The sequence below is a fragment of the Peribacillus sp. NPDC006672 genome, from assembly GCF_050274955.1.
Classification (GTDB): domain Bacteria; phylum Bacillota; class Bacilli; order Bacillales; family DSM-1321; genus Peribacillus.
Window position 1 is genome coordinate 1 of sequence record NZ_JBNNOR010000004.1, and the last position, 115,343, is coordinate 115,343.

General features: G+C 39.4%; 118 protein-coding genes, 10 pseudogenes and 3 other annotated features (1 of these 131 running past the window's edge). Of the genes and pseudogenes, 43 read left to right on the forward strand and 85 right to left on the reverse strand.

Features of this window, described 5'->3' with window-relative positions:
* Positions 1 to 493: hypothetical protein (locus ACQKKK_RS07645; protein ID WP_427615319.1), on the forward strand; the 493-nt coding region annotated here is incomplete at its 5' end.
* A 192-nt stretch (positions 494 to 685) separates the two neighbouring features.
* On the opposite strand, the gene ACQKKK_RS07650 is transcribed toward ACQKKK_RS07645, so the two are convergent.
* Positions 686 to 1,300, reverse strand: coding sequence for a TetR/AcrR family transcriptional regulator (locus tag ACQKKK_RS07650; protein ID WP_427615321.1), 615 nt, complete (start codon positions 1,298 to 1,300; stop codon positions 686 to 688).
* Positions 1,301 to 1,476: 176 nt separating this feature from the next.
* On the opposite strand from ACQKKK_RS07650, the gene kynU reads away from it, so the two are divergent.
* The 7 genes from kynU to ACQKKK_RS07685 all read left to right on the forward strand — a co-directional run bounded on the left by kynU (position 1,477) and on the right by ACQKKK_RS07685 (position 7,472).
* Positions 1,477 to 2,754 (forward strand): kynureninase, encoded by a 1,278-nt coding sequence (gene kynU, locus ACQKKK_RS07655; protein WP_427615323.1) that lies wholly within the window; start codon positions 1,477 to 1,479, stop codon positions 2,752 to 2,754.
* A gap of 122 nt (positions 2,755 to 2,876) precedes the next feature.
* A complete protein-coding gene (locus ACQKKK_RS07660) occupies positions 2,877 to 4,298 on the forward strand; it encodes an amino acid permease (RefSeq protein WP_427615325.1) in 1,422 nt (473 codons plus the stop codon).
* A 77-nt stretch (positions 4,299 to 4,375) separates the two neighbouring features.
* On the forward strand, positions 4,376 to 5,221 hold the full coding sequence (gene kynA / locus ACQKKK_RS07665) for a tryptophan 2,3-dioxygenase (protein WP_427615819.1): 846 nt from the start codon (positions 4,376 to 4,378) through the stop codon (positions 5,219 to 5,221).
* Positions 5,222 to 5,239: 18 nt separating this feature from the next.
* Positions 5,240 to 5,866, forward strand: a complete 627-nt coding sequence (gene kynB / locus ACQKKK_RS07670; RefSeq protein ID WP_427615327.1) for an arylformamidase — start codon at positions 5,240 to 5,242, stop codon at positions 5,864 to 5,866.
* 344 nt (positions 5,867 to 6,210) lie between these two features.
* On the forward strand, positions 6,211 to 6,843 hold the full coding sequence (locus tag ACQKKK_RS07675; protein WP_427615329.1) for a LysE family translocator: 633 nt from the start codon (positions 6,211 to 6,213) through the stop codon (positions 6,841 to 6,843).
* Between the two features lie 212 nt (positions 6,844 to 7,055).
* On the forward strand, positions 7,056 to 7,376 hold the full coding sequence (locus ACQKKK_RS07680) for a hypothetical protein (protein ID WP_427615331.1): 321 nt from the start codon (positions 7,056 to 7,058) through the stop codon (positions 7,374 to 7,376).
* A gap of 18 nt (positions 7,377 to 7,394) precedes the next feature.
* Positions 7,395 to 7,472, forward strand: coding sequence for an IS3 family transposase (locus ACQKKK_RS07685; protein ID WP_427615821.1), 78 nt, complete (start codon positions 7,395 to 7,397; stop codon positions 7,470 to 7,472).
* Between the two features lie 51 nt (positions 7,473 to 7,523).
* Here ACQKKK_RS07685 and ACQKKK_RS07690 read toward each other — a convergent pair whose 3' ends face one another.
* Positions 7,524 to 8,375 carry an MBL fold metallo-hydrolase gene (locus ACQKKK_RS07690; RefSeq protein WP_427615333.1) on the reverse strand — a complete coding sequence of 284 codons (852 nt, stop codon included), beginning with the start codon at positions 8,373 to 8,375 and terminating at the stop codon, positions 7,524 to 7,526.
* A gap of 155 nt (positions 8,376 to 8,530) precedes the next feature.
* Positions 8,531 to 9,961 (reverse strand): phospholipase D-like domain-containing protein, encoded by a 1,431-nt coding sequence (locus tag ACQKKK_RS07695; protein ID WP_427615334.1) that lies wholly within the window; start codon positions 9,959 to 9,961, stop codon positions 8,531 to 8,533.
* Between the two features lie 245 nt (positions 9,962 to 10,206).
* On the opposite strand from ACQKKK_RS07695, the gene ACQKKK_RS07700 reads away from it, so the two are divergent.
* Complete coding sequence (locus ACQKKK_RS07700; RefSeq protein ID WP_427615336.1) at positions 10,207 to 10,653, forward strand: hypothetical protein; 447 nt, start codon at positions 10,207 to 10,209, stop codon at positions 10,651 to 10,653.
* Between the two features lie 647 nt (positions 10,654 to 11,300).
* Here ACQKKK_RS07700 and ACQKKK_RS07705 read toward each other — a convergent pair.
* From ACQKKK_RS07705 to ACQKKK_RS07755, 11 genes are all read right to left on the reverse strand, one after another.
* On the reverse strand, positions 11,301 to 11,864 hold the full coding sequence (locus tag ACQKKK_RS07705; RefSeq protein WP_427615822.1) for a peptidoglycan-binding domain-containing protein: 564 nt from the start codon (positions 11,862 to 11,864) through the stop codon (positions 11,301 to 11,303).
* Between the two features lie 169 nt (positions 11,865 to 12,033).
* Complete coding sequence (locus ACQKKK_RS07710) at positions 12,034 to 12,555, reverse strand: hypothetical protein (RefSeq protein ID WP_427615337.1); 522 nt, start codon at positions 12,553 to 12,555, stop codon at positions 12,034 to 12,036.
* A 117-nt stretch (positions 12,556 to 12,672) separates the two neighbouring features.
* Positions 12,673 to 13,233 (reverse strand): stage II sporulation protein M, encoded by a 561-nt coding sequence (locus tag ACQKKK_RS07715; protein ID WP_427615339.1) that lies wholly within the window; start codon positions 13,231 to 13,233, stop codon positions 12,673 to 12,675.
* Positions 13,234 to 13,497: 264 nt separating this feature from the next.
* Positions 13,498 to 13,647 carry an FbpB family small basic protein gene (locus ACQKKK_RS07720; protein WP_427615340.1) on the reverse strand — a complete coding sequence of 50 codons (150 nt, stop codon included), beginning with the start codon at positions 13,645 to 13,647 and terminating at the stop codon, positions 13,498 to 13,500.
* A complete protein-coding gene (locus ACQKKK_RS07725; protein WP_427615341.1) occupies positions 13,622 to 13,807 on the reverse strand; it encodes a Fur-regulated basic protein FbpA in 186 nt (61 codons plus the stop codon). The genes ACQKKK_RS07720 and ACQKKK_RS07725 overlap by 26 nt, the downstream gene beginning before the upstream one ends.
* A 407-nt stretch (positions 13,808 to 14,214) precedes the next feature.
* Complete coding sequence (locus ACQKKK_RS07730; RefSeq protein ID WP_427615342.1) at positions 14,215 to 14,817, reverse strand: nitroreductase family protein; 603 nt, start codon at positions 14,815 to 14,817, stop codon at positions 14,215 to 14,217.
* Positions 14,818 to 14,886: 69 nt separating this feature from the next.
* Positions 14,887 to 15,537 carry a DsbA family oxidoreductase gene (locus ACQKKK_RS07735; RefSeq protein WP_427615343.1) on the reverse strand — a complete coding sequence of 217 codons (651 nt, stop codon included), beginning with the start codon at positions 15,535 to 15,537 and terminating at the stop codon, positions 14,887 to 14,889.
* 285 nt (positions 15,538 to 15,822) lie between these two features.
* Positions 15,823 to 18,858: an efflux RND transporter permease subunit gene (locus ACQKKK_RS07740; protein ID WP_427615344.1), complete on the reverse strand. Its 3,036-nt coding sequence runs from the start codon at positions 18,856 to 18,858 to the stop codon at positions 15,823 to 15,825.
* Between the two features lie 177 nt (positions 18,859 to 19,035).
* On the reverse strand, positions 19,036 to 19,221 hold the full coding sequence (locus ACQKKK_RS07745; protein ID WP_427615345.1) for a hypothetical protein: 186 nt from the start codon (positions 19,219 to 19,221) through the stop codon (positions 19,036 to 19,038).
* A gap of 185 nt (positions 19,222 to 19,406) precedes the next feature.
* Positions 19,407 to 20,105 carry a polysaccharide deacetylase family protein gene (locus tag ACQKKK_RS07750; protein ID WP_427615347.1) on the reverse strand — a complete coding sequence of 233 codons (699 nt, stop codon included), beginning with the start codon at positions 20,103 to 20,105 and terminating at the stop codon, positions 19,407 to 19,409.
* A gap of 102 nt (positions 20,106 to 20,207) precedes the next feature.
* Positions 20,208 to 20,657: an ASCH domain-containing protein gene (locus ACQKKK_RS07755; protein WP_427615348.1), complete on the reverse strand. Its 450-nt coding sequence runs from the start codon at positions 20,655 to 20,657 to the stop codon at positions 20,208 to 20,210.
* A gap of 609 nt (positions 20,658 to 21,266) precedes the next feature.
* Between ACQKKK_RS07755 and ACQKKK_RS07760 the strand changes: the two genes are divergently transcribed.
* Positions 21,267 to 23,273, forward strand: coding sequence for a serine hydrolase (locus ACQKKK_RS07760; protein WP_427615349.1), 2,007 nt, complete (start codon positions 21,267 to 21,269; stop codon positions 23,271 to 23,273).
* Positions 23,274 to 23,428: 155 nt separating this feature from the next.
* On the opposite strand, the gene ACQKKK_RS07765 is transcribed toward ACQKKK_RS07760, so the two are convergent.
* The 4 genes from ACQKKK_RS07765 to ACQKKK_RS07780 all read right to left on the reverse strand — a co-directional run bounded on the left by ACQKKK_RS07765 (position 23,429) and on the right by ACQKKK_RS07780 (position 25,886).
* Complete coding sequence (locus ACQKKK_RS07765; protein WP_427615350.1) at positions 23,429 to 23,908, reverse strand: VOC family protein; 480 nt, start codon at positions 23,906 to 23,908, stop codon at positions 23,429 to 23,431.
* Between the two features lie 63 nt (positions 23,909 to 23,971).
* Positions 23,972 to 24,283 (reverse strand): hypothetical protein, encoded by a 312-nt coding sequence (locus ACQKKK_RS07770; RefSeq protein ID WP_427615351.1) that lies wholly within the window; start codon positions 24,281 to 24,283, stop codon positions 23,972 to 23,974.
* Between the two features lie 149 nt (positions 24,284 to 24,432).
* Positions 24,433 to 24,885, reverse strand: coding sequence for an N-acetyltransferase family protein (locus ACQKKK_RS07775; protein WP_427615352.1), 453 nt, complete (start codon positions 24,883 to 24,885; stop codon positions 24,433 to 24,435).
* A gap of 242 nt (positions 24,886 to 25,127) precedes the next feature.
* Complete coding sequence (locus ACQKKK_RS07780; RefSeq protein WP_427615353.1) at positions 25,128 to 25,886, reverse strand: SDR family oxidoreductase; 759 nt, start codon at positions 25,884 to 25,886, stop codon at positions 25,128 to 25,130.
* Between the two features lie 190 nt (positions 25,887 to 26,076).
* Here ACQKKK_RS07780 and ACQKKK_RS07785 point away from each other — a divergent pair, with 190 nt between their 5' ends.
* Positions 26,077 to 26,700, forward strand: coding sequence for a TetR/AcrR family transcriptional regulator (locus ACQKKK_RS07785; protein WP_427615354.1), 624 nt, complete (start codon positions 26,077 to 26,079; stop codon positions 26,698 to 26,700).
* Between the two features lie 93 nt (positions 26,701 to 26,793).
* On the opposite strand, the gene ACQKKK_RS07790 is transcribed toward ACQKKK_RS07785, so the two are convergent.
* Positions 26,794 to 27,483, reverse strand: coding sequence for an alpha/beta fold hydrolase (locus ACQKKK_RS07790; protein ID WP_427615355.1), 690 nt, complete (start codon positions 27,481 to 27,483; stop codon positions 26,794 to 26,796).
* Between the two features lie 218 nt (positions 27,484 to 27,701).
* Positions 27,702 to 28,604, reverse strand: a complete 903-nt coding sequence (locus ACQKKK_RS07795; protein WP_427615356.1) for a LysR family transcriptional regulator — start codon at positions 28,602 to 28,604, stop codon at positions 27,702 to 27,704.
* 122 nt (positions 28,605 to 28,726) lie between these two features.
* Between ACQKKK_RS07795 and ACQKKK_RS07800 the strand changes: the two genes are divergently transcribed.
* Positions 28,727 to 30,730 carry a YhgE/Pip family protein gene (locus ACQKKK_RS07800; RefSeq protein ID WP_427615357.1) on the forward strand — a complete coding sequence of 668 codons (2,004 nt, stop codon included), beginning with the start codon at positions 28,727 to 28,729 and terminating at the stop codon, positions 30,728 to 30,730.
* Between the two features lie 342 nt (positions 30,731 to 31,072).
* Here the strand turns inward: ACQKKK_RS07800 and ACQKKK_RS07805 are convergent, their stop codons facing one another.
* Positions 31,073 to 32,521, reverse strand: a complete 1,449-nt coding sequence (locus tag ACQKKK_RS07805; protein ID WP_427615824.1) for a DHA2 family efflux MFS transporter permease subunit — start codon at positions 32,519 to 32,521, stop codon at positions 31,073 to 31,075.
* 253 nt (positions 32,522 to 32,774) lie between these two features.
* Between ACQKKK_RS07805 and ACQKKK_RS07810 the strand changes: the two genes are divergently transcribed.
* Complete coding sequence (locus ACQKKK_RS07810; protein WP_427615358.1) at positions 32,775 to 33,689, forward strand: TetR/AcrR family transcriptional regulator; 915 nt, start codon at positions 32,775 to 32,777, stop codon at positions 33,687 to 33,689.
* A gap of 234 nt (positions 33,690 to 33,923) precedes the next feature.
* Here the strand turns inward: ACQKKK_RS07810 and ACQKKK_RS07815 are convergent, their stop codons facing one another.
* Entirely contained in the window at positions 33,924 to 34,568 is a 645-nt protein-coding gene (locus ACQKKK_RS07815; RefSeq protein ID WP_427615359.1) for a response regulator, read from the reverse strand.
* The gene (locus tag ACQKKK_RS07820) at positions 34,565 to 35,605 is read right to left on the reverse strand and encodes an ATP-binding protein (RefSeq protein ID WP_427615361.1); all 1,041 of its coding nucleotides are present in this window, start codon (positions 35,603 to 35,605) and stop codon (positions 34,565 to 34,567) included. Before ACQKKK_RS07820 ends, ACQKKK_RS07815 begins: the two co-directional genes overlap by 4 nt.
* Before the next feature lie 331 nt (positions 35,606 to 35,936).
* Between ACQKKK_RS07820 and ACQKKK_RS07825 the strand changes: the two are divergent.
* A pseudogene (locus ACQKKK_RS07825) lies at positions 35,937 to 36,255 on the forward strand (transposase); the annotation flags it as partial.
* 54 nt (positions 36,256 to 36,309) lie between these two features.
* Here ACQKKK_RS07825 and ACQKKK_RS07830 read toward each other — a convergent pair.
* The 4 genes from ACQKKK_RS07830 to ACQKKK_RS07845 form a co-directional block, all read right to left on the reverse strand.
* Entirely contained in the window at positions 36,310 to 37,719 is a 1,410-nt protein-coding gene (locus tag ACQKKK_RS07830; protein ID WP_427615362.1) for an MBL fold metallo-hydrolase, read from the reverse strand.
* 3 nt (positions 37,720 to 37,722) lie between these two features.
* Complete coding sequence (locus tag ACQKKK_RS07835; RefSeq protein ID WP_427615363.1) at positions 37,723 to 38,310, reverse strand: hypothetical protein; 588 nt, start codon at positions 38,308 to 38,310, stop codon at positions 37,723 to 37,725.
* A gap of 30 nt (positions 38,311 to 38,340) precedes the next feature.
* Entirely contained in the window at positions 38,341 to 39,534 is a 1,194-nt protein-coding gene (locus ACQKKK_RS07840; protein WP_427615364.1) for an FAD-dependent oxidoreductase, read from the reverse strand.
* 148 nt (positions 39,535 to 39,682) lie between these two features.
* Positions 39,683 to 40,459 (reverse strand): sulfite exporter TauE/SafE family protein, encoded by a 777-nt coding sequence (locus ACQKKK_RS07845; protein ID WP_427615365.1) that lies wholly within the window; start codon positions 40,457 to 40,459, stop codon positions 39,683 to 39,685.
* A 261-nt stretch (positions 40,460 to 40,720) separates the two neighbouring features.
* Between ACQKKK_RS07845 and ACQKKK_RS07850 the strand changes: the two genes are divergently transcribed.
* The 5 genes from ACQKKK_RS07850 (at position 40,721) to cydS (ending at position 45,170) form a co-directional block, all read left to right on the forward strand.
* Positions 40,721 to 41,761, forward strand: coding sequence for a PAS domain-containing sensor histidine kinase (locus ACQKKK_RS07850; RefSeq protein WP_427615366.1), 1,041 nt, complete (start codon positions 40,721 to 40,723; stop codon positions 41,759 to 41,761).
* Positions 41,754 to 42,398 (forward strand): response regulator, encoded by a 645-nt coding sequence (locus ACQKKK_RS07855; RefSeq protein ID WP_427615368.1) that lies wholly within the window; start codon positions 41,754 to 41,756, stop codon positions 42,396 to 42,398. The genes ACQKKK_RS07850 and ACQKKK_RS07855 overlap by 8 nt, the downstream gene beginning before the upstream one ends.
* Positions 42,399 to 42,686: 288 nt before the next feature.
* Entirely contained in the window at positions 42,687 to 44,015 is a 1,329-nt protein-coding gene (locus ACQKKK_RS07860; RefSeq protein ID WP_427615369.1) for a cytochrome ubiquinol oxidase subunit I, read from the forward strand.
* An 18-nt stretch (positions 44,016 to 44,033) separates the two neighbouring features.
* A complete protein-coding gene (locus ACQKKK_RS07865) occupies positions 44,034 to 45,047 on the forward strand; it encodes a cytochrome d ubiquinol oxidase subunit II (protein ID WP_427615370.1) in 1,014 nt (337 codons plus the stop codon).
* A gap of 12 nt (positions 45,048 to 45,059) precedes the next feature.
* Complete coding sequence (cydS, locus tag ACQKKK_RS07870; RefSeq protein ID WP_427615371.1) at positions 45,060 to 45,170, forward strand: cytochrome bd oxidase small subunit CydS; 111 nt, start codon at positions 45,060 to 45,062, stop codon at positions 45,168 to 45,170.
* A 79-nt stretch (positions 45,171 to 45,249) separates the two neighbouring features.
* Here the strand turns inward: cydS and ACQKKK_RS07875 are convergent.
* Both ACQKKK_RS07875 and ACQKKK_RS07880 read right to left on the reverse strand, forming a co-directional pair.
* Positions 45,250 to 45,342 (reverse strand): annotated as a pseudogene (locus ACQKKK_RS07875) (hypothetical protein); the annotation flags it as partial.
* 473 nt (positions 45,343 to 45,815) lie between these two features.
* Positions 45,816 to 46,310, reverse strand: a pseudogene (locus tag ACQKKK_RS07880) (recombinase family protein); the annotation flags it as partial.
* 2 nt (positions 46,311 to 46,312) lie between these two features.
* Here ACQKKK_RS07880 and ACQKKK_RS07885 point away from each other — a divergent pair.
* Positions 46,313 to 46,809: pseudogene (locus ACQKKK_RS07885) on the forward strand (MBL fold metallo-hydrolase); the annotation flags it as partial.
* Positions 46,810 to 46,884: 75 nt separating this feature from the next.
* Entirely contained in the window at positions 46,885 to 48,558 is a 1,674-nt protein-coding gene (locus ACQKKK_RS07890; protein WP_427615372.1) for a ribonuclease J, read from the forward strand.
* 48 nt (positions 48,559 to 48,606) lie between these two features.
* Here the strand turns inward: ACQKKK_RS07890 and ACQKKK_RS07895 are convergent, their stop codons facing one another.
* Positions 48,607 to 50,022 carry an amino acid permease gene (locus tag ACQKKK_RS07895; protein ID WP_427615373.1) on the reverse strand — a complete coding sequence of 472 codons (1,416 nt, stop codon included), beginning with the start codon at positions 50,020 to 50,022 and terminating at the stop codon, positions 48,607 to 48,609.
* A gap of 145 nt (positions 50,023 to 50,167) precedes the next feature.
* On the opposite strand from ACQKKK_RS07895, the gene ACQKKK_RS07900 reads away from it, so the two are divergent.
* Positions 50,168 to 50,311 (forward strand): hypothetical protein, encoded by a 144-nt coding sequence (locus ACQKKK_RS07900; RefSeq protein WP_427615374.1) that lies wholly within the window; start codon positions 50,168 to 50,170, stop codon positions 50,309 to 50,311.
* Positions 50,312 to 50,478: 167 nt separating this feature from the next.
* Here ACQKKK_RS07900 and ACQKKK_RS07905 read toward each other — a convergent pair whose 3' ends face one another.
* Both ACQKKK_RS07905 and ACQKKK_RS07910 read right to left on the reverse strand, forming a co-directional pair.
* Positions 50,479 to 51,711 carry an MFS transporter gene (locus ACQKKK_RS07905; protein WP_427615375.1) on the reverse strand — a complete coding sequence of 411 codons (1,233 nt, stop codon included), beginning with the start codon at positions 51,709 to 51,711 and terminating at the stop codon, positions 50,479 to 50,481.
* A 207-nt stretch (positions 51,712 to 51,918) separates the two neighbouring features.
* Entirely contained in the window at positions 51,919 to 52,008 is a 90-nt protein-coding gene (locus ACQKKK_RS07910; RefSeq protein ID WP_427615376.1) for a hypothetical protein, read from the reverse strand.
* Between the two features lie 140 nt (positions 52,009 to 52,148).
* Here ACQKKK_RS07910 and ACQKKK_RS07915 point away from each other — a divergent pair, with 140 nt between their 5' ends.
* A complete protein-coding gene (locus ACQKKK_RS07915; protein ID WP_427615825.1) occupies positions 52,149 to 52,775 on the forward strand; it encodes a LysE family transporter in 627 nt (208 codons plus the stop codon).
* A gap of 231 nt (positions 52,776 to 53,006) precedes the next feature.
* Here ACQKKK_RS07915 and thrS read toward each other — a convergent pair whose 3' ends face one another.
* Positions 53,007 to 54,914, reverse strand: coding sequence for a threonine--tRNA ligase (gene thrS, locus ACQKKK_RS07920; RefSeq protein ID WP_427615826.1), 1,908 nt, complete (start codon positions 54,912 to 54,914; stop codon positions 53,007 to 53,009).
* Positions 54,915 to 54,973: 59 nt separating this feature from the next.
* Positions 54,974 to 55,195 (reverse strand) — a binding site (T-box leader).
* A gap of 29 nt (positions 55,196 to 55,224) precedes the next feature.
* Positions 55,225 to 55,448, reverse strand: a binding site (T-box leader).
* A 30-nt stretch (positions 55,449 to 55,478) separates the two neighbouring features.
* Positions 55,479 to 55,703 (reverse strand) — a binding site (T-box leader).
* A 168-nt stretch (positions 55,704 to 55,871) separates the two neighbouring features.
* On the opposite strand from thrS, the gene ACQKKK_RS07925 reads away from it, so the two are divergent.
* Entirely contained in the window at positions 55,872 to 56,147 is a 276-nt protein-coding gene (locus ACQKKK_RS07925) for a hypothetical protein (protein ID WP_427615377.1), read from the forward strand.
* A 58-nt stretch (positions 56,148 to 56,205) separates the two neighbouring features.
* On the opposite strand, the gene ACQKKK_RS07930 is transcribed toward ACQKKK_RS07925, so the two are convergent.
* The 12 genes from ACQKKK_RS07930 to ACQKKK_RS07985 form a co-directional block, all read right to left on the reverse strand.
* Positions 56,206 to 56,853 (reverse strand): DUF7010 family protein, encoded by a 648-nt coding sequence (locus ACQKKK_RS07930; RefSeq protein WP_427615378.1) that lies wholly within the window; start codon positions 56,851 to 56,853, stop codon positions 56,206 to 56,208.
* An 844-nt stretch (positions 56,854 to 57,697) separates the two neighbouring features.
* Positions 57,698 to 59,161 (reverse strand): amino acid permease, encoded by a 1,464-nt coding sequence (locus ACQKKK_RS07935; RefSeq protein WP_427615379.1) that lies wholly within the window; start codon positions 59,159 to 59,161, stop codon positions 57,698 to 57,700.
* A 130-nt stretch (positions 59,162 to 59,291) separates the two neighbouring features.
* Positions 59,292 to 60,617: a peptidase gene (locus tag ACQKKK_RS07940; protein WP_427615380.1), complete on the reverse strand. Its 1,326-nt coding sequence runs from the start codon at positions 60,615 to 60,617 to the stop codon at positions 59,292 to 59,294.
* Between the two features lie 11 nt (positions 60,618 to 60,628).
* A complete protein-coding gene (locus ACQKKK_RS07945) occupies positions 60,629 to 61,810 on the reverse strand; it encodes a thiolase family protein (RefSeq protein ID WP_427615382.1) in 1,182 nt (393 codons plus the stop codon).
* 19 nt (positions 61,811 to 61,829) lie between these two features.
* Positions 61,830 to 62,492, reverse strand: coding sequence for a 3-oxoacid CoA-transferase subunit B (locus ACQKKK_RS07950; RefSeq protein WP_427615383.1), 663 nt, complete (start codon positions 62,490 to 62,492; stop codon positions 61,830 to 61,832).
* Positions 62,477 to 63,175 (reverse strand): CoA transferase subunit A, encoded by a 699-nt coding sequence (locus tag ACQKKK_RS07955; protein WP_427615385.1) that lies wholly within the window; start codon positions 63,173 to 63,175, stop codon positions 62,477 to 62,479. The genes ACQKKK_RS07950 and ACQKKK_RS07955 overlap by 16 nt, the downstream gene beginning before the upstream one ends.
* A 10-nt stretch (positions 63,176 to 63,185) precedes the next feature.
* Positions 63,186 to 64,553: an aspartate aminotransferase family protein gene (locus ACQKKK_RS07960; RefSeq protein WP_427615386.1), complete on the reverse strand. Its 1,368-nt coding sequence runs from the start codon at positions 64,551 to 64,553 to the stop codon at positions 63,186 to 63,188.
* 91 nt (positions 64,554 to 64,644) lie between these two features.
* Complete coding sequence (locus tag ACQKKK_RS07965) at positions 64,645 to 64,875, reverse strand: ferredoxin (RefSeq protein WP_427615388.1); 231 nt, start codon at positions 64,873 to 64,875, stop codon at positions 64,645 to 64,647.
* Between the two features lie 13 nt (positions 64,876 to 64,888).
* A complete protein-coding gene (gene ablB, locus ACQKKK_RS07970) occupies positions 64,889 to 65,752 on the reverse strand; it encodes a putative beta-lysine N-acetyltransferase (RefSeq protein ID WP_427615390.1) in 864 nt (287 codons plus the stop codon).
* A 68-nt stretch (positions 65,753 to 65,820) separates the two neighbouring features.
* Positions 65,821 to 66,087 carry a YokU family protein gene (locus tag ACQKKK_RS07975; RefSeq protein WP_427615392.1) on the reverse strand — a complete coding sequence of 89 codons (267 nt, stop codon included), beginning with the start codon at positions 66,085 to 66,087 and terminating at the stop codon, positions 65,821 to 65,823.
* A gap of 2 nt (positions 66,088 to 66,089) precedes the next feature.
* The gene (gene ablA, locus ACQKKK_RS07980) at positions 66,090 to 67,526 is read right to left on the reverse strand and encodes a lysine 2,3-aminomutase (RefSeq protein WP_427615828.1); all 1,437 of its coding nucleotides are present in this window, start codon (positions 67,524 to 67,526) and stop codon (positions 66,090 to 66,092) included.
* Positions 67,527 to 67,801: 275 nt separating this feature from the next.
* Complete coding sequence (locus ACQKKK_RS07985) at positions 67,802 to 69,283, reverse strand: sigma-54 interaction domain-containing protein (protein WP_427615394.1); 1,482 nt, start codon at positions 69,281 to 69,283, stop codon at positions 67,802 to 67,804.
* A gap of 170 nt (positions 69,284 to 69,453) precedes the next feature.
* Here ACQKKK_RS07985 and ACQKKK_RS07990 point away from each other — a divergent pair, with 170 nt between their 5' ends.
* The gene (locus ACQKKK_RS07990; RefSeq protein WP_427615829.1) at positions 69,454 to 69,966 is read left to right on the forward strand and encodes a GNAT family N-acetyltransferase; all 513 of its coding nucleotides are present in this window, start codon (positions 69,454 to 69,456) and stop codon (positions 69,964 to 69,966) included.
* Between the two features lie 229 nt (positions 69,967 to 70,195).
* Here ACQKKK_RS07990 and ACQKKK_RS07995 read toward each other — a convergent pair whose 3' ends face one another.
* Entirely contained in the window at positions 70,196 to 71,185 is a 990-nt protein-coding gene (locus ACQKKK_RS07995) for a LacI family DNA-binding transcriptional regulator (protein WP_427615396.1), read from the reverse strand.
* 231 nt (positions 71,186 to 71,416) lie between these two features.
* Between ACQKKK_RS07995 and ACQKKK_RS08000 the strand changes: the two genes are divergently transcribed.
* Positions 71,417 to 72,265 carry an HAD-IIB family hydrolase gene (locus tag ACQKKK_RS08000; RefSeq protein WP_427615398.1) on the forward strand — a complete coding sequence of 283 codons (849 nt, stop codon included), beginning with the start codon at positions 71,417 to 71,419 and terminating at the stop codon, positions 72,263 to 72,265.
* A 24-nt stretch (positions 72,266 to 72,289) separates the two neighbouring features.
* On the opposite strand, the gene ACQKKK_RS08005 is transcribed toward ACQKKK_RS08000, so the two are convergent.
* The 7 genes and pseudogenes from ACQKKK_RS08005 to ACQKKK_RS08035 form a co-directional block, all read right to left on the reverse strand.
* Positions 72,290 to 73,186 carry a peptidoglycan-binding protein gene (locus tag ACQKKK_RS08005; RefSeq protein WP_427615400.1) on the reverse strand — a complete coding sequence of 299 codons (897 nt, stop codon included), beginning with the start codon at positions 73,184 to 73,186 and terminating at the stop codon, positions 72,290 to 72,292.
* 314 nt (positions 73,187 to 73,500) lie between these two features.
* On the reverse strand, positions 73,501 to 74,148 hold the full coding sequence (locus tag ACQKKK_RS08010) for a 3-oxoacid CoA-transferase subunit B (RefSeq protein ID WP_427615402.1): 648 nt from the start codon (positions 74,146 to 74,148) through the stop codon (positions 73,501 to 73,503).
* A 17-nt stretch (positions 74,149 to 74,165) separates the two neighbouring features.
* The gene (locus ACQKKK_RS08015; protein ID WP_427615404.1) at positions 74,166 to 74,861 is read right to left on the reverse strand and encodes a CoA transferase subunit A; all 696 of its coding nucleotides are present in this window, start codon (positions 74,859 to 74,861) and stop codon (positions 74,166 to 74,168) included.
* Between the two features lie 32 nt (positions 74,862 to 74,893).
* Entirely contained in the window at positions 74,894 to 76,279 is a 1,386-nt protein-coding gene (locus ACQKKK_RS08020) for a GntP family permease (protein ID WP_427615405.1), read from the reverse strand.
* Between the two features lie 591 nt (positions 76,280 to 76,870).
* Positions 76,871 to 78,541 carry a sigma-54 interaction domain-containing protein gene (locus ACQKKK_RS08025; RefSeq protein WP_427615407.1) on the reverse strand — a complete coding sequence of 557 codons (1,671 nt, stop codon included), beginning with the start codon at positions 78,539 to 78,541 and terminating at the stop codon, positions 76,871 to 76,873.
* Positions 78,542 to 78,607: 66 nt separating this feature from the next.
* Positions 78,608 to 79,781: pseudogene (locus ACQKKK_RS08030) on the reverse strand (acetyl-CoA C-acetyltransferase).
* On the reverse strand, positions 79,778 to 80,725 hold the full coding sequence (locus ACQKKK_RS08035) for a 3-hydroxyacyl-CoA dehydrogenase family protein (protein ID WP_427615409.1): 948 nt from the start codon (positions 80,723 to 80,725) through the stop codon (positions 79,778 to 79,780). Before ACQKKK_RS08035 ends, ACQKKK_RS08030 begins: the two are co-directional and overlap by 4 nt.
* A 255-nt stretch (positions 80,726 to 80,980) precedes the next feature.
* Between ACQKKK_RS08035 and ACQKKK_RS08040 the strand changes: the two genes are divergently transcribed.
* From ACQKKK_RS08040 to ACQKKK_RS08050, 3 genes are all read left to right on the forward strand, one after another.
* Entirely contained in the window at positions 80,981 to 81,757 is a 777-nt protein-coding gene (locus tag ACQKKK_RS08040; RefSeq protein WP_427615410.1) for a 3-hydroxybutyrate dehydrogenase, read from the forward strand.
* Between the two features lie 298 nt (positions 81,758 to 82,055).
* Positions 82,056 to 82,904 carry an alpha/beta fold hydrolase gene (locus ACQKKK_RS08045; RefSeq protein WP_427615412.1) on the forward strand — a complete coding sequence of 283 codons (849 nt, stop codon included), beginning with the start codon at positions 82,056 to 82,058 and terminating at the stop codon, positions 82,902 to 82,904.
* A gap of 398 nt (positions 82,905 to 83,302) precedes the next feature.
* Entirely contained in the window at positions 83,303 to 83,809 is a 507-nt protein-coding gene (locus ACQKKK_RS08050; RefSeq protein WP_427615414.1) for a hypothetical protein, read from the forward strand.
* 299 nt (positions 83,810 to 84,108) lie between these two features.
* On the opposite strand, the gene ACQKKK_RS08055 is transcribed toward ACQKKK_RS08050, so the two are convergent.
* The 4 genes from ACQKKK_RS08055 to ACQKKK_RS08070 all read right to left on the reverse strand — a co-directional run bounded on the left by ACQKKK_RS08055 (position 84,109) and on the right by ACQKKK_RS08070 (position 87,017).
* Positions 84,109 to 84,648 carry a DUF1572 family protein gene (locus ACQKKK_RS08055; protein WP_427615415.1) on the reverse strand — a complete coding sequence of 180 codons (540 nt, stop codon included), beginning with the start codon at positions 84,646 to 84,648 and terminating at the stop codon, positions 84,109 to 84,111.
* A gap of 268 nt (positions 84,649 to 84,916) precedes the next feature.
* The gene (locus tag ACQKKK_RS08060; RefSeq protein WP_427615417.1) at positions 84,917 to 85,051 is read right to left on the reverse strand and encodes a hypothetical protein; all 135 of its coding nucleotides are present in this window, start codon (positions 85,049 to 85,051) and stop codon (positions 84,917 to 84,919) included.
* A gap of 311 nt (positions 85,052 to 85,362) precedes the next feature.
* Positions 85,363 to 86,154, reverse strand: coding sequence for a Type 1 glutamine amidotransferase-like domain-containing protein (locus ACQKKK_RS08065; RefSeq protein WP_427615418.1), 792 nt, complete (start codon positions 86,152 to 86,154; stop codon positions 85,363 to 85,365).
* A 392-nt stretch (positions 86,155 to 86,546) separates the two neighbouring features.
* A complete protein-coding gene (locus ACQKKK_RS08070; protein WP_427615420.1) occupies positions 86,547 to 87,017 on the reverse strand; it encodes a DinB family protein in 471 nt (156 codons plus the stop codon).
* Positions 87,018 to 87,239: 222 nt separating this feature from the next.
* Here ACQKKK_RS08070 and ACQKKK_RS08075 point away from each other — a divergent pair.
* Positions 87,240 to 87,434: pseudogene (locus ACQKKK_RS08075) on the forward strand (nucleotidyltransferase family protein); the annotation flags it as partial.
* Between the two features lie 5 nt (positions 87,435 to 87,439).
* On the opposite strand, the gene ACQKKK_RS08080 reads toward ACQKKK_RS08075, so the two are convergent.
* The 4 genes from ACQKKK_RS08080 to ACQKKK_RS08095 all read right to left on the reverse strand — a co-directional run bounded on the left by ACQKKK_RS08080 (position 87,440) and on the right by ACQKKK_RS08095 (position 89,282).
* A complete protein-coding gene (locus ACQKKK_RS08080; RefSeq protein ID WP_427615422.1) occupies positions 87,440 to 87,889 on the reverse strand; it encodes a GNAT family N-acetyltransferase in 450 nt (149 codons plus the stop codon).
* Positions 87,890 to 88,049: 160 nt separating this feature from the next.
* Positions 88,050 to 88,424 carry a hypothetical protein gene (locus ACQKKK_RS08085; RefSeq protein WP_427615423.1) on the reverse strand — a complete coding sequence of 125 codons (375 nt, stop codon included), beginning with the start codon at positions 88,422 to 88,424 and terminating at the stop codon, positions 88,050 to 88,052.
* A gap of 38 nt (positions 88,425 to 88,462) precedes the next feature.
* The gene (locus tag ACQKKK_RS08090) at positions 88,463 to 88,735 is read right to left on the reverse strand and encodes a hypothetical protein (RefSeq protein ID WP_427615425.1); all 273 of its coding nucleotides are present in this window, start codon (positions 88,733 to 88,735) and stop codon (positions 88,463 to 88,465) included.
* Between the two features lie 184 nt (positions 88,736 to 88,919).
* A complete protein-coding gene (locus ACQKKK_RS08095; RefSeq protein ID WP_427615427.1) occupies positions 88,920 to 89,282 on the reverse strand; it encodes a group I truncated hemoglobin in 363 nt (120 codons plus the stop codon).
* 210 nt (positions 89,283 to 89,492) lie between these two features.
* On the opposite strand from ACQKKK_RS08095, the gene ACQKKK_RS08100 reads away from it, so the two are divergent.
* On the forward strand, positions 89,493 to 89,885 hold the full coding sequence (locus tag ACQKKK_RS08100; protein WP_427615429.1) for a thiol-disulfide oxidoreductase DCC family protein: 393 nt from the start codon (positions 89,493 to 89,495) through the stop codon (positions 89,883 to 89,885).
* A gap of 119 nt (positions 89,886 to 90,004) precedes the next feature.
* Here ACQKKK_RS08100 and ACQKKK_RS08105 read toward each other — a convergent pair whose 3' ends face one another.
* The 3 genes from ACQKKK_RS08105 to ACQKKK_RS08115 are packed head-to-tail and all read right to left on the reverse strand — an operon-like array spanning position 90,005 to position 91,634.
* Complete coding sequence (locus ACQKKK_RS08105; RefSeq protein WP_427615830.1) at positions 90,005 to 90,661, reverse strand: GAP family protein; 657 nt, start codon at positions 90,659 to 90,661, stop codon at positions 90,005 to 90,007.
* A gap of 13 nt (positions 90,662 to 90,674) precedes the next feature.
* Entirely contained in the window at positions 90,675 to 91,433 is a 759-nt protein-coding gene (locus tag ACQKKK_RS08110) for a MerR family transcriptional regulator (protein WP_427615430.1), read from the reverse strand.
* Positions 91,434 to 91,490: 57 nt separating this feature from the next.
* Positions 91,491 to 91,634, reverse strand: coding sequence for a hypothetical protein (locus ACQKKK_RS08115; protein WP_427615432.1), 144 nt, complete (start codon positions 91,632 to 91,634; stop codon positions 91,491 to 91,493).
* A 507-nt stretch (positions 91,635 to 92,141) separates the two neighbouring features.
* Between ACQKKK_RS08115 and ACQKKK_RS08120 the strand changes: the two genes are divergently transcribed.
* On the forward strand, positions 92,142 to 92,735 hold the full coding sequence (locus tag ACQKKK_RS08120; RefSeq protein ID WP_427615433.1) for a YdeI/OmpD-associated family protein: 594 nt from the start codon (positions 92,142 to 92,144) through the stop codon (positions 92,733 to 92,735).
* A gap of 263 nt (positions 92,736 to 92,998) precedes the next feature.
* On the opposite strand, the gene ACQKKK_RS08125 is transcribed toward ACQKKK_RS08120, so the two are convergent.
* The 11 genes and pseudogenes from ACQKKK_RS08125 to ACQKKK_RS08175 form a co-directional block, all read right to left on the reverse strand.
* The gene (locus ACQKKK_RS08125; protein ID WP_427615435.1) at positions 92,999 to 93,499 is read right to left on the reverse strand and encodes a VanZ family protein; all 501 of its coding nucleotides are present in this window, start codon (positions 93,497 to 93,499) and stop codon (positions 92,999 to 93,001) included.
* A gap of 49 nt (positions 93,500 to 93,548) precedes the next feature.
* On the reverse strand, positions 93,549 to 93,998 hold the full coding sequence (locus ACQKKK_RS08130) for a hypothetical protein (RefSeq protein WP_427615436.1): 450 nt from the start codon (positions 93,996 to 93,998) through the stop codon (positions 93,549 to 93,551).
* Positions 93,999 to 94,398: 400 nt separating this feature from the next.
* A complete protein-coding gene (locus ACQKKK_RS08135; RefSeq protein WP_427615438.1) occupies positions 94,399 to 95,196 on the reverse strand; it encodes a fumarylacetoacetate hydrolase family protein in 798 nt (265 codons plus the stop codon).
* Between the two features lie 369 nt (positions 95,197 to 95,565).
* Complete coding sequence (locus ACQKKK_RS08140) at positions 95,566 to 95,985, reverse strand: VOC family protein (protein ID WP_427615440.1); 420 nt, start codon at positions 95,983 to 95,985, stop codon at positions 95,566 to 95,568.
* A gap of 114 nt (positions 95,986 to 96,099) precedes the next feature.
* Positions 96,100 to 96,201 (reverse strand): annotated as a pseudogene (locus ACQKKK_RS08145) (helix-turn-helix domain-containing protein); the annotation flags it as partial.
* A 92-nt stretch (positions 96,202 to 96,293) separates the two neighbouring features.
* Complete coding sequence (locus ACQKKK_RS08150) at positions 96,294 to 96,452, reverse strand: hypothetical protein (protein ID WP_427615442.1); 159 nt, start codon at positions 96,450 to 96,452, stop codon at positions 96,294 to 96,296.
* Between the two features lie 122 nt (positions 96,453 to 96,574).
* Positions 96,575 to 96,979 carry a KGG domain-containing protein gene (locus ACQKKK_RS08155; RefSeq protein ID WP_427615444.1) on the reverse strand — a complete coding sequence of 135 codons (405 nt, stop codon included), beginning with the start codon at positions 96,977 to 96,979 and terminating at the stop codon, positions 96,575 to 96,577.
* A 139-nt stretch (positions 96,980 to 97,118) separates the two neighbouring features.
* Positions 97,119 to 97,364, reverse strand: a complete 246-nt coding sequence (locus ACQKKK_RS08160) for a KGG domain-containing protein (RefSeq protein WP_427615446.1) — start codon at positions 97,362 to 97,364, stop codon at positions 97,119 to 97,121.
* Between the two features lie 157 nt (positions 97,365 to 97,521).
* Positions 97,522 to 97,677 carry a YvrJ family protein gene (locus tag ACQKKK_RS08165; RefSeq protein WP_427615448.1) on the reverse strand — a complete coding sequence of 52 codons (156 nt, stop codon included), beginning with the start codon at positions 97,675 to 97,677 and terminating at the stop codon, positions 97,522 to 97,524.
* A 51-nt stretch (positions 97,678 to 97,728) separates the two neighbouring features.
* Positions 97,729 to 97,947, reverse strand: a complete 219-nt coding sequence (locus ACQKKK_RS08170) for a DUF2922 domain-containing protein (RefSeq protein WP_427615449.1) — start codon at positions 97,945 to 97,947, stop codon at positions 97,729 to 97,731.
* A 33-nt stretch (positions 97,948 to 97,980) separates the two neighbouring features.
* Entirely contained in the window at positions 97,981 to 98,199 is a 219-nt protein-coding gene (locus ACQKKK_RS08175; RefSeq protein ID WP_427615451.1) for a DUF1659 domain-containing protein, read from the reverse strand.
* Between the two features lie 464 nt (positions 98,200 to 98,663).
* Here ACQKKK_RS08175 and ACQKKK_RS08180 point away from each other — a divergent pair, with 464 nt between their 5' ends.
* Positions 98,664 to 99,152, forward strand: a complete 489-nt coding sequence (locus ACQKKK_RS08180) for a hypothetical protein (protein WP_427615453.1) — start codon at positions 98,664 to 98,666, stop codon at positions 99,150 to 99,152.
* 234 nt (positions 99,153 to 99,386) lie between these two features.
* A complete protein-coding gene (locus ACQKKK_RS08185; protein ID WP_427615455.1) occupies positions 99,387 to 100,031 on the forward strand; it encodes a hypothetical protein in 645 nt (214 codons plus the stop codon).
* Between the two features lie 46 nt (positions 100,032 to 100,077).
* On the opposite strand, the gene ACQKKK_RS08190 is transcribed toward ACQKKK_RS08185, so the two are convergent.
* The 3 genes from ACQKKK_RS08190 to ACQKKK_RS08200 form a co-directional block, all read right to left on the reverse strand.
* Positions 100,078 to 100,335, reverse strand: coding sequence for a sigma-G-dependent sporulation-specific acid-soluble spore protein CsgA (locus ACQKKK_RS08190; protein ID WP_427615457.1), 258 nt, complete (start codon positions 100,333 to 100,335; stop codon positions 100,078 to 100,080).
* 144 nt (positions 100,336 to 100,479) lie between these two features.
* Positions 100,480 to 100,686, reverse strand: a complete 207-nt coding sequence (locus ACQKKK_RS08195; RefSeq protein WP_427615459.1) for a helix-turn-helix transcriptional regulator — start codon at positions 100,684 to 100,686, stop codon at positions 100,480 to 100,482.
* Between the two features lie 10 nt (positions 100,687 to 100,696).
* On the reverse strand, positions 100,697 to 101,209 hold the full coding sequence (locus ACQKKK_RS08200) for a DUF6773 family protein (protein WP_427615461.1): 513 nt from the start codon (positions 101,207 to 101,209) through the stop codon (positions 100,697 to 100,699).
* Between the two features lie 130 nt (positions 101,210 to 101,339).
* Between ACQKKK_RS08200 and ACQKKK_RS08205 the strand changes: the two genes are divergently transcribed.
* Positions 101,340 to 101,480 (forward strand): hypothetical protein, encoded by a 141-nt coding sequence (locus ACQKKK_RS08205; RefSeq protein ID WP_427615462.1) that lies wholly within the window; start codon positions 101,340 to 101,342, stop codon positions 101,478 to 101,480.
* 311 nt (positions 101,481 to 101,791) lie between these two features.
* Here the strand turns inward: ACQKKK_RS08205 and ACQKKK_RS08210 are convergent, their stop codons facing one another.
* The gene (locus tag ACQKKK_RS08210; RefSeq protein WP_427615464.1) at positions 101,792 to 102,361 is read right to left on the reverse strand and encodes a dihydrofolate reductase family protein; all 570 of its coding nucleotides are present in this window, start codon (positions 102,359 to 102,361) and stop codon (positions 101,792 to 101,794) included.
* A 192-nt stretch (positions 102,362 to 102,553) separates the two neighbouring features.
* On the opposite strand from ACQKKK_RS08210, the gene ACQKKK_RS08215 reads away from it, so the two are divergent.
* Both ACQKKK_RS08215 and ACQKKK_RS08220 read left to right on the forward strand, forming a co-directional pair.
* Positions 102,554 to 103,480: an NAD(P)-dependent alcohol dehydrogenase gene (locus tag ACQKKK_RS08215; protein WP_427615466.1), complete on the forward strand. Its 927-nt coding sequence runs from the start codon at positions 102,554 to 102,556 to the stop codon at positions 103,478 to 103,480.
* Between the two features lie 185 nt (positions 103,481 to 103,665).
* Positions 103,666 to 104,019 (forward strand): hypothetical protein, encoded by a 354-nt coding sequence (locus ACQKKK_RS08220; protein ID WP_427615468.1) that lies wholly within the window; start codon positions 103,666 to 103,668, stop codon positions 104,017 to 104,019.
* A 149-nt stretch (positions 104,020 to 104,168) separates the two neighbouring features.
* Here ACQKKK_RS08220 and ACQKKK_RS08225 read toward each other — a convergent pair whose 3' ends face one another.
* The 4 genes and pseudogenes from ACQKKK_RS08225 to ACQKKK_RS08240 form a co-directional block, all read right to left on the reverse strand.
* The gene (locus tag ACQKKK_RS08225; RefSeq protein ID WP_427615470.1) at positions 104,169 to 104,525 is read right to left on the reverse strand and encodes a hypothetical protein; all 357 of its coding nucleotides are present in this window, start codon (positions 104,523 to 104,525) and stop codon (positions 104,169 to 104,171) included.
* 191 nt (positions 104,526 to 104,716) lie between these two features.
* Positions 104,717 to 105,433, reverse strand: a pseudogene (locus ACQKKK_RS08230) (ZIP family metal transporter).
* A gap of 169 nt (positions 105,434 to 105,602) precedes the next feature.
* The gene (locus ACQKKK_RS08235) at positions 105,603 to 105,941 is read right to left on the reverse strand and encodes a hypothetical protein (protein ID WP_427615472.1); all 339 of its coding nucleotides are present in this window, start codon (positions 105,939 to 105,941) and stop codon (positions 105,603 to 105,605) included.
* A 372-nt stretch (positions 105,942 to 106,313) separates the two neighbouring features.
* Positions 106,314 to 107,623: pseudogene (locus ACQKKK_RS08240) on the reverse strand (short-chain fatty acid transporter).
* Positions 107,624 to 107,960: 337 nt separating this feature from the next.
* Here ACQKKK_RS08240 and ACQKKK_RS08245 point away from each other — a divergent pair.
* Both ACQKKK_RS08245 and ACQKKK_RS08250 read left to right on the forward strand, forming a co-directional pair.
* Positions 107,961 to 108,455 carry a hypothetical protein gene (locus ACQKKK_RS08245; protein WP_427615474.1) on the forward strand — a complete coding sequence of 165 codons (495 nt, stop codon included), beginning with the start codon at positions 107,961 to 107,963 and terminating at the stop codon, positions 108,453 to 108,455.
* A gap of 25 nt (positions 108,456 to 108,480) precedes the next feature.
* On the forward strand, positions 108,481 to 108,993 hold the full coding sequence (locus ACQKKK_RS08250; RefSeq protein WP_427615476.1) for a hypothetical protein: 513 nt from the start codon (positions 108,481 to 108,483) through the stop codon (positions 108,991 to 108,993).
* An 83-nt stretch (positions 108,994 to 109,076) separates the two neighbouring features.
* Here ACQKKK_RS08250 and ACQKKK_RS08255 read toward each other — a convergent pair.
* Together ACQKKK_RS08255 and ACQKKK_RS08260 are read right to left on the reverse strand one after the other, a co-directional pair.
* Positions 109,077 to 109,338: pseudogene (locus ACQKKK_RS08255) on the reverse strand (IS66 family transposase); the annotation flags it as partial.
* Positions 109,339 to 109,375: 37 nt separating this feature from the next.
* Entirely contained in the window at positions 109,376 to 111,301 is a 1,926-nt protein-coding gene (locus tag ACQKKK_RS08260; protein ID WP_427615478.1) for a sigma 54-interacting transcriptional regulator, read from the reverse strand.
* Between the two features lie 267 nt (positions 111,302 to 111,568).
* On the opposite strand from ACQKKK_RS08260, the gene ACQKKK_RS08265 reads away from it, so the two are divergent.
* The 4 genes in view from ACQKKK_RS08265 to ACQKKK_RS08280 are tightly spaced (at most 31 nt apart) and all read left to right on the forward strand, a layout consistent with a single transcriptional unit that may run on beyond the window.
* The gene (locus tag ACQKKK_RS08265) at positions 111,569 to 112,768 is read left to right on the forward strand and encodes an iron-containing alcohol dehydrogenase (RefSeq protein WP_427615480.1); all 1,200 of its coding nucleotides are present in this window, start codon (positions 111,569 to 111,571) and stop codon (positions 112,766 to 112,768) included.
* Positions 112,769 to 112,799: 31 nt separating this feature from the next.
* The gene (locus tag ACQKKK_RS08270; protein ID WP_427615482.1) at positions 112,800 to 114,155 is read left to right on the forward strand and encodes a GntP family permease; all 1,356 of its coding nucleotides are present in this window, start codon (positions 112,800 to 112,802) and stop codon (positions 114,153 to 114,155) included.
* A 26-nt stretch (positions 114,156 to 114,181) separates the two neighbouring features.
* On the forward strand, positions 114,182 to 115,084 hold the full coding sequence (locus ACQKKK_RS08275; RefSeq protein ID WP_427615484.1) for an NAD(P)-dependent oxidoreductase: 903 nt from the start codon (positions 114,182 to 114,184) through the stop codon (positions 115,082 to 115,084).
* Between the two features lie 31 nt (positions 115,085 to 115,115).
* On the forward strand, positions 115,116 to 115,343 hold the 5' portion of the coding sequence (locus tag ACQKKK_RS08280; protein ID WP_427615831.1) for a CoA-acylating methylmalonate-semialdehyde dehydrogenase. 1,296 nt of this gene lie beyond the right edge of the window; 228 of the gene's 1,524 nt are visible here — the first part of the coding sequence; it begins with the start codon at positions 115,116 to 115,118; its stop codon lies off the right edge, out of view.

Below are 115,343 nucleotides of genomic sequence, written 5' to 3' on the forward strand. Positions count from 1 at the left end.
TATTATACGAGATTTGATGCTGTTACTCGTGAGTTTTGGCGGTTTACTCGTGAATTTGGACACTTTACTCGTGAGTTTGAGCGTTTTACTCGTGAATTCAGCTGTTTTACTCGTGAATGGTTGCTTAACCTCGAGTTGTTTGATTTTCACTCAAGATTTTGCGGCTATTATACGAGATTTCATGCTGTTACTCGTGAGTTTTGGCGGTTTACTCGTGAATTTGGACACTTTACTCGTGAGTTTGAGCATTTTACTCGTGAATGGATGCTTAACCTCGAGTTGTTTGATTTTCACCCAAGATTTTGCGGCTATTATACGAGATTTCATGCTGTTACTCGTGAGTTTTGGCGGTTTACTCGTGAATTTGGACACTTTACTCGTGAGTTTGAGCGTTTTACTCGTGAATTCAGCTGATTTACTCGTGAATGGATGCTTAACCTCAAGTTGTTTGATTTTCACTCAAGATTTTGCGCGGCTATTTTACGAGATTTGATGCTGTTACTCGTGAGTTCAGCTGTTTTACTCGTGATTTTAGTTGATTTACTCGTGAGTTTGGAAGGGTTATAAGTGGTGGGAAGATGAAGTTTTCCTGATAAGGTGAGAAAATCTTAAAAAAATTAAATCTTCCGATTGTAGTAAAACCGGAAGATTGTTTGAACTGCCAATTATAGCATCATTAATATAATTACAAATATAAACCTTCGACGTAAACTGACGTGATGGTTTGAGCAATCTCCTCGACAGAACTTTGATGTTCGTTTCGGACAATTTCCCAAAGATACATTTCATTTGTGAAAAACCATCCTCTTGCTACAAGCTCATGGTTTAGTTCAGCTCTTGCCAGCCCATTTTGCTGTGCATAGGCGACGTCCTTTGAAATTCGCTGAATGAACTTCATACGGATCGCCTTCCATTTATCTGAGATGACAGTTGAAATCCCAATGGCCTGTTCGAAAACTTGCATCATATTGCGTTCAGCCTCTGCCATTTTCAAAAAAGCATTAGCTTGTTTATTTATGATATGTTTTGCTTCGTCCTTCGATTTTGGAAAGAAAGAGGTCTCCGCAATTTCATAAAATTGCTCCATAACATTCTCCATTAATACAATTAAAAGATCTTCTTTCCCTTTAAAATGAACATAGGCAGTTCCGTACCCCACGTTTGCCTTTTTAATCATTTGGGAAATAACCGCAGCTTGAAAACCTTCTTCAAGAAATATCTCCTTTGCCGCTTCTAATAACTTTTGACGTGTCATGATTGAGCGCAAATGTCGTTTATCCCCTACATTACCATTATCCATCCTGATTCCTCCCCTTATCTTCTAGCATAAAGGATTTCTATCAAATAAAAAACATTTGCTGGAATATGTTTTTTCGAATGATTTAATGTTTGTAATTTTCTGAATTGCATTATTGACACCGTGTCATATTCTTTGATACGATTCTCCAAGGATCAAACTAATTTAGGAGGATGATTATGAATTCAAAATACACGTTGGATTACGCAAAACAAATGGATGAAAAAGATTCCCTTAAAGGTTTTCGAGAAGAATTTTATTTAAAGCCGAATTCCATCTATATGGATGGAAATTCATTGGGGCTTCTTTCTAAAAGAGCTGAACGCACTCTTTTGGAATCTTTGGAGGATTGGAAGGAACATGGGATTGATGGATGGACACAAGGGAAACACCCATGGTTTTTCATGGCAGAGGAATTGGGCGCCAAGATTGCCCAATTAGTGGGGGCTTCTCCTGAGGAAGTTGTCGTAACCGGATCCACAACTGTTAACCTGCATCAACTTGTAGCTACTTTTTATAAGCCGGAAGGGATACGCACAAAAATTTTAGCGGATGAACTAACCTTTCCGACTGATATTTATGCTCTTCAAAGTCAGCTGCGTACACATGGATACGATCCGCTGACACATCTCATCCGCGTGAAAAGCCGCGATGGAAGATTCCTTGAAGAGGATGACATTATCGAAGCAATGACCGATGACATCGCTTTGATCATCTTGCCAACGGTCCTGTATCGCAGCGGTCAAATATTGGATATGAAACGATTAACTGATGAAGCCCATAAAAGAGGAATAGTAATCGGATTTGACGGATGTCATTCTATCGGTGCCATCCCGCATTCATTCAGCGAATGGGATGTGGATTTTGCGTATTGGTGCAATTATAAACATTTAAATGGCGGCCCTGGCGGTGTTGGCGGTTTATATGTAAATCGAAAACATTTTGGAACGATGCCTGGATTGGCTGGTTGGTTCGGGTCCAAAAAAGATAAACAATTCGATATGGAACATACATTAACACCAGCTGAATCAGCAGGCGCGTATCAAATTGGCACGCCGCATGTATTAAGTTGTGCACCATTGATTGGGTCTTTAGAAATTTTTTTAGAAGCTGGCATTGATAATATCCGCGAAAAATCCCTTAAAATTAATCAATATTTAATAGACTTAATTGAACACGAGCTGGAGGACATGGGATTTTTCATTGGAACTCCTAGAGAAGACATACGCCGCGGAGGTCACGTTAGCCTAGAGCATAAAGAAGCTGCACGGATTTGTAAGGCATTGAAAGAAAACGGAGTCATTCCGGATTTCCGGGCACCAAACATCATTCGTCTTGCTCCAGTTGCACTATATACTTCCTACGCAGAAGTTTGGGAAGTGGTACAAATACTCAAGAAAATCATGTCGGAAAAACAATATGAAAAATTCAAGAATGAACGTGAAGTGATTGCATAACGCTAAATTCCACTTCCCTCGAATTTGTTAGTCGGTTAATATGGGCGGTCAGTCTGCGCTTAAAGATGTGTGAACTCACTGCCCGGTAAGATAAAGTCTTTTGGGATAAAAGGGGATGAACTATGGAGAATAAAAATACTCAATTGAATCTTAAAGATGAGCCTGAGAAAGGATTAAAACGTGATCTGGAAACAAACCAGCTTACCATGATCGCGATGGGCTGTGCCATCGGGACGGGGCTATTTCTTGGCAGCGGGCTTGCCATTCAAGCGGCAGGGCCAAGTGTATTGCTCAGTTATGCACTCGGGGCGTTCATTGTCTTACTGTTGATGGGCTGTTTAGCCGAAATGACGGTTGCCCATCCTACTTCCGGATCTTTTGGGGCCATTGCAGAAAAGTACATGACTCCTATGGCAGGCTATCTTGTCCGCTATTCTTATTGGATTGGCAATGTTTTGGCTGTTGGGGTTGAAGTAAGTGCAGTCAGCGTGTATATGAATTATTGGTTTCCGACCGTACCGGGAATCGTATGGATTTTGTTGTTTGCAGGTATCCTGATTTATGTAAATGCTACCAGCGTGAATACATTCGCTACATTTGAGTATTGGTTCTCCTTTATTAAAATAAGTGCCATTGTTGGTTTTATTCTCCTTGGAGCCTATGTACTATTCGGTTCATCCGAACAGCCACATATAGGACCTGAAAACTTTGTGAATGAAGGCGGTTTTTTCCCATTTGGTTTAAAGGGGATGTGGATAGCCGTATTTATTTCTTTATTCAGCTTTCTTGGAACTGAAATGATAGCGGTTACATCAGGAGAAGCAAAAGATCCAGATACAGCTGTTCCAAAAGCATTAAAAGCGACCGTGTTCCGTTTATCCACCTTCTATGTATTGACAATCGGCATCATGTTGATGATCGTTCCGTGGAAAACAGCTGGGATCGAGGAAAGTCCATTCGTAAAAGTGATGGACATCTTGAACATTCCAGGTGCGTCCGGGATTATGAACTTTATTATTTTAACAGCTGCTTTATCTGCCATGAATGCTCAGCTCTATGCTTCAACACGTATGATGTTTTCATTAGCGCGTGGGAAAAATGCACCTAGCTTTTTAGGAAAGTTAAACAAAAGGGGCGTTCCGGGAAAAGCACTTGCTGTCTCTACCACTGGGATTTTCATTGCTGCAGGCGTCCATTCGTTACTTCCTGGCTCTTCCTATGCCTTCATGATGGGGATTTGCATGTTCGGTGCTATGTTCACATGGCTTATGATCTTCATTTCTCATTTATTTTTCAGGGTGAAATGGGAGAAAACAGGCGGACGCAAGTTACCGGTAAGGATGATGGGTTTTCCCTATTTAACGATACTAGGAGCCGTTCTTCTATTTAGCTTAATGGTTACGACATGGTTTACAGATTTCAAAATCATGCTTCAATTCGGAATTCCTTGGTTACTATTTTTATCTGTCGCTTATTTTGTTTCGAAAAGAAGGAATATGAATCAGAATGTAGTGGAGGAACCCCTGGAAAAGAAGATAGAATAGAAGGAAGGAAAAAAATAGTATGGCGAGATCACAGTTTTTTGAAATATGAAAAGTGAGGGGATTGCGGAATGAAGAATATGGATACCAATCAGCCAACAATAACTGGGTTAGAGAAAGAAATTCAAACCGATTTTCAAAAATCGATGTCATACGGAGATTATCTCCACCTTGATAAGATATTAACTAGTCAACATAGATGTTCCGATCATCATGATGAAATGCTTTTTATCATCATCCATCAAGCGAGTGAGTTATGGATGAAGCTAATTTTACATGAGCTGACAGCAGCGACTCAATGTATACGCCAAAACAAGTTGGAACCCTCGTTTAAAATGCTGTCGCGCGTTTCGAGAATTCAGCAGCAATTGATCCAGTCCTGGAGTGTCCTTTCAACTTTGACACCGGCTGAATACATGGAGTTCAGGGATAAACTGGGGCAATCTTCCGGATTCCAATCTTATCAGAATCGTTTGATTGAATTTGCGCTAGGAAACAAAAATGTCCATACACTATCAGTCTATCAACATCAGACAGATCTATTCGAGCAAATGCAGCAGGCCCTTCATGAGCCAAGTATTTATGATGCGGCGATTAATGCCCTTGTGGCGCGTGGATTACCAATTGATCAAGAAGCCATCAGCAGGGATTGGTCACAAAAATACGAACCAAATACAAGTGTAGAAGAAGCGTGGCTGACAGTTTACCGCGATGTCGAGCAATATTGGGACTTATATGAGCTGGGCGAGAAGTTAGTGGACATTGGCCATCAACAGCAATTATGGCGTTTTAATCATATGACCACGGTGGAAAGAATTATTGGTAATAAACAAGGTACTGGCGGATCATCGGGTGTAACGTATTTAAAAAGAGCTCTAGACCAACACTTTTTCCCAGAACTATGGAGCCTAAGAACGAAGCTATAAGAGATGGAGGTAAGATGCATGGGAACATGGATTGATATTTCACAACGTCTGGATGAAAACGTTGCAGTCTGGCCTGGAGATACCCCTTTCTCATACAAAGTCAATTGGAGTAAAGAAGAGAGTGGATCTGTCAATGTAGGTCAAATCAATATGAGTGTGCACACTGGTACTCATATTGATGCACCTTTTCATTTTGATAACGATGGAAAAAGAGTGATTGAACTGGATCTCGATTTATATATGGGAAATGCCCGAGTCATTCATTTGCCAAACAAGATAAGCATCGGTGTCAATGAATTATCCAATCTGGATCTACAAGGCGTGACGCGACTGTTAATTCGGACTGACGCTTGGAAGGATAGACGTGTGTTTCCACAAACTATTCCTCATATCCAACCAGAATTAGCGGCATATCTTTCAGGACTAGGCGTTCGTCTAATTGGTCTTGATTTGCCATCCGTAGATCCATTGGATAGTAAAGAACTGTCTGCCCATCATGAACTTGCCGGTCATGGAATTCATATTTTGGAAGGGCTTGTATTAGACGATATAGGGCAAGGGAATTATGAATTGGCAGCCCTCCCGCTTCCATTAGTTGAAGCAGATGGAAGTCCGGTGCGTGCTGTATTGAAAAAATCACCCTAAAGAAATAGAACTTGAGATAATATTTACAGCGTTAACAATTTATAAAAATAAAAAAACAAGCCGAGTCACAAAAATGATTTGGCTTGTTTTCTTAACATTCCCCAGCAAACGGCCAACTGCATTTCCCTCTCCCCCTTCGCTAATACCAAAAAGGCCTATCTATCAATGTTCTGTTTCTTGAGAAAAAACGAATCCATAAATAGACTTTCCAGCCTATATGTGCGAGGCATCCAGATAATCACAACAAATTCTTTAAAAATATCGACATGCTTATTTATCTCCCTAAACCAAGTTCATTTATGTTATAATTTTCAGAATTCACCATTCAGAATGGAGGTCCGAATATGGAGAACTTTTATTTGTTCATGATCATGTGCATTCTTCTCATCATTTTACCTGGTCCGGATACGGCGATAACCACAAGGAATACCGTTACCGTGGGAACAGCCGGAGGTTTTAAAACGATGTTCGGTACGTGCTGTGCGCTTTTTATTCATACATCAGCTGCCGTGTTTGGACTTTCGGCAATCATTGTGAAATCCGCTTTATTATTTTCCATCTTCAAATATGTCGGTGCCGTTTACTTAGTATATCTAGGCTTCAAGACTTTATGGGGATTAAGGAATAAACAAGTGGCTGCAGCGGCAGAAACACCCGTCAAAGGTAAGTATGAAAACCAGTCTTGCTTTAAGCAAGGGTTCCTTACCAATCTGCTGAACCCTAAAGTGGCCGTTTTCTTCTTAACGTTTCTGCCTCAATTCGTGGATCCAGGCAATGATACGTTTTTACCCTTCCTGATCATGGGGATAACGTATACCGTTTTAACCGCTATATGGTTCATCTTTTATATCTATCTCTTGAACCAGATCAGTGCTTTTATGAAAAAGCCGAGAACTCAGGCGATTTTCGAGGGAATAACAGGGACGGTATTGATTGGTTTTGGGATAAAGCTAGCCCTGGAAAAAGCTCATAATTAATCTATTAAGCCCCCTAAATGAACTGCACCCCTAATTGTTAGACACCATCTAACTGTTGGAGGTGCAGTTTTTATTTTAGCAAGTAGAAAAAGGCTGGCTCTTGGATTCTGGTGCAGATGTAAGGATTTAAGTAATTGGCTAAGTATGTTACAATAAAAACCATAATTTGGGTTTTCGAGTTCAGAACATTCTCATCTGCAAGGAGATTAAATATGACGACTATTGCATGTAAGAAAACAAAAGATATCGGAGTAGGTTCACTTTCTTTCGTCCTATGTATAATCGGAATATTGTTTACCTTTCGATTTGCCAATAAATTTTGTATTGGAGATAGTATTCTAAATAATATCGGACTGAGCGCATGGTCAAATGGAGATACAGGCATTCATTTGACCATGTTCTATTCAGTTATATTTTTCATCCCTTCCTTTATTATTGGTCATATTCATCCCGATAATAGAGGAGCAAAAACTGGGGAAATCATATCAGGTTTCCTATCAGTTCTTATCATATATCTCTTTTTAGTAAAATGAGCTTATTGAGGTCTGTTTATTCCACATAGGAATAAGGTCAAATTAAAGGGTATGAGCCCAGTTGAATACCGAACTCATACCCTGCCCGCACCTTAATAAAGTGTTGAACTATTTGTGTACACTTCAAGGGGCTTTTCATTTCATTGGTCACTCAACGTACCCATTTACAAAAAATCCAATCGTTTCGAGCTCATCTTCAGTTAAATCCCGTTTTAACCCTTTTGCCAATTCCTGCTCCATTAATGCTCGATTTCCCCGATGGTCGACCACGGTTCTGGCACATTCCTTCATTAGCTTAAGCTCCGCCTCCATTTCCTGTCTCGTGCAAGGCTGATCCTGATGGGAGAGTATATATGTATCGGCATCATATGCTTCAATTTTCTTAACGAGTAGCAAGGCCTGGTCAGCCGTATAATTCCATTTTTCAGCATAAAGATTGGCATAAAAGCAGTCTCCCAGAAATAATGTTTTTTCCTCTGGAACATATATGATACAGGAGTCTTTGGCATGATCTCCCCCAACATGTTCGATTACACAGGTTACATTGCCGAGATCGATTGTCACCTTTTTTTCAAAGATAATATCGGGCAACGGCAGGGAAATCTTTCTATTTGTCCCATGTTCCAATTTGATTGCATCGGCGCAAAAGGGAATCTCCGTCCCGTCTGCGACCCGTTGATCAAGTGCCTGATCTTCCCATGAAAGCTGCTGCATATCTTTAATATTGTTGTATGTTTTTTCATGACAAATGACCGGAATCCCGATATTCTCCAGTCCGAATACATGGTCCCAGTGAGAATGGGTAAGAACAAGGAAATTCCCGTTTAGATCATTCCGTAGCAATTCGTCCTTAAAGAGCTGTGCATGCTGGACGGAGTTACCGGCATCGATGATGAGCGTTTTCTTGTTTCCGGAAACGGCTGCAAGTACCGGCCGATCCGTTTTCTGGACCGGGGGCAGGTAGACGATATGTTTCGATAGATGCTGTAAGGTTTGCATGTTTCTGTTCTCCTTCGGATAATGGAATATTTTTTGATTAGCTTTGCTCAAGTATAGCAAATTACACATTTGTTAATTAGGCAATAATCCATTTTAAACGAATTTGCTCCGTAAAAAGACAACAATCGCTGAGATTGCTGTCTTTTCGTCATCATTCAAATGAACCTCTTCCAATATACCGTTATTTTCGAAAGGGCATTTAAAAAGGTCGCTTTAAAGAAAGATTCTTCCTTTTTCTGATCTTCAGGTGGTTCTATATATCTTTTATTGTCCGCGACGAGTGTACTACCCGGGATTTTCGACTCGATGGCCCCTATCAATTGCGCTGCAAAATTTTCACTATCAATTATCACCATCGATTCTGTATTTAAAAAGGCAGATCGCGAATCCAGATTGAAGGAACCGACTGCACTTAATCGCCGATCATATACAGCCGATTTACCATGCAATGAATAAGGCTTTGAATATTCATAAAGCTTTGCCCCTGTCTCAACGATACTATCCCTAAGTGCCAAGTAACCGGAAAAAGCGATCACATTCGGGGTTGATGTCACTGAGTTGGTTAGTATGGTCCAATCAGCTTTTGAATTCATATTCTTTGGTACATATTCCTCCATGGCACCCGCAGGAACAATATAGGGACTCTGGATAAATACCGACTTATTGGCGTTCGCAGCAATATCCACTAGAGATCTCCACACAAAAGGGTGTTTATTGAACCGTTCGATTGGATTATGAATGAAGGACACTTTTTTTGTAGATGTTGTAGACTTGCTCCAATCGATGGCCGGATTAACGAAATCGGCATTATTTTGCATAGCTTTGCTGTATTGATTTAATAAGGTATCTCTGACTCGTTTTCCTTTTTCCTTTTGACTTTTCGAAAGGTCTGCAAAGACTTTGCTCGTATACGGATGAGTCCATAATTCATGTATATAGGCCTTCATTTCAACGATTACACTATCTTTCTCCTGTTCAGCATTGAAAATGAGTACATCCCGGTCATAGACATAATTCTTAGGCGCGTTTTTTGCTAAATACTTATCGGCGATATTCCTGCCTCCGATGATGCCTAACTTTCCATCTGTAGTGATCATCTTGTCATGGAGGCGGTTATGCCAGGTCCAGGGCTTAAATGGCTTAAAGGTTTCGTAGTACCTTAATTCAATGTTTTCATGTGATGCCAGTGCATAACGGACACCGCTTAATTGACCTCTGAGTCCATGAGAAATTCCATCCAGAAGGATTCTAACCTTGACACCGCGGTCAGCAGCTTCGAACAAAGCTCCAAGAATAAGTTCACATGATTTTCCTTTTCCAAAAGCGTAGTAGGCAATATCGATTGAATGCTGTGCTTCCTGGATCATTCGCATTCGGGCGAGTCCCGATTCATAACCATCTTCGAGAAGCAGGGCACGATCCACGGTGGAATCCTCCTCTCCCAAATATGCACTTATAGGTTTAATCGGCCTATCTTCTTCTTTTTCCTTGAGGAAGTAGAAAAGGACCACTGCCGTCACCAATACATACAGGAAATATAATAGAAGAACGAGCAGAAATCCTTTAATCATCGTTTGTGCAGTCATGGCACTCTCCCCCTTTACCCGATATTTTATTACTATTCGTAATAAGTACGGACTCTATTCAACATCTTCAAGCTTAAATAAATCCTCCAAAGAATAAACCCTCTGGCTTGTTAGCCAGAGGGTTTATTTCTAAGGACTGAAAGCATGATCCTGGGTGGAACTTGGAGCATTTATTTTTCTTTTAAATGTGACAAAGTGGTGAACATGTTAGCAGCTGCATACTATTATATAGAAGGAGGGATTTTATGCTTAAACAACCTAATCGAATAAGTATCTTCAATTATTGTTTTGCCTTAGGTGTGTCAGAGGTGTTCTTTTTATCCAGCTTTTATCTTTCCATTCTTGACGTTTCATTATTTGCTATTGCCTTACCATTTTCCGCTTTATTTCTAATATTCTCCTTGTACCTGTTCCTCCGAACACACAAATCCGTAAAGAATTTACCCAATCAAGAAGAACGAAGAAGGGAAATTCATGCGTTCTATCATCAGTCTTTCGGGATTTTCACGATCATTTTTTCCGTCCTATTTTTCACTGCTTTAGCCTATATTCCCTTACTGGAAAACGGAGGGCATTTCTATCTTCTTTATTGTTTACCGATGGCATTACTTTGTTTGATTCCTTCGATTGTATCTTATAAAGGAATGAAATTATTCAAACTGGAAAATGACAGGAATTTAACGAAAATCTAAACTGATTATACATGGCCTCAAAGTGGATCCCGCTTGGAATCCGTAAGCTTTAGGGGTCTTTTTATGGTTCCATCGCTAGGAAATGTAGTGTCAGCTTATTTTATATGTATAAATCATCGTGATTTTATGCCAAAAATCCTGATAGAACATCAAGGAATGAATTCTCCATACATTGAAACTTCGTTATGCTCTTTCCATGTTTTTTAGTTGAATGTATAGGTAAAATGAGGATATAATAAAGATAACTAACATATATAAAAAAAAGACACTGGATAAACCAGCGTCTTAATGAACAGCAAACTGCATAAAGAGCAGCGGCTTTCTGTGGTAAGTCAGTAGCTACTCAATCATGAAAGTAACCCTTTTCCTACATACATCTGGCCGGATGGTATGGAGGGGGTTACTTTTTTAATGTAACCGCGATTACTGCGACGATCAAAGAGGCAAATGAAATCATAAGCATCAGTCCGTCCATAATAGAAATCACCAGCGACACCCCCTTTCATTAAAGGAGTGACCGCTGCCCACTATACCAAATTGCTGTTCATTTCTTATTATATCTGTATTTACTTGTTATTTATAGCAAAATATAGATGCAAAAAAATTCTCCCACTTAAAGTGAGAGAATTTTTTGCATGTATATCCCTTTATTCTTCCACTACACGACCATCTTTATAAATGTGGAACCACCCGATCGTTCCTGTGCCGCCTTGATCCATCCAATCTTTATTAGCTGCTTTATATTTGTAATATGATTTTCCTTTGCCATCTTTCAGCAATCTGCCATCACCGCTGAATACGATCTTGTTACCTAGTTTCTTCTTTCCTAACGCAATCGCATCTTTCTCTGTAAACTGTTTTCTTTCTACTTTATTTTCATCTAAAGCAGCCCATGTCAACGGTCCGACGATACCATCTGAGGCCAAATTATGATCCACTTGAAACTCTCTTACGACATTTTGTGTTTGGGTACCAAAAATCCCATCAACGCCTACACTATATTTAACATCTTTAAGGCTTTGCTGTAGATCTCTTACATAACTAGAACGGGAGCCTTTCCGAAGGGTCGGGCGCGTTTCCGCTTTCGTTTCGACTTTCTGGGTTTGATTGTCTTTTGATGCTGCATGGGTAATTGAAGTTCCCGCTCCTAGAGGGGCGATCATCAATGCAACGGCTGGAATAATGACCAATAATTTTTTCTTCAACGTCATATAACCTCCATTCATAAATACTCCTGCAGATATCTGACTTTCTTTCCTATGGAGCCCCATTCATTATAACGTAAGAGGTCATTCAATTGGCGTTTTATTACTTTAATTATAAAAAAATGGTAAATAGTATCCACAAAACATCCTAATAGGGATTATCCTTTACTGACAACTAAGGCTTGATATCCAAAACCAATGTATCGAATAATTCGCCATCGATATAAATTAATATCGCCCATTTACCTGCTTTTGGAAGCACAACATTCGATGGAAAGCTTGCATCCGCTCCATTAATCTTACCGCCAGCAAAACCATTCCAGGTCCAAACTCCTTTACTGAAAACCGGACTGATGTCTTTTGTATCATGGTGGTAACCAACCAGTGTCACTTCACCTTTATCGATTCCCCAAAAATGCCACAACCATTTTTCAATCTTATTGGGCTTTAATTCAGGTCCCATTATGCCAACTTTTTTCTCATTACCGACCATATCACTGCCTGTATCTGTTTCAAACTCAGCAGCCACCCTATCCCAATCGACCTTATCAAAATCCTTTTCAGTTACAAAACCGGGCATATCATCAGACAGATTTTTATGGGGGAGATTTTTAGGTTCTTGAACCTTCGTTGATGTACAGCCGCTTATAACCAATAAACACATCAATAGTAGAACAAATCCTTTTTTCATATTCAAAAGAAACTCAGCACCTTTCTTTTTTTTATTCCATTATTAGAAAAACCACCATTGTACGATTGTGTTATAGGTTTTCCTTCTTGAACGCTCGGATTTGCAAAACCAATCCAATCTTACTCATAAGTATCTATCAATAAGAAAAGTTGTTATGAAGGATTCAACTAAAGCGGCAAGCAAAAATAACGGAACGACAATCAATAAATAACTTTTCATGCCTTTTTTACACATCGTGCCCAGTTTAGATGTATTGTTCTTCTTCAAGTACAGTCTTTTAATGATGTTTTTATTAATATACATACCGACTGCCATGCTATAAAGAATCGGTATTATTTCAATGATTGCGTGAGGTACGAAAGCGATCATCATCGTTTTGATTACATCATAATCCATGATATATCCGTACCCTGCAACTACTCCAACGGCTGTAAAGGAAATTAATCCATAAATGACTGGAAACCCATATATAGGAATGAATCCAACAAGAATGATAATAAGTCCTATCAAACTATTGTGATAGCCAATAGAATAGAATTTTTCAATATTCCCGGGCTCTACACCATTTTTATCAACCATTTGATCTGCAATACTGTGAAAATGCTGAATAACAAATTCCTTGAAATATAACTCCAAACAAAATGTAAGGACCGCTATAAAAATACCTAACACCATAATCGTCATGGCAGATTTCTTATAGTGATTTTGATAAAAAACAAACTCATTTCTGTACCAACTTTTAATGCTGATCGACTTCCCTCTTTAAGATACTTTAGTTTTCTATCGTTTTGCCATTCACTATATGGTAACAAATTCCTTATTAGTATATACGAATTACACACAAAACAGTTTTAATAAATTGGTTTTTTTGTATCAAGTTACCGATTGCCCTCATAAAAAAAACCGAAATCAAAAAAATGCATTTCGGTTTTCTTCATTTTTAGGCAATCATGAATGTACTTGCTTACTTCCCTTTTTTTCATCGGTAGCTTTTTGATCGATTTTTGTATAAATGCGTTCCACTTGAATTTTGTCATGCAACAGAAGTTCGCGGTTTTCTTTTAGCAGTTCATCATAAGATTTTTTTCTCCTGGACATTTTTTGATTCTCCTCTCAAGTTATTGAATTCTTTCTGCAATACAAAAATCGGAAGCTCGTATAGTTGTTTATTATATTTTTTAAAAATCCCGAATTTCAGAAGTTCTTGTATAAGTTCCTCTTTTTTTGCTTCTCCCTTTGCACTTAATTGGGTAATCATCAAGGACCCTCCTTAACAAAAATGCTGACTTTTGGTATTTGGGGTTACCTAGCATCCGATCACACATGAACAATCTCCACTTCTTCCTATTGCTTCCCCATATAAGGGCATGCTCTCTAAAAGTTTTCACATTTCCTTAATTGTTCGTATGTAGGTGCTTTTTCAATACTCGATAAATACATCAAATCCACATTGCTATTACCTAATTCACTATAAATGAAAATGATTCTCAATGTCAATTATATACCTCTTATATGCAGGATGAATATCAGGAACGGATATTTTCAAAAAAAAAAGCCCGTTTTTACTCATTAAGAGTAAACAGGCTTTTTGTATGTCTGTATCGCAAACATGTACGATCTTGAACTGCTTTTCCAGGTTCTTTATGAATATCTTAAATCTTAGTATTAATAAAATTTCACAATATCTTCAAATGGCAGGAACGTCTTTTCTCCTGGTTGTTCATTGGGCTCACCAAATGGCATTTGAGCTATCAATGACCATTCCCCTGGAATATCCCAAGTTTTCTTCACTTCTTCATCAATGATCGGATTATAGTGTTGTATTGATGCCCCAATGCCTTCCACTGATAAAGTCATCCATATTGCATACTGCAACATAGCACTGCCTTGATGGGACCAATATGGGAACTGTTCTTTATATGATGGTGCTTTTTCTTGCATTTGCTTTATCGTTTCTTGATTTTCAAAGAGTAGGATGGTGCCCACTCCATCACGGAATCCTTGTAATCGTTCGACAGTTGCCGCAAAGCTCTCTTCTGGAACGCGCGAACGAAGTGTTTCTTTTACGATATCCCAAAACTTTTCATGTTCGTCATCCATCACTACCACCACTCGTCCACTTTGCATGTTAAATGAAGTTGGTGCATGTAAAGCGGTTTTTAAAACTTCATTCATTCTTTCTTTCGTAATATTTTCGTTCTTTTTCACCTTACGGATTGAACGGCGATTGATGATTGCTTCTTTTAAATTTGTTGTAGTTGCTGACATTTTGATTCCTCCAAATTATGTTTAATTTAATATGATAGATTGATTTGTATTTAATAGCTCAGAACGTTATTAGCAATTCCCCTTACTATCGCATTGCAAGCCATCAAATTCATTCAGTTTATTTTTTGCTGCTTCCTTCTCTATGACTTGCGCTAACCTTTCTTTGCTAGCGAGTCCTTGGATCACTTCATCACCAATGATAAATGTTGGAACAGCCCTAATATCCGCTTCTTCATAGGCATGTTTTAGTGCGTCTTGATGCACTTCACGATACTTACGTGACACTAACGCTTCTCTAAAAGCATCCTCGGATAGTTCAACTTCACCTGCTAATTTTGTCAATACTTCAATATCTTCAATATTTTGTTCCTCTTGAAAAAATGCTGTAAAAACTCTGTCATGGAACTCATTCCCTTTTCCATGCTCCTTTGCAAACTGGCACCCTTCGAACGCCAAATGTGTATATGGATGCGGAGAAACACGCGGTAAACGCATATCAATCCCTAGCTTTTTCGCAACAGGAAGAATATAAGAATCCCATGAACTCAACTTATCAGGTTCTTTCCATGGATCAATTTTCGAATATGGACTAGGACGCAGTTCAAATGGCATCCACTCCACTTCTACATCTTTTTCCTTCACGATTTCATCTAAAGGACCTTTGCCCAAAAAACAAAATGGACATATAAAATCAGAATACGCTTTAATTTTCACTGTCATATGATATTCCCTCACTTTTTATCATTAGCCCCCATTTGTAACCAAATCAGTTACAATAGAGAGTAAAAAAATATGCTTTCTCTGAATATAGAATGCATTGGATTTAGCAGTACGTAATCGATTGCTGCTTGCGATTGTACTGTTATGTGTTCCACCCTGCTGTAATCATTTTAGTTACAGGTTGTATATAAGTCAAGCATTATTTTAAAAAAGCTTTAAATCGAAATGCAAAAAAAAGTTTGTAGAGGAAGAATTCTTTCTCTACAAACTTTTTTATAAGCACCCTTACATTTCAATGTGTTCGTTAACGGGTTCTCTCTTTTTCTTCCTCTGTTTTTTCGACTTTTTAAAGTATAGCAATTCGTATATACATGGAATGACGATGAGTGTGAGCAGTGTTGATACAGCTAACCCGCCAATGACAACGATGGCTAAGCTTTGTGAAACAAGACTTCCTGTTTCCGCTTTTTTATATAAAAGAGGCAGCATGGCGCAAATGGTTGCTACAGCCGTCATAATGATCGGACGGAATCTCGTAGCTGTCGCTTCAACGATCGCATCTCGGATTATCATTTTTTCTTCGTTTTGCTTGACTCGATCGAGAAGCACAATAGCGTTTGTCACTACGATTCCAATTAACATGAGCGCACCCAATAGTGCTGTAATATCCACTGGAATACGACTGATTACCAATCCTAACACTGCTCCGATCGCAGCGAACGGCAATGAAAATAAAATGGCGATCGGTGCTCTAATTGATTTAAATGTTAAAACCATGATTAGAAAGACGATGCCTATAGATATTAACATCGTAAGGAACAAATCAGAAAAATCATCTGTTTGCTGAGCACTGGCTCCTCCAACATAAATGTCTACATCTTTCGGAATATCAAGTCCCTTGGTCTCCTTGTCTCCAAATATCTCAAGATTTATTTTCCTTGCAATATCAGAAAGTTTGGCAGGATCGACCGTTGCCGTTAATTGGAGATACGTTTCTCCATCTTTATGGAACTGTGTTGTGGCACTCTCTTCGCTCTTTAAAGAAGCAACTTTTGACACCGGGACTAAACCGCCATCTGTCAAAATAGGTATATTCTTTAAATCCTTTGGTTTTTTAGGATCTAAGATTGGTTCAAGGACTACAGGTGTCTGCTTATCATCCAACGTGATATTGCCGATTGGGGTTTTATTGAGCATGATACCAAGTTGTTGACCTATTTGTTCTGTGTTGCCTTTAGCAGGATCCACCTTGAATGAATAAATGGTTTTCTTTTCGTCCTGGTTCGTTGTAACTTCTTCGATCCCTTTAATATCTTGAATATTTCCTTTGATCTTATTAGCTATCAGCTCCAAATCTTTCGCATTGTTGCCAATAACATCTATCGTGATGTTCGTCTGTGACCCCCCCATCATAAATGAAGAAGCGGTGGACGTAAGCTTCGCACCAGGATAGTTTTCTTTTTGCTTTTCGATTTCCTCCAAGATGGTATCTATGTTTGCTTTATCCTTCACTAAGATACTGAATGTAGCTTCTGTAGGTGATGTGACTGAGCCGTATTGAGCACTTTCGGCAGAGTTTCCTAATTGCATGAACACATTATCCACATCACTCAAATCCTGCATTTTTTCTTCGAGTTCTATCGCCTTTTCTTTTACTTCATCAAATGGCTGATCATTTGGATAAGTCAACGTCGCTGAGACATAGTCAGCTGAGGAATTATCAATCGCTCCTTTTGGCATGGAAAAATATGTACCAATGGAACCGACAAACAACAGCAATGCAACAATCAGGACAACCCATTTATGGTTTAATGACCAAGTAACAAGCTTCGTAAAACGCTTAGCTGGTCGATGTTTTGGCAACTTCGCCCTTTTCAGCAATCCCGCACTCATTAACGGAACGACCGTTAATGCGACAATTAATGAAGCCAGCAATGAATAAGTGACCGTTAAAGCGAAAGGAAGCAGAAACTCTTGAAGGCCTCCGTTCAATAATGCTACAGGCAAGAAAACGGCTACAGTAGTAAGGGTTGAAGCTGTAATCGCCACCCCTACCTCTTTTATTGCCTCCATCACCAATTGGGTGGAAATCTTCTCCTGCTGCATTTTCCGGAAAATATTTTCAATAACAACAATACTATCGTCCACTAAGCGCCCAATGGCTACAGCGACACCGCCTAGCGTTAAAATATTCAGCGTTACTCCCGACAATGACAACAAGAATAACGTAAAGGCGAGAGATAGCGGTATGGATACGATTGTAATAAATGTAGACCGTACATTTCGTAAAAAGACCATGATCACAATGGTGGCGAATAGCGCACCAAGCAGCACCTCTTTTACCATCGTCTGAACAGAAGTCTCCACCATATCAGCTGTAGATAAATAGATGGTCGATTTCTGGTCACTATACTTTTCATTGATTTTTTTTGCTGTTTTTTCAACCTCTTTACTGATTGTGACAGCATTTGATTGGCTGTCCTTGATAATGCTAATATCAATGCTTTCTTTTCCATTGAAACGACTGACGAGATTACCATCCTTCGCTTCATCAACTTTCGCTATCTCTCCAAGTGTGACATTTGGAGTGACCTTTAACGCTTTTAATTTTTCAATACTTGTTAAATCCCCGATAACCTTAATGTTACTAGCCTTCCCATCGATCACTTTTTCGCCTACGGCTAGGGCTGTATTCTGACCGTTAAGGACGCTCATGACATCTTGGATCGAAACTTTCTTTTTAGCCAATTGTTCATTATCCACTTTGACTGAAAGAACAGATTGGGAAATTCCAAATGTCTGTACGTCCGAAACTCCTTTAATATCTTTATACAGAGGCTCTAATTCCTTCTTCGTCAAGTCTATATTTTCAGCTGTTAACCCGTCCTTAAAAGTAACAGCTATAAATGAAATGGGAATCATTGATGTATTTAGCTGTGTAACAGTCGGTTTTGCCATGCTTTGCGGCAATGCTACATTGTCTAAAGCCTCTTTAACATCAAGTTTTGCTTTTTTCATATCCGATCCGGATTCAAAGAATAGATCTACTTTTGAAAACCCATCTCCAGTGGTGGAGTATACTGAACTCTTTCCTTTTATTCCTGTAACTGCTCTTTCAATCGGATCTGTAACTTGTGTTTCCATTGTTTTCGAATCAGTGCCCTGTCCCATCGTGATAATCGTAACTTGTGGATTATCAGCAGATGGTAAAAATTCCATAGGCAATTTAAAATAACTAACAACACCTATCAACAAAATAAATATGGTTACCAACGAAACGGCAGCCTTGTTCTTAAACGACCACTTAGTAAAAAACTCCACTTACACCTCTCCTTTGATTGTAAATTAAAGAAAATAATTCCAATTTAATATTACCATATACTACTAATCGAAGTGTATGAAAATTATAACTTTTTACCTAGAATTTACAAGGTATAGCAAGGCCTTTCGCTCCACATAAAAAGGGCTGCCGCAGCAACCTCAATTATCAAAACTTTATTACTTGTAACCTTTTAAAAAAAGCATAATGATCGCCAATATGATAAGACCGATAAATAATAAAGGTCCGATGCCTGAACTATACACGAAGTATACAGTGATATCGCGGAAAGCCATCACAACAAGGAATAGGAGTAACAGGATCCCTAAAATAATGATCAGAGCGGTATTTTTATTCCGATACAACGTAACCAGCCCCATTTTTAAAGCTTTATTTACACGAAAGCATGCACCACAACATCATTCCATTAAGAAACAATATGCCGCCAACCTTTTGTACTATTCAGTATTTCGTTAAATACCTTTTGCTAGCGAGAAAATAAAAAAGGGTTGCCGCAGCAACCCTTTTTCTCGAAACTGTAAAAATGAATCTACAACTCTTGTAGTTCATTGACCGTTAAAAACGTATACCCTTCGTTCGTTAACTCTTGTAATATCCCTTCAATCGCTTGAAGTTCTTTACCCGTATCATCATACATCGGATGCATCAGGATGATCGAACCTGGTTTTATATTTTCCTTCACATACTTCACTTTATCAGAAGCGGAAGTGTAATAGCTATCTGGTTCCAGATTCCAGGTAATGGTCTCTCTATCATTTTTATTTAAGTAATATGGCAAGCCAACGATCTTTTTCCCATTAGGTGGCCGAACGTCAATTTCACCCTTATATCCGGAGTTTTGAATTAATTTATCCGTTTTCTCGATTTCCGCTTTGATATAGGAGGGCGATTTAAAAACCATTCGCCTGTGGGAATACGTGTGATTCCCAATCTGATGTCCTGCTTCCGCTATTTTTCCAGCTTCCTCTGGGTACTTTTCGATTTCGTTACCAATCAGGAAGAATGTAGCTTTTACATCGTATTTATCCAATAACGGCAGGATCTGATTTACATTCTTCGATGGACCATCATCAAAAGTCAAAGCGACCACTTTTTCATCCGTCTCGACCTTATCGGTTAATCCTCCGAATACCTGATATGTTCTCGAATTCATCAATTTATACGTACCCAGTAAAAGGAGAAAAACAACCAGGATTCCCACTCCAATGAATCTCAGTTTCTTTTTCATGACTATGACCTATCTTTCTAAAAGTTTTTTAATCCAATGACCTATTATAGCAAATCACTGAACGAAAACTTTATTATGCTCTCCCGAACGAACCGTCTACATTCACTTTACATGTATCAATTCAAGACGCTCACACACAAGCAGCATATCTTCTTTAAAAGTGTGGCCAATTTTGGCCAATTCTTCTTTCAACCATTTTTCATGTGCATCCCACCAGTATGTATAAGTTCCATCGCCTTCCCCTTCTGCAATCGCAAACTCTTCACTCACTTCATTCATTGGCAATACTTCGACTTTCACTGTTTGGATGATGGCTAATGGCTCATCCTCACTACTTAAAATAATGCTGTAATCACCCACGGTTGGTAATGGTTCATTTTCCTCTTCATAAAAAACATAACCGGAGCAAGTAGCCGTTTTTAGCCCATCCATCACTAATTGAGCCAAATGATCGGGATCAGCCCCGAATTGCCACGCACTGACTGACTGAGGTTTTTCTTCACCTTTCCCCTGCCAAAATTCATTCCAATATAATTCCGCTTTAACATTCATTCTATGATCTCCCCATTCTGTTTTGGACTTTTCCTATTTAAAGGCTGAACCGCTGCTTTTAAGAGAAATGCAGAAATGATCATGTGCCCATAGTCGGCCCTCCATTCTTATTTCTCTCCATATGCTTCAATCGAGATATCCGTATATATCTTCGTTTGGTTACAATCATACTGGACATACCAATTAATGCAAATGAAAAACTAACCAAATCACAAAAACAAAATTAATAAAAGCCCTGTAAGAAACGAAAGAAATAAAAAGAAGCAATTTTGCAAGTCACGCATGATTCGCCTCTTCATGTTCTCAACTAAGTCCCCATTCTAAATCGCCTAATATCGGATTCACCAGATTCATAATGTCATATGACACTTCAAAACGCTTGGAGTAACTGGATCAAAACAAAAATCCCCCTAAAAAACATGTTACATTACTTAGCCGTTATTACTAATGTTGTAACAACTTTTGATAAAAGAGTGACAAAAGGTAACTTGTGTATATGACAAGCGATTTGCGATATTCGGTTAGATCCATTCATGATGCAGCCTTAAGGTCAATCAGGAATGGGAGAAGACTAAGTCAATTAAATCGATTTATAAGGGAGAAAAAAACATGAAAACGAAAACACGTAATTTAGGGCTTGCCTGTCTATTATTATCTGCCACCAGTTTTACCGCTTGCACTGCAATTAACAATGTCCCAACCGAATCAGTAGAATCTCAAAAACCAGCAAAAAAGATAAGTACGAACGGCCCCCAAGATGCTAAAGAAGTAGAATCGTTCATGAATTCGGTGCTTGTCGATAAGATGGGGAAGTACAATGTGAATGGCTCCAATTTTGTAGTGGTCAAAGATGGGAAGGTCCTGTTAAATAAAGGCTATGGTTATGCTGATAAGGATAAGAAAATACCTGTAGATAAAGATACCGTCTTTCAAATCGCTTCCGTTTCAAAGACCTTTACAGGCTTGGCAGCGATGCAGCTTGCTGATAAAGGCGCGATTGATCTGAACCATGATATTCATGAATATTTAGATGGCTTGAAAGTACCTAATAAAACAGGAACTCCACTGACCATGTTTAATTTGCTTACCTATACAAGTGGTGTAAATCTGCCTGACATTACTACGTATACCTCACCTGACTATATAAACCAGGAAATTCCGATGAAAGAGTTTCTTAAAGAGCATATGCCGACTGTAGTTCGAACACCTGGAGAATCGTATACCTATGATAATTTTGCATTTTTATTGGCTGGCTATGCGATAGAAAACGTAAGCGGCCTTAGATTCGATCAATATATGGAAAAGAATATATTCAAGCCCTTGGACATGAGCTCGACAAGTACCCGTTTCACTCCTGAACTACTGGATAGGATGGCCGTACACTATGATGATAAAGGCACGCCTCATCCAACTTCCGGTCATGCACCGACAGATGGGCCACAGGGCAGCATTCTTTCTACGGGAGAGGATATGGCTAAGTATTTAACCATGTTTCAGCAGCAAGGTAAATTCAATGGGCTGAAAATTATCAGTGAAAAATCGTTAGAGCAAATGCAATCCTATCAGGTGTTTGCAGATAAGACTCTACCCATGACAACTGTCGGAGGATTCGAAGGATACTTCAACGATTTAATGAATGGTCACCATGTCATTCTAAAAGGCGGAAGCATGCCTGGACATCAATCGTTAATTGTATTATTGCCGAAGAGCAATACCGCCTTTTACATGTCGTATAACAATGATTCCATGATGAGTATAGAAGTATTTGAAGAGTTTATGGATCACTATTTCCCAGAAAAAAAGAAGCCAAAGAAATCCACTTACACGCCTTTAAGCAGTAAAGAAGCCGCTAAATATGTTGGATTATACCAGAACACCCGCTTCCATTTCTTAAAATACAGGTTGACCTATAAGAACGGCAGCTTGTTGATGGAGGCAGGGCCCTCAGGCAAGCACACCTTGAAGATGGTTCATCCCCTGTTGTTTGAAGATGAAGCTGGAAATAAATTAGCGGTCAAGAAAGATCATCAGAATCGAATTAAATACTTCTATTACACGAGTTCAACAGGTTTGGATTTTATTGCCGATGCACAAAAAATGCCTACAAAGAAACCTTTCTCAGATGTACCGCATGACAGTTTGTATGAGACACACATTGACAATCTGTATGCATTTGACATATTCAAGACTCAACCAGACAACCGCTTCCATCCGGAAGGTATCATGACACAGGGAGAGTTTGCAGATTTACTTCTTCGTGCACATGGTTGGTTTGGTTTTCCCGATGATACTGAGAAGAATAAAGCGAAAATGGTTTCCGGAATTCCTAATTTTAACCGCAATACTGTCATTACAAGACAAACAGCAGCAGTCATGATTCAAAATCTAAAGCAAATCCAACCCGCTCCAAAGGTCAAAATAACTGGAAAAACCGATAAGTGGGCGATCGAAGCTACCCAAGCGCTTGTCTCACAAGGAATTATTGATCCCGATATTAAACCCAATGCAGACGGGTCTATAGATTTCCGGTCAAAACAGCCTTTACTTCGTCAAGAAGCTAGTGCATTGCTTGATAAGGCATTTGGTTACTATACACTGCCCCTCAAAATCAAGTAACCAAATGCCCCAACAGAAAAACTGCCAGCATTAAGTCATGTATGGACTCTCAATTAAGTAATCTGCCAAAAGCCATGAATATCAAATAGGTAAGCATGGCTTTTGATTTACCTTAACATTAACAAGAAAAACATGTAGCTTTCACAACCGTCAATTCATCTATCAATCGCTTTTTTCACTTCTGTATTCATTTGTTCCCATTCACTTAAATACATACGTTTCATGATTTTTTTAGGATTTTCCAGTTTACTAATAAACTCCAAACTGTTGCCGTCTGGATCATTAAAGTGAATTTTAGCGTGCGCATATTCCCCGTGAGGCATGACGAAAGGCTCAATTGGTTCAAATCCAAAAGCCTCTCTTGGCGAATAGCCTCTATCTTCAAGCCATACGACTGAGCTCTTTAAATCTTCCAATGATACTTCAAAAGCTATATGCCTTATGGAAGGATGATACTCAACCTCCACTTTTTCCGTTTCCCAAATCCCCAACCAACTTTTATCCTTTTCAATCCATAGAAAAGCCAGGTTGTCTTCAACCTTATGATCCAGCTGCAAACCAAGCCCTTCATAAAATTCAATGGAACGATTCAAATCACGAACCGGTAAATGTGCTTCATATAAACCTCTTATCATTCAATACACCTCTTTTTTCGTCAGATCGAAACCATCCTGATTCAATCCCTTTATCCTATTGTTCTACGGGGCAAATTCAATTTCACCCGTTAATAACAAAGTGATGATGATAACCCAAAATATAAAGAAAGACGAAGAAAAAACCAAAGAAATAATGGGAATCACTCTTTTCTCCGTTTTCTTCAAAATACCTATGATCGAAAGGACGATACCGGTAATCGTAAGGAAAAATGTTATATAATCATCAGCCAGGCTCCCGATATTTGCAACTCTAATAGGTGGAACAAAAACCATAAAAAAGCAGATAATTCCAATAATGAATGAAATAAAACTAATTACATCGTACCTCTTCTCAATAAATACTTCGTTTTCCATCAATCCACCCTTTCTTGATTGTAATTTAAATAGTTTTTTTCGATAAAAATTTTCTCACAAATAATTTTAACATATAATGCCAATCGGTAGTTATGCACAAAAAAGGTTGCCGCAGCAACCTTCCCGGTGGCAGGATTAAAAACGTTGAATTAAAGCTTCATTTTCATACCTTCATGAGTAGCTTTGAATCCTAAACGTTCATAAAAATGCAGCGTTTCTTCCCGCTTTTTATCTGTCGTTAGCTGAATGATATGGCACCCCCGCTCCTTTGCACGCTCAATCGCATATAGGATCAACTTGCTTCCTATTCCTTTCCCCCGCTCTGAAGATGCCGTCCGAACCCCTTCTATCGTAGCTCTCCAACCTCCTTGATAGGTAATATAAGGAGTGAATGTGATTTGCTGCACCCCAACGATTTCCTCACCAAGACATGCTACGATCAATTCATTATTCTCATCGGAATCAATGGACTCAAATGCTTTTCGATAGCTTTCAGGAAGGGGATTTTCATAGCGCTCCCTTTCCCTCCCCAATACATCATCCGCAAGCATCTGTACTATTTCACTTAAGTCTTTTATATTCGCATTCCTGAATGTGACCATACTATCCCTCCTGATAAATACTTTAGCATCACCTTTTTTCATCATGATGAAAAAAAGTAATTCAGTTTCATCTAATACTTCTGCTAATCATCCTACGTTCCTCTTTTCCTTCCAAAATATTTTCCAGTCCTTACTATCAACCAGTAAAATTTGGACCGCAAAAAAAGGACGAACTTCCTCTTTTATAAGGAAGTCCGTCCAGAAAATCATTATTAGGTGGATTAAATAATGCCCAATCCGGCTTAATATGCACTCCAACCAGCATCTGCGGTGATGACAGTACCATTTAAAAAGCTTGAATCGTCAGAAGCAAGGAACAATGCCACTTTAGCAATTTCTTCAGGTTTGCCATTGCGCGGATTGGTCGCCATACCCAGTTGTTGGCGAGAGGCGCCAAACTTATTGATATTCGTCATGCTGGAACCAATATTGGTTTCAACTCCACCTGGTGCTATTGCATTACAGCGAATGCCTTTTTCTGCATACATGAAGCCCGTGTTTTTCGTGAACCCAACCACCGCATGTTTAGAGGCAGTGTATGCTGCGCCAGCTCGGGCACCATATAAACCGCCAGCAGAAGCAATATTGATGATGACTCCATTTTGTTTTTCTAAAAAGATTGGTAAAACCTTTCTAGTCGAACGCATGACGCTTGTCGTGTTAATTGCAAAAATCCGATCCCATCCAGAATCCTCAATATCCCCGGCAGGTTCCATGCCATCCATGATACCCGCATTATTCACCAAAATATCCACCGTACCATACGTACTAACCGTTGTATCGATCAAATGTTGAATGTCTTCCTCCATCGATACGTTCGTTTTAATGGCAAAGGCCATTCCGCCATTCTCTTTTATTTCTTCTACCGTTGCGTTCGCACCATCAAGATTTAAATCCGATACGACGACTTTAGCCCCTTCTCTAGCATAATCTATAGCAATTTGTTTCCCCATACCTGACGCTGCGCCTGTCACTACTGCAACCTTGTCTTGTAATTTCATTTAAACTCCCCCATTCATTCTAGTGAAGTGATACTTATTGTACAGATGTTCATTTACCATCTTCCCTTATAGTATAATTAGTTTCAGTAAGCTTATACAATCAGCAAATGCTTACCTTGATGTTGAACAATGAACATAAAAGGTCATTTTCGTTCATCAAAAGTACAATAACGAACAAAGGGTGAAGAAAATGTCTAATAATAACACTGGGATTGATAGAAGGATCAGGAAATCCAAAAAGGCTTTAAAAGAGTCTCTCATAACAATAATGCAAAATAAGGATTTTAGGGACATATCGATTACTGAAATAGTAGAACTCGCCGACGTTAATCGAGGTACATTTTATAAACACTATCAGTACAAAGAGGAACTGCTTGAAGAAGTCATGGAGGATGTCATTGCCGATTTGATCATATCTTACAGGGAACCTTATAAAAATGTCGATACTTTCACCATTAATGAACTTACGGCTTCAGTAATCAAAATATTTGAACATGTAGCTAACTATGCAAACATTTATACCCTGATTCTAAAGTCGAATGCATGGCCTAAACTTCTTGATAGAATTTGTAATGAATTAAAGAAACTCCCTTTAGAGGACCTGGAAGATTATCGGCCAAACCCGAAGATCAATACAGAGCTTGCCTCCAGCTACCAAGCATATGCGATTTTAGGCATGATCATCGAATGGGTCAACACTGGATTCAAGTATAGCGCTGACTATATGGCTGAACAATTACTGGAAATCATCTGTAACAAACCAGTAAACGCCGTTTATAAAATAAACCATACATTTAAAGATGCCAGGCAGTAATAAGAGGGCTGCATCGGCAACCCTCCCTCAAAAATGCTATTTGGATGCACTTTAATCATTAGCGCCTATTTATTTAATAAGTATTTTGGCAGTTCATGAAATAAGAAAACTCTTCACGGCAGCTAAGAACGCTGGTAAATTATCTTCATGCACAAAATGCCCAGCATCCTCTATCGTCACCAATTTGCAATTAGGAATAAGCTCGGAAACTTCCAGCAATTTGTTTTGGGGAATATGACTCGACCCACCGCCTACAACAAGAGTTGGCATGATAATGTCCGTAAGACGCGCCCACCATTCGGGATTGGGTTCATTCAGTTGCCTTAGAATCGAAGGCACAACCTGCCAATCAAACGATAGAGGGCCAGAAGGCTTGGAAGGAACATCGATTGGTCTATCCGAAAAAGGAGGAGGAGTGTCTTCGACAACCAACCTTTCTATCCTCGATGGAAAAGCTTGCGAGAAAAGATAGGAAACTGTTCCCCCCATGGAATGCCCTATTAGCGAAAACCTTCTCAAATTCATAGCATTCGCAAAATGAAGCAAATCATTGCGCATCAATTCAAAACTGTATGTATTAGTTCTTGCACTCCCACCGTGGCCCCGTTGATCTAAAGCTAATACGCGATAATTTCCCCCTAATACGGCAGCCGCCTGATCCCATGAATCTGCACTTTTTCCCAGCGCATGAAGGGCAACAAGCGGTGGTGCAGAAGGTTCCCCACTTTCCCGATATTGAAAAGTGAGTCCATTCAATTCAATTTGATTAACCCGTATTTCCATCTCCATTCATCTCCTAGGATAGGATTCACAAACTCATCTATATAACCTCCTGAAATTTTATGTACGCTCACATCAAATTATACTTTTTATGGAAGCTATCATATGACTCAACTTAAAATTAACGTGACATTTTTATTATCAAAGACCATTTCTTCAATCCAATCGAATATAGAACCCATTAATTCCGGGCTTAACCCGATTATTTGGCCTTTAACCCATCACTCGTCCTTCAGCCTAGCGGAGTTGACGGCGGAGAAGTAATCCATGACAAATAAACGAAATTGCTTGGCTGCTGGGGTGAAGTAGCGTTTTTCTGACCAGCCGAGTCCAATGGTTCTTTGACAGGCAGGTTCGGTTATCCTGATTTTATGGGATAATGATCCGGTTTGGTGGAGCCATGTCAATTCGGATACGAAGGCGATGCCCAATCCTTTCCTGACAAGGTCCGAGATGACAGCAGGTTCATCACCTTCGAAGGCGATGTGCTGGACAAATCCAGCTTCGAGGCAAAATTGGTCGGTTAGGCTGCGGAATCCGAAGCCTGTGTTCATACTGATGAATGGTTCATCTTTCACTTCCTGAAGTTGAATGCTTTCCCTGCCAGCCAGCCGGTGATTGGGAGGCACGATCAGATATATTTCTTCCGTGATCAGCGGTTCCCACTTTAGGTCGGGGCCTTCTATCGGAACGGATGATATGCAATAATCGATTTCCCCTTCAATTAGAAGCTGTTTCATGGATGATATGGATTTTAGGAATTGTTGAAAACGTACATCCGGGTATTTAGATAAAAATGTACCCAATAAATCAGGCAAGACCCTAGGAATGGTAACGGCCAAGGTGATGTTCTTTTGGTCTTGATCTGTTAATTCCACTATTTCGCGCCTTCCTTCATTCAGTTCCGCAAAAGCCCGTTCGACCCTGTTCAAGAATATTCGTCCGGCTGCATTGAGCCTGATTTTCCGGTGTTCCCTATCGAATAGCGGGACTCCCAAATCCTCTTCAAGCCGGGATATGGTTTTACTGAGCGACGGCTGAGCAATCTGAAGTTGTTCCGCAGCCTTCGTCATATGTTCCAGCCGTGCTACGGTTTGAAAGTACTGCAGCTGTAATATTTCCATTTCCCCACTCTTTTCACATAGATTTAAATCTATTATTACATAATCTTTTATGTATTATACAGTATCTAAAAAAGCCATTATGATGAAATAATCTCATTTTGTTAGAAAGGGCAGGATCAATAATGAAAGGTTTACAACTCGTACTTCAAGATATAAAAGCAATGTGGAAACATAAACACGGGAGAATCGCCTTGATTTTCCTTTTGATCGTTCCATTGATTTACTCTGGTTTCTTCTTGGCAGGATATTGGAACCCATATGGACAGTTGGATCAGCTCCCTGTAGCAGTGGTCAATCTCGATAATGGTTCGGAAATGGACGATAAGCCAGTCGAGGCTGGAGATGATTTCGTTGAACAATTGAAAAAGCAGAAAGAATTGGACTTTCACTTTGTATCAGCAAAGGAGGCTAAAACGGGTCTTAAAGAAGGCTCCTATTATATGGTTGTCACGATTCCGGATGATTTTTCGGAAAATGTCACGACTTTAATGGATGATAAACCGGAAACGGCTAAACTTTTGTATACTGTCAATCCAGGTAAAAACTTCGTTGCCTCACAGATCAGCACAACTGCTGTTGAAAAGATGACTACAAAGATCAACGCAAGCATTACGAAAGTCTATTCTGAAGGCATCCTTTCGAAATTCCATGATGTTTCTAAAGGCTTGGCGGATGCCGGGGATGGAGCGGAAGAGCTTCATCAAGGAATGGCGGATGCGAAAAGCGGCACTGAGAAATTGTCCGATGGCATTCAGGACTTGAATGATGGCGCCCAGAATCTGAAAACAGGGAGCACAAAGCTCTTGGATGGACAAGAAACCTTAGCCGATGGTGCTGAAGGATTAACATCAGGTTCCCGCAATCTGTATTCAGGCATGAAGCAGCTATCGGAAGGACATCAATCTTTGGAAAATGGTATGAATGAAGTAAATCAAGGGGTTAAGAACTGGTCAGCCGGAAATGAAAAATTGATGCAAGGGCAAGAAGAGGCAGCTGATACGGCGAATTCTCTAAAGAAGCAATTGGATGCCTATACCAAAAGTCATCCTGATGCAATAAAGGATCAAGACTTCAAGCAAATCCTGGCCCTATCAGAAGGATTATCCAATGCAGCCACCACTTTAAATGCTGGACAAAAACAACTTGACGAAGGTGCTGCTAAAGTGGCGGATGGACAAGATACCATTCAAACCGGGATGAAAACCTTTGGTGATAAGATGGTACAAGCTACCTCTGGTGCTAAGCAATTAAACGAGGGATCTGAAGAAATCTCGAATGGATTCTCTAAGTGGATAAATGGTTTTTCCACTTTAAATAACGGAATCGATTCACTAGCCGGTGGCAGCAGTCGCCTAGCCAGCGGTTCGACGGAACTTCAAGACGGGCTGGCTTCACTGGAATCGGGTTCAAAAAAATTATCCTCCAAGCTTAATGAAGCCGCCGATAAAACAGCCAGTCTTCAGTACGGAGATTCGACCACTTCGATGTTCTCTGAACCCGTACAATTGGTTCAATCCAATCTATCGGAAGTTCCTAACTATGGGACCGGGATTGCCCCTTATTTTCTGTCACTGGCCTTTTATGTAGGTGGCATCATGGCTTCCAATATTTTGCCGCTTGGCCGCAGGCAGAATCTAAAGGTTACCGGAACGGTTCATTTCATGAATAAATTAGGGCTGGTATATGTAATCGGCATGATTCAGGCACTTCTTGTGGATGCAGTCGTCCTTTTTGGATTCCATTTACATGTTGCCAGTGTCCCAGTATTCATTCTGTCAAGTATCATCGTTTCATTCACCTTCATGACGTTCATCCTTATGTTGGTGACCGTATTCGGGGTTGTTGGCAAATTCGCAGCAGTGACCCTTCTCGTGTTCCAGTTGGCTACTTGCGGCGGAACATTCCCAGGCGAACTCGGAATGCCATTATTAATGAAAATCGGTTCATTTTTACCTATGGCCCACTCACTAAAAGAGCTGCAAGAGGTCATCTCATTAGGAGGCTGGGAAAACTTGTGGATGCAGATATGGATCTTACTTACCTACCTAATTACTGCAGCAATCATTGGCTGGATAGCCAGTCATCTCCAGCATGCAAAGGTAACTTCAGAAGAAGTGACTTCTTGATTTAAAGCAAAGTGCCATTCTAATGGCGCTTTGCTTCTTTGTAAGTCCAGCTGGAAGAATTGGGGGTTCTCGAACAGCAATATGAAGTGAAATCACTGAATATCGGTAAAAACGGAATAAAAAGATTTATCGTTCCTCCATTAAAGCAAAGCAGGATTAGTTGGTGATGTACAGGCTTATGAGCCTCATGGCGGTCAAAATAAAGCACTACGTTTAACCCCTGAATTAATCTGGTTTGTCGAATTATTCCGGTCTAGCCCAAAAAGCTGAAGTGAAGATAAAGTAAAAGCCCCTATGCGGCCTGATTATTCAGGTGGCATAGGGGCTTTTTGGTTGTGTCCTTTAAGCGGTTTGATTCTTTTTCACAGCTGGTTTTTCTTCTGCCGGCCATGCACGCTTGATGAATAATGCCAGAATCAGCGCCACACCGGCAATGAAGGTAGATACAAAGAAGGAGAAGTTAATTCCATCCAGCATTGCCTGCATCCCGATTTGGGCTTTCATTTGGCCCATCATCTCAGCGGAGGGCTGGCTTGTTAATTTGCTCATCGCTTTCGTCATTAAATCTTCGGCAGTAGAAGCTGCACGGTTAGACATGACCGTAACGAGCAATGCCGTACCGATCGCACCGGAAATTTGGTTCAGTGTGTTATTCATCGCTGTACCGTGCGGGTTCATGCGGGCTGGCAGCGAGTTCAAACCATTTGTCATGATCGGCATCATGGACATTGACATCCCGAAGGAACGAACGGAAAACAGGATTACAATTTCTGTATACGTAGTTTCCATTGATAATTTACTTAGCAAATACGTAGTTACCACGGTGATAAGCAAACCGATTGAAGCAAGGATGCGGGCACCGAACTTATCGAAAAGCCTGCCTGTAACCGGTGACATGAGGGCCATTAATAACGCACCTGGAAGCATCAGTAATCCAGAATCGAATGGTGAAATGCCACGTACTGTTTGTGTGTACATCGGAATTAAGATCATCCCCGAGAACATCGCCATATTCAGCACGATTGAGATCGTTGCGGATAAAGCGAACATTGGATGTTTGAAAATCTTGAATTCAAGCATTGGTGTTTCCATTTTAAGCTGGCGTGTTATGAAAAGGATCAGGGAGATGGCACCGACTATCAGTGTTCCATATACCCACGGGCTGTCCCAGCCTTTGCTGCCGGCGGAACTGAATCCGTAAAGCAGGCCGCCAAAGCCCAGGCTTGATAGGATGACCGATACTTTATCGATTTTAATATCGACTTTTTCCTTTTTGTCTTTAAGTTTAAAGAAGCCTAAAATTAGCACTAGTAAAGCAAGCGGAGTAATGAAATGGAATAGCATTCTCCAATCATAATGTTCGATGATCCAACCTGAAAGCGTCGGCCCGATTGCAGGGGCAAACATCATGACCAAACCGAATAGTCCCATTGCCGAGCCCCGTTTTTCAACAGGGAAAGCAGTTAAAAGTACGTTCATTAATAATGGCATCATGATTGCCGAACCTGCAGCCTGAACCATACGTGCGCTCAATAATAGCGGGAATACATGCGCTACACCTGCAACGATCGTCCCGATTGAGAATAGGAGCATGGCTGTCAGGAACAGATTACGAACTGAATATTTTCTTATTAAGAAGGCAGTTGTCGGAATCATGATTCCGTTCACGAGCATGTAGCCCGTTGTCAGCCATTGGACTGTGGAAGTCTCGATTCCCAGGTCTATTTGGATTGATGGCAGTGCAATATTTAAAAGGGTTGAATTCAGTATCGATATAAACGCACCGATCATCAGTATGGCCAAAATGCCATACGAACCTTTTTTTTCAGTTGTTTGTGCTGTACTCACTTTTATCTATTCCTCCATTCAAACTGTTGGTTCATTAAATTGTACGACGAGTATAGCTAAATCTCATAAAATCAATAATATACCCCCAGTTCATTTTTTGCAATAAAAATTTTCTTGTTTAAATAAGGGTTTGTGCTGTGATGGAAAATAGAGTACGATTACATTTATACAAGCAGTATAATGAAAATTAGGTGATATGATGAATAATCGAAGGCAGAATGTCATCGATACGGCCCATAAGCTGTTTATTGATAAGGGCTACCAAGCCACGTCCATTCAGGACATTTTAGACGGCAGCGGTATTTCAAAAGGTACATTTTATAATTATTTCCCTTCGAAGGGTGAATTATTTATTGCCATTTTCCGTTCCGTCTATACAAGGATTCGCCACGACAGGGAAAAACTGTTGATTGGTCAAGATTCAGCTGATATTGAAATTTTCATCCAGCAGCTCGAATTGCAGTTAATGGTGAACAAACAAAGTAAATTGCTTATCCTGATCGAAGAAGTCCGTGTTTCCAACGACGAGGAATTAAAGCAATTCATCAATCAAACTCTATTGTTGAGCATACGATGGATGCATGACCGTTTTCTCGATATATTCGGGGAAAGCAAAAAACCCTATCTATTAGATAGCGTCATTATCTTTCATTCGATGATGACCCACATGAATCATTTTAATCATAAAGCCGAAACAATCAGTTTACCGGAAATAAAAGTCATCCGATACTGCATGAACCGAATTGTCCATTTAGTCAATGAGGTAGCTGTAAGCGGAGAGCAGATTCTTGACCCAGAGCTAATCGATACATGGATTCCTAATTTCAGGAGCAATCTTCATTCTTCCCACACTGATCTACTGCAATCCACCTTGGCATTGAAAAAAGCAACAAACAAAGCTCTACCTTGCAGCGAAGATCGAACCAAAGCAGTTGAACTGATTGATTTCATCCATGAAGAGCTTACTCAATCCAGCAAACCACGCCTATTTTTGATAGAAAGTTTGCTGAACACCCTAAAAACCCAATACGCATCAAATGCCCAGCAATATGTTGAAAATTTCGAAGAAAATATCAACTCCTGCTTGAGCCAATTAGAAAAAGAAATATAAAAGTAGGCTTCTGATGAAAAGGAATGGGCTAACCTAAAAACTAAAGACAATAAACAGTATGTTATTGAACACATACTGTTTTTTCCAATTTATGAAATGATGAATGGTCGAATTATTCCTGGTCACGGTCGAAAAATCGGATGTGTTTTGCATGTGCAGAAATTGTGTATTCAGCAGCAACCCAGATTTTTTCCGCACTTCGAGGTTTATGTTCTTAAAAAGGCCACTTCTGCTTTACTTGCTAAATTCCAAATAATTATTTGCTAGTCCATATTGAATGAGTTCAGATTTCTTTTTCAAAGCAAGTTTTTGCATGATATTTGCTTTATGGTTTTCAACGGTTTTACCGCTAATACGTAACTTTTCTGCAATCTGTATATTCGTATAACCTAATATGATTAGTCGGACGATTTCCTGTTCACGAATAGTGAGGATCGAAGGTTTATCCTTTCCCTTGTTTTTGAATAACTTTTCAACCCGCTCTTTTGGTAGGCCAACCTTGTAATATTTCTTTCCATTATAGACGGTCTTAATGGCCTCGTAGAGCTCGCCTCCTTGGCTATTTTTTAATAGATAGCCTTGAGCACTGATTTCAATCGCTTTCTGAATGTAAATAATTTCGTTGTGCATCGTTAATAGAATCACTTTAACATGCTTCAATTGCTTCAATATTTCTTGAGCAGCAGTAAATCCATCCAGACCGTTCGAGATAGAAATATCCATTAAAATGACATCAGGCTGCATCCTAGCTGCATATATAATGGCTTCCTCGCCATCACCCGCTTCACCGACGATCTCAATTTCGGGATAACTTTCTAATAGAAGAACAATACCTTTTCGGATGAGAACATGATCATCGACAATTAGCACTTTGATCATTCAGTTCCTTCCTCCCACTTTGGAATTGTGATTTTGATTTTCGTTCCTTTATCGTTTGCCGTCTCAATGAAAAATTCACCACCTAATTGATCGATTCGCTCTTCAATATGCTTTAGGCCCAATCCTTCATTTTTGATTTCAGCTTTGTTGAATCCTATTCCATCATCTTCAATAATGAGAGATAAGTGATTTGTATATTTACAAAGACAAATGATGACCTTTTTAGCCTGAGCATATTTTAAGATATTGTGAAGTGCTTCTTGGATAACACGATATAGGTTTATTTCAACTGTGGAGTGGCAGCGTTCTTCGACATTTGTCTCAAATGTGATATTTAGATCAGGATGGGTTTTTTCAACAGACTCAATCAACGTTTTAATAGTAGGTACAATACCGAGCTGGTCTAAACTATGTGGACGTAATTGAGACGAATACACTTTAATGTCATGCATGACTTTTTCCAGTTCTTTCCTCACTTCTTTGATATAGGAATTTAGGCGTTTATCATCCACGATGTAAGATTCGATTGCTTGAAGTGCTACAGATACCGTGTACAAAGATTGCCCTACTCCATCATGAAGGTCTTGGGCCAACCTTTTGTGCTCTGATTCCTTTGCTTCAATTAGCTTTTTAATCATTAATTTTGATACTCTCATCTCTTCTTCTTTTAATTGAACGGTTTGATCACGTAAAACCAAAAGGTACTCCTTTTGACCGTTCCGAGTATCTGTATACATCAGAGCCGTACTCATTTCTACATCTATTTTCTTTCCATGATAAATTGGCATTTTAGATAAAAAATAAGGGACTTCATTATTTTCAATTAAATAGCATTTATGCCCATTCTTCTTCATTTTTCTTTGCTCACAAAATGTACAAAAAGGAACGCTATCATGTAACCCCCAGCCTGTTAATCTTCTAGCCGATTGATTCATCATAAGGATTTTTCGTTCTTGATTCATGATAATAATGCCATCTTGTATGTTTTGAAAGATTTGCTGTAAATACTTATTGTCAATTTGACCAATCTCTAGCATAAACTAGTACTCCTTATTTTTAAATTAGACTTATGACCATTTTGATTGTTCTACCATTTATACCTCAGCAAACGATTTGAACACTTATAAAAACGCATTCTTTCATAAATACAATGTACGAAAAGCTGATTCTAAAAAGAATCAGCTTCAGACTGTAGACAAACTCGATGAAAATCGAGTTTGTTTTATGGCATGTACAATTTGAACGTTGATTTCCGCTCAGGCACTCGCTTTCCGCTCCAATCAACTTTGTTATAAAATTTAGATAGAACCTCTTTTGCCAACAGTCGTTTTTGTTTTTAAAGAGAAGTATAAACTAGAGGTGATAAGGATGCTTTCTAAACATGATTCTATTCAGCGAGATCAACTTGAAATGATTACTTTAGATCAAAATGGTGCCAGCGAACCATTTGGTTCGAAAAATGGAGGACGCCATTGACTTCTCATTCATATATGACTTGGTAAAAGATATGTATTCAGAGGTAGGACGCCCAAGGATTGATCCAGTTATTTTAGTTAAACTGACATTCATTCAATATACCTTTAGTATTCGTTCAATGCGTAAAACGATTGAAGAAGTTGAAACAAATATGTCTTACCGTTGGTTCTTAGGCTATGGTTTCCATGATAAAGTGCCTCACTTTTCAACGGTATAAAAGCTGATTCTAAAAAGAATCAGCTTTTATACCGTTGATCATTCTGTTTTAGTTACGCACTTCTTTTGCCCATGTTGAATAACCGCCTGTCATATTGACAATATTACTAATTCCTTTTGCTTGCAGAATACTCATTGCGATAGCAGAGCGAACCCCTGATTGACAATGTACTACTATTTTCTTTTCTTTTTTCACTTCATCGATTCGTTTTAGTAAAGTTCCAATCATGATGTGCTGTGCTTGTTCCATATGTCCTTCATTCCACTCTGTTTCATTTCGGACATCCAGTACATGGACTTCATTATTATCGATTAACGGTTGTGCTTCTAGCGGTGTAATACTTTCATACATTTCTAATGAAGATGACGGGGCACCTTTAAGGATTTCTTCAACATCCCCAAATCCTGCTACATCATCAATTCCAATAGAACGAAGGGCTATTAACATTTCTTGAACAATTTCCGGATCGACAAGTAGATAAAGCGGTCTTGTATAATCGACAAGCCATCCAGCCCAGGTTGTGAAAGATTTATTAAATGGGATGTTGAGAGTTCCAGAGATATGTTCCTCTGCAAAAGCTTCAGCCGTCCGTGTATCTACTATTTGATGACCTTCAGCCATGACCTTCTGCATTTCTTCAAAAGAAGAAATCACTTTTAATTCTTGTAAATTTTTGATTAATTCAATGCCTACTTTGTTAACATGCTTCATCACAGCAAAATAGTAAGGAGGTTCTGGCTGACCTTCAAGCAATGCACGACTAAATGATTGCTCATCATTAAATTTCATAGCCCAGTTGAACTGTTTTTCATAACCTACTGTAGAAGAAGGAACAGCGCCAAGTGCCTTTCCACATGCACTTCCTGCTCCGTGAGCTGGCCATAATTGTAAATAGTCAGGTAGTTCTTGAAATCTTTCAATCGATTTATACATCGCTTTAGCACCTGATTCAGAAGTACCTTGGATTCCTGCTGCTTTTTCCAATAAATCAGGACGTCCAATATCACCAACAAAAACAAAGTCTCCTGTAAAGATACCCATTGGTTTATCAGCACCACCACCGTAGTCCGTTAGCAAAAAAGATATACTCTCAGGGGTATGTCCAGGAGTATGCATAGTTTCAAAAACTAAGTTCCCAATTGTAAACTTGTCGCCGTCTTTTAACAATTGGTGTGGTACATTTTCAAGGTTTTGATATTTCCAATCTTTATCTCCTTCATCAGAGATGTACATTTTTGTATCAAACCGATCTGCCAATTCCCTGGAACCTGATACAAAGTCAGCGTGAATATGGGTTTCTAAAGCCCCGACGATATTCAGATTCTCTTTCTCAGCCGTTTGAATATAAGGAGTGATATTGCGCATTGGGTCCACAACTACCGCTTCTCCTGTTGCCTGACAACCAACTAAATAAGATGCATGTGCCAATTTCTCATCATAAAAGTAACGTATTAACATAGATCATTTTCCCCTTTCAAATCTTTCTGGATTTTTTTCATTTATTATTTCTAATGCTGCTTGTACATAGCATAATACCCTTTTTACAGTAGGATCCTTCATCCATTTCATGACAGAGATAATTGTTACGTTCTGGGGATTACAATCGGCTCTTTCTTTGACTCTCTTAATAAGAGACAGACCATCTTTCCCTTCCTTGAGAATAGGCTCTGTATATTCCTTTAGGTTTGACAATAAATAATCCGTAGACTCTTTGTCCTTGATAATATCTGTGACAAAGTCCATTATATTTTCTACCTGCTCAATCATACTCACAAGTTTTGGAACTTTCTCTATTAAAGTAATCAACGCTACAACCGTTTCACCGTTAATGTTCAATGTAGAAAGGGTTTGTTCATATTTATTGATGGATTCCTTATCTTGGACAACTGATTTTCCAAAGTCCATAATATTTTCAGCAGATTCCAACGTTTTTTGAATATCAGGTAGCTTCCCTAGTAGTGCCGTTAATGATTCTTGAACTTCAGGTTTCTCTAGCTCATTGATCAATTGTATCATGTCTTTATTTGTATTCGTCTCAGAATACCCCATACCTGCATCCTCCCCTCTGTTCACGTATTTTTACATAGTGCCTTTTAGCATACCATTCCAATACATAATCGGGAGCAAATCCTTTTTCATGACGTACATGCTCGTACGCTCAACAGCCTGATTGAATGGCATAGATTCACAAGGTTCTTTGTTGTAATCAAATTCAGCTAAAACGAGTTTGTTATAACCAGTCACAATCGGACATGAAGAATAACCATCATAGCTAGCCTTCATAGGCAGATCACGCATCAAGGCCATTATATTCTCGGCTACTACTGGAGCCTGTTTACGGATGGCCGCTCCTGTTTTGGAAGTTGGTAAGTTAGCGTTATCACCTAAACCAAAAACATTTTTAAAGTGATTATGTTGTAAAGTGTGTTGCTGTACATCGACCCATCCGTTTTCATCTGATAACGGGCTGTTTTTAATAAAAGCGGGAGCTTGCATTAAAGGCGTTACATGAATCATATCGTAAGCAATCTCTTCTATCTCATTAGTATCCAAGTTTTCAAAAATGGCGATTTTCTCATCTGCCTTAATCTCAATCAGATTTCTGCGGAAACGAGCATCAATATTTTTTCTTTCTACTACCTTCTCAAGTGCAAGTCGATATTTTTCCACATCGAAAATAGCAGGATTTGCGGAACCAAATATGACTTTTGAGCGATTACGAATATGTGAACGATTAAAATGATCTTCTGCTAAATACATAATTTTTTGTGGGGCGCCACCACATTTAACAGGGGAAGCTGGATGTGTAAACAACGCCGTTCCACCTTTAAATGAACGGATTGTTTCCCATGTGTAATCCACATGTTCATAGGAATAGTTGCTGCAAACGCCCTTTGTCCCTAAATTTTCCTGTAGTCCTTTAATTCCTTTCCAATTGATTTCTATACCACTGGCAACAACCAGATAATCATATGAGATGGTTTGTCCTTGATTTGTTGAAAGACTATTTGTTTCAGGAGAAAACGCCATAACTGCTGCTTGAATCCATACAGCTCCCTCCGGAATAACACTTTGCATGTCTCTCTCTGAGCTCTCTTTCTTAGCTGCCCCTCCACCTACTAATGTCCATAATGGTTGATAATAATGTTTGACTGCTGGATCTAAGATGGCGATTTCACCTGAAAGTGAATGAGATTGACGTAATAATCGTGCTGCTACAGAAATACCTGCAGAACCCCCTCCAACAATGACTACTTTGTATGAACTTTTCATTTGAACATCCCCCTTTACAACTTTAATCATAGTTGAAATATTTTTCATAAAATATAGGGGATTTCCCCTAATTTTGAGTAAACCTATCAATATGAGGAAAGTCCATGTCGGAACCCGCAGCATGATAGAGAATAATCCATAATTACTTTCACAAAATATCCATCCAAATTTTAATTGCTGTCGCTAAAATAAGGATTGACAATATCCATTGTAAAACCTTTGTATTCATTTTTTGTCCCGCTTTTGCTCCAAGAGGAGAAGCGATTAAACTAGCAACAATCATGACCAATGCTGGTACTAAAAGCACCTGACCGGTAGCAACTTTTCCGATAGTCGATCCGATAGATGAAATAAACGTAATCGCAAGAGAAGTGGCAATCGTCATCCTTGTCGGAATTTTAAGAACCACAAGTAGAATCGGAACTAAAATAAAGGCACCTGCCGCACCGACAATTCCAGAAGCTCCGCCCACAATAAAAGCTAAAATGGTCGCTAACCACTTATTAAAAACCACTTCATTTGCGGGCTTATCATCATTGTTCTTCTTTGGAATGAACATCATAATGACGGCAATTGTTGCAAGGACTGCATAAACAATATTGATTGTAAACTCTTCCATATATTTAGAACCGAAACCGCCAATCAATCCACCAAGTAAAATCCCTGAACCCATGTAAATGATTAAATCTTTATTTAACAAACCACTTTTCCGGTATGCCCAAACACCGCCAATAGTGGCAAAGAACACTTGGACAGCGCTGATTCCTGAAACTTCATGAGCATTAAAAGCGACAAATCCTAATAATGGCGGTATATAAAGAAGCATTGGATACTTAATAATCGAACCGCCTATCCCTACCATTCCTGAAAGATAGGATCCGATAAATCCTATCAAGAAAATCAAAATGATAAATGAAACATCCATAATATGTTTTCCTCCCCTTTGTATCCATCTGTCTTTTTTTCATCTATAAGTATAGAACGCTTAACTTTTGGAACCTATAGGGGGTTTCCCCTATAAAACTGGATTGATTGGTTGAAATGACAAAATTCTAAACTATATAGGAAGGTAGACAACTTATGATATAGTTCTTAAATCCAAAGTTAAAAAGCTTCAAATGGTGGAACTTCATTTAATGGGTATAATAATAGTACTGATTTATAAAATTTGGAGGTGCTTGGCTTAATGAGTGAACTGCTCCATTTAGAGGTGACCTATTTAAAACGGATTTTTGAGAGCATTCAAGATGGGATCATCATCATGGACCAACAACGTCATATTATTATGATGAATCCATCCGCAGAGCATTTAACAGGTTGGAAACTTAATGGAACGGTTCCTTTATGTACCTATTGTGAAAATAGGAATATACAACCTGGAGAGAATACCTGTTATTTACTGCAGAATGATGAAGTTCCCTATTTCCTTTCCAAAATGCCTACCTATCATGGGGAGAAAATCGATGTGGAGATGAGTACGGCACTTGTCTATCATGACAGGAAAAGTAGCCGGAAAGAATATTTATTGGTGCTGCGTGATCAAAGTGCCAAGAAACGCGAAGAAGAAGCAAGGATCTCTAAGTTAATGATCAAAAAGTTAATTGATGCAAAAGAGTCGGAACATAAGAGGCTTGCCAAGGAGCTTCATGATGGAGTTGGTCAATCTTTATTTAGTATCTCGGTTGCCCTTCAAGCCATTGAATCGTATATCAATGATGCTCGGTTAAATACATACATAGGCGAAGTACGAAAAGAATTAGAAAAAGTGATGAATGATGTAAAAGACTATTCGCAACAATTAAGACCGCATAGCTTAGATCAGTTAGGGATCGTCGCCGCTATTCATACGTTGATTGCTTCTGTGGAAAGAAACAACGCTAAGCTTTCGATCTCATTTGTGACAAATGTTGAAGAGCGCTGTCAATCTCCAGTGGAAATAAATTTATACAGAGTGATTCAGGAGGCTCTTCATAATACACTCAAATACGCCCAGGCTTCCAAGATATCTATCCGACTATTCCGTACTGAAGCTGGATTGACCTTGACTATTAATGACAATGGCAAGGGCTTTAATCCAGATGAGCTCGGAAACCCAGGCCTCGGACTCAAGCATATGGATGAAAGAGTGGACCAGCTAGGGGGAACATTCGAGCTTGAGTCGATTCCTACTAAAGGCACAAACATCAAGATTTTCATTCCACAATGGATGGAGGATCAGCATGATTAATATATTGGTTGTTGATGATCATATTCTGATCCGGAAAGGCATTGTCCTATTATTGGAAAGCTATCCTGACCTGCACATTGTCGGAGAGGCTGGTGATGGAGAAAGCGCCATACTTTTAGCGAACCGGGAAAAACCGGATGTGGTTTTAATGGATATTTCAATTCCTAATGGATTGGACGGTTTTACAGCTACTCAGGAAATCTTAAAACAGGTAGAAAGGGTAAAAGTGATTCTGCTTACCATGCACAATGAAGAGGTATATATTCAAAAAGCGGTGCAGATTGGAGCCCATGGTTACTTATTAAAAAGCAGTCAGGGTGGAGAGTTATATGAAGCGATTACAGCTGTAATGAAGGGAAAAAGACATTATCATGTCGGATTGCCGCCTGAGCAATTGGAAAAAATCTTTCAAAGCACAGGAAAAGCGGAGCCTTCGATCCTAAGCGTTAGAGAAAAAGAAGTTGTGCGTTTTACGATTCTAGGATTCACAAACAAGGAAATTGCCACAAAGCTACAAATTAGCGTGAAGACCGTTGAAAACCATAAAGCGAACATTATGCAAAAATTACAGCTGAAAAATAAGTCGGAACTAATTCAATATGGCTTGAAAAATAATTATTTGGATTTACATAGCTAATCAACAAACTGTTTCTTTCGGGAAGCAGTTTTTTTATGTCTTTATGAACGTTTGTTCAAACAATGTCCATTTTTAAGTCATGGATAGGGGAAAACACCTATGTGTTCACTTCTTCCACACTCCTATACTTTAGGTAAGTTAAATAGAGAAAGAAGTTGACAGTTATGGGTAAAAAACATGAAAAAAGATTAGCTACACTCGCGATTGGCGTGTCCATTATTATGTTTCTTTCATTGCTTTCAAAATTTTTCTCGTAAATAAAATGAAAAAGGAAGCGGGGTCACAACGATGTTTGAAAACAATATGGCCATGTACAGCCGATATTTAACCGAATTAACATTAGCATTTCATATTATCTTTGCGACCATCGGGGTCGGTGTCCCGATGATGATCGCCTTGGCTCAATGGATTGGCTTGAAGAAGAAAGACCCACATCTTCTGTTATTGGCTAGACGCTGGGCACGTGGGTTTGTCATTACCGTTGCCGTTGGTGTCGTGACAGGAACAGCGATCGGCCTGCAATTAAGTTTGCTTTGGCCGAATTTCATGGAATTGGCTGGGCAAGTAATCAGTCTCCCATTATTCATGGAAACATTCGCATTCTTCATTGAAGCCATCTTCTTAGGTATTTATTTGTATACATGGGATCGATTTAAAAATCCTTATCGTCATCTACTTTTATTAATTCCAGTTGTCATTGGATCTTCCATGTCTGCTGTGTTTATAACGATTGTGAATGCATTTATGAATGCTCCGCAAGGATTTGAATTATCCAACGGAGTAATTACAGCAATTGATCCATTGAAGGCAATGTTTAACCCAGCCACACCAACGAAAGTGGCTCACGTTCTCTCATCCGCTTATATGACATCTGCCTTTATTCTGGCTTCGATTGCCGCCTTCCGTATATTGAAAGGCAGCAAGCATGCGTATCATAAGAAAGCTCTTCATTTGACACTTGGCGCAGCCTTCATCTTTTCCATCACTACTGCGCTGATTGGCGACTTCTCAGGGAAGTACTTGGCTGAGTATCAGCCGGAAAAATTGGCCGCTGCCGAATGGCATTTTGAAACAGACACGGAAGTGCCGCTCGTATTATTCGGTTATTTGAACGATGACAAAGAAGTGAAAAACGCGATTTCCATTCCTTATGGATTAAGTATTTTGTCCAATAACCTACCCAGCACGGAAGTCATCGGGCTAAATGAGTTTCCAGTGGATGAACAACCGCCGCTTTATATCCATTACCTATTTGATTTAATGGTAACAATCGGCATGGGCCTTACCTTTTTATCCACACTATATTTGGTACTTGTTAAATGGAAACAACAATGGATCTACAAAAAGTGGCTAATGATTACTACCTCTTTATCTGGTATCGCAGCCGTTCTAGCCATTGAACTAGGTTGGATTTTTGCTGAAGTAGGACGCCAGCCTTGGATTTTAAGAGGATATATGAAAACCATTGATGGAGCAACCGCTTCACCTCACGTGGATGTCTTACTTGTGGTCTTTGCGGTCTTGTATCTGGCCCTAGGCATTGGTAGCATAATCGTCTTACGTAAAATGTTCAAACAAAACACAGCAGAAACTGAACTGAAAGAGCTTGGGTTATAGGAGAAAGGAGGATTTGCAATGTCATTAGAATTGCTTGGCATCACCGTCTTATGGATCTTTTTATTTGGCTACCTCATTGTTGCTTCCATTGACTTTGGAGCTGGATTCTTCAGTGCTTACAGTGACTTCTCTGGAAGAAAGCATTTGATTCATACCATCATCCAGCGATATTTATCTCCTGTATGGGAAGTGACCAATGTGTTCCTGGTATTCTTCTTTGTCGGGATAATCGGATTCTTTCCGAAAACCGCGTATTATTTTGGATCGGCCCTGTTAATTCCCGCAAGTATCTCCATTATCTTGCTAGCAATCCGCGGTGCCTATTATGCCTTTGGGACTTATGGAATGAAAAATAACCGTATTTTAACCTTTTTATATGGAATGACAGGAATTCTAATCCCTGCATCTTTAACAACGGTGCTAACGATTTCCGAAGGAGGATTCATTTCTGTCAAAAACAATGAAGTACAGCTTTTGCTCGGAGAACTGCTGAAAAGTCCGTACTCCTGGAGCGTTGTCTTACTGTCCATCGTCAGTGTTTTGTTTATTTCAGCAAGCTTTCTGACTTGGTACGCCTACAAAGCGCAAGACTTTCAAGCACATGCCTTGCTTAGAAAATACACATTGGCTTGGAGCTTCCCTTCGATTTTGGCGGCCATCACCACATTTTACAGTCTGAAGCTTCATAATGGTGTTCATTTTGAAGCGATGATGGACCAGGCCTGGATGTTCCTTATATCAATTGTATTTTTCATAACCGCAGTCTACTTTTTTTATAAAAAGAAACGTTACGGAATGGCTTTCATAAGTGTTGTACTTCAGTATGGATTCGCCTTCTTCGCTTATGGATCCTCACACTATCCGTACCTGCTTTATCCGTATTTAACCATATATGATGGATTTACCAACCAAACGATGGCCATCGCCCTTGTCGTCGTATTTATACTGGGCTTACTGATTCTTGTGCCATCTTTGTACCTAGTGCTCAAACTATTTCTTTTCAACAAAAAATACGTTCAGGGAGAACGATAGGAGGAAAAAAACATGCATCACTTTCTTATCACCTACGCACCGCTCTTAGCAGTCGCCGCTTCTATAGCCGGAGTATTTATTTGGGGAACAAAAAGCAAATTCTTGGAGAAACAAGATTTTTGATGATCCGAAACAAGCGGAAACAATTAAAGGGTTCAAATTACACACAAAAAAGCAGGTATTCACGCTGCTTTTTTGTGTGTATTGTAGAAGGATATGTAAAATCATAGTAAAATCCGTCTTCAATGACTGGTCCTATCCCAAATTTTTCATTACCGTGAATCCTCTTCACTGCAGCCGATATTTTAGGAAAGAAGATTGTCATTATGATGGGATATAATTGCAGTTTTCGTCGATATATTCTTACTTTCGGAGATATAATTGCAGTTTTCGTCGATATATTCTTACTTTCGAAGATATATTGCGGTTTTCGTCGCAATATGTAAATTTCCATTCTATAAAAACGCTGTTTTTTGGTAAAAAACAGCGTTACTTCTCATTACTTCCCGTTTTTCATCGAATCTAATTGATTTTCAACCTGGCTTAGTCTGTTTTCAATAGAATTCCACAAACAAAAATAGCATCATGAATGATAACATTCACAATGCTCGTTACGAAACTGACTTTGAACTTGTTAGCAAATATAAAACCCATATTAACAGTTTTTCATTCTCTGTGGTGAAGCAAAAGTTTGTATATTTTTTTCTTCTTATTTGTTTTAATAAAATCTGAATAGACTATTACCTTAAATTTGTGATTTGTTTTTGTTCGATTTATAAATCTATATAAGGAAGTCCGAGAGACATCTGCTTTGTCGCATATCTCTTTTACCGTCAATTTCTTTTGCTTGTATAAGTGATAAGCATATTCAAGTTTTGCCTGATCAGCTTTTGGTCGGCCACCAAGTTTTCCTCTGGCTCTGGCTGCTTTTAATCCTGCCTGTGTTCTTTCTGATATGATATCTCTTTCAAGTTCTGCCATACTAGCCATCATTCTAAAGAAGAAACGGCCCATGGCTGTTGAAGTATCTATATTATCTTGGATGGATATAAAGTCCACTCCTATTTTTTCAAATTGCTCTGTAAGTTCAATTAGATGTTTTGTACTCCGACTAATGCGATCTAATTTATAAACCACCACCACATCACCCTGACGGAGATAGTTAATCATATCCTCTAATCGAGGACGATCTTTCCTTGTTTCAGTTATTTTCTCCTGAAAGATTTCATCCACTCCATATTTTTCGAGAGCATCAATTTGCATGTCTGAGTGTGAATGAAAATGCTTTGTCCATTCTGGCTCTAGGCGGAGTGAATGAAATCGGTAAAAAATGTATGTGGTCCAATATTCAAACGATATGGTCATTATCGACTGCGGTGCAAAGTTTCCTGATGAAAGTTTATTAGGCGTCGACTTGATCATTCCTGATATTTCCTTTCTACAGGAAAATAAGGAGAAGATCCGGGCATTAATCGTGACTCATGGGCATGAAGATCATATAGGCGGTATCCCCTATTTCTTAAAAAAATTAAATATACCCATTTATGCCACACGTTTAACACTTGGGTTGATTGAATTGAAGTTAAAAGAACATAACCTTTTGGCTGATACTGAATTAATCCAGATCGACTCGGATTCAACGTTGGAATTTGGGGAGATGAGTCTGGATTTTTTCAAAACGAATCACAGTATCCCCGATTGTCTTGGAGTCACCATGCATACACCGGAAGGCACGGTCGTCCATACAGGAGACTTTAAATTTTATTAAAAGAGTTGGTTTTATAAGAGAGGCCTAAGGAAAGACTATCCTTATTATACTAAAGGGAGGTCTAGCTATTTGAGTGTGAATGAAAATGCTTTGTCCATTCTGGCTTTAGGCGGAGTGAATGAAATCGGTAAAAACATGTATGTGGTCCAATATTCAAACGATATGGTCATTATCGACTGCGGTGCAAAGTTTCCTGATGAAAGTTTATTAGGAGTCGACTTGATCATTCCTGATATTTCCTTTCTACAGGAAAATAAGGAGAAGATCCGGGCTTTAATCGTGACTCATGGGCATGAAGATCATATAGGCGGTATCCCCTATTTCTTAAAAAAATTGAATATACCCATTTATGCCACACGTTTAACACTTGGGTTGATTGAATTGAAATTAAAAGAACATAACCTTTTGGCTGATACTGAATTAATCCAGATCGACTCGGATTCAACGTTGGAATTTGGGGAGATGAGTCTGGATTTTTTCAAAACGAATCACAGTATCCCCGATTGTCTTGGAGTCACCATGCATACACCGGAAGGCACGGTCGTACATACAGGGGACTTTAAATTTGACTTAACTCCCATGAATGATCAGTATCCCGACATTCATAAAATGGCCAAAATCGGGAGTGAAGGTGTCTTGGTTTTATTATCTGAGAGCACTAATGCTGAACGTCCCGGATCCAGTCCCTCGGAGCATCTGGTTGGCAGTCATATTGAAGAGGCGTTTATGCAGGCTAAACAGAAAGTCATTCTTTCAACTTTCGCTTCAAACGTCAATCGCGTTCAACAAGTGGTGAACGCTGCCCAGAAGACAAACCGAAAACTCGCCTTACTGGGACGAAGCATGGTGAATGTCGTATCCGTTGCCATCGAGCGCGGCTACCTTGAGGTTCCTGATGGGATGCTGATTCAAGCACATGAAGTCGATAATTATGCTCCTGAAAGAGTAGCCGTTTTATGTACGGGAAGTCAAGGAGAGCCGTTTGCTGCCCTGTCTCGCCTTTCCAGTTCGAATTATCGGGATATGAGTATATTACCTGATGATACAGTGATTCTTGCCTCCACTCCAATACCCGGAAATGAACGGGATGTTTCCCGTATCATCGACAACCTGTTTCAATTGGGGGCTAAAGTCATTTACGGTTCTGGGACTGTAACTGGCATGCATGTTTCTGGACATGCCTATCAGGAAGAGTTAAAGCTCATGCTTACCCTGATGAAACCTAAGTATTTCATACCCATTCACGGTGAGTATAGGATGTTGCACCAACATCGACTACTTGCTGAGTCTGTAGGGGTGGAAAAGGACAATACTTTCATTATCAATAATGGCGATGTCGTGGATATTGAAAACTCGGTCGCCCGTCAAACGAGAAAGGTTGCTGCCGGCAATACCTTTGTTGACGGTATGGGCGTTGGTGATGTTGGAGAAGTCGTACTCCGCGACCGTAAGCAGCTTTCCGAAGATGGGATGCTCGTAATTGTCATAACACTAAGCAAGATGGAAAGAAAAATAGTATCAGGTCCCGATACCATTTCCCGTGGATTTGTATATGTTCAAAATTCCGAAGAGCTCCTTAGACATGTAAATCGTCTTGTCACGAAAACGGTCAACGACTTACAAAGTGAAAAAATATATCGATGGAATATCATTAAACAAACCATAAAGAAGGAAATAGGGCAATATCTCTATAACCAAACCAAGAAAAAACCAATGATCCTTCCATTAATCATTGAGATTTAGCGTCAGCAAAAAAAGGAACTAGACTTCATATAGTCAAGTTCCTTTTTTTCAATCAAGTTCTGATTTACTCGCTCTTGCGGCCATAGCCTTGTTCTTATTCCAAACCTTGAATTTCATGAAAATGGCAGCAAGCCCGATGATCACGATGAATAAAAGGCTTATGAAAAACCCGGGACGGATCTCTTTTTCAAGCAGAGTGCCACTGACCGCGGCAAAAATTAGCAGAAGTCCGAAAAAGGCGGTAATCTTACTCCACATCTTATTTTCCAATATTTTGAATGAAGAAAGAATGATGAATGCCCAGTTATACAAAAGCAATATCCCAGCTGATGTTGTAATGTATTCATAAATCTTGCCTGGCAGGAGCAAGGCAGTAATGATTGATCCTAAAAGTCCCAAGGCCCCTAGACCGAGTGAGGGCAGTGGAAGGTCCTTGAATTTCTTGATCTTTTGCATGAATAATGCGGGTGCATTTCCATCATCGGAGAGGGTTACCAATAGATTGGTTACACCAAATAGTGAAGCGGTCATCGTCGAGAAACCGGCAATGATGATTGCACCATTAAAAACGTGCGGGAAAAACGCCAGGTGATAACTGTCCAATGCCGAAACGAATGGGCTTTCTTTTTCACTGAATGCTCCTAATGAAATCATGGTTACAGCTAATCCCAATGAAACCACATATATGATTGTAAGAACCATGAGCATGATCGTCCCTGCCTTTGGCGCATCCTCTTTCTTTTTCAGCCGCATTGCCATCAGTCCAATGACTTCAATGCCGCCAAATGCATAAAAAGCATAGATAAGAGATGTCCAAAACCCTTTTAGCCCTTTTGGAAATAATTCATTGTACGTATTCGGAAACGATGGCGGTTTCCCTCCATCAAGACCAAACCAGCCGAAAACGGCACATATTGCTATAATGATAAACATTACGATTGCAGCTGTCTTAATTACCGCAAGGATGTTTTCAACTCTGTCGAACCCTTTTGTTCCAAGCAATACCACAAAGATTGAAACAATGGCAAATCCAGCCGAAAATAGCCACAACGGGACTTTCGGGAACCAAAATTGAGATAACAGCGAAAGTGCAGTAAGCTGACTTCCCATGATCAATATATTGGAGGACCAATAATTCCAGCCACAGCTAAAGCCAGCCCATCGTCCAAATGCTTTATTGGCATAATAACAAAAAGAACCCTCTTGAGGATCGGCAGCCGTCATCTTAGCAAGCAAATTATAAACGATGTATGTACCTAATGCAGCCAAAACAAATGAAAATACAATAGATGGCCCTGTCGTTTTAATCCCTATGGTGGATCCAAGAAAATATCCTGTCCCGATCGTACAGCCTACACCGACTAAAGATAGCTGCCACCATTTCATATCTCCTTGTTGCTCACCTGATGATTTGGAATCTTGAATTGACTTCCCTTTCGCTGAACTGCAATTGGCTTTTGTCATAACATTACCCCCTTCCATCATTCATAGTGTTGATAATGCCGGAAAATTAGCCATTAAGCTTTTTCATTTATGAACCTGCGAAATCCATTCGTTAATGCCGCTACAAAAAAAGACCAGCAGGAAAGACCGAGGAAGAGAAGCTGGGATGTCCCATGATAAAACAGATCCATATATCCCCAACCAAAATAAAATGGATAATGGACTGGTCACTGACATGATGAATCCGGTTAAAAAAAGGAAATTAAAGAATCTCTATTCCCGTAAAACACTTTCGACCAAATCCGCCTAAAAGTCATTGGGTGATTGGGATTTCTAAAAACCGAGGATCATGAACAAAGCATTTGCGATCATCGCCCCTTTCCCCACGATCCAGTCATGCCGCGAATCCACACAAAAAAAGCCGTGGAAAACCAGACTTTTTCCGGAGAATTTCTTTGTATGTTTTTTCTAAGTCTTTTAGCTGGTAGCTTCTTTCTTGTCTGTACTAATGAATTTCAAAACAATAAATACAATGCATATACCAATGATTCCTGAAATGATGTAACTAATATTGAGATGATTTTTCATGACAAGGGACATGACCGGCGGACCTGCCGCAACTCCGATGAACCTTGATGACATGTAAAAAGAAGTTATCGTCCCCCGCTGTTCCTTTTTTATATTTTGAGTGATGATTGCGTCGAGTGTCGGCAATAACGCACCAATTGCTATCCCCACCAAGCTCGTTACGAGTAATAAAAGGAAAACCTTTTCTTTTGTAAAACCGACAAATACAAGGCTGATTGAAAGGACGGCTAAACTGATCATGATGATCTTTTTCATGATTGGTATTTCTCCCTTGATTTTTTTCCCTGCAACATAAGAAGATACACAAAGGAAAAACAGCGGGATCGCTATCACTAAACCTTTTTTGACTCCATGCAAATCATGGATTTTTTCAAGATTGTCTGACAAAAAGAAAAGAACACCGAAAAGAACCAACATGACAAATACACCAATCAGGAAAATTGTATATAACCATTTTCCTTCCTGTTTGAATATTTTTTTCGTATCATGCCAGAATTCTTTTAATTTCTTCGGTTCATCCTTCTCTTTTGGTACCTTTATAAAGAAAAAGACCAAGACAATAGATATTAAACTGAAGAATGAAATCGAGAAGAATGGTAAAAACCAGATAAATGCAGCAAAAAGGGAACCCAATATTGGACTCAGCACTTTCCCAAATGTATTCGATGTTTCGATGATACCCAAACAAGAACTGGTTTTTTCATCATCATCCTTGTAAAGGTCACCCACTAGAGGCAAAATGATGGGCGAGGCTCCAGATGCCCCAATCCCTTGCAATACTCTCCCAATGATGATCCATGTATAAGGATTATCCATTTTCCATGATGCATAACCTGCAACCAAGCCGCCAATAAGGGCAAGGACAAGGCTTGGCATAATCACCATTTTCCGTCCAAATCGATCTGATAAATAACCAGCTATAGGAATTAAAAAAATGGATGCAACGGAATAGCTTGTTATCACCATGCTCGATTGAAATGATGATATTCCCACCTTTTCCTCAAAAATGGGCAAAACCGGGATAAGCATTGAATTTCCAAGGGTCATTACCAATGGAATCGATGCCATACTGATCAGACACCACACGCTTACATTATTATTTTGCTTCTCATGACCTTCCATACTTACACTCCTCATCCATTATAAAAGCAATAAAAGGTAACCTATCTTTGACCATTATTAAGATGTCTTTAATTATTATGTTATTGGACAGAAAGATTTATTCAGTAGCGCGCAACCCAAAATTATCCCATTTGTTCCTAGTTTGCCTCGACTTTAAAATTCTTTATAACAAATAGCCCATTCTTTAAAAGAATGGGTTTTCAGCATTCACTCGGATTTTAATGTATTTAAGTTACGCTGTTCTTTTGCTATGGCCTTCTCCCAGTCCCATTGAGCAACAAATATATTCTTTTCCACTTTCCCAAAGATTGAACTACTTCTATTTGTTTATTCTTAATATCCAAAGCATCAGGACTGACTTAGATAAAAAGGTGGTACAAGTCCAATTGTTTGAATACATTCAAATAAGCAGTTGTATCAAACGATGGGGTGATGATTTGGGTGTTTTTTTCAGCTATGTATTATTAGGCTTATCACTGGCAGCTCCTATCGGTCCAATTAACGCTGCCCAATTGGACAAGGGAATCAAGAAAGGTTTTTGGCATGCCTGGATTTTCGGCTGGGGTGCCATTTTAGCGGATGTTGTCTTCATAGCCCTCGTTTTTTTCGGTGTCGTCCACTTTTTAGATAACTCCTTCATGAAAACATTTTTGTGGCTTTTTGGCTTTTTTGTCCTGACCTATACCGGAATCGAAACTCTTCTTAGTGCGGGTAAGATTGAAGTGAATGTACGGAAAGCGAAAGATTCCCTCTTTTCTTCATTCCTATCAGGATTCATCATGTCCCTTTCGAATCCTTTATCCATTTTGTTTTGGCTGGGGATTTATGGATCAATTCTCGCAAACTCCGCTTCAAAATATGATATGAATCATCTACTATTATACAGTTCAGGGATTCTTGTCGGCCTCTTAGCCTGGGATTTCACAATGGCCATCATCGCCAGCACCTTCAGACGTTTTTTATCCAAACCCATTCTAATGGGCATTTCGATCATATCAGGAATATCCCTTATAGGGATAGGCATTTACTTCGCCATCCAAGCGGCCAAGGTTTTATTTACATAAGATCTAATAATTGCAATAGAAAGAAAGACCAAACAGAGGCATGGCTAAACTTAATCCTGTATGGAAATTAGCATTTACTCGTGAATTTCAGGGATTTACTCGTGAATTCGGTGCATTTACTCGTGATTAATAGGTATTGGCTTGTTAGTCAGATAGAAAAAAGGACAGCTAAAATTGCTGTCCTATAAAAGCATTCGTGAATTCAGCAAAAATTTTCAACACTCTTCCTTGTTAGATGCTTCGGCCTTTTATTTGTTGGACCACTTTCTTGATGAACCCTTCAATTGCGACACTTTCAAATTCTTGTTCCCCGTAATTCCGGACATTCACTTCATTTTCTTTCTCTTCTTTATCTCCAAGAACGAGCATATATGGGATTTTCCCCATTTGTGCTTCCCTAACTTTATATCCCAGCTTTTCATTCCGTTCATCAATTTTCACCCTTATGCCGTGACCCTTCAGTTCTTTTTGAACCTTTAAACAATAATTCAAATGAACATGTGAGACAGGGATGATCTGTACTTGCACCGGGGCAAGCCATACTGGAAAAGCACCAGCAAAATGTTCAATCAGGATTCCAAAAAAACGGTCGATTGATCCAAAGATCGCACGATGAATGACGACCGGACGGACCTTTTCATTATTTTCATCGATGTAAGTCAAATCAAATTTATCGGGCATTTGAAAATCAAGTTGAATCGTAGCACATTGATGGCTTCGTTTTAGTGCATCTTTAATATGAAAATCAATTTTCGGTCCATAAAATGCCCCGTCCCCCTCATTTAATTGATAATGTATCCCGATGTTTTCCAGAACATTTTTCAAGGCTGATTCAGAATCCTCCCAAAGGGAATCATCGCCCAATGAATCCTCTGGACGAGTCGACAGCTCCACTGAATACTCGAATCCAAAAGTACGATACACCTCGTCAATCAGATGAAACACTTGTTTTATCTCACTTTCGATTTGATCCTGCCGAACAAAAATATGGGCATCATCCTGACAAAATGTCCGGACCCGAAGCATCCCGTTTAATGCACCGCTATACTCGTGCCGGTGGACTTGACCGAACTCCGCCATCCGGATGGGTAAATCCCTGTAAGAATAAAGATTGTTTTTGAATATGAGCATATGACCCGGACAGTTCATTGGCTTCATCGCGAATTTTATATGATCCACATCTGTGAAATACATATTTTCATGGTAATGATCCCAGTGACCCGATTGTTCCCATAACCGCTGGTTCATCATGAAAGGAGTCCGAACTTCGTCGTAGTCAGCGTCAGTCTGAAGCTCCCGTGAGAACTTCTCCAATTCATTTCTAATAATTTGTCCTTTCGGTAAATAAAACGGCATTCCAGGGGCTTCCTCCGAAAACATGAATAACTCCAATTGCTTCCCTAATTTACGATGATCGCGTTTGGCTGCTTCTTCTATGAATTTCAAATGATTCTGTAAATCCTTTTTCTTTCTGAAAGCCACGCCATACACCCGTTGAAGAACTTCATTTTGACTGTCTCCCCGCCAATAGGCACCTGATACACGAGTTAATTTGAACGATTTTACATATGACGTGGATGGAAGATGCGGCCCTCTGCACAGATCGATGAATTCCCCCTGCTGATAGAGCGCTAGTTTTTCACCCTTAGGGATGTTCTTTGCTATGTCCAGCTTGAATGACTCTCCTCTATCCTCAAATAACTTCACAGCTTCTTCATAAGACACTTCGATTCTTTTAATTTCCAGGTTTTCACTTATGATATGTTCCATCTCTTTTTCAATAGCTTGCAGATCTACTGAGCTCAAAGGATGTTCTAACTTAAAATCATAGTAAAAACCATCTTCCAAGACTGGCCCCATCCCTAATTCCACATTTCCGTATAATCTCTTGACGGCTTGTGCCAAAACATGCGCCGATGTATGACGTAAAACTTGTAATCCTTCATCCGAATCCAGAGTCAGGATCGACAATTCGGCATCTTTATCCAACTTGAAACTTAGGTCAACCAGCTTTTCATCCAGTTTTCCTACAACCGCCTTTTTCCTTAAACTTGAGCTGATGGACCCTGCCACTCTTTCCACTGTGATGCCTTGCGGATATTCCTTTTGCTGCCCATCCGGGAATTGAACTTTAATCATTTTTTCACCCATCACTTAAACACCCCTTTTTTGGTAATAAAAAAACGCACTCATCCCATGCAAGGGACGAGTGCGTTTACCCGTGGTTCCACCCAATTTCCCATAAGCAAGAAACACTCATGGCTCTGGAGCTTGTAACGCGGCTTAGACGATATCAGGTACTTTACGTTCACCGATATAGCTCAAAGGCGGTAAATCAGTTTCCTAAGCCAGGAAGTTCGCAGCTGCCCTTCCCTCTCTGTAGACCGTAAAATGATTCATGTCCTTATCATGGCAATATTTTTATATAAAAAAACGCATCCATCCCTATATAAGGGACGAGTGCGTTTACCCGTGGTTCCACCCAATTTCCCATAAGCAAGAAAACACCCATGGCTCTGGAGCTTGTAACGCAGCTTAGACGATATCAGTTACTCTACATTCACCGATATGGCTCAAAGGCGGTAAATCAGTTTCCTAAGCCAGGAAGTTTGCAGCTGCCCTCCCCTCTCTATAGACCGTAAAAATGATTCATGTCCTTATCATGGCAATAATTATAAAAATAAAAAACGCACCCATCCCTAAATAAGGGACGAGTGCGTTATACCCGTGATTCCACCCAATTTCCCATAAGCAAGAAAAAACTCATGGCTCTGGAGCTTGTAACGCAGCTTAGACGATATCAGTTACTCTATGTTCACCGATATGGCTCAAAGGCGGTAAATCAGTTTCCTAAGCCAGGAAGTTTGCAGCTGCCCTTCCCTCTCTGTTGACCGTAAAAATGATTCATGTCCTTATCATGGCTTCTACATGTTAATGGTTTTTATATTGTTATATATATTACAATATATTTCCATGAGTGACAACATCGAATGCTTGGATTTTTTTCGAAAACAGGCAGAAAAGGGTAAATGAATGATATGAAATACTATCTCCAGCAGACATTAAATTGGTATAATTAGTAAAAAAGGAGTCGCTATGAAAAGATTAAGCTATTGGTCCATCGTATTTGCAGTGATTGGTACCGTATCACTTGGCTGTTCTTTTGTTTTTCCTAAAGCCTTTGAGCTTCTTATGGTCTTAGGATTCGGTGCGTTACTTATTGGCATGTTCTTTAGTTTCGGGGCGATGTTTAAAAGTGAAAAAGGAAAGTCGAAATTTTTGGCTGTGGCTGCATTCTTTCTTTTAAGTTTTATTCTCGTTTGGAATGAACCATTTCAAATCGTAAGGCTATTAACCTGGATGAAAAATTAATGAAAACCTCAAAAACCCGTTAGCGATAACGGGTTTTTGTATGTTGTCCACATGTGCTTTAGCCTTGATGATCTTCATTGTGTGTTTGGTTTACAAACAATCCCCTACCATTCTTTACGTAAAGCCATAGCGTAATTCCAGTGGCCCACAGAATTAGCGCACAGCCAAAGCCCAGCAAGGATAATTGTGCAATGATGTGTTGCTCCCCAAACATGACAGTCCTTGGAATCACTAGCAATGTGATAAGCGCCAATAAACAGAGAAGTGATCCTGTTACATAGTATAGTTTGATTTGAAAAAGCGATGCCAAAGGTAAAAAATGGATACCCACTATAATAGCGATGACTCCCGGTATAAGATCGGTTTGATTGATTGCGTTACAAATTGCAATGGCAGCCCCAATCAGCACCCCTTCGGCAATGAAGACGATGTTAAACCAGAATCCGATACGCTTCAAATGCCTAGTTCCTTTTTCTGAAACTTGATCAGGCATTTTTTGTGATGCATGTATTAATGAAATGCCTCCAATAACCATTACGATTCCTGTGATAACGGCAGCAAGTTCCACGTATGGAGAACCCCAGCCTTGCAATCCCATTACACCGATACCCGCCCACAGCGTACCGAAGAACGCCATGAAAATGACTCCAATTCCAGAACCGCGAAACGCCTCTTTCGAAATGAGTCCAGAGGTTTGCATCATCATTTTCCTTTCGTCCTAAGTAATATCGTGCATAGACTAATGTATTGCGCATCCTCCCCAATTATTCAGCTATAAAAAATGATTTATTGCAAAAAATACCATACTGCGAATTTTAATAGATAATTGCCGTTTTCGTCGATATATTACTATTTCCGGAGATATACTTGCGGGTTTCGTCGATATTTCCTGTCTTTTGGAGATATACTGCGGATTCGTCGATATATTCTTATTTTCGGAGATATAACTGCGGGGTCCGTCGATATATTTGTTCTTTCGGAGATATAATTGCAGTTTTCGTCGATATATTCTTATTTTCGGAGATATAATTGCAGTTTTCGTCGATATATTCTTTCTTTCGGAGATATACTGCGGGTTTCGTCGATATATTCTTATTTTCGGAGATATACTGCGGATTCGTCGATATATTCTTATTTTCGGAGATATAACTGCGGGGTCCGTCGATATATTTTTTCTTTCGGAGATATACTTGCGGGTTTCGTCGATATATTTTTACTTTCGGAGATATAACTGCATTTTCGTCGATATATTTTTACTTTCGGTGATATACTTGCAGTTTTCGTCGATATATTCTTATTTTCGGAGATATACTTGCGGGTTTCGTCGATATATCTTACTTTCGGAGATATACTTGCGGGTTTCGTCGATATTTCCTGTCTTTTGGAGATATACTGCGGATTCGTCGATATATTCTTATTTTCGGAGATATAACTGCGGGGTCCGTCGATATATTCTTACTTTCAACGATATATCGGCATTTTCATCTACTATTGGATTCATAAAAAAACCTGAGTCCACCAAGGGATCTCAGGTTTTTTGTCCATTCATATCAAGCCACATCTGATTTATCAAATTGACAATCTTTCAATGAAATTATTTTGGTCTTATGATAAATTTTATATCCTAGCCAAATCGCCAGGAATAGCGGCAGTCCGATATAGGAGACAGCGACGCCATACCAGTCGATGCTGCCGCTTAGGAATGCTTCATAGTTCTGTCCTGCAATGACACCCATGCAAAGGACGAATGAAAGAATCGGACCGAATGGAAACCATTTTGCTTTATATTTCAATTCGTTTATGTTACCGCCCTGTGCGACGTAGGCGCGTCTAAAGCGATAATGGCTTATGGCTATTCCAATCCAGGCGATAAAGCCGGTTAGCCCCGATGCGTTTAATAGCCATGTAAATACATGATCCCCAAAAACGGAGGTCAAGAAGGCGAGCCCGCCAATTAATGCCGTAAGAATCAAAGCATTCATCGGGATTCCCCTGCGGTTGACTTTAGCAAGGAATTTGGGAGCTTGGTTATCTTTCGCCATCGACCATAACATCCGCGTTGAAGCATAAAGCCCCGAGTTCCCTGCGGATAGTAAGGAAGTCAACACGACAGCATTCATGACGGATGCCGCGAATGCAAATCCTGCGCGTTCAAAAACAAGCGTGAAAGGGCTTACAGAAATATTTTCCACATCCCCGTTCAGCAAACTTGGGCTTGTATAAGGAATTAACAGGCCGAGTATCAGGATGGCCCCGATGTAAAACAATAGGATGCGCCAAAATACTTGGCGGATCGCATTCGGGACATTTTTTTCGGGATTCTCACTTTCACCGGCAGCAATACCAACAAGTTCCGTGCCTTGAAAGGAAAAGCCGGCTATTAGAAAGATGCTGATGATCGATAAAAACCCTCCCTTGAATGGTGCCTCACCCATGGTGAAGTTTTCGAACCCGATCACCTTTCCGCCAAAAACCCCTAAGATGGTCAATAATCCAATAATGATAAAGAAAATGATGGCGATGACTTTTATTAAAGCAAACCAATATTCAGATTCACCATAGCTTCTAATGGATAGGGCGTTGAGGGTGAAGACGATTCCTAGAAATAATGCACTCCATATAAGGCTGGGTACATCAGGGAGCCAGAATTTCATGATGATGGCTGCTGCAGCTATTTCCACGGCAAGGGTGACTGCCCAGTTAAACCAATAATTCCAGCCAAGTGCAAAGCCGAATGCGGGATCTACAAAGCGTGTGGCGTAGGTGGAAAATGAACCCGATACAGGCATATATGTCGCCATTTCACCTAAGCTTGTCATAAGGAAATAAACCATGATCCCAATGCATGCATATGCAGCGAGGGCACCACCGGGCCCTGCGCTTTGGATGGTTGCCCCGCTTGCCAGGAATAATCCGGTTCCGATTGAACCGCCTATGGCAATCATGGTCATATGCCTTGCTTTCAGTTTCCTTTTAACTGTCGGTTCTTGATTATCAATGAGATTCATGTCCATATGGTTCCTACCTCATTTTCTATTAAAGTTAAAAGATTTATATAGTCTCCCACAATCGCTTTGCGGAAGACTATATTCGAACTAGGGATATCATGATATTTAAGGCTTTACGGCTAGGCTAGTATCCGGTTTAATTGCCATTGCCTGGTATCGTCAGCCTATTTCCAGCCGGAATAACCTCATCCTGCTCAATTTCCATTCCACACCATTGAATTAAAGTAAGGGCGATGATCTCCGCTGCCGAGAACACATTGTCGAGTAGGATGTATTCATTTGGATAGTGGGCAACCTCGGTTACTCCAGGCCCGAACACGATTGCAGGCGTTTCACCGACATGTGTCAGCAATCCCCCATCCGTTCCCCACGGAGAGGCCTCGATGACCGGGTCCTGTCCTGCAACCCGACGAAATTGATGGACAAGCGCATTCATCAGTTCATGTTCCACATCAATTGCCCCTGGAACCCAGCGTGCCCCGAACCATTCCAATACGGGCGGATTTTCCTTGAACCATTCGTCCACTTCTTTCAGCTGCAATAACCAGTCGGCCATTTCTTCCTTCGCTTGCTCCATCGTTTCCTCCGGCGCAACGCCCATCCTCCCTTCGATTTTCACAAGGTCGGGAACGGATGATGGCCAATTACCACCTTCAATGACACCTAGATTGATTGGAATCGGAATAGGCGTGTTTTGATAAAGCGGATCACTGATACGTGCATTTCGCTTTTCTTCCAAGGCACGAATATGATTGATGACGATCATGCTTTTTTCAATGGCACTAACGCCTTCATACCTTGTTCCGCCATGGGCTGACCGCCCTTTAACATGGACCCGGAACCACATCGAACCCTGCTGTTTCGGAAAAATCCTCATATTCGTCGGTTCAGGAATAAGGGCAGCATCGGCTTTATATCCCCTCAGAACCGCCGCTAATGTTCCGGCCCCGCCGCTTTCTTCTTCAATCACACTTTGAAAAATGACATCTCCTTTTAATTGGATGCCGTTTTCCTTCAATGCCTGCATGGCAAGGATCAGGGATACATTGCCCCCTTTCATATCGGTTACGCCGCGCCCAAACATTCTTCCATTCTTAATGGCTCCACTATATGGGTCGTCATCCCACTGGTTCCGATCACCGTCCGGAACCACATCGATGTGCCCGTTCAAAATGATGGATCGGCCGCCTCCAGTTCCTTTCATGATTCCTACCACATTAGGGCTGTTTGAAAACTCACTGCGTGGAGAATGAAAATAAGAATGCTTCTTCAGTTCGCCGCCGTCAGGTTCCCAACTATCAATCTGTAAACCCATTTCCTTCAGCTTTTGGGCAACGATGGCCTGCGCCCCAGCTTCATTTCCTTGTGTACTCGGGGCTTGTACCATTTTTTGCAATAGGTCTGTTCCTTCTTCCCGATGATCATTGATCCATTGGTTTATCCGTTTTTTTATATCCGGCACTTTTATCCTCCTTATTTACACATATTCTGATAGATTACCGAAAGTCCCATTCCACCTGCCATACACAACGTTACCATTCCGTACTTAACTTGTGAACGCAACATTTCATGCATCAGTGTGACTGTCAATTTTGCACCTGTTGCTCCTACAGGGTGACCAAGTGCAATGGCCCCTCCATTGACATTGACGATATCCGGATTCAAATCTAACTCCTTGATCACTGCAAGTGCTTGGGCAGCAAAGGCTTCATTAAGTTCAATCAGTCCGATATCCTCTAACGATAGACCTGCTTTTGCCAATGCCTTTCGAGTCGCTGGTACGGGTCCAATCCCCATAACTCCAGGTTCAACACCCGCACTGGCGAAAGCCTTGATTTTCAGGAGCGGTTTGAATCCCTTTTCTTCTGCTTGCTGCTTGGACATTAATAGTACAGCTGCAGCTCCATCATTCATGGGACAAGCATTTCCTGCCGTAATGGTTCCTTCATTTTTGAATACTGCTGGAAGACTGGCTAGTTGACTCAGATGAATGTCCTCGCGTACCCCTTCGTCATGGTTGAAGGTTTGAATCCCTTTTCGATCCTTGATTTTAAGCGAAATAATTTCTCTATCAAAGCGACCCTCTGCTATAGCTTTCCAAGCCTTCTTGTGGCTTTGATAAGCAAATTGATCCTGTTCTTCACGACGGATACCGTATTTTTCAGCCAGACGTTCGGCTGTTATTCCCATATGCTCATTTCCCAAGGAACATATTAATCCATCTGCCAGAAGAGCATCCTCCATCGTTACGTTTCCAAATTTACCGCCCCATCTATTTTTCACGATATAAGGCACATTGCTCATGCTCTCCACTCCGCCGGCAATGATTACGTCTTCTTGACCAGCGGCGATAGTTAAAGCAGCGTTGGTAATGGCCTTTAAACCTGATCCACATGCTTTGATTACAACGTGTCCTGGAACACTGTGCGGGAAACTTGCCATTTGCGACGAAATTCGGGCCGAGTTTAGTCCGCCTCCGTGGACATAGCCATGTCCGAAAATCACTTCATTGACCATATCTTTACCTAACCCGGAATTCTCCATTAAACCTTCCAATACTTGACGGCCCAATTCGGTAGCATTAACATTCCGGAGTGATTTTCCAAAGGATCCAACTGCAGTTCGCGCCCCAGCAACGATGACAACCTCATTCATGCTTTTTTCCTCCTCTTACCTATTCAATGCTGTTGACAGTAGCTCCGATTTTCAGCGTCGTCTCTGTATTCCTTATCACATCATCCACAGTATATGGCGCCATGACTTCCTTCAGCACCAAACCCTCTTCCGTAACTTCCATGACAGCCATATCCGTAATAATCAAATCCACACTCTGCCTTGCCGTCAATGGAAGCGTACATGCCTTCAATATCTTTGATTCACCCTGCTTATTCACGTGATTCATCAAGACGATCACCTTTTTGGCTTTCTGGGCAAGCTCCATCGCCCCGCCCATCCCCGGTACCCGCTTACCTGGGACGATCCAATTCGCCAAGTCCCCCTTTTCACTGACTTCCAAGGCACCAAGGATGGTAATGTCGATATATCCTTTCCGGATCATCCCAAATGCCGTTGCACTGTCAAAGTAAGAAGCTCCCATTACAGTTGTGATCGGAAACCCTCCTGCGTTACAGAGAGCAGGATCTTCTTTCCCCTGATCCGGACTTGGACCTGTACCGAGAACTCCATTTTCCGCATGGAACAGCACATGGATATCTTGAGGTATATGGTCGGCCACCAAGGTAGGGATGCCGATGCCTAAATTGACGATCAAGCCGTCATGGATTTCCTTGGCAGCGCGTTTCGCGATGCGATTTCGTACATCTACTGCCATGCCCATTTCCAATTCACCCCTTTTGTCGGAATCACCATATCTACATAAATGCCTGGTGTGGCAATGCACTCAGGATCCAATTCGCCTACAGGAACGATTTCTTCCACTTCCGCAATCGTGAAGGCCCCAGCCATCGCTACCAGCGGATTGAAGTTACACGCAGTCTTGTCGTACACTAAATTCCCAAGCGAATCTGCCTTTTTGGCATGGACGATGCTGACTTCAGAGGTCAAAGCGGTTTCCACCAAATATTCTTTTCCTTCTATAACAATCTTGTCCTTGCCATCTTCGGCTATCGTGCCAATCCCGACATCGACAAAAACCCCGCCTAAGCCTACACCGCCGGCACGGATCCGTTCAGCTAATGTCCCTTGCGGTGAAAATTCCACTTGCAGCTTTCCTTCAGTCATGAGCCTGCCGGCATTAGGATTGGATCCGATATGGGATGCGATGACCTTCTTGGCCCTTTCAGCAGTCACAAGCCGGCCAATGCCGATATCAGGGAATCCAGTATCATTGCCAATCAAAGTCAGTTCCTTAACTCCCTTGGCAAGGATACCCTGTACGAGCGAGGGAGGAGTCCCCACTCCGCCAAATCCACCATACATGAGTGTGCAGCCATCGGAAATATGCTCCAGTGCTTCTTCCATTGTCACTATTTTGTTATTCTTCGTAATGGCCTGCTTCATACCGTTCCTCCTAAATAGCCTGCATGTCCTCAATCAAACCCTCCGAGTGCAAATCATGCTGCAACTCTTCAAGGGAAGCTTCCAGTATCTTGACGAGGCGATCGATTTCTTCATTCGTAATAACTAATGGCGGAGATAGGATAACCGCATCACCGGCAATTCCTTCAATCGCACCTGCAGCAGGATAGATCATCAATCCCTTCGCAAAAGCCTTATTGACGAGCCTTGTAGTAAGGCCGACTTGCATGTCGAATGGCGTTTTTGAAATCCGATTGGAGACAAACTCAAGTCCAAGGAGAAGCCCTTTTCCTCGTACATCGCCAATGATATCGAATTTCTTAGCCAAACCTTGCAGCTTCTTAAACAGGTATTGACCTTTCTCCTCAGCCGCCTGAACCAGGTCATTTCCCTCAAGGTAGGAAAGCACTTCCAATGAAACGGCGGCAGATAAAGGGTTTGCACTATATGTGTGGCCGCCCATGATTGAATTCGAGCCTTTTAATATGGGCTCCATGACACGGTCACTAATCATTGTGGCGGCCATGGGAGTATAGCCGGCGCTCATTCCTTTACCCAATGCGATGATATCCGGGGTGACTCCCCAGTGTTCCATCGCGAACATTTTTCCTGTCCGGCCGATTCCCGTCATTACCTCATCGGCGATAAAGAGAATGTCATAGCTTTCGCAGATCTCCTTAATCCTTTGATAGTAGCCATCCGGCGGTGTTACAGCCCCAGCGGATGCCCCGATGATGGGTTCTGCGATGAAGGCGGCGATATTCTCGGAGCCGACCCTTTGGATGGCTGTCTCCAGTTCATCTGCACACTGAAGCTTGCAGCTGGTGGGTTCACTATTATAAGGACAGCGATAACAGTAGGGAGCGGAAATGCTAGGGAAATCCTCCAATAGCGGAACAAAACGTTTTCTCCTTGGTACATGACCTGACATCGATAAAGCGCCCATCGTAATCCCGTGATAACTCATCCATCTGGAGACAATGCGATTTTTTCGCTCATATCCTTTTTCTTGCCAATGCTGAATCGCTATCTTCATCGCCGTTTCGGTCGCTTCCGATCCACTATTCACGAAAAATGACCAATTCAAATCCCCTGGAGCCGACTCACTTAGCTTTTTGGCTAATGCCTCAGCGGCTTCACTCGTAAAATGGGATCTATATGCAAAAGAAACTTTGCGGGCCTGCTCCGTCATTGCCTCGACAACCTCTAATACACCGTGGCCAATACTCGCTGTAACCGCACCTGATGATCCGTCTATATATTGATTTCCATCTATATCATAAAGATAAATTCCATTCCCATGAGAGATAGTGGGATAGTCATGATTTAGAGTAGGCTTAATCAAATGATTGCGTGTCATGTCATCTCTCCTTTTTAACGTTGTACCCACTGTACATTTTTTCTATTAATCAATTAAGTTCCTAGATTGAAAAAATTATCAAAAACTAAGATTACCAGTTAAAAGGTTCATCCTGAATCAGGATGGATTCTGTAGGGCAGCCTTCCATAGCATCCTGCATGTCATCATGCAGGATCTCCGGAACTTCGGCAATCCCCTGATTATCGTCCAAGATCACGAAAGCGATCCCTTGTTCGTCATAGTCATAAACCTCAGGACCTGTCGAACCGCATGCCCCGCACGCGATACAGGTTTCTTTATCAACCCATGTGTATTTAGCCATAGAAACAATCCTCCTACTTGACGGATAAATCTTTACCCCAAATATTCATGTCCTCATACTTATCCCAAATATTGCAATTCTTCGTTAATCTGCCGCCATATTCATACCCGAGCTGGTGAAAGACGGCATTCATGCCCATTGACAATGATCGCGCCAATGAATATGAGCAATATATATTTTTCCTGATCAATTCTTGTTCCAATTCAGAGAGGAGCACCTTCATGAAACCATGCTTTCGATGATGGGGGATTGTTGCACAGTCTGTTAATTCAGCATTATGATACATCTCATTCACTTCCGCGGATGCAGCACTCACGATGGATCCTTCATATTCGATAACACTGAAGATCGTACCTTCCTCCATCACTTTCTTGATATATCGCTCATCATTCATCGGTGTAGGATAGGTTTCAAAAATTTCACCATATAAATTCGCCAGCTCTTGTGCATCTTCTTCTGCAGCAAACCTAAGGATATAATTCTCAGGTATTTGCTGCATTTCCACCAATCTGGAAATCCCACTTACATCTTGGATGATTTTATCTTCCTTGACCCAAAAGTCGCTTGTTCGCCTTTCATCCGTTAAATAGAAGGCCATGGAATAGGCATCATTCCCTTTGAAATACCTGCTCAATATTCCTTCCAGCATGAATCCTTGACCCAATGCCACAGATAAATCTTCATTTCTGGCTTTAAGTATCACTTTAGTAAAGCCCTGCTCCTTTGCGATGACAAGCGCCCGAGCAATCGCTTTTTTGATATCTCCCCGATAATCATCCATGCGCAAGCGCTGATTGGCATGATCATGATAGAGCTCCATCGTATAACACTCCCCAGTCTCTACCTGGGTGAAAAAAGGCAGTTTTTGAACAGGCATTATGTATCCCCCTTATTTAAAGAATTAGGGAGAAGAGATGCATATCATCCGCTTCTCCCGGCATTCTACTATTTCCAATTGAATAATTTCTTAACGGGTGCCTGAAGAAGCTGATCATACGTAAACTCATCAGGGTATTCACTCACATCATATATCGATAAGGCTTCATCCACCTTTTGATTCATCGAATCAGACACATAGATTCCACATTCCGGACAGTTCACCGCTGGAACTTGAAGGACCCTTATTGAGCGTTTCCCATCAGGCATGATCCAGTAACAATCCTTCTTTTCGCTTTCTTCTACGTTAGGGGCATTACACCACAGGCAATCCATATTCATTCCACCTTGCCTTCAGAATTCACCGAGCCGCTTCCGACCAAGGCGTTCTTTTTTTCTTGGGCTTTCCTTAATTTTTCCTTCATTTCATCCCGTTTATCACGGCGATCCTTCAATGATGCATGTTCATCAGTGCTTTCATACGCTTTTCTCTTGTCAAGACGGCGAAGGCCCTCTGGCACCAAGTTGAATTTCTCGTCCGTCATGAGAGCGGAAATCCCGACGGCTTCTTTCCTGTCCTCAGTACCATACACTTCATCAAAGTAAGCATCCGCACTGCCGGCAACATAATTCTTCGGCTCTGGATAACTTGTGATCACTCCTTCAAAGTTCCGTAAAACGACTTTATCCGGACTTTGAGAAAGCAGGTAATTCGGAGTCAAGGCAATCTTTCCGCCTCCGCCAGGAGCATCTACCACAAAGGTTGGCACTGCATATCCTGATGTATGGCCGCGCAGCGCTTCAATGATTTCCAGTCCCTTTGAAACCGGCGCCCTGAAATGGCCGATCCCTTCAGATAGATCACACTGATAAATGTAATAAGGCCTTACCCTTGCTTTAACACAGTCATGCATAAGCTTTTTCATAATATGGACACTATCGTTGATACCAGCCAGGATAACAGCCTGATTACCAAGCGGCACCCCTGCCATCGACAGCATGTCACATGCTTTTTTCGCTTCATCCGTCAGTTCAAGTGAATGATTGAAATGTGTATTTAACCAAATCGGATGGTATTTTTTCAGAATATTACATAAATTTTCTGTAATCCTCTGCGGGAAAACGACCGGTGCACGTGTGCCGATCCGAATGATTTCCACATGCGGGATGGCACGTAAGTTACTCAATACATATTCAAGGATCTTATCATTGATCAACAGGCCGTCTCCTCCAGAGATCAGCACGTCCCTCACTTCCGGGGTGTTCCGGATATATTCAATCGCCCCGTCCAGCTGCTTCTTGGGAACACCCATGCCTACCTGACCTGAAAAACGGCGTCGTGTACAATACCGGCAGTACATGGAGCATTGGTTCGTCACAAGGAATAGAACGCGATCCGGATAACGATGTGTCAATCCTGGAACAGGGGAATCCTCATCCTCATGCAGCGGATCCTCCAAATCATATCTAGTCTTGTTCATTTCTGCCGAAAGCGGTACCGACTGTAAACGAATCGGACAGCGAGGATCATCAGGATTCATCAAAGATGCATAATAAGGCGTAATGTTCAATGGAATCGTTTGAGTCGAAATCCGGACTCCTTCCTCTTCATCCGGTGTCAAGTTGACGACCTTTTTCAAATCATCCAGTGTTTTAATCGTATTGGTCAATTGCCAGATCCAATCATTCCACTGCTCTTCCGTTACGTCCTTCCACAATTCAATATCATTATAATGCCTGCGTCCACCAAGGTATTCTTTATGTTTTACATCCATTCCCATCAAATTCATTTAAAATTCCCTCCCCTTATTCTAAAAACTTATATATATACACTCGCAAGAATGATGCCAACATTCAAAACAAGGAAAACATTAGCAAAAGGGGGCAAACCTATCTTAAAATCGCAAGATATTTTTCATTACGCCCATTTTTTTGCAGCCAGATTCTTTGCACCTAGCAGAAAATCAAAAAAGAGGATCTCTTTACACAAGAGCCCCCTTCAAGGTACATCATCATTAAGGCAGTGACAGCGTTTTCAAAAAACCTGAATTTATTTCGATTCCTTCGATCCTGCCGAATAAACTTTTTCAATGCCATACTTATTTAACTTATATTGCAGTCCCTGTCTTTTAATATTAAGGGCTTCAGCCGTTTTACTGATATTCCCGTTATATTTCTCAAACATATTGATAATCATTTCCCTTTCCATTTCTTCAAGAACGACAGGTAAATCAATCTTATTTTTCAATGGGGAAGGATGGTTCTGCGCATTTGCTGCAGCGTAATTTCCAGAAGGGAAAAGATAAGCAGGAAGATGATGTTCATCAATCATATCTTCCCCTGCGTCCATGACGTTAAAGGTTAACTCGATGGCATGTCCCAGTTCACGAATGTTCCCGGGCCATGGATATTGAAAAAGCCGCTGCATCGCCTTATGACTGATCCCGCGCACTTCCGTAAAAAATGATTTGTTGAATTTTTGAATAAAGTGATTGACGATTTCCGGAATATCCGTTTTACGCTCCAGAAGTGAAGGCATTTGGATCGTCACGACATTCAGGCGAAAAAATAAATCCGAGCGAATGATTCCCCGCTCCAACGCCTCTTCTGGAGAAATGTTCATCGCAGCGATGATTTTCACATTAATTTTTTGCTCCTTCGAACCCCCAACACGGCGGACCTCACCTTCCTGAAGCACCCGCAGCAATTTTGCCTGCAGACCGAGGTCGAGGCTATTCAGCTCATCAAGGAAAAGGGTCCCGCCATTTGCCTGTTCAAAAATGCCCATCCGATCCATCGCTCCGGTAAAAGCCCCTTTCGTCGTGCCGAACAGCAGACCCTCCATCAATTCCTTTGGAACAGCTGCACAATTTTGCGCAATGAACGGTTGATTTCGCTGAGCACTTACATTATGTATACTTTGTGCAACCAGTTCCTTCCCTGTCCCGGTAGGTCCATAAATCATGACTGGGGAATGGGTACGGGCCGCTTTTTTCGCCAATGAAATCGCTTGCTGAAAAGCAGGGCTACTACCGATCAAATCACTAAAATGATAGGTCGCCGTCCCTTCAGAGAACTTACTTTTCTTATGGGTCTCGGCCAGCTGGGAACGCAAATCGACAATTTGGTCGTACATATTCATGACCTTCGTAATATCCTTTGCGATTTCCACTGCCCCTATAATTTCACCATCCTCATATAAAGGATACGTACTATTGATGGAAGTTATTTTTTTCTCTTTTAAATTGACATATGTCTGAATACACTCATTCGTTTCCATGCCTTTTTCCAATGCTACATGCAGCGTACTGGATTCATCAGTCAATGATGGATAAAGCTGAAAAATATTCTCCCCCAGCACCTGTTCACGATCAAGCCCGTCGATATGTGCCATCATTTCATTGTAGAATACGGTATCCCCATCCTTATTCACGATATGGACACCCACATTGATCACATTCAATATCCATTCAAATTGAGTGGAAAACTGATTTACTGAAGATTTCATTTCTTCATCTCCGTTCTCTGTCATTTGATAGAATCACCTGTAAATTATAGCATTTAATGGTAAATATTTATCTCTTTATTCTTATAAGATTAAAACTTCAACATAAAGGCATAGAATACTAAATTCAAATAAAGGAATCTCGCATAAAGCCAAGAAGGTTATATAAGAAAATATAAAATTTAGAGGTGAGTCGGATTTCAGAACGAAGCAAAGAAACGAAAATAGAAATTAAACCGTGGGAAGATAAAGACCTGGAATTACTATTTCAACTAAATGCCCCAGAAATGATGGAACATCTTGGCGGACCAGAACATAATGAACAAATCCTGAAACGCCATCAAAGGTACCTACAGATTGGGGATAAGGGATGCATGTTTAGCATCATCTCGTTTCCGGAGGCAGAGGCAGCCGGTTCCGTTGGCTACTGGCAAAAAGTGTGGAATGATGAATTTGTGTACGAAATCGGCTGGAGCGTCCTCCCTTCCTTTCAAGGAAAAGGAATCGCATCTCAAGCAGTGAAGGCACTGATAGAGAAAATCAAAGCCGAACGAAAATACAAATACATTCACGCATTCCCTTCGATCAATAATCCTGCATCAAACGCAATTTGCCGCAAGCTCGGCTTCAACCTCATATCCGAATGTGAATTCGAATACCCGCCAGGGAGCTTTATGCAATGCAATGATTGGTGCTTGGAACTTGAATGAATTCTTTAGATTGAATAGTGGATTTGTGCAGGAAGGATTATTCCGGGTTAAGTCGAATTATGCCGGGTTTAGGTGAATTATTTCCCGGGAAAGTCGAATTATTCCCGGGGCAAGACTGATTGCATCTATCCGCCAACGTAAATATAACTGGAACTCCCGAACTCCGCACCTTTTTTTATCTGTCTAAAAGGATAAAGAACCTAAATATGAAGTTATATCTTAATGAAGGTTAGGTTGATTCTCTAATTTTAAGTTTGGTAGGTAATTTAATAACGTCACGCTTTAATTCCAAATCATTATTTAAATACTTTATTAATTCTATTGCAGAGCGTTGTCCTAGTTCCATAATTGGTATATCGATTGTGGTTATGGTGGGGGTTGTGACTTGGCAAATTGATTGATTATCATAACCAACTATAGCTAGGTATTCTGGTATTTTATAATCCAACATAGTTGCCCTTTTAATAATTCCTGCTGCAACCTGATCATTTCCAGTAAATAAGGCAGTGGGTTTTTCTTTTAATTTAAATATTTCATCACAAATACGGAATCCATCTTCGATATTAAACCCATGTCCAAATATCCAGTCTTCATTGTGCAGTAAATTATTATCTGCTAAAGCCTTTAAAAACCCTTCTTTTCTTTGACTCTGAGCCTGACTATAAGAAGTATCGTAACAAAAACCTATCTTTTTATGGCCTTTTTTTATTAAATGATCAACAGCTTTGTATGTCGCTTCTAACTCATCGTAACCAATAATTGGTATAGGGGCAGAATAATGGTATTCATTACACAACAAAATTGGGCCGTATTTCAAATAAGGCTTTATTAAATTCCATTCATTTTCTAATGCTCCTAAAATAACCCCATCTACTTCTCTATTCTTTAATCTTTCCATAACATCTAATTCATTTTTCGAATCATAAAAGGTTTGAAAAATAAGAACTTTATAATCATTTTCCAATGCTGCTAGAGATACTCCTTTAATCAATTGGGCAAAGAATGGATGATCGAATCTTGGGACTAATATTGCAATAGTTTTGGTTTTATTTGTCCTAAAATTTCGGGCAAGTGAACTTGGTACATAATCAAGCTCGTTAATGACCTTTAAGATTTGTTCCCTTTTTTCTTTTGATACATATGGATGATTATTTAAGACTCTAGATACCGTTGTTTTAGAGACGTTACATAGCTTAGCAATCTCGCTAATTTTAGTCATTTAATCCCTTCCTTGTAATAAGTCGTTGACATGTTATCGATTTCAGAAGTTATTATTAAACCGTTCCTTATATATCACATATTAACAAAATTTTCGGAGGTGTACTTTTTAAAAAAGCACTTATTAATGTTTGTTGTTAGTAAAGCATTTAAAAGGTGAATTACAACTTAGTTATAAGCCACAAGTAGTTAATGAAATGAGCGGATATTTTTAGCTAATGGAGGGATTGTTATGTTATTGAATAAAAAGGGCGGGTTTCAGTTATTGCCAAATGTTGAAGACCCCAAATACATTGTATTCTGTGATTTTGATGAAACCTATTATCCTCACTCCATGAGTCACGAGAGACAGAAAGATTTATATGAACTTGAAAATTACTTAGAAGCAAAAAGTTATGATGAAGAACTTGTCATTGGCTGGGTTACTGGGAGTAGCATTGAATCAATATTACATAAAATGGAACACGGTGGATTCAGATTTTTTCCGCATTTTATAGCCAGTGACTTAGGTACCGAAATCACCTATTTTTCAGAAAAAACCTTTTTGGAAAAGGATCCAGATTGGCATTCACAGATTAATATCGAAAGTTTTAATAAAAGGAAAGTTGAAGAAATTTATAATGTTCTACTTAACGGCAATATACCATTAACTCCTCAGACTCAAATGGGAAGTTCACGCTATAAAAGAAATTATTATTATCAAATACAACATGAATCTGTCGACAAGAAGAACATATCCACCATCCAGAGGGTTGCCAAAGAGTACGGAATAGGGGTAAACATTAATCGTTGTAATCCCCTTGCCGGAGATCCTGAAGATAGTTATGATGTAGATTTTATTCCATTAGGTACTGGAAAAAATGAAATTGTACGTTTTATGCTAGACAAATTCTCGCTGAGTCAGGAGCATGCCTTTGCATTCGGGGATAGCGGGAATGATCTACTCATGTTAAAAAGTGTTAAACATGGTTATCTGGTAGGAAATGCAACTCAAGAAGCCAAGGAAGCTCATACTAAAATAGCGACAGGTACGTACTCTAAAGGAATATTAAGAACTTTGCAATCAATAATTAATCATTGAGGTGCTAATGGGATAAATTCTCTATCAAGCAAACAATCCATTCCATGTTTCTTGACCTGCTTGCTTATCTGCAGTAATCTTTTTTGCCTTTTGGTATTTATATAATGCCATCTCGGTATTTTCTCCGAATATTGCATCAAGGGGACCGGGGTTAAAACCTTCCATATAAAGTGCTGCTTGCAAAATCCATGTGATATTGCAAGTAGCACCTTTTTTTATAGTGACGACCGCAGCCTTGGTTTTAGGTCCCCATTTTCCATCGACAACTAGCTTTTTATTGAATTGCTTATTCAGTTCCGCTTGTAAACCTTTTATAAGTGCCATTCGAGTTTTGGGACCATAAAACCCATCACCCTCAATATTCGTTTTATATCGGCTATTTAACGTTTTTTGTATGGAAATTATATGGTCATCTCCTTTGCTGGTCTTTGAAGATGTAATATGAGGTTTTTTTCCTGCTTGTAACTGTTTATAGGATAACCCGCCTGTCATCTCCAAGTGAGGATAATCTTTGAATGAAGTCCAATCCCCGCCCCATTTAAATCCTAAATCCTTACCTATGGCAGCCACGCGCTGCCACTTTGAATCAACTGTCCATATCGCCCTCTTGCCATCATCACTCACAATGAAGAAATCAATGGCCAGTCCAAAATTATGATAAGATTGGCCTGGCTTAGCGTTCGTCACAATAGGTTTAGCTAGATTGCTATAGTTTTTTCCATTATAGCTGTAAACTCGTCCTTGACCATAAAGCGAAGCTTGTTCTTCAAAAGTACGATAACCCGCACTTATCTGTACATAAATCCCTTCATTATAAGCACGTTCCACCATTTCCAATGCCGATGCCTGCACCACAGGATTCATCCCATTGCCCATCCTTTTCACTGATTGCTCCAATAATGTTCCTAATGCTACGGTCAATGTAATCCCTCCCTTTAAGTTCCCATCAGGCTTTATATAAGCCTTTTTAATGGAAAAGTAGCAGAGTTATTTAAAAACATTCCAGTTGATATCAGAAATTCGAGGATGAGATCTTTCCTGCCCCTGATTTACCGACTAACAGAGAGTCGCATTTTTATTTTAGAGTACATCTGCTCACCCTATTTTGGTAAATAAAGGAGAATCGTTAGCAAATTTATAGAAAGGGCATTTCCCAAAAAAATTAGACTACTTCCGTTCGCCGGTTTTGCGAATGAAAGTAGTCTAATAATGAATATTTTAGTAATCTCTTTAACTTACGCTCTAATTTCAATAGAGGGGCTTATTGTAAAGTCAGCCTCTGTTTTACTTTTCACTTCATCAAGTGTTACGCCATTTTGCAATTCAATCAATTCCATGCCAGCTTCTGTAAATTGAAAAACAGCCAGTTCGGTAATCAGGCAATTGACGACTTTTTCCCCCGTCAATGGCAATGTACAGCTCTTTTTCACTTTGGATTCCCCATGCTTGTTCACATGGTCCATAATGACAACAATTCGTTTTGCGCCTTGGACGAGATCCATCGCCCCTCCCATTCCTTTTACCATCTTCCCTGGAATCATCCAGTTTGCCAAGTCCCCATTCTCGGAAACTTCCATCCCGCCTAATATGGCCAGGTCGATGTGACCGCCGCGAATCATCGCGAACGATTCAGCGCTATCAAAAAATGATGCCCCCGATTTCGCGGTTACTGTTTCTTTTCCGGCATTAATCAAATCCGGATCGACTTCATCCTTTTGAGGATAAGGCCCGATTCCCAGTAAGCCATTTTCCGATTGAAGCATGACATTAAAGTCATTTGGAATCATGTTGGCAATCAAGGTCGGCATTCCAATCCCTAAGTTCACACACATACCATCTTGGATTTCTTTAACGGCCCGTTCTAAAATTAGTTGTCTAGTCATTCGAATACTCCTCCTTTTTATGCGTTAGCAGTTGTAAGTCTTTCAATTCGTTTTTCATAGTCATTTCCTACAAGCACTTTTTGTACATAAACCCCTGAAGTATGAATTTCATCTGGATCGAGCTCTCCTGTGTCCACAAGCTCCTCCACTTCGACAAGCGTGACTTTCCCTGCAGTGGCAACGACAGGGTTAAAATTCCTTGCCGTTTTCCGATATACGAGATTACCGAAATAATCTGCTTTCCAGGCTTTTACAAAGGCAAAATCTCCGACTATTCCTTTTTCCATAATGTATGTGCGGCCATCAAACTCTTTATGTTCTTTACCTTTTGCGACTTCCGTTCCTACTCCAGTAGCTGTATAAAAGGCAGGAATTCCCGCTCCGCCCGCTCTTAAACGCTCAGCCAGCGTTCCTTGGGGAACTAGCTCGACCTCCAGCTCACCACTTAAGAATTGCTGTTCAAATAACTTATTTTCCCCTACATAAGAAGCGATCATCTTTTTGATTTGTTTATTTTCAAGCAAAAGACCTAGACCCCAATCGTCGACTCCACAATTGTTGCTGACAATCGTCAAATCCTTTACACCTTTGTTGCGCAATGCAAAAATTAGTTTTTCTGGTATTCCACTTAATCCGAACCCGCCAACGATAATGGTTGATCCATCCTCGATTTGTTGAATAGCGCTATCAAAAGATGTTAATAATTTACTCATTTTCCATCATCTCCATTCTTAATACTATTCTATTAAATAAACAGTGAAGTTGCAAAAGCTATGATGAACACGGTCACGGTTTTCAAAACCGTAATCGCAAAGATATCCTTGTAAGATTGACGATGTGTCAGTCCAGTAATGGCAAGCAAGGTAATGACGGCACCATTATGCGGCAGCGTATCCATTCCGCCAGATGCCATGGATGCAATTCGATGAAGCATTTCAGGGGTGATTCCGACACTTCGGGCCACCTGCAAATAGTGACTTCCCATTACTTCTAACGCAATCGAAAGTCCACCTGACGCGGATCCGGTAATCCCTGCCAGCACATTGACGGCGATAGCTTCGGATACGAGTGGATTGCCGCTTGCATCGAACACCCAGTTTTGAATGACCGAAAATCCAGGAAGCGTTTTCACCACATTCCCAAAACCAACTTCAGATGCAGTATTGAATATGGCAAGCAATGATCCCATTGCCGCAGCTGTTAATCCACTTGCCAATTTGACCTTGATACGTCCAACATTCAGAAGCATCGCTGCAATAATACCGATTGTCAATGCAACAATCAAAGACCAGGATGAAGTGACTGTGCTTACATCGGCAATGTTGAAAGTTTCCTTCAACATCGATGCATCATACCAGTGCTTAACCGAAATGGCACTCCGGCTGAAAGCAAAATTAAACGCTACGACAAGGATGAGCGGTACGATGGACAGCCAAAAGTTAGGCAGGTTTTGCTGTTCTGCACTTTCTGGTTCATTAATATGTCCTTCCCCGTATCCTTCACCATTTGCCAACGCTTGTTTACGGCGACGCTCTAACCAGATCATTCCTCCAGTGAATACCATGACCGCGCCAATAATCCCCATTACTGGGGCTGCATAGGTATCAGTTCCGAAATAATTCGTTGGAATGATATTTTGAATCTGAGGTGTTCCAGGAAGGGCATCCATCGTATAAGTGAAAGCGCCTAATGCTATCGTTCCTGGCAATAATCTTTTTGGAATGTCTGCTTCTTTAAAAATTGCCGCTGCAAATGGATAAACGGCGAATGCCACTACAAACAATGAAACCCCGCCATATGTCAGCGCCGAACATGCCAGCACCACGGCAAGAATGGCCTGCTTTGAGCCTAGTGATTTTACGATGGTCTTGGCAATGGATGCTGCTGCACCGCTCATCTCCATGACTTTTCCAAATACAGCCCCTAATAAGAATATAGGAAAAAACGCTTTTATATAGTTAGCCGCAAATGTCATATATGTCTCTGTATAACTCGGCAGCAAATGTCCACCGGATAAAATGACCGCCAATAAAGTAACAAGCGGCGCTATGATAATGACCGGATAGCCCCGGTAGGCTAAAAAGATTAAAAGTCCCAGCGCCACAACAATGGCTAAAATTTGAATCACCAACTCAATTCCCCCTTTTCTCCCCTTGCCCCAAAATAATTTCGGTAGCCCTTAAGCAGAACTATTAATCTTCTAAATTCCATATTTTTAATTTTACCGGCTTAGCCATCCAAGCCTGCCTTCCCCAAGTCAAGCTGAATGATCTTCCTAAGTGTTTTCCAATCATTGATAACGCTTTCAACAATCTGCTGAATTACGAAATCCCATTTCATTTTACGTGGAAACACAATATAAAATGACAGATAGGCCATTCATAAAAGTAATTACGCAATTATTGTGCCAACTTAAGTACAATGAAAAATCACATCTTTTAAAGCCTTTTCAAACATTTTTATAAATAAAATCCCTTAAAACTGTCAAGGTTTCAGTACACATAAGGATAAAACTCAAAAAAGTGTAAACCTTTTCTAACACCATTTATATTTCCTTTCATTTTATGTACGGATTTCCTTACATATCAAATATTTGCTAGTGAAAAAGATTAAAAAAAGTGCCCTTAGCTAAAGGGCACTTCAGAATAGTTGCAATACAGTTTTTGTACGATTTGTTCTCAGGCAGGAGTTTCGCACACTCGTTCCAATTTACTTTCTACATTCATAAACCGTATTTATTCATTTTTTCGTAAAGTGTTGTTCGACTCACTCCGAGTCTCTTTGCCGTTTCTGACTTATTACCAGAAGTCATTTCCAAACATGAAACGATTGCAGCCCGTTCGGTTTCATCCATCACTTCCGCTAAAGTGCGAATCGATACTGATTCTTTATGCCCCGTTATTTCTTTAGGGAGATGCTTGGAACGTATCATTTCCCCTTCTTCAACAATATTCATTGCACGTTCAATGATATTCTCCAGCTCACGAATATTACCCGGCCATTTATAAAGACGAAGCAGCCGTAATGCTTGATCACTCATCCCCATTACACGTTTTTTCATGAGGTTCTGGTACTTTTCAACAAAATGATTTACAAGTATTTCGATGTCCTCCGGTCGCTCTCTTAAGGAAGGAACCAGGATTTGCATGACCTTCAATCGGTAATACATATCAAGTCGGAATTCCCCTTTCGAGACCATTTCCTCCAGATTACGGTTCGTTGCAGCGATTACCCGTACATCAATCGGAATACTTCCCGTCGAACCGACCCTTTCAATCTCTTTTTCTTGTAAAACACGGAGCAGCTTCACCTGCATATGCAGTGGAAGCTCACCGATTTCATCCAGAAAAATCGTTCCTCCTTCAGCCGCTTCGAACTTACCTGCTTTTCCGCCTTTTTTTGCACCAGTGAAAGAACCCTCTTCATAGCCAAAAAGCTCTGACTCCAGCAGCTCTGCCGGGATGGCGGCACAGTTCACTTTGACAAACACACCCATGGCCCGTCTGCTATCACTATGAATGGAATGGGCAAACAGCTCCTTACCTGTTCCGCTTTCGCCCAAAATCAACACATTTGAGTCGCTTTTAGCTGCAATTTTGGCTTGACCTTTTACTTCCATGAAAGCAGGACTTCTTCCCATCAAATGATCAAACGTATATGAGGCCTTATTTCTCTCGCGAAAATCGCCTTTGTACTTTTTCAGCTCTACTTCAAGTGAATTTATCCGTTTGGAAAGAGCGGTAAATTGCCCGACATTCTTAAAAAGAATCTTTCCGACCGCCCCTATTAATTTACCCTGTTTCCTTATCGGGGAGCGGGTCGCAATTATATAATTATCTTTAATTTTTTGTAATTCGGCGACCTCTTGCTTGCCGGTTTTGGCGACCACATGCATACGGGTGTTTTCAATGACCTCGGTTACATGTTTCCCTATTGAGCTTTCCTGTTCGACCCCAAGAAAATCCGCATAAGCGTGGCTCAGCATTTGGACATACCCTTCCGTATCGACCATCACCAGCCCGTCATAGGCAAATTCGATAATATCCTTAAATAGAAGTTCTTCATGATTATCGACATTAAGAAAATCACTTTTATTATTTGTAAACAATAGGAGATAAATCTGATACTCCTCATCATCCATTTGAATGATGGCTTTTCTGACAATCCCATTATTATCATTCAAACGCATAGGAGTATTTACAGCTGGTTTAAGGTTTTTTTCTAAAATCAAATTTATTTGCAGATCAAATTGATTCTCAGCAAAAGCCTCGGATAATACGCGATTGCATAAAACGATTTCTTTTTCGTTTTTCGTTACTAAAACACCAAAAGGCAATTCTTCCAATATCGCTTTCACTAATTCCAATTGAATAGTTTTATTATCGCTGGGCATTCCTATTCTCCTTAACCCGTCTGAAGTTTTCTCCATTATATCATAGGAAAATGGGGCCAAAGATCATTACCGTTCCACAATCAGTGCAGTTCCCTGTCCGCCACCAATACACAGGGTAGCAAGGCCGGTTTTTGCATCTCTAAGCTTCATTTCATACAATAAAGTCACTAAAATCCGGGCACCGGAAGCGCCTACAGGATGACCCAGAGCAATCGCTCCGCCATTTACATTCACTTTCTCCGGCTTCAACTCAAGGTCCTTAAGCACGGCGAGTGACTGTGCCGCAAAGGCTTCGTTCACTTCCATCAAATCAATATCATCTATTGTCAATCCCGCTTTTGCCAAAGCTTTTCTTGTTGCAGGCACTGGACCATAACCCATGATTTTCGGATCAAGCGCGGCGTTTGCATATGACTTAATGTGCTAACGTTTCCAGTCCCAGCTCGTCCGCTTTTTCTTTAGACATTAGGACTAACATCGCACCCCCATCATTGATTCCGGATGCATTTCCTGCCGTAACCGTTCCATTTTCCTTAAAAGCAGGACGCAGCTTCGTTAGCTGATCTATCGTCAGCCCATGACGCGGGTGTTCATCTTGGTCTACCAAGATCGTCTTTCCTCTGCGTTTATATTCAACAGGTACGATTTCATCTGCAAATCGTCCTTCAAGCTGTGCCTTTTCAGCCTTCAGTTGGCTATCTAAAGCAAATTCGTCCTGTTTTTCACGGCTGATTTCCCACTGCTCGGCGATATTCTCTGCAGTCACGCCCATATGATATTGATTAAAAACATCCGTTAAGGCGTCATAAGTCATTGAATCCACTGCTTCGGCATTACCCATTTTCTGTCCAAAACGATAATTTGGAAGTAAATACGGGGCATTGCTCATGCTTTCAATCCCCCCGGCGAGAATCACATCTGCATCACCAAGGGCAATGAATTGCGCCCCCATTATTACCGTACGGAGGCCAGATCCGCAAAGTTTATTAACGGCCATGGCCGGCGTTGTTTCCGGAATGCCTGCATGAATCGCAACCTGACGTGCCACATTTTGCCCTAATCCAGCAGATAGAATATTCCCAATCAATACCTCATCGATCATGTCAGCCGAGATATTTGCCCGCTTAATCGCTTCCTTAGCTGCGACAACTCCCAAGTCAACCGCCGAAACATTGGCAAGACTGCCCCCAAACGCACCAACTGGTGTTCTTGCTGCCCCTACAATCACTACTTCTCTCATAATACTTCCTCCTTCTCCATTTTTAATTTTCCCAGTTTAATAAAATGACGGTCCCTCTCATTGATTTTCTGGGAAACGGTAGATTCTTCATACGTAAAAATCCCTTCTCCCGACTTCGTCCCAAGCTTTCCCTTAGCAACCAAATCACGAATCAAATCAGGCGCTTCCTTGCTCTGATCCAATACTGGTGAAACATTATCAAAAACACGCTGCCATGTATCCAGTCCGCCAAAATCAGCAATCTCGATCGGCCCAGTAAATGCCCATCGAAAACCTGGTCCAGCCGTTATAGCTGTATCGATATCCTCAGCATCGGCAACGCCCTCTTTTAATAGATAAAAGGCTTCCCGCATCAAGGCAGTCTGGAGACGATTGGCGATGAATCCTGCTATTTCTTTTTTCAAGAGAATTGGAGACTTGCCGATTTTACGCATTAAATCCATAGTTATCTTGACGATTTCCGGCTTTGTTTCGTCATGCTGAACAATTTCAACCAATGGAACCAAATGGCCAGGATTAAAGAAATGCGTGATGACCATTCTGTCGGCAAATGAGGCCTTCTCCATCAATTGAGAAATCGGAAAGGTCGATGTATTTGAAGCAACAATGGCATCCGGTTTGATTATTTCCTCCATTTGCTGATATAGATTCAACTTCAGCTCGATGACTTCCGGAATCGCCTCAATGATAAAGTCAGCATCCCATACTGTCTCTTTTAAATCTACGCTATACGTAATATTCGCTAAAGCGCCTTGCTTTTCCTGATCAGTCAAAACCCCTTCCTCAATGAGCAGTGATAGATTCTCCGAAATTCGATTTTGGGCACGGTACAGCAACTCTTCGTTTATATCGTTAATGGTGACAAAATACCCGCTAACTGCAAAAGACTGAGCGATCCCACTCCCCATTACACCTGAACCGATAATAGCTATTTTTTTAATCATCCAGCTTGCCCTTTCCGTTTTAATTACCTGTATTTACTCATATTTTATTCATGCAATATCTATGCCAACGATAAGGGAAAATAAAATTCTTTTGTTATGTTGAAAATCATGATAGACTCTTACTCATTAACCTAAACCATATTTTTATAACCTTCCCTTTATATTTCCAATGGAGCTTACCTTGTGAAATATTCCCTGTTTACGACATAAAATGACAGACCTGGACCATTACATTTTTTATTGGAGGAATGTAATATGGTTAAAGATAAAGTGGCGATCATTACCGGATCTGCCAGAGGAATCGGCTTTGAGATTGGAAAGATATTTGCTGAAAATGGCGCAAAGGTCGTTTTGTCTGACCTTAATCAAAACACAGTTGAAAAAGCCGCTTTAGACCTAAGGAACAAAGGCTTGGAAGTTATCGGCTTAAAGGCAGACGTAACAAGTGAAGAGGATATTATCCAACTAATCAAACAAACTAAAGACAAATACGGACGAATAGATATTTTCATCAATAACGCCGGCCTTCAGCATGTTGCACCAATTGAAGAGTTTCCAACTGAAAAATTCGAGCTGATGATCAAAATCATGCTGACCGCCCCATTCATTTCAATTAAGAACGTTTTGCCCATCATGAAAGAACAAGGCTTCGGCAGAATCATCAACATCTCTTCCATTAACGGTCTAATTGGTTTTGCCAACAAAGCAGCGTACAATAGTGCCAAACACGGTGTTATCGGATTAACGAAAGTAGCCGCCTTGGAAAGCGCCTCTTTTGGTATAACCGTCAATGCCCTTTGCCCAGGATACGTAGATACACCACTCGTCCGCGGTCAACTGGAGGATCTGGCGAAAACAAGACAAGTACCGCTAGAAAGCGTTTTGGAAGAGGTCATCTATCCACTTGTCCCACAAAACCGCTTACTTGATGTAAGTGAAATTGCCGACTACGCCATTTTCCTCGCAAGCGACAAAGCACGGGGCATCACAGGCCAGGCAGTTGTATTAGATGGCGGATATACAGCTCAATAAAAGGAAAATGCATCTGCAAAAGAAATAAAGCCCGAATAAACGACACCAAAAAGGTGCTCCTTATTCGGGCTTTTCTGCGGAAATAATGTGGAAAATTTTGGTGACACAAAGAAATCCCTCATGTTACAGTAATATAGGGATACTCCCCTTTTCATAAAAATAAAAGGAGGCCTCGTCATGATTATTAAGTGGGTTAGACTGCGATAATTAAGGGGCAGGCCAATCATGCTCCGGAAAGTATTTATTGATCTCCGCTGGTAACGGCAATTAGATAATATTTAATACGGAGGGAAAAAACATGAATGAACAGATACTTAAAATAAATAAAGTGGATATATGTACAGAAAGTTTTGGAAACCCTAAGGACCCTGCTTTGCTTTTGATCATGGGGGCGATGTCTTCATTAGACTGGTGGGATGAGGACTTCTGTCTCCGCCTCGCTGATTCGGGGAGGTTTGTCATTCGGTACGACCATCGGGATCTGGGACGATCGGTCATTTATGAACCAGGTACCTCCAACTATACAATAACAGACTTGGCTGACGATGCCGTGGGTGTCCTGGATGCTTATTCCATAGAACAGGCTCATATCGTTGGAATGTCGCTAGGCGGTTTGATCGGCCAGATTCTTGCCTTGAGATATCCGGAACGCGTAAATACGCTTACGTTAATTGCATCAAGTGTGTTCGGGACTGTAATGGAAAAACTCCCCCCAATGGACCAAAGCATATTGGATTATCATGCGAAGAGTGCTTCCATGGATTGGTCAAATCGAGAGGCGGCCATCGCTTATCTTGCGGATGGATGGAAAACTTTAGCCGGCTCCAAACCTTATGAGCAGGAAAGAATGTATAAACTGGCAAAAAAAGAGGCGGACCGCGCCAAACAGCTACCGAGCAGGTTTAATCATGCCATGCTTGCTGGCGGAGACGAATATTTTGATAGAATGGGCGAGATATCCGTACCTGTCCTCATTATTCATGGCACAGAAGATCCAGCCTTGCCATACGAGCACGGACTTGCCCTTGCAAAAGCCATCCCTCATGCAGAATTAGTGACCCTTGATGGATCAGGGCATGAGCTTCATAGTGAAGACTGGGATGAAATTATTGATTCAGTTATAAAGCTTAGTAGTCGAAAAAATTAATAAAATGGGCTGTCTTATAAGTCCTTTTTAAAGTAAAATAGCGCAAAATTGAAGAGGCAGAAATGTTGTTAAATCAATATTTCTGCCTCTCACTATTTACTCAATTTTCGGCTTAAGTACACCTTTTGAGATAGCCCCTCCCTTTACTTTAAAATCAAAGAAAAGGAGCTATATAGCGCGCACATAAGTTAATTTAACTGTTAAAAAATCTAATAAGTTTATACTCAAGAAGATATGAATTCTGGTGGAAATTAAAAACTGGGGTATTTGTTTCAAGTTGAATTCCTGCATTAATTCAACCCCGTATTCCTTTGTAAGTAGAATTGTGCCAAACTACTTGATTTCTCTGAAACAATTCACCACAAATGAACTTAGGGCAACTTTTTTGGAGGTTCAGAATGTTTAAAATCAAAAACAGAATACCAGACTTAATTATATGTTTAATCTTAGGTACAGCTCTGGGGATAATATCCAAATATTTAGATACCATCTCAGTTGATGGGAGTTGGTGGACGTATATTCTCCACTATATTGCAGATTTATTTACAAGGTTAGGTATTTGGATATTGATTGCTACAATTATAGCTGCATATAGTAAAACACTAATAAGAGCTGCTATTAATACGTTCATGTTCTTTATGGGAATGCTAATAAGTTATTATATATATTCAGCTTATTTATTTGGATTTTTTCCAGCTAGTTATTTTATCTTTTGGGGCAGTTTAGCACTAGTATCTCCTTTACTAGCAATTATTGTTTGGAAAGCTAAGAATAATGTACAACTAGCTTTTATCTTACCTGCCTTACCTATGGGCTTATTGTTAAGTCTTTCTTTAGGAATGGGTTTATTCTATATGAATCTATCTTATATCGAAGAATTACTTATGTATGTTTTTTATGTGTAGTCTTTTACAAAGAACCTAAACAAATGGCGATATCCGTTGTTTTTTCATTTATTGTTGCGTTTATTATTGAACAAATAAGTCCATTTCATTTTTGAATGTAGTACCCAAGTCTAATTTTATTCACCCATAAATTTTATGGCATTAGCAACCGCAAAACAAAAAATTGATAATGCAACTAACTAATCTTCCCCGATAGTTGCATAGAGAAAAAAACTGCCTTAAAAACAGCTCTGATCTTAGCTCTAGCACCCGCTGCTTAATAACGAGGTGTTTTTTAGCAGGGTTATACTATTCTTGGTTTATTTTCCCTGGTGTTTATCAAGCATTTGTTTTAAATATTCTTCCGATTTTCCTTTTTGAATACTGAGACTCTCCCATTTACTATCTTTTACTTGTTTACCAATGAAAACAATTTGCCCTACATGATAAGCATAATGTGCCATCTGCCTTTCAATAGCCTCTAAAACTAAATGCTTTTCTCCACGAATATATATATTTTTTAATAAATCTTGTTCGCTTAAACCAGTTAATGAATCAATTAGGGCTTTCCAGCCTTTTTCCCAAACAATAGTTAGTTCGGATTTTGAAGATATATCATCTATAAATTCTTCATCACGATTTCTATATTCCTTTTCTCCGTCTGAAGTTAAAAAGTCAGTCCACCTTGAAACCATATTTCCACTCAAATGCTTTACTATTACTGCAACACTATTTGACTCGATATTATAAGTCCAATGTATTTCCCCTTCAGATAATTGATTTATCGTTTTATCTCCAAGGCTTTTTACACTTTTAAACCTTTCGATTACAATATTTAAATATTCGTTTCCAATATTCATAATCATTACCTCCTCACATACATAATTAAATTGTAAATGAAATAAAAAAGATGGGGTGGACTTCCATACCTTTTAGACAATGATGAAGTAAAGAAAAGCCAATCCTGTTAGATATAGATACTCCCATAGGAAACTATATCTTCGTTATTACCTAAAGCTATATATAATGGTTATATGACCATTATGAAGACCTAATTACTTTTAGCCTAATAAAAAGTGATTGGGAGTAAATCGAATAGGTTAATCTAAAGAAGGTTATACTTTTCCATTATGAATTAATGGGTTCTTTAGCTAAATAAAAGTCAACTAATCTAGTGAAATATGAAACTGCTAACCCTGAAAAAAATGTAAAAATACCAGCTACTAATAACATAATTATAGATTCGAATACGCGACTACTCATGAAATAATCCCCCTATCATATAGGTGAATATTACCATTTAAAGGCTTGGAGTAGGTATTTTTTATTTTGTTGTTCAACTATCCTGCCCCTTTAGCTCCATCAGAAAAAGAGCTGCCAAAGCAACTCCTTTATTAAAGTTAAAAAGGTAATTATGCGAAATTAAAACGTCTAATTCCTTCTACTGTAATTATTTACATATACTACTACATTAATTACGTCTAATCTTTGGTTTATTCTTTTATAAAAAAGATTGATCATTTTTGGTGTTCCTTAATGAACTAACGCACCCGTTAGTTGAACAAGAATATCTTTTAAAAGTAGTCGGGAATATCAAAAGATATGGAGTCAATATCATTTTCTTTTGAATAATACATACAAATACTATCCTTATATTTTTGCTTAGAAGAGGGTATTTCAATAAAATTAAATCTTCTATAAAAGTCTGACCCAATATCACTATATAAGAAAAAATTATTACAATCTATATTTTCCTCTAATTTGTTTATCACTTCTTCAATTAATATAGAAGCATACCCTTTTTGTCTTAAATGTAAAGGAGTAGCAATTGACCCAATCCCTCTAACAAGTAAGTCTTCTGAAAGATTTAGTTCATATACTATTAGGGAACTTAATAACTCTTTTGTATCAGTTTCCTCCAGAACATACCATTTCCCCTTTTTGTACTTACTGGAACCCTGACACATCGTTACATATTCCCATTTAGCGGACATGTTGATTGCACCAGCGCTTGCCCCCATCACAACGGCTCTGCTTTTTTTAATCAAATCCGACAATTCATATTCCATCAAAAAACCATTTTGTTTAAGAGTATTTCCACCCAACAAGAAAATGACTGAAGCATTTTGAATTAAGGTTTGGGCGTCTTCCTTCTGTACGCGATAATTAATTAAATGATATTCATCAAACATAATGCCGGCCTGGTCAAGCCAAGAGCGTTCAGTAGCACCATCATCTTCATAAAAAAATGGATTCGAGCTAATCATAGCAAGCGATTTTCTATCAATTATATCCTCCTGTAACACCCTGCCAAGATTCTCTGGAAAAAAATTGTTAAACCAACCTAAATAATAGTGAGTTTTCATAAGTCCCCCCCCGTAGCAAATTGTAAATAACATTAATTTCCTGCGTTACTCATTCTGTTTTCTTGTCACCAACACAATATTCTCAATATGGCCCGATTGCTGAACAATCTAAAAAAATTCTTCCTCAACTTTATTATAGCTTACTCTAATAGAAGTTTTCGTTTGTTCCAAAACTCGTATAATTGTTTGAATAATAGAAGCGTGGGCAGTTACTTTTCTTATGGAACCATAGGGGCAGAATAGCTCAATAAATGGGTAGTTTAAGGGTGTTCAAGAAGGAATGGTTAGTGGAGTAAATGAAAATAGGGAGTGTTATGTAGTCTAATAATGATAAAAAGAAAAAACCAGTTTTATTAGACTGATTTTTTCATTTAAATATAACTTTGTTAAATTCAGTTTTTAACACTTACATGTTCAATTATACGCTTCATTGCCTGAATTTGCCCCATATGGGTCGCTTCATGCATTAACGTTAAACCTACGAGTTCTCCAAAAGTTTTACAACCTAGGATTGGTGTATCCAAATCTTGTTCTAGCTGTTCAGAAGAAATTTGTTTTAGGCGAGTTAATTGATCTTTCAACTGTACAATCAGTTGATCCATAGCAGGTATATTCCCTGTCCAATCAGCTGGTTTTGTACCATTCCCAAACAATTCTATATAATTCATGGGAAGGTGAGTTGTTACATGCGGGAAACCAAACATAGTTTGTTCAGTAATTGTCAAAACGTGACCTGTATGCCAATGAATTGTGTTATTAAAACCATCAGGCTGCACATCAGTTTGTTCCTTAGAAACGGACTCTACATTCTTGATGAAATATTCTCTTGTCATCTCAAATTGCTTAAATACAAGTTGATTCATCTTTTTCTCCCCTTTCATTAACAAAATCACCCATATTATACCAGTAAAAAACGAAAAAGAATATAGTTGAAACTTCCTAAATTTAGCTTTATATTAACCGGTTTTTGTTCCACAGTAGGGCGCGATCCTTTTAATAAGGTTCGCTTTTCCTAATGAACTCGGGTGCGTTAGCTGAAGATCGGAGCTGTCTTTATGGCAGCTTTTTTTATATGCAACTAAAATTTTGACCCTACAAATATTGATGAATTAATGGAAAAGAAATTTGAGGAAATGCTTAAAACCCTTATGAACATTCCTTGTTCTGTAAAGAATGAAGCAAGAATTCACATTATAAGTAATATGCCTCCCTATTCTTCTGCCGTTGATGCTATTTGCAAGTTCCCAGAAACAGCAACAGCTTTAGGAGTCTCCGTTAACATTGTTTATTTTGATATCCATTCATATTGAATATCAGGTAAATTTTCTTCATTTTCGTGTCCTCTACCAATGATTTTAAATCCATTCTTTTCATAAAATCGTTGTGCGTTTTCATTTACTTCAAATGTATATAATGTTAATCTCCCACTTGATTTTGCTTTTACTTTATCTAGTAATGTTTGACCTATACCAATTCCTTGATAATCTATATGAATATAAAGTTGGCTTATTTCCGTTTCATTAGAAGCAATCATTCCAACTACTCTATCGTCAATTAACGCTAAGTTTATATGAAACTGTTCAGGTAATATATTATTTAAAAAATAAACGTGATTTTCAAAGCTATGAATTTCTTTCTGACCAATTGCCTGTTCCTTACTATCTCGCCACATTTTCACTGTTTGTTCAGCGTACTTGGGACTATACTGAGTAAGTATGATTTGGTGTTGATTCACTACAATACCTCCTCAATTTTTGTTTACTGCTTTATTTGTTGTATTTAGCTTTTATAAAATTTCTTCCTAGCTTCTCTCCCTATTCAGCACCGTTTATGAAACAAGAAAGGAGCCCCTATGGCAGCTTCATTATTCAGCTATTGCACCCGTTAGCTTTTTGTTACCCAGTAAAATGTTCTTTGAAAATCTGTTTAAAATAAGGCTTAAAAACAATTTCAAGCATTTGTTGGTAATCCTCATTAACAACTGTTAATAGTACAACTGAATGGTCTTTTTTATCTGATATAATTTCGAATTTATCAACCCGTTTTAAGTCCAAAAGTGATAACATTCTATTTGAATTACGGTGAGTTACCTGTATTTTCACTTCTCCATAGGAGGGAGAAAGTGTAACAATAAAGTCTTCTTCTCCATTAGAAAAACGGTATGTTGCTTTATTATAATAAAATGGCAAGTCTTTTGAAGTGGTATCTACTAACATTGGTTCACATTCAAATAACGATAGAAAGTCATTTTCTTCTGGAAATGCAGCCATTTTCCCTCATCACCTTTTTCAAAAAAAACACTCCTTTACTAACTTGCCTTCAAACTCCATATTTTCCTATATATTAAAATGGTAATTCCACAAATCGCAGCTACCCCAGCAAAAGATAATACGTAAAAATAAGGTGTTATAACTTTACCGACAATCTCTACTTCCTTTTGAAGGGTGTCTACTTTATCCCATGCACTCACAATATCTGGTTTATAGTTCTTTGTTTTTATAATACTCACTAACATCAAACTGCCTATATATAAAACATGAAGCACAATTGAACCAATAATCGCTTGAAGAACCAACTTCATATTCTTACTCCTTTTTTCATTGAATATACCATAATAATCCATCTTAGTTCTTACCCTAAACCCTCGTTAGTTGTGTCTAATGAGAAACAAAAGACGGCTTCGACCTTAAGCTAACGCACCCGTTCGTTGCATAAGAAAAGGAGCTGCTAATCAGCTCCTAGTAATGAAGTAAAGCGACTCTTAGCTATTTATACAAAATATCATTTCTTAGTGAAGCAACTTTAGTTAAAGCTGTATCTATGTCAGCTTCATTCACTCCAAAGTGAGCAAGTGCATCGTGAAGATGTTTGACAATAGCATTAAAATGGGCTGGTTGCAGATCCATTCCCTGGTGGGCTTTTGCCATAGATTGTCCAGAATATTGTTTTGGACCACCTAATGCAAAACTAATAAATTTTGTCTGATGACTGCGTTGTTTTTCCATATCCGTTTTTTCAAAAAAGTGATTAACTGTATCATCCTTAAGAACCAACTCGGTGTAAAAATAGTCCACAACTTTTGCTATCGCTTCTTCTCCACCAACTTTTTCATAAAGTGTTTGATCCATTTATACACCCCTACTTTGTAATTTATAGAAGTATTCTTTGCAGAAAATTTGTTTTTATTCCTTAAGTAATATTAGGATTTCAATAGAAAATCCAATTGCTAGTGAAAACAAACAATTAAAACCCCAAAAATTCCATCCGTTTTCGCCTTACCAAAACGGGTAGTGTATGATAGAAGCATGAGTAAACGTCTCTCGATAGGAGGAATGTTCATGAATCCCGTCATTTTATTTGATGGTGAATGCAACTTTTGTGATTCGAGTGTCCAGTTCATTATAAAGCGGGATCCGCAGGGGCTTTTTTATTACGCTTCGCTTCAAAGTGAGGCGGGTCAAGAGTTGCTGAAGAAATACGATGTTCCCACAGATATAGATAGCATGGTTCTGATCGAAAAGGATAAGGCCTACTATAAATCGTCTGCAGCCTTGAGGATTTGCCGCCACTTACAAGGGGCATGGAAGTTGCTTTACGGTTTCATCATCGTTCCAAGCTTCATCCGGAACATCTTTTATGATTTCATTGCCAAGAACCGTTACAAATGGTTCGGAAAGAAAGAAGAGAGCTGCATACTGCCACCGCCAAGTGTTCGAAAGCGCTTTTTATAAAAAGAATCAAAGCATGTTATATACAATTCATTAATAACAAAAGGGCTTTGATTAATTTGATACAAGTTACCTTGATAAATGAATAATTCTACTTTTATCTTCTACTCTGGTCAAACAACCTATAAATAATCCAGGCTATTTAAAATTAGGATGAGTCCAACTATACACATGATCCACGAAAGAGCAGATCCTGTATTATTGGCGATTTTCATTCGCAGCTTCTCGAGAGGTTTTTGCATCCACCGACCAAACAGGAGATAGAAGAGAAACAGCATGAGGGAAGGCAACACCATGATAAAGTTGTATCCAGCTAGAATAGAAAACCATTCCACCCTTGATAGATTAGAAGTAGTCATTATGCCAATTGCTGAAAAATAAGGAAATGCAGTACCCACTTCAATTAATGAAGTAGTGAATCCCAGAGTAACCATTGAAAGAATGCTTTTTGATTTTGGTGCAGGTAGCTCTGAACTTTTCTTTGTTTGAACATAAAAACTTGATATGAACAATATCGCTCCAATAATAAAGACCGCCCAGCTTACGATTCGATTTTGAAATACATCAGAAATAATCTCAAACAAAAAACCTAATCCTAACATGAGTGAAACTCCAACAGCAAAATAAAATCCTGCAACCGTCAATAAATAAACCAATAAACGTTTGGCAGGTCTCTCTTTATCTGTTAAAAGCAGATACACCGTTACCCCTATTATGGCAGGGCTTAGCGTGTCCAATAGGGCCAATCCACCTATTAGGAGAAGTAGTTCTGTACTCATCATTCTTTCCTCCTTAATCCGGTTGAGGGTTATTCTTTTCAGCGATAAAAATGGCATATGCCTCTGCCATAAACTCAAGCACTTCTTGATCGATTGGATATAACCCCAGTTTCTCTGATTGATTTGTCGACATCCTCATTTCCCAAAGCTTATCTATAAATTCATCCTCACCTTCAAATTCCTCTAAGCGCTTTTCATTCATTCTTCTAATGATGCTCTGGACTTTGGGTGCTTTTGGACCGTCCTTCATATAACGCTTTAACTGACCTATCAGAGCAATCCATTCGAGTGAATCAGAGCTGTCACTTGTCATATTAGGAACCTTTTCCCAAAGCTTCATTTCTCTGTCTTTAAATACAGATTCACGATAATACTGCTGTATTTCTTTATCTTTACTGGATAATTGCATGATCTTCTGAATCGCGATCCAATTTTCTTCTCCTTCTATCGCAATTCCATGAATCATTTCCCGTAAGGATAACTCTATTTTCTTTAAATTTTCCTGTTCTTTTATTACAAAAGATAATTGTCTCTTTAAATTATCCGCCCAATCCCACTCACTGGAAGCAAGCATATTCTTAATCTCATGTAATGGAAACCCAATCTTTTTTAAAAATTGAACCTGCTGCAGTTTTTTTATTTCATCATTCGTATATAAACGATGACCGCCCTCTGTTTTAGATGCTGGTTTTAATAATCCAATTTCATCGTAGTAACGCAGTGTTCTTACTGTAACACCTGTCAGCTCCCCCACTTTATTAATGTGTATCAACTGATAAACCTACCTTTCTGTACGTTAAGACTCAATAATGTTTTAGTCCTTCCACATTTATTCTTCTTTACGAAAAATATTTTTGAGTAAGTATCCTGTTCCTAAGCCAATCAGTACACCAGGAAATGCATGATCCAGTGTCAATCCAATACCTGCGCCTATAATGACACATCCATAAATAATAATATCTCCCTGTTTCAACTATAAACCTCCTATTTTTCTAATCTCTTTTACTTTATATCGCTAAATAGTAGTTACTAAACAGTATATAAAATGACGTAACGTAAACTTCAAGTTTTTTTAGACTTTTTTAAATTTTTATTTTATGGATTGCGCACCCGTTTGTTCAATAAACAATCCATCTCTTTCGTTAAATATCTTTTAGTAACAACAGTAAAGATCTTTATCATAGTCTAAAAATCGCTTCTGACTTGTAAACAATATCCAGTTCCCAATTCTTGAAGTCAAATAAAAATAATATTACTTCATTCGTGTTACATTCAGTTTCCGACTATAGTAAAATTTAAGCGAAGATAATTTATATAATGGGAATCCCTTGAGGATTTTATGATTGAGATCTTATGGCTATACTGCAAGGGAACAATCAATATTTAAGTAAAGCCGAAAAATGTCAGAAAGAATATGAGAAATTGAGGTTGATCATTCTTGACTGTCAGTTGATCGAAAAATGAAGAGGGGTGTTCCTTGATGACAAAGAGCGGAATGAATCCTAAGGTTGATGAATTTTTATGTAAAGCTAAAAAGTGGCAGGAAGAATATGAAATGTTGAGGAATATCGTTCTTGACTGTGAGCTGACCGAAGAATTTAAATGGATGCATCCTTGTTACACGTTTGAGAAAAAAAACATCGTTTTAATACATGGATTTAAAGAATATTGTGCGCTTCTGTTTCACAAAGGTGCCTTGTTAAAGGATACCCATGGGATTCTAATCCAACAAACGGAGAATGTACAGGGGGCGCGCCAGATTCGGTTCACCAATGTTCAAGAAATAGTTGCAACGGAAACCATCTTGAAAGCCTACATTCATGAAGCCATTGAAGTTGAAAAAGCCGGTTTGGAAGTGAATTTTAAAAAGAATACAGAATTCATAATTCCTGAAGAACTTCAAAATAAATTCGATGAAATCCCTGCCTTGAAAACTGCTTTTGAAGCATTGACCCCAGGACGGCAAAGAGCATACATTCTTTATTTTTCACAACCCAAACAATCCAAAACGCGAGTGTCAAGGGTTGAAAAATATATGCAGCAGATTCTCGATGGAAAGGGATTAAACGATTAGTACATTTTTATTGAAATGTCCATTTAGACCATAAGCTACTTTAATCGCTTAGCATTATCGTAAGAAAGGCGGTCAGCCGAAATTTACCCTGCCCTCCATTATCCATATAATGTTTAATACTACTCATTATAAGCATTCACTGCGTTATTTAAATAGAACCAAAAATTAAAGAACCGGAATATTGAACTGGACCCCAATTGTTAGACAACATCTAACAATTGGGGTCCAGTTCAAAGCAACTCTCTTATTGAAGTAAAGGCATACTAACTAAATGAAATCTTATTACATTGGGGTTTTTTCTTAGAATTTATGATTAAATATATTAGTTTAATTGTTAAGTAACCAACTAATCCACCAAGTGTATTTAAAATTAAATCATCAATGTCAAAACTTCCAAATTCAAATAACAGTTGAAGAATTTCGTATGTAAAACTCAAACTAAATGTTGCAATAATAATAGCCTTAAAGTCTAAAAACTTTTTAGATAATAACGGAAGAATAAAACCGAAAGGCACAAAACCTATTATGTTTCCGACTAAATTCTCAATTCGGATGGTAACGTTTAAGTCTGCTAAGAATAAGTAAAAGATAATTGTTTTAAAAGGAACAACATTACTTGAACGCCAGTGATATTCATTAAAACTAAACTCAAAATGATTGATTATCTCTGATAAAGGTAGACATTTAAATAAAATAAGTTTTGTAAGAATGGCTAAGTAAAAACATAATACTATTGTCAAGACGACTTTAATCAAAATCCTCATAATTCTGAACCCCAAAGAAAAGTTAAACTCCTATTATGGATATCATAATTTAATTATCGTTATTAGAAAGGTACTCTGCTACATCTTTTGGAACTTTAAAACTAAAGTTTAGTTTCTTTGTTTTAAAGTTGATAAACGGACTGTCTTTATAGGTAATAATTGTAGCTACTTGTTTTAGTTCCTTTTCATCTGTGTTAGACTCTCCAAGTCTAACTGTATCCTCTTGGAACATCTTATAAATATTTTCTTTAGTTGCATTTGAAGGAATATCCACAATACTCCATTTATCGACTTTAAGTGTATTAACAAATTCATTTACACCATCTTTATTATCGATAACATTTAAAATCAATTCTGGATTTTCTACTGACGACACTTCTATCTTTTGGACTTTCTCAAGCCCAAAGTCTTCTTTCATATCTTTTTTTTCATTGCTGCACCCGAATAAAAGTATAGTCATACTAAAAACAAATATAAATACCATACAAACTTTTTTCATATTTATTATCCCCCTAGAGCCACTTCCTATATGAGGAAATTTTAACATTTATTGATTGTTATTCCTATACCCCCAGGGTCTAAATTAATTTAAGTCTTAAGCCTTAGATTATATATAATCAGACAAATCTTTTAAACTATTCTGCACCTTCAGTTTTCGATAAAAATAAAGGAGGGAAACCACTCTCATGGCTTCCCTCCCTTATCAAACCGTACGTGCCTTATTAAGGTGACGTCTCAGGCTACCGGTTGCACAAAGCTGCCTTAAAAGGCAGCTCCATTTTCAGCTAACGCACCGGTTAGTTCATTAAGAAATGATTCAATACTCAACTATATATATGCCATTGACTATCAGGGTGATGAATATTTTCATTCTTGGTTATTAAGAATGCTGGCAAATCTTACTGAACCTCATTAGTTAATCGACCAATGTTCTCGACTTCAACAACGACCTCATCCCCCGAATTAATTGGGCAGCTGCCAGATGGTGAACCCGTGGCCAAAATGTCACCTGGCTCCAGTGTCATCACCTGTGAAAGCCAGCTAATTAGAAACGGAATGCTTAGAGACATTTCATTGGTATTCCCGTCTTGGACAACGCGGCCGTTTAAAGTGGTCACAATCCGCAAATTTGTAGGATCTACCCCGGTAACGATGCACGGTCCCAAAGGTCCGAATGTATCAAATCCTTTGCCCCGCGTAAACTGTGGATCTTTTTTTGTAAGATCTCTTGCTGTGACGTCATTAAATATCGTGCAACCGAACACATAATCAAGCGCATCTTCTTCTTTGATGTTTTTTCCGCGCTTTCCAATCACCAAGGCTACTTCCCCTTCAAGTTCCACTTGGTTGGATAGCTCGTTTGGCGGAAGGATAATTTTCTCCTTATCCGCAATAAGCGAAGATAATGGCTTTAAGAAGAGAAATGGTTCTACAAGGTTTGCCTCTCCCCCGGTTTCCTTTGCATGACCTGCATATGTCCAGCCGAAATTAACAACTTTCGAAGGTTTTACAGGTTCCAGAATTTTTACGTCACTATATTTCAGCTCTACCCCGTCATACTTTATTTCCTTATTGACAAGTTCAGCAAAACTGCTAGACAGTTGTAATATCATCTCATCCTCAACAATACCGTAATGTATATTGCCCTGTTGATTCTGATAGCGAACTATTTTTTGTGTTTTTTGTAGCACATGCATTATGAAAAAACTCCTTTGATGTAAGGTTTATTGACCTCAGATAATATTAAATTCGGGTCTCCATATAATCGCAAACGAAGACTTCCAAATCCATTATAACCGAAAAGCTCAATAAAACTGAAATTTAGCCTCCAAATACAATTAAAGTTCCCTTTAGTTAAAGTAGAAATATTAAATAAAAACAAGAACTGTATGGATTAGACAGTCTTTTTTATCTTTTCCCTTTTATGTCGCAGTATGTATCATATGTGACATAAAAGCCCAGTTTTTCTTGATAAACCATCCTACCATACTAGTTCCATAAGAAAAGAAGCTGCTAATCAGCTCGTGAAGTAACGAGCCTGTTAGCTCATTAAGAGTATATATTTTTTATTGCGAGATTAGATATTTTTCTTTGAATAGTGGACTTAATTCACTCCAAACATCAAATTTATTACCATCTAAGTCATAAAAAACAAAGTTTCTCCCAGTGTGACCTCTGTTTTCAATCTCTCCAACTTTTATTTCTTTTTCGATAAAATCTTTATGGACAGCTTCTAAAGCGTCTAACCCATTAACTTCAAAGGTCATAGAAAAGTGTTCTTCACCGTAAATATCATAAAAATTGGAGCTTTGGTTTTCTTTAGATTTAACAAGAAAAATACTTTGGTTTGCAAAATTAAGAATTGCTTTGTCTTCATCTCTATAGCTTAACTCTGCACCCAATTTACCTACGTACCAATCCGAAGCAAGTTCTACATCAGTAACTGGTATATAAGTGGCACCTACCCTTAATAATTTTTCATTCATCAAATTAGCCTCCTTTTATTCGATAAATAACATATTCTCCACTTATGTATCTCTGTCCTTTGACTATTATTCACTTAACTACTGCACCCGTTAGTTGAAGAAATTTGTTTTTTATTATTCTTGAGTGTCTTCGTCACTTTTGTATTCTAAAATGTCTCCAGGCTGACATTCTAAAGCCTTGCAAATCGCCTGTAAAGTTGATAGACTCCGTGCCGCTGTAAATCTGCCTTTGCCCCCTAAATACCCGATAGAAACCACCCTAATCAGGCCAAAATAAGCTTAATTGCATCTTCTTTCCGTTCAATCTTTCACAGCAATGAATTCGTTTTGAAAACCGCTTGATTCTTCTTGGAAATGAGATAAACGATACCTGTTAGACTCCACCTGCTTTTAAACGGGGGAATGAATAATAAGCAATCAACTTCTTCATCACCTCTTTCTTTTCTAGGTGTTATTTCTTTACCCACTTTAATTTCCAAGCACACTTTGTAATGTGCTGAAGGGAATTTCCATGTGATGGCATAGAAAAACGAAAAAACCGAGGGAATGGTTACTCCCTCGGTTTTTTATGAGTTTCCTGGATTATATTTTAACGGCGGCTTTTTTCCCCGCCTTTGCGTCCTGCTTCTTCACGGCTCATTTTTCCATTACTGGAACCGTCAGAGCTGCCACCGCCATCTCGTTGATTGGCTCGTGCCTCTCCGCCTTTTTCGCCGATTTCCTGATAGAATTCCTTACCATGACTTTCGGATGTCGCTTCTCCGCCTTTTTCGCCAATCTCTTGATAGAATTCCTTATCATGATTTTCGGCTGTTGCTTCTCCGCCTTTTTCGCCAATCTCTTGATAGAATTCCTTATCATGATTTTCGGCTGTTGCTTCTCCGCCTTTTTCGCCAATTTCCTGATAGAATTCCTTATCATGATTTTTGGCTGTTGTTTCTCCGCCTTTACGTCCTGCTTCTTCACGATTCATTTTACCATTGTTGTTAGTCATTAAAAATTCCTCCTTATTATTTGGATTTTTCATGAACTAGCTACATGTGTCATATACCCGCTTGAACGGCTATAAAACCAGAATCTGCTAAATACTTCAGGTCGCTTCTTCTATTTAACGGCGACTCTTTTACCCGCCATTAAGTCCTGCTCATTTTTCCATCATTGGACCCGTCAGAGTTGCCGCCATCACGTTGATTGGCACGTGCCTCTCCGCCTTTTTGGCCAATTTCCTGATAGAATTCCTTATCATGATTTTCGGAAGTGGTCTCTCCGCCTTTTTGGCCAATCTCCTGGAAAAATTCCTTATCATGATTTTTGGCTGTTGCTTCCCCGCCTTTGCGCCCTGCTTCTTCCCTGCTCATTTTTTCATTGTTGTTAGTCATTAAAACTCCTCCTTATTATTTGGATTTTTTATGAACTAGCTACAGTTTTATGTATACCCGATAGTTTCGATATAAAACTAGAATCTATTAAAACTTTTCCATTCAAATGGAAAAGCATCATGAATGATATCACTCTCATGATGCTTCCCATTTATCCTTAACCTGACTTGCGAATCCCTTCTCTCAAGCGATCTGGCAGCTCCACAAGGGTATCATTCAAAGTATCCAATTTCGTTTCAATCCTATGAAGCAAATAAAGGGTAACAATGATCGGGAACCCAATATCACTGACAAGTGGCAGGATTTGATCCACTTTTTATCCACCTCTCTTCCAGGCTGTCCTAAAAAGATGCCCTTCCCTTCGTTAGATCAGTTCCACTTCCTCGACATTCCGCTCGACAAGGCGCGCTGCTTTCAAATCGACGAAATCTCCGGAAGATGCAACGAACACATTCCCCTCAATCATTTGTTCCATTGCCAGTTTAATCGTATTAACATTGACTGGCTCCTTCGGATTATCAACGGAAATCGTCGCTGTCTTCCCTTCCTCCGTAACGAAAATCATTTCAAGTACTTTAGCCATTTCAAATCACCTCCCCCCTCTTCCAAAAGTCGATTAACCAATCAATGAACTTGTATCCACTCGAGTCACTTCCCCCATTGGATAATTCTGCACGCTTGCGATTGCAACAGCTGTCGAAAACAGCTGGTCCGCCGTCGCCTCAACCTTGATGTTCGAAAATGACCTCCGCTTGAAAACAAGAGCCCCCTTTTCATTTAACCCCGTCTCAAAATCAATCCGCAACGTACTTGATACTGGAATCTGGTTTGCCATGCCACTCACCCCCTTTCACACTCTATATAAATCTTTTCGGGATGAAAGTAGCATGGTCTTGAAATTTCTTCAGCAAAACGAAGAAAAAACCGCCATCATTTGAGCAGCTTTTTATCCGTATTTAGATTTGTCTTTCAGTGAAAATTTGAAAGGCTACACCGAAGTTTGTCCGCCAAAAGCAGGGCTAAAGGAATTTTTCTAGCGGCATCTTTACCTGGCCGCCTTCTTTTTCATGTCGTTAACTGTAATGCAAATCGTAATCTGCTTTCCCTTTTGAATTGGCCAACCCGGGGGATCGGATGGATTCCCTTTCAACACGGCATTTGCCACAAGGTGACTTACATTTTAACCAGTTAAGCCTTCAACAAACTTGAATTGCAGGAAATCATTTTCTATATATTGTAATTTCTTTCACATCAAATGTAATATGAAAGTACTATCTTTTCTTAAAGGGGGATTTTTAAATGAAAGTAGTGTTACCTTTTGCATTAGCCATGATTGCACTTACTGGATGTTCTGCAATAGCGAACGATGAAGCCAGTGAATTGAAATGGTTTAAGACCATAGAAGAAACAATTGATCATGGCATTAAAGAAGAAAAGATAAAAAAAGAAGACATCATAGGAGAGGTTAGTGAAAACGGAGAAACATTTGTTATTTATAAGAAACAATTAGAGGAAGGCTTGGGAGTAGGAGTTTCAAGCATCAGCGAGCAAGGAGGAAAATTTACTTGGTATGACCCAGATCAAGATGTACTTGTTAAAAATGATAAAGTCAAAAAATATTCATCTCAGATCAGTTGGGGAACAAAAACACAATCAGGAAAGAATTTTACAATTTATACCGGATTAAGTAAAGAGCAAAACCCTATCGTTAAAACACAAACTAGTGAGGTAAGTCCTACAATCGACACCGAAACTGGAATTTATTTTTATATAGAACCTGCTAAATAAATCATAAGAAGTAATAGCTTCCTTAGCTTTTCCATACGGAATGTCATTGGAATTTGCCACCTTTAACCCTTTTTTTATATTTGAAATTCATCTCATTTTATCTTCCCTTTAAATTACTTTTTTATAACTGACAAGTTTCATTATTAGGCAAAATTAAATTGCATTTGGCTTTAAATGGCACGTCATGTTCTCCTTTTCCGGGAAATAATAATCACGAAAGGAAGTGGATGTTGGATGTCATTAGAATGGTTTGACAGAGTAAGCGGGGAATTGCAGGATCATCTTAAATCAATTTGTGAGAAATATGACCGCAATGGCAGCATGATCGTGGAACGCGGGTCTAAGCATCCACGCATCGAATTTTATACAGAGCTGGATGACAATGAGAGGGATTACTTTTCCACGCTGTTTTTCGATCCGCATAATGAGGAATTTTATATGGAATCCTTCGAGCCTGATTTAGGGCAGATTAGCAAGGTGATCCTTTCAGATATTGAAGATATCGTCGATGCTGTCCATGAAAGCTTCCATAACTATCTGGAAGAGGATGACACCGATTATGAATATGAAATGGATGATGAATATGATGAATCATATGATTCAGACGGCGGCGGAGATTCCGATATATACGAAATCGATGTAGATTGGGAAACGCCTGAAGTGACCGCCTATATCCAGGATAATGAAGTGGAGGTCACCTATCAATTCGGGATTGTGCAGGAAACGGGTGATGGAGTACTGAAACGGATCAATCGGATTCGGACAGCGGATGATGACCTGATAAAGGATGAAACAAATTTCATTTTCAGCAAGGAAGAAGCTAGCACGATCATCGCCATGATAGCCAGCCATATGGATTCACTTAGCGAAATGGATTAAAAAAACCAATAAAACCTTGTCCATGGTCACCATGGACAAGGTTTTGTTAAACAAGAATCAGTTCATATACCTCTGATAATTGAGTGACCCGTTCCGTATCACTGGCTTCCTTTGCATGCTTAATTTCCTGAGGAAGAATATGGTTAAGGAGACTGGCTTCTTTACCGCTTAATTTATTGACGAGTTCTTCTTCTGAATGAAAGTGTCCGCTTTTGATTTTATTATAAATTTCCTGCGCTTCAGGATATTGGTCTGTATAGTTAGACAATATCTCACGTAAGTAACCAATCGTACGATCCATCATACCATCCCTCTCGAATGTTAGATTTTTTGCTTACAATCTATACCTTCCCCCATTTTTTAATGATACATTCCTTGTTTTTAGGAGGCATGTCCTGGGATGCCTGAACCCAAAAAAGAGTATCCAAATCAATGGATACTCCTTTGCTTATTTTTTTACTTCTTCCTCCCAAAACAAATCATTTAACGTACGGGATAATGCTTTACAAATACCCACGCACAAACTCAATGAGGGGTTATATTTCCCGGATTCAATCAATCCTATCGTTTGCCTGGAAACGCCGACAATCTTGGCCAGTTCATCTTGTGACAAGTCCTTTTCTACTCTCGCCAGCTTCAGTTTCATATTTTTCAAAGGATGGCACCTACAATTTCTTATTATCTTCGCTATTTTTCATTCCGATTTTCTTCGCTAGCAAGTATATACCACCAAAAAACAGAAGTAAAATCGGCAAATAGATCATAACTGAAACAAACGATACCAATACAAAATACCATAGACCCTGGGAACTGCTATCCGCATAGGACACAGCACTATTCACCCCCAAAAATGTAGCGAAGATGAGGGCTAAAGCAACTGTACCAAAAATTGTTTTCCTGCTCATCGGTGTTTTACTAGTCCGGTCATGCATTTCCACTTCATCCCAGAGTACGCCTAAAAAAATGGAGCGAGCTAAGAAATACATTCCTCCTGCAACGATGATCACGAATTCCAGATATAACTCCCCGCTGCCTGCACCATATTTATATAGTTTGAAAAGTGCACTCACCAGGCAAATGGCCAAAATGACGTGATACGTTTCTTTATAAATTTTATTTCTTACATGCTCAACCCGCTCATCCCTAATCTTTTTCGTTCGTTTAAATAAATCCATCATCGATCGACCTCCATTTAATTCCATCACTCATTCTTATTATATGGTTTATTTAACTTTTTGCAACATATATATTACATTTTATATTTTATAAATTGCAAAGTGTATAAAAAAAGGTACCCACACATCAAGTATGGATACCTCATTAGCCTTATTTATGGTTTTACTCGTGAGTTTTGGAGTTTTACTCGTGAATTCCAAGCATTTACTCGTGAATTTTGGAGTTTTACTCGTGAATTTAAAGGATTTACTCGTGAATTATCATTTTATATAATACCAAACCAAGTATAGAGGGCAATGATGACAAAGACAGCCAATGATTTAATGACGGTGATTATGAATATGCCGCCGACTGACGGTTATTACTTATTAGTTGTCACTGCAGACGGTCAATGGACGGCTAACATCGAAAAGTAGAACATTAAAATCACCATTTACATTATAATGCTTTATATAAAGGAATAAAAAACGGAGCCTCCAACTAATTGAAGGCTCCATTCTTTGTTTATTTGGCATCGCTTTTTGCCAAGGTTTAGCATTTAAATAAAAGTATCATCTCTTCAGCTGATGAAGAAATTCATATTATTATTCTTCATTAAGATGATAGCAAAGTTGAACTACGCCAGAGGAAAAGCTTTTTGTATCAACCAGTTTTAGATTCAATCTCTCCTTCATGTCAATAAACAAAGGTTTCCCTTCCCCTAAAACAACAGGGTGAACAGATAACCTAAATTCATCAACAAGCCCCAATCTTATAAAAGATGTAATAAGACTTGCCCCGCCATAAAGCCAGATGTCTTTACCAGGCTTTTTCTTTAATTTATTTACTTCTTCAACAATATTATCATTTATGATTGTTACTTTATCATCAGTGCTTTTTTTTGTTTTGGAAAACATGTATTTTTCTTTGCCATGAACTAATTTCCAAATTTCTTTTTCAGTATCAGATACCACATCTTCTGGAGTATATTGTCCCCATAAATCATAGCTTTTTCTCCCATAAAAAATAGTATCAATATCATTTAAGAAATCAATGAACCCCATTTCAGAGTCCATAATGCACCAGTCAACTTCTCCTTTCGGCCCTTCAATAAATCCATCTAAAGTAACTGCTAAATCTAAAACTATTCTTCTTGGTCTTTCGTTAATGGCCATACTTTTATCTCCTTTGTCTATACTGTCCCATATGGTTTCGACCGCTCAGCGAGACACTTGCCCCTAACCCATGCCGGACAAATACATAATGCTTTTAAGCATTCATTCTTCCGTTTCGCTTACATGTAGTTTTATATTACAGCTTCTATCATAGTATTAAAAGATTGAATCAAAAAACTAAGGAGACTCGCTATGAAAGCAATGGTATGCACAAAATACGGTTCACCCGATGTACTGGAACTCAAAGAGGTAGCAAAGCCTTCTCCCAAGGACAACGAAATACTCGTAAAGGTCCATGCGGCAACAGTGGCTTCAGGGGACATAAGAGTCCGGAGTTTCAAGAGCCCTTTCTTGTTATGGCTGCCGATGCGAATCTTCTTGGGTCTTAGAAAACCGCGAAAATCAATACTGGGAGTAGAGTTGGCCGGGGAGATAGAGGAAACGGGGAGGAATGTGAAAAAATTCAAAAAAGGCGACCAGGTCTTTGCCATGACTGGAATGAATTTTGGTGCCCATGCCGAATATACATGCTTACCTGAAGACGGGGCAATCGCAATGAAGCCTGTCAATGTGACCTATGAGGAAGCCGCCGCCGTTTCTTTCGGAGGAACGACAGCCCTGCATTTTTTCAGAAAAGGCAATATCCAGGAAGGACAAAAAGTCCTCATCTACGGTGCATCCGGTTCGGTAGGGACTTCTGCGGTACAGCTTGCCAAATACTTTGGAACAGAAGTTGCCGGAGTATGCAGTGCCGCTAATTTCGAATTGGTTAAATCGTTGGGAGCCGATAAGGTGATTGATTATACGAAAGAGGATTTTACGGAAAGGAATGAGCGATATGATATCATCTTTGATGCAGTTGGGAAAAGTTCGAAAGCCACTTGCAAGAAAGCTCTGACCCCGAACGGACGATACGTGTCTGTTGAAGGACAAGGGATAGCAAAGATACGTACGGAAGATTTACTATTCCTCAAAGAGCTCATCGAAACTGGAAAGATAAAATCAGTAATTGATAAACGATACCCGCTGGAGCAAATTCCCGAGGCTCATAGATATGTAGAACTAGGACATAAAAAAGGAAATGTAGTAATAACCCTGGTCGATCACGATAAATCCTGACAAAACCCATTTCAAATGCATGAACATGAAAATCCCCCTTAGACAATTGGATCTAAAGGGGTATAACGGCATTAATCATTATGAGGGATGTCCTTCTAGCCTTCTCCCAATTGTCTCTTAGATGTTGAAACTTTTTCCAGGAACAAACGTATATGGATGGTAGCTTATAATTTCTGGAGGACTCAATGAATATAGATGCAATCGTACGATTTGTTTTAATGATAGGGATTCCGGCCTTCATGATGTGGCGGGGTTATAAAAAGATGTCGGAAGAAGAACGAAACGACGTGAAGACTGATTTTACGAGTAAGCGTTTTATCTTTACGATTGGTTTATTCGCACTCGGTTGGGTATTCTTGTTGCTCGAACCAATTTTTGAAATGACATGGTTGGAAACGATTGGCGTTGTACTTCTTTCTATCGGAATAATGGTGAGCATTGTTTTGACATGGTTAGATGCACCATCAAAGCGGAAGGCTGTTCTAAAAACGATCACTTTTTTAATCCTTTTTTCCATCTTTTTATGGGCGAATTATTAAATAGGTGCACCTCTCTGCACCTATTAGTCTTTTTTTACTTTAGGCTTCTTTTATTCGCGAAGGGCTGTGTCCAAAGTTACCGGACTGCATTTTATCGCGAAGCAAATACTCTTCCATCTCATTCAAAACTACAGATTAAATGGAACACCTTATTCCTCCTTGCAAAAGGTTAAGCTGAGGCTATTCAATGTGTAAAGTCTGGCAGTGAATATGAATAAATCATCGTAGTTTCTTTCTACGTATTCTTCAATGATGCTCATCCCTTTCCTGAATCTATCAACTAATAAAGTAGTGTAGTTTTCATCCCAGGTAAACCGATTGATTCGTTTAAGTTCATCGGCCAATACTTGAAACTTAAACTCCTCTACAAGAAGTTTCAATTGATACAACTTATCTCTATTTAAACAAAAACAATTATGTTCATTTTCATGATTTTCACGGACGAATTCAATAAACCCGTTTATATTTTTAGCTAACATATTCGCTATTTGCATCTCGAAGTTCATTTCTAACATCTCCTCAATGTCTAAAATCTATATGAAGAGTGTATGATTTGAAATGGTATTTTAACACCAACAATTCTTCTTTAAAGCTAGATTTCCTTATTTTCCGTTACCCATTTTTGATAGATTTTTTATGTTTTTCCACACCAAAAATGCCCCCTTCCTTCCAAGGGGGCAATCTCACTTTGTCGTTATCACATTGAATCCAGAACCAAAGAGATAAGCAGACCTGCCGCAGTGAATATGACCGTGATCGGTCCTCCGTCTTCATATGCTTCAGGCATCATCGTTGACGCAATCATGGCGATGATTCCGCCGCCTGCAAATGCTGCCATCGCTGCCAGGACATAGTCCGGGGCATGATCGAGGAATAGATAGCCCGACATCGAGGATAGAGCCGAAATGAGCAGGACGGAAAACCACAGCAGCATGATTTTCTTCTTGGAATAGTCACTTTTGAGCATACCTGTTGTACTTGAGAGCCCTTCCGGAATATTACTGATGAAGATGGCAATGACCAATAGCCGAGCCACCGCTTATTAAGCTGGCGCCAATCATGATCGACTCTGGTATGGCATCCATCACCGTCCCGATGAAAATGGCTAGGCCCGCTTCCCTCGAAGAGCTATTATTGGAACGTTTCCTTTTATCCGCACCTTTTTTGGAAATAAGAAAATCCAAGGCGTTAAACACTGTGCCCCTGTTATGAATCCGATCGCCGTCGCCCAGATTCCTCCATCACTCACCGAATCAGCAAGCAGCTCATATGCCGCTGCACCAATCAATACACCCGTACCAAAAGCCATAATATAGCCAATGATGTTTTTCTTTATCGGAATGAAGATGGCGGCAAGTGCGCCAAGCAGGACAGCTGAACCCGAAACCCCTCCCCAAAAGACGGCATTCCACATAGAATTCCCCCCATTTCCTTTTTATAGGATAGTGTACCCGGGTAGATGTTGGGGTAAACAATGGGGCCGTTTTTTGCAAATTCCAGCAAAAAAAAGCAGTTATATTCGCTGCCATAGTTTTTGTATATAGAATAGTAGAGTCGCTATTATTATCCTAGCCTTCGCTGCCTTATATGACTGATATTTGCGTTTTTCCTTCTTCTTTATCACTAACCTTTTCAATTTTATCAACAAACATTTGAAAAACCTTTCTCTTTTCTTCCAGCTCTTTTATGGATTCTTTCAATTCGTTCAATTTTTGTTCAAAAGGTTTATGATACTGCTCACGTATATTTCGAATAATTTCATCATTTATAGTGGATTGTACAACTTGTTTGGTGATATTGAATTTATAGGAATAAACCTGAAGATCCCGCTTAACTTCTTCATACTCTTTTTCTATCCCGCTTAGCACATCACTAATTTCCTCATTCCATTCAACTAACGCCTTTTTTACATGATCCTCCAACTTTGTTCCCCCTCAAAATCCGTCTCCATAAAAACTTATTTTATCAATTGTTCATTTCGGTTTCTTTTCGGCTAAGTTACTTAACAAATAAGTTTTATTAAAAACAGATAACAGCCTAAGTGCAGAATTTTGTTTTGGGGTTGCATAAAATTTTAACTTGATGGCGATGTGGGTGCATCCCTGTATAGAAAAAGTTCACATTATATTTAATAGAGGAATTAAAAAGTTTTATTCGTGTCTTAACGTTGTAAATCCACATTTTCCTGACAACACTACAAAAAATAAAAGAGCTATTCAAATTTAACTAGTTGAATAGATCCTTTATTTTTCATTCATTATCATCCTAAATACTGTCTAATCTAAAAATCCTTTTTAGAAAAACAAGAGTCCTAGTGAAATAACAATACCACTTACAAAAAGAGTCAATACACAGTAACCCATAATATCTTTTGCCTTTAGACCAGCAATAGCAAGAGCAGGGAGTGCCCAGAATGGTTGGATTAGATTAGTCCATGCATCTCCCAGGCAACCGCCATAGCCGTTTTTGGAATGGATACATCAAGTGCTATCGATGCATCCAGCATAACAGGAGCTTGAACCGCCCATTGACCTCCACCAGAAGGTATGAAAATATTGACCAATCCTGCACTTAAAAACGCAAATAACGGGAATGTAAATTCATTAGATATTGAAACGAAACCATTAGATATAACAGTAGCTAAACCTGATGCTGTCATCATACCCATAATCCCCGCATAAAAAGGGAATTGGATGATGATCCCACTCGCTCCTTTTACTGCATTAACAACAGCCTCTAAAAAGTGTTTTGGAGTACCATGAAAGAGAATTCCTAAAAATAAGAATAAGAAATTAACAATATCAAGATTGAGTTTAAAACCGTTAAGTACAAAATAATAGAAAAGAAAAACAATCCCTAATATCCCAATTGATAGAGAGATAATCCGGCTATTCTCAAGCCTCTCAGCAGGAGTCAAATCCTCTTTTTCAATAGTAGCTGCCTGGACATCATCCTCTAGGAGAGCAAGATCTACAGTCACTGTTTGTTCCTTTGAAGGCATCATGAATCGATTAACTAATGGAACGATTATGATTAAAGCTATAACAATAAAAAGATTAAAACTAGAAAATATCGTTTCACTTGTTGGGATAATACCAATTAAATCTTCGGAAAAGTGGCCTGGAGTAGCAATAGTCAATGGAGTTGATCCAGATATTCCACCATGCCAGATGAGAAATCCAGAATAAGCACTCGCAATTAAAAGGCGATAATCAACATTTTCTACTTTTTTCGCTAATTCTTTAGCGAACAAAGCCCCAATAACAAGTCCGAATCCCCAGTTTATCCAGCTTGCTACGAGAGAAACGACACTTACAATAATAATTGCCTGACCTGGAGATTTAGCCATAGATGCAAGAGCACCTAATCCCCTTTTAAAAATTCTGCTACTAGCTAATACATGTCCAGTTACTAAAACAAGAACCATCTGCATAGCAAAAAGAAGCAATCCCCAAAATCCATTTCCCCAATGCTGAGCCATCTGATAAGGTCCGCTATCGGTGAAAATAAGTCCCAATCCAAACACAACAAAAGTTAGAATAATAACAAATATAAATGGATCGGGTAAATATCTCTGCATAACACGATTAAAAAAGGCTACCATTACTTTCAACTTTTTATCCTCCTTTTTAAAATCAACCCCCCTTTGTAATTTCTACAATTATTAACATATTCCTCTATTAGGGATCCTGCCTGGCGAATAACCAATCCAGAACTTCTGCAAGGCTTTTTTCTTTTAGGCAGTGCCGAAAATGGGCATGGCTTGCTACTTTGTTTTGAATCGGGTCCTGTTGACTCAAAAACTTCCGACTAATTATTTTTTAAAACGTTGAAATATAATCTTATTCAAAGGAGTATATTTCTTAAAAGCAGAGCAAGATCATTAGTTTCAAGATATGGAATTTAAAATCCTAATCATATAATGCTAAGGGGGGAAGCAAATGAATGACATCTACCCCAATCACAGGGAAGTTTATCTTGAAGCCATTGATAAAGCCTTAGAAAAAGGTCTAGCTGCTAAAGAAGTCGTCTGTTCCATTACGACAGGTTTTCGGGATATTCCATCCATCCGGACTGCACCGGGGCTTAATCCTTACCACGCTTCAGTAGCTGATATTGGCTACGGATTTGATTCAGTACGTGGAACAATCATGAGGATACAACAAGGAGAATCCATTTCTCTTGCAAAGGATATGCTTGTGTTTGAACTTGATACACTACGTATTAGCGAAAAACAATTAAACCCTAATTTTGAACTAGCAGTAAAAGGTGCGAATCCGGATACTTTTTATTTGATTGAACAAAGTAGATATTTGAACCGCCAAATCGCAGAATCAATCAAAGAAGCGATACGTCTCGGCAAAGCCTTTCTTGGACCTGAATGGAAGATCATCCGTGCACGAATCCAGAATATTCAAGCAATCCCGCGTCTATAGTCTTTAGGGAGGAGAGAAGAGCATATTGCCTAATTCACACCCCATGGAAATAAGTATGGAAGATCACCAACATTTGATGGAATGGTGGAAAACAACGGAGTCAGCTAAAATAGTGGTTCAACATTTAATTTCGTTGATAAGTGAACTTCGGCTGCACCCAGAATCCAGTCACGCAGATGGAATGGTTCTTTTTTATCGGGCCGCTTCCGAGATTTCATACGGTTACGCCGGGACACGCGGATGCATCCGAAGGGCTTTTACAAGTGAATATTCTTATGCACTCAGGAAAAATATGGTGATGTGTCATAGCTTCGCACAAAAATATTCAGTTGATACGAAAGTTCTCCTTGAGCGTGTAGCAAAGCAAATCACAGGACCAAACGCCCTACAATTGATAGACCGCATAAGGGAAAAATTAATTGAGAATGACGTGATGTTAAGTAATATGGCTAAAAGAGCTCAAGCTTTCTTTGGAAAAGAACCCTTCCAGTCCATTCAAATGGAAGTGAAGCAATCCAATACCTTACCAAGAGAATAGTCTGACGATACACTACCCCAACCCAATCTAAAAGAAAACGTCAAGTAGCCCTAAATTTACTACATGAGTGGTGTATTTCGGGCCTACTTTTTGTTTGTTTCATTTTTCATTGGGCTCTGCATATAGACGGTAAATCAGATGACCACGGCAAGACTTTATCTATTTCTTCTTTATTCATTAGATCTATGTTTGGTAGAGCTTCAAACAAATAGTGGAAATAATAATAGGGACTTAAACCGCTCTCCATTGCCGTTTTGACCACACTATACATGATGCACCACCTCTAGCACCTCGCAGTATATTAGAAAACAACCAATTTTTTCTCCCGATGACAAAGGTTTTAACTTAGCTTGATGGACATATGACGCTACACCTATCAAGTTTATCTTAGGTGATGTTTCACCATTTTTTTATATAAAGTAGATCGGTGTATGCCGAGAATTTTAGCTGCCTTCGATTTGTTTCCGTCTACTTTCTGTAAGATGTTTGAAATAAGTTCACGTTCACGTTCTTCGTTCGCCACTTTTTCATTAACCAGCAAATTAGAGGTTGTTGAACTATTTCCTTGGTGAGGAGAACCTAATTGCTGATCTAATTCTAGATCAGTAGTTATAAGAGGATTAATAGTATGAGTTGAAATCTGGCCTGTTCTTTCACTAGGATATTTACTATTTTTATTTTTAGGCCTCATAAGATAGTCTGTAAGATGTGGTGGCAGATCTTCTAGTTGAATTCGTGCTTGATCTGAAATAACCACTAAGCTTTCTAAAAGGTTTGCCATTTCCCGAACATTTCCAGGCCAATCATATTGAATGAAGCTTTCCAAGACTTCTCGACTTAATTTAACGGGGGGGATTTGGTGTTTATTGTAAGAATCCTCTAATAATTTAGATACTAAAATAGGAATATCTGTTTTTCTATTTTTGAGGGGAGGGATGTGCAAACGAATGATGTTTAGACGATAGAATAAATCTTTTCGAAAGGTTCCCTTTTCAACCAACTGCTCTAATGGCTGGTTCGTTGCGGCAATAATGCGTACGTTCACATGAATTTCATTAATGCCCCCAATCCTTTCAAATTTTTGTTCCTGCAAGATACGGAGCAGTTTAGCTTGCAGGTGTAGGGACATGTCTCCAATTTCATCCAAAAAAAGCGTTCCGTTATGAGCCAATTCAAATTTTCCTGGTTTTCCTCCCTTGCTTGCTCCTGTAAAAGCCCCATGGTTGTACCCAAAAAGCTCAGATTCAAGCAACTCATCAGGAATAGCCGCACAGTTAATGGATATTAATGGACCATTTTTTACTGGACTTAAATTATGAATAGCTTTGGTAAACAACTCTTTTCCAACACCGCTTTCACCGATAATTAAAACCGTAGCCATTGTCTTTGCTGCTCGACGGGCTATTTTTTTAACTTCACCTATAGAGCTACTTTCACCGATGATTTTATCAAATGTAATCGTTTCTTCATCTTTCTTGGGATATTCAAGTGTAATCTGTTTATGACTCGATTTATCCTTAAGGGTCTGCATCCTATCAAAGACTTTAGAGAGCTCTGAAACTCCTTCGAAAACAAGCATTCCTATTGCACCAATCACTTTATCATTTCTCCATATCGGAATTACGCTAGCAATCATTTCTTGCCCCTGCAAAATAACCGCATTATTGCGTTCAGGAATACCCGTTTCAAGAACAACCGGCAACCGGGTATTGTCAATTACTTCAGTACAATGCTTACCTATAACTTCTTCCTTCCTCATTTGTACGAAACGGCTGTAGGAATTATTAAAAAGTTGGATTACGCCGTTTTGATCTACTACTGTTATACCTTCATAGGCTGTATCAAAACAAAGATCGTACATTTTTACTATTTGATCTAATGATTGTACTTTTTCGCTCAATACAAAGAATTGGTTTAGCAAACTTCTCGTTGAAGGGAAACGACCAATAAGACGTCCATTTCTATCCAATACTGGAATATGCGTTCCAAACTGAAAGGAAAGTTCGTTTATAGGATCGTCAGCATAGCAAGCAGGGAACTTCTTAATCATGATATTTTGAATTTCTTGTTCTAAAGGTATGCCATCCAAAAATGCTCTCATTATTATTGAGAAAGTGACAATCCCCTTTACTATACAATCTTCGTTAACCACTGCAATGTTATCTATTTCGTATTTCGACATGATATTAGCAGCTTTATAAATAGAGTCGTGAATTTGTAATAAATAAGACTCCTCTTCCATCCAATCTTCAACGATTCCGTCCTTAAAAATATTATAGGAGACGCTTTTATTATTTAAAACATTCATCAAGAATCACCTATCTTATATATAATTTTAAATTGATGAGAATTTTGAATAATATCAATATTCAAAATAATACTAAAGGAAATTGTTGTCATTTGTCAACGAAGTTGTTCTTGTTTATCTACATAATTATCGATCGAGTGTTGCTTTTCGAAAACAGATATTTAAGAAACGGATGGGCACTTACAGTAAATTTGGCATAATAACGAGTTGGCACAACACTTGCATTAGTTTATAACTGAAAGTCAATTTTTTATCAGGGGGTGCAGTATGAATTTTATCGGAGAATTACGTACGCCTAATATTGTATATTACGGAGATCAAAGCCTTTCTAAACTAGGCAAAGTGGCAAATGATTTAGGTTCCAAAGCATTGTTAATCAGTGACAAGCCTATGAAGGATTTAGGTTATGTGGCTAGGGTTATTAGATATCTTCAAGGTGGGGGTGTTCACTCGATTACATATTTGGGAGTGGATTCAGAAACAAAAGATACTCATGTTGAAGAGGCTTTAACTCTTTTTAAAGAGAATGAATGTGATTTAATTGTTGGTCTAGGCGGAGGAAGTTGTATTGATGCTGCTAAGGCGGTAGCTCTATTGGCTAGAAATAAAAACGCTTTAATTGAATATATGGGTGTGGAAAATGAGATTATAAATGATCCCGTTTCAGTAATAGCTATTCCGACAACAGCTGGAACAGGATCTGAGGTGACTGATGCTTTAGTTGTGACTGATACAATTTTAGATTTAAAAATGATGATTAAACAACCTAAAATAATGCCACAGGTAGCTATTGTTGACCCAAGTCTGACGCTTTCATCACCAAAAATGTTAACAGTTGCCACAGGGATTGATGCATTATGCCACGCTTTAGAAGCTTATATCTCACGTAAGTCTCATCCTTTAACTAATACACTAGCTTTATCATCTATCAAATTAATTATAGATAACATTCAACGTGTTTATGAAGATGGAAATGATTTAGAAGCAAGAACACAGATGGCTTTAGCTTCAATGCAAGCAGGCATTGCTTTTTCTAATTCATCCGTATGCCTTGTTCATGGGATGTCTCGGCCAATTGGTGCCTTGTATAAAGTACCACATGGGATTTCGAATGCAATGCTTCTATCAGCTGTGTTGGAATTTAGTGAAGGCAGCTGCGTTGAAAAACTAGCTCAAGTAGGTCGGACAATTATGGAAGGCATGGAGCAGCAAAGTGATGTGGACGTGGCAAAAGAAACCGTATTATTTATTAAAAAACTATGTGTTGATTTAAATATTCCTAATCTTAAAGCGTGGGGAATTAATGAAGAAGATTTTGAACAATCTTTAGAGAAAATGGCAACTGACGCATTAGCAAGCGGAAGTCCAGGGAATCACCCCCGAGTGCCTAGCAAAGAGGAAATTATTGATCTATATCGAGTCTCCTTTACTTATGACTATTCAACTATGAACCTACTCAAAAAATAATATTGAATTTGGAAAGGGGGGATTGGTTAATATGGCAATTAGTTTTTTTGGTTTAATAGCTGGTCTTGGACTACTCATGTATATGACCATTAAAGGGATAAACATCATTATTGCAGCTGTGTTGTGTTCTGTTGTTGTAAGTATCACAGGCAAGCTCAATCTAATGGAAGCGTTAACAACGGACTACATGGGGGGCTTCACTGGTTTCTTCGCTTCCTGGTTTTTAACATTTTTACTAGGTGCAATTTTTGGGAAAGTCATGGAAGATACAAAATCCGCTAATTCAATTGCAGATTGGGTTCAGCGTAGATTCGGAGCTAAGCGTGCAGTATTTGCTGTTGTAACCGCGTGTGCGCTTATGACGTATGGCGGTGTGAGCGTATTCATCGTTGCCTTTTCCGTTTATCCTATTGCAGTTTCTTTGTTTAAAAGTGCTAATTTACCCCATCGTTTTATACCTGGTGCCCTTGTCTTTGGATCCATCTCTTTCACTATGACATCGCCAGGGTCACCAGAAATACAAAATTTAATTCCTACTGAACATTTTGGTACGACTCCAACTGCTGGAGGTTGGGTGGGTGTGGTTATTGCTCTATTAATTATGGTTGGAGGTGGAATTCTCTTAGGAAGGATGGTTCAAAAAGCTGTAGATAGAGGAGAAACTTTTTCTATGGACCACATTGCTGAAAGTGCATCGAATGAGGTTGCTGCAACTCGGCTGGAAACAGAGGATGACCCGAATCAAGGAGTATCTAAAAAGGACTTGCCTAATATAATTATTTCGATCATTCCTTTGATCTCTGTAGTAGCAGTCTTAAATATTGCTGCCAAGTATATCCCGACGGATCAAGCGGTATTGGTTGCCTTATTTGCGGGAATTGTTGTGGGATGGGCGCTTATGTATAAAAATGCTATTGGCACTCATAGGAAAGCCCTTACTACAGGGGCAGAAAATGCACTTAATGCCATTGCTAATACATGTGCTGTGGTAGGATTTGGTGCAGTTGCAGCAAAAGTACCAGCATTTACTGCTATTGTGGATACGCTTACTAATAAGCCTGGGCTAGAATATGCGGGTCTTGCTATGGCTGTTACGACTATAGCCGCTATAACGGGTTCAGCCTCTGGCGGTTTAGGAATCGCCTTACCTATACTTGCACCCATTTATCAAGCACAAGGTTTAGATTCAGGAGCTATGCATCGAATTTCATCCATTGCTTCCGGTGGCCTAGATTCTTTACCACATAACGGATACGTCGTTACTACTATCAGAGCGGTATGTAAAGAGACACATCAACGAGCATATAAACCAGTATTTGTTCTCAGTGTGGTCGTACCTACAGCAGCTTTAGCTTTAGCAGTTATCTTATATATGATTTTTTACTAGATGATACCTGAAGGAGGGAAAGAGAGATGAGTTTAAAACATAGGATAGGGTTTATCGGATTAGGAAATATGGGTTTACCTATGGCAGAGAATTTGATTAGTCATGAATATATAGTATACGGTTTTGACATTAATCCAACAGCCATTGTCAAATTTCAAGAAATTGGTGGACATGTATGTCAAAGTATTAAAGAAGTACTCCAACATGCAGATGTGATATTTATTAGTTTGCCTTCACCAGCTATTGTTGAGATGACGTTTTTCGAAGAAGGTATTATTAAGTATGGTACTGATAATTTAATGATTATTGATACAAGTACAGTAACACCCGAATTAAACCGTAAAGTTTTTACTGCTTGCCAGAAAAATAACTTAAGATACTTAGGTTCTCCGGTAAGTGGCGGTGTTATTGGTGCCGTTAATGCAACCCTAACATTTATGGTTGGCGGACCTAAAGTTTACTTTGATGAAGTACATCCACTGCTAAACATTTTAGGAAAAAATCTGTTTCATGTTGGAGAAAATCCAGATAGTGGCACTGTGATTAAGTTAATCAATAATTTGATGATCGGCTTCTATACCCAAGCAGTTGGGGAAGCGCTAACTCTTGGTGAAAATATGGGCTTAGATCACGAGCGTATGTTTGAAATCCTAAATGTAAGTTATGGCCAAAGCAGAATATATGAAAGAAATTATAAGGAGTATATCGCCGAAAATAACTTTGAACCTGGCTTTACAACAAATCTGTTGTTAAAAGATTTAAAAATAGCTAAGCAAATGGCTGAGGAATGTGAAATTAAGCTGCCAATTGGAGACCACTTGGTAGATTGGTATACGCAGGCGGTGAATGAAGGTTATGGAGAGAATGATATGTCTGCTGTTTACTTAATGACTAAGAAGCTAGCTGAAAAAGCAATACAAAAAAAATAATAATAAATTAGGAGGAATAATTAATATGACTATGCTTAAAAGTGAATTTAATACGAAAACATTAACTCATTTTATTGGTGGAGAAATGAAACCTGGCAGAAGTGAACGCTTTGGAAAGGTATATAATCCTTCAACGGGTGAAGTAACGGCTTTTTGTCCATATGCTTCTGTAGAGGAAGTAAATGAAACAATTGAAGTGGCACATTCGGCTTTTGCAGCTTGGAAAAATACGTCTGTGGCAAAAAGAGTGGAAGTTATT

Coding starts and splice junctions, on each gene's coding strand:
- kynA (WP_427615819.1), top strand. CDS start 4,376: ATGGATACCAATCAGCCAACAATAACTGGGTTAGAGAAAGAAATTCAA.
- ACQKKK_RS07985 (WP_427615394.1), bottom strand. CDS start 69,283: ATGACAGAGAACGGAGATGAAGAAATGAAATCTTCAGTAAATCAGTTT.
- ACQKKK_RS07805 (WP_427615824.1), bottom strand. CDS start 32,521: ATGATCGGTGCGTTTATATCGATACTGAATTCAACCCTTTTAAATATT.
- ACQKKK_RS07865 (WP_427615370.1), top strand. CDS start 44,034: ATGTCATTAGAATTGCTTGGCATCACCGTCTTATGGATCTTTTTATTT.
- ACQKKK_RS08220 (WP_427615468.1), top strand. CDS start 103,666: ATGAATATAGATGCAATCGTACGATTTGTTTTAATGATAGGGATTCCG.
- ACQKKK_RS08155 (WP_427615444.1), bottom strand. CDS start 96,979: ATGACTAACAACAATGGTAAAATGAATCGTGAAGAAGCAGGACGTAAA.
- ACQKKK_RS07650 (WP_427615321.1), bottom strand. CDS start 1,300: ATGGATAATGGTAATGTAGGGGATAAACGACATTTGCGCTCAATCATG.
- ACQKKK_RS08090 (WP_427615425.1), bottom strand. CDS start 88,735: ATGAAGTTGGTTCTTCAAGCGATTATTGGTTCAATTGTGCTTCATGTT.
- ACQKKK_RS07660 (WP_427615325.1), top strand. CDS start 2,877: ATGGAGAATAAAAATACTCAATTGAATCTTAAAGATGAGCCTGAGAAA.
- ACQKKK_RS08000 (WP_427615398.1), top strand. CDS start 71,417: ATGTTATTGAATAAAAAGGGCGGGTTTCAGTTATTGCCAAATGTTGAA.
- ACQKKK_RS07755 (WP_427615348.1), bottom strand. CDS start 20,657: ATGAATGTTAAAGCGGAATTATATTGGAATGAATTTTGGCAGGGGAAA.
- ACQKKK_RS08060 (WP_427615417.1), bottom strand. CDS start 85,051: ATGAGTAGTCGCGTATTCGAATCTATAATTATGTTATTAGTAGCTGGT.
- ACQKKK_RS07765 (WP_427615350.1), bottom strand. CDS start 23,908: ATGATAAGAGGTTTATATGAAGCACATTTACCGGTTCGTGATTTGAAT.
- ablA (WP_427615828.1), bottom strand. CDS start 67,526: ATGGATGTAAAACATAAAGAATACCTTGGTGGACGCAGGCATTATAAT.
- ACQKKK_RS08170 (WP_427615449.1), bottom strand. CDS start 97,947: ATGGCTAAAGTACTTGAAATGATTTTCGTTACGGAGGAAGGGAAGACA.
- ACQKKK_RS08040 (WP_427615410.1), top strand. CDS start 80,981: ATGGTTAAAGATAAAGTGGCGATCATTACCGGATCTGCCAGAGGAATC.
- ACQKKK_RS07715 (WP_427615339.1), bottom strand. CDS start 13,233: ATGACGATTATGGTGTTAGGTATTTTTATAGCGGTCCTTACATTTTGT.
- ACQKKK_RS08135 (WP_427615438.1), bottom strand. CDS start 95,196: ATGCATGTGCTACAAAAAACACAAAAAATAGTTCGCTATCAGAATCAA.
- ACQKKK_RS07845 (WP_427615365.1), bottom strand. CDS start 40,459: ATGGATGTTTCATTTATCATTTTGATTTTCTTGATAGGATTTATCGGA.
- ACQKKK_RS07725 (WP_427615341.1), bottom strand. CDS start 13,807: ATGATTACCCAATTAAGTGCAAAGGGAGAAGCAAAAAAAGAGGAACTT.
- ACQKKK_RS08225 (WP_427615470.1), bottom strand. CDS start 104,525: ATGAACTTCGAGATGCAAATAGCGAATATGTTAGCTAAAAATATAAAC.
- ACQKKK_RS07835 (WP_427615363.1), bottom strand. CDS start 38,310: ATGGGGTATTCTGAGACGAATACAAATAAAGACATGATACAATTGATC.
- ACQKKK_RS07895 (WP_427615373.1), bottom strand. CDS start 50,022: ATGACAAAAGCCAATTGCAGTTCAGCGAAAGGGAAGTCAATTCAAGAT.
- ACQKKK_RS08045 (WP_427615412.1), top strand. CDS start 82,056: ATGAATGAACAGATACTTAAAATAAATAAAGTGGATATATGTACAGAA.
- ACQKKK_RS07785 (WP_427615354.1), top strand. CDS start 26,077: ATGTCTAATAATAACACTGGGATTGATAGAAGGATCAGGAAATCCAAA.
- ACQKKK_RS07750 (WP_427615347.1), bottom strand. CDS start 20,105: ATGAAAAAGAAACTGAGATTCATTGGAGTGGGAATCCTGGTTGTTTTT.
- ACQKKK_RS08275 (WP_427615484.1), top strand. CDS start 114,182: ATGAGTTTAAAACATAGGATAGGGTTTATCGGATTAGGAAATATGGGT.
- ACQKKK_RS07695 (WP_427615334.1), bottom strand. CDS start 9,961: ATGACTGCACAAACGATGATTAAAGGATTTCTGCTCGTTCTTCTATTA.
- ACQKKK_RS07960 (WP_427615386.1), bottom strand. CDS start 64,553: ATGACACGCAATCATTTGATTAAGCCTACTCTAAATCATGACTATCCC.
- ACQKKK_RS07680 (WP_427615331.1), top strand. CDS start 7,056: ATGACGACTATTGCATGTAAGAAAACAAAAGATATCGGAGTAGGTTCA.
- ACQKKK_RS08070 (WP_427615420.1), bottom strand. CDS start 87,017: ATGAATCAACTTGTATTTAAGCAATTTGAGATGACAAGAGAATATTTC.
- ACQKKK_RS08025 (WP_427615407.1), bottom strand. CDS start 78,541: ATGCCCAGCGATAATAAAACTATTCAATTGGAATTAGTGAAAGCGATA.
- ACQKKK_RS08055 (WP_427615415.1), bottom strand. CDS start 84,648: ATGAATATTGGAAACGAATATTTAAATATTGTAATCGAAAGGTTTAAA.
- ACQKKK_RS08085 (WP_427615423.1), bottom strand. CDS start 88,424: ATGGCTGCATTTCCAGAAGAAAATGACTTTCTATCGTTATTTGAATGT.
- thrS (WP_427615826.1), bottom strand. CDS start 54,914: ATGATTAAAGTTCAATTCCCGGATGGGCAGCAAAAGGAATATCCGCAA.
- ACQKKK_RS07900 (WP_427615374.1), top strand. CDS start 50,168: ATGTCCCATGATAAAACAGATCCATATATCCCCAACCAAAATAAAATG.
- ACQKKK_RS08035 (WP_427615409.1), bottom strand. CDS start 80,725: ATGATTAAAAAAATAGCTATTATCGGTTCAGGTGTAATGGGGAGTGGG.
- ACQKKK_RS08065 (WP_427615418.1), bottom strand. CDS start 86,154: ATGAAAACTCACTATTATTTAGGTTGGTTTAACAATTTTTTTCCAGAG.
- ACQKKK_RS08125 (WP_427615435.1), bottom strand. CDS start 93,499: ATGAGGATTTTGATTAAAGTCGTCTTGACAATAGTATTATGTTTTTAC.
- ACQKKK_RS08215 (WP_427615466.1), top strand. CDS start 102,554: ATGAAAGCAATGGTATGCACAAAATACGGTTCACCCGATGTACTGGAA.
- cydS (WP_427615371.1), top strand. CDS start 45,060: ATGCATCACTTTCTTATCACCTACGCACCGCTCTTAGCAGTCGCCGCT.
- ACQKKK_RS07830 (WP_427615362.1), bottom strand. CDS start 37,719: ATGTTAATACGTTACTTTTATGATGAGAAATTGGCACATGCATCTTAT.
- ACQKKK_RS08130 (WP_427615436.1), bottom strand. CDS start 93,998: ATGAAAAAAGTTTGTATGGTATTTATATTTGTTTTTAGTATGACTATA.
- ACQKKK_RS07780 (WP_427615353.1), bottom strand. CDS start 25,886: ATGAAATTACAAGACAAGGTTGCAGTAGTGACAGGCGCAGCGTCAGGT.
- ACQKKK_RS08120 (WP_427615433.1), top strand. CDS start 92,142: ATGACAAAGAGCGGAATGAATCCTAAGGTTGATGAATTTTTATGTAAA.
- ACQKKK_RS07690 (WP_427615333.1), bottom strand. CDS start 8,375: ATGCAAACCTTACAGCATCTATCGAAACATATCGTCTACCTGCCCCCG.
- kynU (WP_427615323.1), top strand. CDS start 1,477: ATGAATTCAAAATACACGTTGGATTACGCAAAACAAATGGATGAAAAA.
- ACQKKK_RS08105 (WP_427615830.1), bottom strand. CDS start 90,661: ATGAGTACAGAACTACTTCTCCTAATAGGTGGATTGGCCCTATTGGAC.
- ACQKKK_RS07950 (WP_427615383.1), bottom strand. CDS start 62,492: ATGGGCATGGCAGTAGATGTACGAAATCGCATCGCGAAACGCGCTGCC.
- ACQKKK_RS07810 (WP_427615358.1), top strand. CDS start 32,775: ATGATGAATAATCGAAGGCAGAATGTCATCGATACGGCCCATAAGCTG.
- ACQKKK_RS08205 (WP_427615462.1), top strand. CDS start 101,340: ATGGATACCTCATTAGCCTTATTTATGGTTTTACTCGTGAGTTTTGGA.
- ACQKKK_RS08260 (WP_427615478.1), bottom strand. CDS start 111,301: ATGAATGTTTTAAATAATAAAAGCGTCTCCTATAATATTTTTAAGGAC.
- ACQKKK_RS08100 (WP_427615429.1), top strand. CDS start 89,493: ATGAATCCCGTCATTTTATTTGATGGTGAATGCAACTTTTGTGATTCG.
- ACQKKK_RS07735 (WP_427615343.1), bottom strand. CDS start 15,537: ATGACAGTGAAAATTAAAGCGTATTCTGATTTTATATGTCCATTTTGT.
- ACQKKK_RS08015 (WP_427615404.1), bottom strand. CDS start 74,861: ATGAGTAAATTATTAACATCTTTTGATAGCGCTATTCAACAAATCGAG.
- ACQKKK_RS08200 (WP_427615461.1), bottom strand. CDS start 101,209: ATGATGGATTTATTTAAACGAACGAAAAAGATTAGGGATGAGCGGGTT.
- ACQKKK_RS07945 (WP_427615382.1), bottom strand. CDS start 61,810: ATGAATGAGGTTGTCATCGTTGCTGGGGCGCGAACTGCAGTTGGATCC.
- ACQKKK_RS08095 (WP_427615427.1), bottom strand. CDS start 89,282: ATGGATCAAACACTTTATGAAAAAGTTGGTGGAGAAGAAGCGATAGCA.
- ablB (WP_427615390.1), bottom strand. CDS start 65,752: ATGCCTGTTCAAAAACTGCCTTTTTTCACCCAGGTAGAGACTGGGGAG.
- ACQKKK_RS07930 (WP_427615378.1), bottom strand. CDS start 56,853: ATGATGATGCAAACCTCTGGACTCATTTCGAAAGAGGCGTTTCGCGGT.
- ACQKKK_RS07675 (WP_427615329.1), top strand. CDS start 6,211: ATGGAGAACTTTTATTTGTTCATGATCATGTGCATTCTTCTCATCATT.
- ACQKKK_RS07815 (WP_427615359.1), bottom strand. CDS start 34,568: ATGATCAAAGTGCTAATTGTCGATGATCATGTTCTCATCCGAAAAGGT.
- ACQKKK_RS07770 (WP_427615351.1), bottom strand. CDS start 24,283: ATGGAAAACGAAGTATTTATTGAGAAGAGGTACGATGTAATTAGTTTT.
- ACQKKK_RS07720 (WP_427615340.1), bottom strand. CDS start 13,647: ATGTCCAGGAGAAAAAAATCTTATGATGAACTGCTAAAAGAAAACCGC.
- ACQKKK_RS07790 (WP_427615355.1), bottom strand. CDS start 27,483: ATGGAAATACGGGTTAATCAAATTGAATTGAATGGACTCACTTTTCAA.
- ACQKKK_RS07905 (WP_427615375.1), bottom strand. CDS start 51,711: ATGGAAGGTCATGAGAAGCAAAATAATAATGTAAGCGTGTGGTGTCTG.
- ACQKKK_RS08270 (WP_427615482.1), top strand. CDS start 112,800: ATGGCAATTAGTTTTTTTGGTTTAATAGCTGGTCTTGGACTACTCATG.
- ACQKKK_RS07730 (WP_427615342.1), bottom strand. CDS start 14,817: ATGTCAGCAACTACAACAAATTTAAAAGAAGCAATCATCAATCGCCGT.
- ACQKKK_RS07935 (WP_427615379.1), bottom strand. CDS start 59,161: ATGGACATGAATCTCATTGATAATCAAGAACCGACAGTTAAAAGGAAA.
- ACQKKK_RS07925 (WP_427615377.1), top strand. CDS start 55,872: ATGAAAAGATTAAGCTATTGGTCCATCGTATTTGCAGTGATTGGTACC.
- ACQKKK_RS07965 (WP_427615388.1), bottom strand. CDS start 64,875: ATGGCTAAATACACATGGGTTGATAAAGAAACCTGTATCGCGTGCGGG.
- ACQKKK_RS07800 (WP_427615357.1), top strand. CDS start 28,727: ATGAAAGGTTTACAACTCGTACTTCAAGATATAAAAGCAATGTGGAAA.
- ACQKKK_RS08180 (WP_427615453.1), top strand. CDS start 98,664: ATGAAAGTAGTGTTACCTTTTGCATTAGCCATGATTGCACTTACTGGA.
- ACQKKK_RS08185 (WP_427615455.1), top strand. CDS start 99,387: ATGTCATTAGAATGGTTTGACAGAGTAAGCGGGGAATTGCAGGATCAT.
- ACQKKK_RS08190 (WP_427615457.1), bottom strand. CDS start 100,335: ATGATGGATCGTACGATTGGTTACTTACGTGAGATATTGTCTAACTAT.
- ACQKKK_RS07955 (WP_427615385.1), bottom strand. CDS start 63,175: ATGAAGCAGGCCATTACGAAGAATAACAAAATAGTGACAATGGAAGAA.
- ACQKKK_RS08010 (WP_427615402.1), bottom strand. CDS start 74,148: ATGACTAGACAACTAATTTTAGAACGGGCCGTTAAAGAAATCCAAGAT.
- ACQKKK_RS07820 (WP_427615361.1), bottom strand. CDS start 35,605: ATGCTAGAGATTGGTCAAATTGACAATAAGTATTTACAGCAAATCTTT.
- ACQKKK_RS08050 (WP_427615414.1), top strand. CDS start 83,303: ATGTTTAAAATCAAAAACAGAATACCAGACTTAATTATATGTTTAATC.
- ACQKKK_RS07760 (WP_427615349.1), top strand. CDS start 21,267: ATGAAAACGAAAACACGTAATTTAGGGCTTGCCTGTCTATTATTATCT.
- ACQKKK_RS07700 (WP_427615336.1), top strand. CDS start 10,207: ATGCTTAAACAACCTAATCGAATAAGTATCTTCAATTATTGTTTTGCC.
- ACQKKK_RS08160 (WP_427615446.1), bottom strand. CDS start 97,364: ATGACTAACAACAATGAAAAAATGAGCAGGGAAGAAGCAGGGCGCAAA.
- kynB (WP_427615327.1), top strand. CDS start 5,240: ATGGGAACATGGATTGATATTTCACAACGTCTGGATGAAAACGTTGCA.
- ACQKKK_RS07995 (WP_427615396.1), bottom strand. CDS start 71,185: ATGACTAAAATTAGCGAGATTGCTAAGCTATGTAACGTCTCTAAAACA.
- ACQKKK_RS08210 (WP_427615464.1), bottom strand. CDS start 102,361: ATGGCCATTAACGAAAGACCAAGAAGAATAGTTTTAGATTTAGCAGTT.
- ACQKKK_RS07855 (WP_427615368.1), top strand. CDS start 41,754: ATGATTAATATATTGGTTGTTGATGATCATATTCTGATCCGGAAAGGC.
- ACQKKK_RS07975 (WP_427615392.1), bottom strand. CDS start 66,087: ATGGATTGCCTGTGGTGTAATGCCCCTAACGTAGAAGAAAGCGAAAAG.
- ACQKKK_RS08175 (WP_427615451.1), bottom strand. CDS start 98,199: ATGGCAAACCAGATTCCAGTATCAAGTACGTTGCGGATTGATTTTGAG.
- ACQKKK_RS07705 (WP_427615822.1), bottom strand. CDS start 11,864: ATGACGTTGAAGAAAAAATTATTGGTCATTATTCCAGCCGTTGCATTG.
- ACQKKK_RS07795 (WP_427615356.1), bottom strand. CDS start 28,604: ATGGAAATATTACAGCTGCAGTACTTTCAAACCGTAGCACGGCTGGAA.
- ACQKKK_RS08265 (WP_427615480.1), top strand. CDS start 111,569: ATGAATTTTATCGGAGAATTACGTACGCCTAATATTGTATATTACGGA.
- ACQKKK_RS07860 (WP_427615369.1), top strand. CDS start 42,687: ATGTTTGAAAACAATATGGCCATGTACAGCCGATATTTAACCGAATTA.
- ACQKKK_RS07775 (WP_427615352.1), bottom strand. CDS start 24,885: ATGGTCACATTCAGGAATGCGAATATAAAAGACTTAAGTGAAATAGTA.
- ACQKKK_RS07840 (WP_427615364.1), bottom strand. CDS start 39,534: ATGAAAAGTTCATACAAAGTAGTCATTGTTGGAGGGGGTTCTGCAGGT.
- ACQKKK_RS07850 (WP_427615366.1), top strand. CDS start 40,721: ATGAGTGAACTGCTCCATTTAGAGGTGACCTATTTAAAACGGATTTTT.
- ACQKKK_RS08140 (WP_427615440.1), bottom strand. CDS start 95,985: ATGAATGAAAAATTATTAAGGGTAGGTGCCACTTATATACCAGTTACT.
- ACQKKK_RS08245 (WP_427615474.1), top strand. CDS start 107,961: ATGAATGACATCTACCCCAATCACAGGGAAGTTTATCTTGAAGCCATT.